Annotated in this window: 88 protein-coding genes and 1 pseudogene (2 of these 89 running past the window's edge); 79 read left to right on the forward strand and 10 right to left on the reverse strand. The window is 53.4% G+C overall.

The features are described from left to right. The 6 genes from NST26_RS15505 to NST26_RS15530 all read left to right on the forward strand — a co-directional run. Positions 1-1847: the 3' portion of a beta-galactosidase gene (locus NST26_RS15505; RefSeq protein WP_340979371.1), read on the forward strand. Its footprint begins 328 nt before the window's first position; the window shows 1847 of its 2175 coding nt (coding positions 329-2175); the start codon falls outside the window, past its left edge; it ends in the stop codon at positions 1845-1847. A gap of 67 nt (positions 1848-1914) precedes the next feature. Continuing rightward, on the forward strand, positions 1915-4080 hold the full coding sequence (locus tag NST26_RS15510; RefSeq protein ID WP_340979372.1) for a GH92 family glycosyl hydrolase: 2166 nt from the start codon (positions 1915-1917) through the stop codon (positions 4078-4080). Positions 4081-4291: 211 nt separating this feature from the next. Beyond that, positions 4292-5398 (forward strand): peptidylprolyl isomerase, encoded by a 1107-nt coding sequence (locus tag NST26_RS15515; RefSeq protein WP_340979373.1) that lies wholly within the window; start codon positions 4292-4294, stop codon positions 5396-5398. Positions 5399-5423: 25 nt separating this feature from the next. Beyond that, the gene (locus NST26_RS15520) at positions 5424-10370 is read left to right on the forward strand and encodes an S-layer homology domain-containing protein (RefSeq protein ID WP_340979374.1); all 4947 of its coding nucleotides are present in this window, start codon (positions 5424-5426) and stop codon (positions 10368-10370) included. Positions 10371-10557: 187 nt separating this feature from the next. Next, the gene (locus tag NST26_RS15525; RefSeq protein ID WP_036726122.1) at positions 10558-10932 is read left to right on the forward strand and encodes a BlaI/MecI/CopY family transcriptional regulator; all 375 of its coding nucleotides are present in this window, start codon (positions 10558-10560) and stop codon (positions 10930-10932) included. Between the two features lie 9 nt (positions 10933-10941). After that, complete coding sequence (locus tag NST26_RS15530) at positions 10942-12372, forward strand: M56 family metallopeptidase (RefSeq protein WP_340979376.1); 1431 nt, start codon at positions 10942-10944, stop codon at positions 12370-12372. 90 nt (positions 12373-12462) lie between these two features. Here the strand turns inward: NST26_RS15530 and NST26_RS15535 are convergent, their stop codons facing one another. Continuing rightward, complete coding sequence (locus NST26_RS15535) at positions 12463-13611, reverse strand: epoxide hydrolase family protein (protein ID WP_340979377.1); 1149 nt, start codon at positions 13609-13611, stop codon at positions 12463-12465. Positions 13612-13813: 202 nt separating this feature from the next. Here NST26_RS15535 and NST26_RS15540 point away from each other — a divergent pair, with 202 nt between their 5' ends. The 13 genes and pseudogenes from NST26_RS15540 (at position 13814) to NST26_RS15600 (ending at position 26839) form a co-directional block, all read left to right on the forward strand. Then, complete coding sequence (locus NST26_RS15540) at positions 13814-14518, forward strand: class I SAM-dependent methyltransferase (RefSeq protein ID WP_340952975.1); 705 nt, start codon at positions 13814-13816, stop codon at positions 14516-14518. A 431-nt stretch (positions 14519-14949) separates the two neighbouring features. Beyond that, on the forward strand, positions 14950-16188 hold the full coding sequence (locus NST26_RS15545) for an FprA family A-type flavoprotein (protein WP_340979378.1): 1239 nt from the start codon (positions 14950-14952) through the stop codon (positions 16186-16188). A 16-nt stretch (positions 16189-16204) separates the two neighbouring features. Further along, a complete protein-coding gene (locus NST26_RS15550; RefSeq protein WP_340979379.1) occupies positions 16205-17416 on the forward strand; it encodes an NAD(P)/FAD-dependent oxidoreductase in 1212 nt (403 codons plus the stop codon). A 31-nt stretch (positions 17417-17447) separates the two neighbouring features. Next, positions 17448-17630, forward strand: coding sequence for a rubredoxin (gene rd / locus NST26_RS15555; protein ID WP_076075525.1), 183 nt, complete (start codon positions 17448-17450; stop codon positions 17628-17630). Between the two features lie 46 nt (positions 17631-17676). Then, positions 17677-18387: a Crp/Fnr family transcriptional regulator gene (locus tag NST26_RS15560; RefSeq protein WP_340979381.1), complete on the forward strand. Its 711-nt coding sequence runs from the start codon at positions 17677-17679 to the stop codon at positions 18385-18387. A 177-nt stretch (positions 18388-18564) separates the two neighbouring features. Continuing rightward, positions 18565-19254 carry a response regulator transcription factor gene (locus NST26_RS15565; RefSeq protein WP_327196455.1) on the forward strand — a complete coding sequence of 230 codons (690 nt, stop codon included), beginning with the start codon at positions 18565-18567 and terminating at the stop codon, positions 19252-19254. Then, on the forward strand, positions 19251-20369 hold the full coding sequence (locus tag NST26_RS15570) for a sensor histidine kinase (protein ID WP_340979383.1): 1119 nt from the start codon (positions 19251-19253) through the stop codon (positions 20367-20369). The genes NST26_RS15565 and NST26_RS15570 overlap by 4 nt, the downstream gene beginning before the upstream one ends. A 33-nt stretch (positions 20370-20402) precedes the next feature. Continuing rightward, positions 20403-22103 (forward strand): ABC transporter permease, encoded by a 1701-nt coding sequence (locus NST26_RS15575; RefSeq protein WP_340979385.1) that lies wholly within the window; start codon positions 20403-20405, stop codon positions 22101-22103. Between the two features lie 62 nt (positions 22104-22165). After that, positions 22166-22735, forward strand: a complete 570-nt coding sequence (locus NST26_RS15580) for an ABC transporter permease (protein WP_340979387.1) — start codon at positions 22166-22168, stop codon at positions 22733-22735. A 3-nt stretch (positions 22736-22738) separates the two neighbouring features. Beyond that, positions 22739-23497 (forward strand): ABC transporter ATP-binding protein, encoded by a 759-nt coding sequence (locus NST26_RS15585; protein WP_340979388.1) that lies wholly within the window; start codon positions 22739-22741, stop codon positions 23495-23497. A 119-nt stretch (positions 23498-23616) separates the two neighbouring features. Next, the gene (locus tag NST26_RS15590) at positions 23617-24708 is read left to right on the forward strand and encodes a PRK06851 family protein (protein ID WP_340979389.1); all 1092 of its coding nucleotides are present in this window, start codon (positions 23617-23619) and stop codon (positions 24706-24708) included. Between the two features lie 216 nt (positions 24709-24924). Next, a pseudogene (locus tag NST26_RS15595) lies at positions 24925-25680 on the forward strand (endonuclease/exonuclease/phosphatase family protein). Between the two features lie 247 nt (positions 25681-25927). Further along, positions 25928-26839: a glycerophosphodiester phosphodiesterase gene (locus NST26_RS15600; RefSeq protein WP_340979391.1), complete on the forward strand. Its 912-nt coding sequence runs from the start codon at positions 25928-25930 to the stop codon at positions 26837-26839. A gap of 169 nt (positions 26840-27008) precedes the next feature. On the opposite strand, the gene NST26_RS15605 is transcribed toward NST26_RS15600, so the two are convergent. Further along, positions 27009-28187, reverse strand: a complete 1179-nt coding sequence (locus NST26_RS15605) for a serine hydrolase domain-containing protein (RefSeq protein WP_340979393.1) — start codon at positions 28185-28187, stop codon at positions 27009-27011. A gap of 209 nt (positions 28188-28396) precedes the next feature. Between NST26_RS15605 and NST26_RS15610 the strand changes: the two genes are divergently transcribed. Then, a complete protein-coding gene (locus NST26_RS15610) occupies positions 28397-31927 on the forward strand; it encodes a glycosyl hydrolase 53 family protein (protein WP_340979394.1) in 3531 nt (1176 codons plus the stop codon). Between the two features lie 478 nt (positions 31928-32405). Here the strand turns inward: NST26_RS15610 and NST26_RS15615 are convergent, their stop codons facing one another. Continuing rightward, positions 32406-33368, reverse strand: coding sequence for a helix-turn-helix transcriptional regulator (locus NST26_RS15615; RefSeq protein ID WP_340979396.1), 963 nt, complete (start codon positions 33366-33368; stop codon positions 32406-32408). 97 nt (positions 33369-33465) lie between these two features. Here NST26_RS15615 and NST26_RS15620 point away from each other — a divergent pair, with 97 nt between their 5' ends. Together NST26_RS15620 and NST26_RS15625 are read left to right on the forward strand one after the other, a co-directional pair. After that, positions 33466-33951, forward strand: a complete 486-nt coding sequence (locus tag NST26_RS15620) for a GyrI-like domain-containing protein (protein ID WP_340979397.1) — start codon at positions 33466-33468, stop codon at positions 33949-33951. Positions 33952-33976: 25 nt separating this feature from the next. After that, the gene (locus NST26_RS15625) at positions 33977-34441 is read left to right on the forward strand and encodes a phage tail protein (protein ID WP_340979399.1); all 465 of its coding nucleotides are present in this window, start codon (positions 33977-33979) and stop codon (positions 34439-34441) included. 124 nt (positions 34442-34565) lie between these two features. On the opposite strand, the gene NST26_RS15630 is transcribed toward NST26_RS15625, so the two are convergent. Beyond that, complete coding sequence (locus NST26_RS15630; RefSeq protein WP_143803563.1) at positions 34566-35816, reverse strand: MFS transporter; 1251 nt, start codon at positions 35814-35816, stop codon at positions 34566-34568. Then, a complete protein-coding gene (locus NST26_RS15635) occupies positions 35813-36649 on the reverse strand; it encodes a TrmB family transcriptional regulator (protein ID WP_340979400.1) in 837 nt (278 codons plus the stop codon). The genes NST26_RS15630 and NST26_RS15635 overlap by 4 nt, the downstream gene beginning before the upstream one ends. A 234-nt stretch (positions 36650-36883) precedes the next feature. On the opposite strand from NST26_RS15635, the gene NST26_RS15640 reads away from it, so the two are divergent. Beyond that, a complete protein-coding gene (locus NST26_RS15640; RefSeq protein WP_340979401.1) occupies positions 36884-37507 on the forward strand; it encodes a lysozyme inhibitor LprI family protein in 624 nt (207 codons plus the stop codon). A 432-nt stretch (positions 37508-37939) separates the two neighbouring features. Here NST26_RS15640 and NST26_RS15645 read toward each other — a convergent pair whose 3' ends face one another. Continuing rightward, complete coding sequence (locus NST26_RS15645) at positions 37940-38839, reverse strand: DUF1835 domain-containing protein (RefSeq protein WP_340979403.1); 900 nt, start codon at positions 38837-38839, stop codon at positions 37940-37942. Positions 38840-39099: 260 nt separating this feature from the next. On the opposite strand from NST26_RS15645, the gene NST26_RS15650 reads away from it, so the two are divergent. The 4 genes from NST26_RS15650 to NST26_RS15665 all read left to right on the forward strand — a co-directional run bounded on the left by NST26_RS15650 (position 39100) and on the right by NST26_RS15665 (position 49738). After that, a complete protein-coding gene (locus NST26_RS15650) occupies positions 39100-45495 on the forward strand; it encodes a rhamnogalacturonan lyase family protein (RefSeq protein ID WP_340979404.1) in 6396 nt (2131 codons plus the stop codon). Positions 45496-46107: 612 nt separating this feature from the next. Then, positions 46108-47379, forward strand: a complete 1272-nt coding sequence (locus tag NST26_RS15655; RefSeq protein ID WP_340979405.1) for a BNR-4 repeat-containing protein — start codon at positions 46108-46110, stop codon at positions 47377-47379. 206 nt (positions 47380-47585) lie between these two features. Then, entirely contained in the window at positions 47586-48359 is a 774-nt protein-coding gene (locus tag NST26_RS15660; RefSeq protein WP_340979407.1) for an ABC transporter ATP-binding protein, read from the forward strand. Between the two features lie 122 nt (positions 48360-48481). Continuing rightward, positions 48482-49738: a peptidase G2 autoproteolytic cleavage domain-containing protein gene (locus NST26_RS15665; RefSeq protein ID WP_340979408.1), complete on the forward strand. Its 1257-nt coding sequence runs from the start codon at positions 48482-48484 to the stop codon at positions 49736-49738. 85 nt (positions 49739-49823) lie between these two features. Here the strand turns inward: NST26_RS15665 and NST26_RS15670 are convergent, their stop codons facing one another. After that, the gene (locus NST26_RS15670; protein ID WP_339256780.1) at positions 49824-51122 is read right to left on the reverse strand and encodes an alpha-glucosidase/alpha-galactosidase; all 1299 of its coding nucleotides are present in this window, start codon (positions 51120-51122) and stop codon (positions 49824-49826) included. 181 nt (positions 51123-51303) lie between these two features. Here NST26_RS15670 and NST26_RS15675 point away from each other — a divergent pair, with 181 nt between their 5' ends. The 14 genes from NST26_RS15675 (at position 51304) to NST26_RS15740 (ending at position 71028) form a co-directional block, all read left to right on the forward strand. Further along, positions 51304-52194 (forward strand): AraC family transcriptional regulator, encoded by an 891-nt coding sequence (locus NST26_RS15675; RefSeq protein ID WP_340979409.1) that lies wholly within the window; start codon positions 51304-51306, stop codon positions 52192-52194. Next, complete coding sequence (locus NST26_RS15680) at positions 52191-52940, forward strand: AIR synthase related protein (protein WP_340979410.1); 750 nt, start codon at positions 52191-52193, stop codon at positions 52938-52940. The genes NST26_RS15675 and NST26_RS15680 overlap by 4 nt, the downstream gene beginning before the upstream one ends. Positions 52941-53707: 767 nt before the next feature. Beyond that, the gene (locus tag NST26_RS15685) at positions 53708-54697 is read left to right on the forward strand and encodes an NAD(P)/FAD-dependent oxidoreductase (protein WP_340979411.1); all 990 of its coding nucleotides are present in this window, start codon (positions 53708-53710) and stop codon (positions 54695-54697) included. A 74-nt stretch (positions 54698-54771) separates the two neighbouring features. Continuing rightward, positions 54772-56196 (forward strand): spore germination protein, encoded by a 1425-nt coding sequence (locus NST26_RS15690; RefSeq protein ID WP_340979412.1) that lies wholly within the window; start codon positions 54772-54774, stop codon positions 56194-56196. Positions 56197-56230: 34 nt separating this feature from the next. Then, a complete protein-coding gene (locus NST26_RS15695) occupies positions 56231-57334 on the forward strand; it encodes a GerAB/ArcD/ProY family transporter (protein WP_340979414.1) in 1104 nt (367 codons plus the stop codon). Between the two features lie 18 nt (positions 57335-57352). Further along, entirely contained in the window at positions 57353-58531 is a 1179-nt protein-coding gene (locus NST26_RS15700) for a Ger(x)C family spore germination protein (protein ID WP_340979415.1), read from the forward strand. A gap of 47 nt (positions 58532-58578) precedes the next feature. After that, complete coding sequence (locus NST26_RS15705; RefSeq protein ID WP_340979417.1) at positions 58579-58797, forward strand: hypothetical protein; 219 nt, start codon at positions 58579-58581, stop codon at positions 58795-58797. A 137-nt stretch (positions 58798-58934) separates the two neighbouring features. Further along, on the forward strand, positions 58935-59885 hold the full coding sequence (locus NST26_RS15710) for an ABC transporter permease (protein WP_081751225.1): 951 nt from the start codon (positions 58935-58937) through the stop codon (positions 59883-59885). Then, on the forward strand, positions 59879-60784 hold the full coding sequence (locus NST26_RS15715; protein WP_051478146.1) for a carbohydrate ABC transporter permease: 906 nt from the start codon (positions 59879-59881) through the stop codon (positions 60782-60784). Before NST26_RS15710 ends, NST26_RS15715 begins: the two co-directional genes overlap by 7 nt. Positions 60785-60899: 115 nt before the next feature. Next, positions 60900-62504, forward strand: coding sequence for an extracellular solute-binding protein (locus NST26_RS15720; protein ID WP_340979418.1), 1605 nt, complete (start codon positions 60900-60902; stop codon positions 62502-62504). A 103-nt stretch (positions 62505-62607) separates the two neighbouring features. Beyond that, positions 62608-64077, forward strand: coding sequence for a response regulator (locus NST26_RS15725; protein ID WP_340979419.1), 1470 nt, complete (start codon positions 62608-62610; stop codon positions 64075-64077). Continuing rightward, positions 64074-65897, forward strand: a complete 1824-nt coding sequence (locus tag NST26_RS15730) for a sensor histidine kinase (protein ID WP_340979420.1) — start codon at positions 64074-64076, stop codon at positions 65895-65897. Before NST26_RS15725 ends, NST26_RS15730 begins: the two co-directional genes overlap by 4 nt. A gap of 275 nt (positions 65898-66172) precedes the next feature. Beyond that, positions 66173-69295: a family 43 glycosylhydrolase gene (locus tag NST26_RS15735; RefSeq protein ID WP_340979422.1), complete on the forward strand. Its 3123-nt coding sequence runs from the start codon at positions 66173-66175 to the stop codon at positions 69293-69295. 20 nt (positions 69296-69315) lie between these two features. Next, positions 69316-71028, forward strand: coding sequence for a hypothetical protein (locus NST26_RS15740; RefSeq protein WP_340979423.1), 1713 nt, complete (start codon positions 69316-69318; stop codon positions 71026-71028). 183 nt (positions 71029-71211) lie between these two features. Here NST26_RS15740 and NST26_RS15745 read toward each other — a convergent pair whose 3' ends face one another. The 3 genes from NST26_RS15745 to NST26_RS15755 form a co-directional block, all read right to left on the reverse strand. Continuing rightward, positions 71212-72354 carry an alpha/beta hydrolase gene (locus tag NST26_RS15745; RefSeq protein WP_340980849.1) on the reverse strand — a complete coding sequence of 381 codons (1143 nt, stop codon included), beginning with the start codon at positions 72352-72354 and terminating at the stop codon, positions 71212-71214. Positions 72355-72372: 18 nt separating this feature from the next. Beyond that, complete coding sequence (locus NST26_RS15750) at positions 72373-73032, reverse strand: TetR/AcrR family transcriptional regulator (RefSeq protein WP_036727030.1); 660 nt, start codon at positions 73030-73032, stop codon at positions 72373-72375. A 140-nt stretch (positions 73033-73172) separates the two neighbouring features. Beyond that, positions 73173-74150, reverse strand: coding sequence for a biotin--[acetyl-CoA-carboxylase] ligase (locus tag NST26_RS15755; RefSeq protein WP_340979425.1), 978 nt, complete (start codon positions 74148-74150; stop codon positions 73173-73175). A gap of 226 nt (positions 74151-74376) precedes the next feature. Between NST26_RS15755 and NST26_RS15760 the strand changes: the two genes are divergently transcribed. The 38 genes from NST26_RS15760 to NST26_RS15945 all read left to right on the forward strand — a co-directional run. Continuing rightward, positions 74377-74928: a biotin transporter BioY gene (locus tag NST26_RS15760; RefSeq protein WP_340979427.1), complete on the forward strand. Its 552-nt coding sequence runs from the start codon at positions 74377-74379 to the stop codon at positions 74926-74928. A 7-nt stretch (positions 74929-74935) separates the two neighbouring features. Continuing rightward, positions 74936-76426: a class I adenylate-forming enzyme family protein gene (locus tag NST26_RS15765; RefSeq protein WP_340979428.1), complete on the forward strand. Its 1491-nt coding sequence runs from the start codon at positions 74936-74938 to the stop codon at positions 76424-76426. Further along, positions 76423-77265 (forward strand): energy-coupling factor transporter ATPase, encoded by an 843-nt coding sequence (locus NST26_RS15770; protein WP_340979429.1) that lies wholly within the window; start codon positions 76423-76425, stop codon positions 77263-77265. The genes NST26_RS15765 and NST26_RS15770 overlap by 4 nt, the downstream gene beginning before the upstream one ends. Beyond that, positions 77241-78089 (forward strand): ATP-binding cassette domain-containing protein, encoded by an 849-nt coding sequence (locus NST26_RS15775; protein ID WP_340979430.1) that lies wholly within the window; start codon positions 77241-77243, stop codon positions 78087-78089. Before NST26_RS15770 ends, NST26_RS15775 begins: the two co-directional genes overlap by 25 nt. 3 nt (positions 78090-78092) lie before the next feature. Further along, positions 78093-78845, forward strand: a complete 753-nt coding sequence (locus NST26_RS15780) for an energy-coupling factor transporter transmembrane component T family protein (protein WP_340979431.1) — start codon at positions 78093-78095, stop codon at positions 78843-78845. An 11-nt stretch (positions 78846-78856) separates the two neighbouring features. Continuing rightward, the gene (locus tag NST26_RS15785; RefSeq protein ID WP_340979432.1) at positions 78857-80056 is read left to right on the forward strand and encodes a phosphoenolpyruvate hydrolase family protein; all 1200 of its coding nucleotides are present in this window, start codon (positions 78857-78859) and stop codon (positions 80054-80056) included. A gap of 74 nt (positions 80057-80130) precedes the next feature. After that, positions 80131-81348, forward strand: coding sequence for a Tm-1-like ATP-binding domain-containing protein (locus NST26_RS15790; protein WP_340979433.1), 1218 nt, complete (start codon positions 80131-80133; stop codon positions 81346-81348). 25 nt (positions 81349-81373) lie between these two features. Then, the gene (locus tag NST26_RS15795; RefSeq protein ID WP_340979434.1) at positions 81374-82204 is read left to right on the forward strand and encodes a phosphoenolpyruvate hydrolase family protein; all 831 of its coding nucleotides are present in this window, start codon (positions 81374-81376) and stop codon (positions 82202-82204) included. Between the two features lie 187 nt (positions 82205-82391). After that, the gene (locus NST26_RS15800; protein ID WP_340952889.1) at positions 82392-83783 is read left to right on the forward strand and encodes an erythromycin esterase family protein; all 1392 of its coding nucleotides are present in this window, start codon (positions 82392-82394) and stop codon (positions 83781-83783) included. A 224-nt stretch (positions 83784-84007) separates the two neighbouring features. Further along, positions 84008-85366, forward strand: a complete 1359-nt coding sequence (locus NST26_RS15805) for a right-handed parallel beta-helix repeat-containing protein (protein WP_340952887.1) — start codon at positions 84008-84010, stop codon at positions 85364-85366. Continuing rightward, positions 85363-85911: a nitrous oxide reductase accessory protein NosL gene (locus NST26_RS15810; RefSeq protein ID WP_340952885.1), complete on the forward strand. Its 549-nt coding sequence runs from the start codon at positions 85363-85365 to the stop codon at positions 85909-85911. The genes NST26_RS15805 and NST26_RS15810 overlap by 4 nt, the downstream gene beginning before the upstream one ends. Positions 85912-85913: 2 nt before the next feature. Then, positions 85914-86735: an ABC transporter permease gene (locus tag NST26_RS15815; protein ID WP_340958060.1), complete on the forward strand. Its 822-nt coding sequence runs from the start codon at positions 85914-85916 to the stop codon at positions 86733-86735. Continuing rightward, complete coding sequence (locus tag NST26_RS15820; protein WP_340952883.1) at positions 86728-87447, forward strand: ABC transporter ATP-binding protein; 720 nt, start codon at positions 86728-86730, stop codon at positions 87445-87447. Before NST26_RS15815 ends, NST26_RS15820 begins: the two co-directional genes overlap by 8 nt. Then, on the forward strand, positions 87444-87968 hold the full coding sequence (locus NST26_RS15825) for a TlpA family protein disulfide reductase (protein ID WP_340952881.1): 525 nt from the start codon (positions 87444-87446) through the stop codon (positions 87966-87968). The genes NST26_RS15820 and NST26_RS15825 overlap by 4 nt, the downstream gene beginning before the upstream one ends. 239 nt (positions 87969-88207) lie before the next feature. Further along, positions 88208-89530, forward strand: a complete 1323-nt coding sequence (locus tag NST26_RS15830; protein WP_036727004.1) for an ABC transporter substrate-binding protein — start codon at positions 88208-88210, stop codon at positions 89528-89530. An 85-nt stretch (positions 89531-89615) separates the two neighbouring features. Then, complete coding sequence (locus NST26_RS15835) at positions 89616-90497, forward strand: carbohydrate ABC transporter permease (RefSeq protein ID WP_036727002.1); 882 nt, start codon at positions 89616-89618, stop codon at positions 90495-90497. After that, positions 90497-91315, forward strand: coding sequence for a carbohydrate ABC transporter permease (locus NST26_RS15840; protein WP_081751222.1), 819 nt, complete (start codon positions 90497-90499; stop codon positions 91313-91315). Before NST26_RS15835 ends, NST26_RS15840 begins: the two co-directional genes overlap by 1 nt. Positions 91316-91333: 18 nt before the next feature. Continuing rightward, positions 91334-93046, forward strand: a complete 1713-nt coding sequence (locus NST26_RS15845) for a beta-N-acetylhexosaminidase family protein (protein WP_340952878.1) — start codon at positions 91334-91336, stop codon at positions 93044-93046. After that, entirely contained in the window at positions 93039-94568 is a 1530-nt protein-coding gene (locus NST26_RS15850; protein WP_340952876.1) for a DUF4127 family protein, read from the forward strand. Before NST26_RS15845 ends, NST26_RS15850 begins: the two co-directional genes overlap by 8 nt. A gap of 127 nt (positions 94569-94695) precedes the next feature. Then, positions 94696-95403: an N-acetylmannosamine-6-phosphate 2-epimerase gene (locus NST26_RS15855; protein ID WP_340958058.1), complete on the forward strand. Its 708-nt coding sequence runs from the start codon at positions 94696-94698 to the stop codon at positions 95401-95403. Beyond that, complete coding sequence (locus tag NST26_RS15860; protein WP_340952873.1) at positions 95390-96223, forward strand: MurR/RpiR family transcriptional regulator; 834 nt, start codon at positions 95390-95392, stop codon at positions 96221-96223. Before NST26_RS15855 ends, NST26_RS15860 begins: the two co-directional genes overlap by 14 nt. Positions 96224-96762: 539 nt before the next feature. Continuing rightward, on the forward strand, positions 96763-97680 hold the full coding sequence (locus tag NST26_RS15865; protein WP_340952871.1) for an ROK family protein: 918 nt from the start codon (positions 96763-96765) through the stop codon (positions 97678-97680). A 27-nt stretch (positions 97681-97707) separates the two neighbouring features. Then, positions 97708-99294, forward strand: coding sequence for an FAD-dependent oxidoreductase (locus NST26_RS15870; RefSeq protein ID WP_340952870.1), 1587 nt, complete (start codon positions 97708-97710; stop codon positions 99292-99294). Positions 99295-99694: 400 nt separating this feature from the next. Beyond that, complete coding sequence (locus NST26_RS15875; protein WP_155991517.1) at positions 99695-100009, forward strand: hypothetical protein; 315 nt, start codon at positions 99695-99697, stop codon at positions 100007-100009. A 155-nt stretch (positions 100010-100164) separates the two neighbouring features. Beyond that, positions 100165-101697 carry a methyl-accepting chemotaxis protein gene (locus NST26_RS15880; protein WP_340979435.1) on the forward strand — a complete coding sequence of 511 codons (1533 nt, stop codon included), beginning with the start codon at positions 100165-100167 and terminating at the stop codon, positions 101695-101697. Between the two features lie 177 nt (positions 101698-101874). Next, positions 101875-102372 carry a DinB family protein gene (locus tag NST26_RS15885; RefSeq protein WP_340979436.1) on the forward strand — a complete coding sequence of 166 codons (498 nt, stop codon included), beginning with the start codon at positions 101875-101877 and terminating at the stop codon, positions 102370-102372. 160 nt (positions 102373-102532) lie between these two features. Beyond that, the gene (locus NST26_RS15890; RefSeq protein WP_036726939.1) at positions 102533-103210 is read left to right on the forward strand and encodes an MBL fold metallo-hydrolase; all 678 of its coding nucleotides are present in this window, start codon (positions 102533-102535) and stop codon (positions 103208-103210) included. A gap of 27 nt (positions 103211-103237) precedes the next feature. Next, positions 103238-104203 carry an acyltransferase domain-containing protein gene (locus NST26_RS15895; protein WP_340979437.1) on the forward strand — a complete coding sequence of 322 codons (966 nt, stop codon included), beginning with the start codon at positions 103238-103240 and terminating at the stop codon, positions 104201-104203. 165 nt (positions 104204-104368) lie between these two features. Further along, positions 104369-106168, forward strand: a complete 1800-nt coding sequence (locus tag NST26_RS15900; protein WP_340979438.1) for a cache domain-containing sensor histidine kinase — start codon at positions 104369-104371, stop codon at positions 106166-106168. Further along, the gene (locus NST26_RS15905; protein WP_340979439.1) at positions 106165-107010 is read left to right on the forward strand and encodes a response regulator transcription factor; all 846 of its coding nucleotides are present in this window, start codon (positions 106165-106167) and stop codon (positions 107008-107010) included. The genes NST26_RS15900 and NST26_RS15905 overlap by 4 nt, the downstream gene beginning before the upstream one ends. Positions 107011-107265: 255 nt before the next feature. Beyond that, on the forward strand, positions 107266-108561 hold the full coding sequence (locus NST26_RS15910; RefSeq protein ID WP_339256862.1) for an ABC transporter substrate-binding protein: 1296 nt from the start codon (positions 107266-107268) through the stop codon (positions 108559-108561). A gap of 85 nt (positions 108562-108646) precedes the next feature. Continuing rightward, a complete protein-coding gene (locus tag NST26_RS15915) occupies positions 108647-109531 on the forward strand; it encodes a carbohydrate ABC transporter permease (RefSeq protein ID WP_036690801.1) in 885 nt (294 codons plus the stop codon). A gap of 12 nt (positions 109532-109543) precedes the next feature. Next, positions 109544-110371 carry a carbohydrate ABC transporter permease gene (locus NST26_RS15920; protein ID WP_036726921.1) on the forward strand — a complete coding sequence of 276 codons (828 nt, stop codon included), beginning with the start codon at positions 109544-109546 and terminating at the stop codon, positions 110369-110371. Between the two features lie 23 nt (positions 110372-110394). Next, on the forward strand, positions 110395-112002 hold the full coding sequence (locus NST26_RS15925) for a bifunctional metallophosphatase/5'-nucleotidase (RefSeq protein ID WP_340979440.1): 1608 nt from the start codon (positions 110395-110397) through the stop codon (positions 112000-112002). A gap of 574 nt (positions 112003-112576) precedes the next feature. After that, positions 112577-113032 carry a GntR family transcriptional regulator gene (locus tag NST26_RS15930; protein ID WP_339314306.1) on the forward strand — a complete coding sequence of 152 codons (456 nt, stop codon included), beginning with the start codon at positions 112577-112579 and terminating at the stop codon, positions 113030-113032. Further along, positions 113025-113714, forward strand: coding sequence for an ABC transporter ATP-binding protein (locus NST26_RS15935; RefSeq protein WP_339314308.1), 690 nt, complete (start codon positions 113025-113027; stop codon positions 113712-113714). Before NST26_RS15930 ends, NST26_RS15935 begins: the two co-directional genes overlap by 8 nt. After that, a complete protein-coding gene (locus tag NST26_RS15940; protein ID WP_340979441.1) occupies positions 113711-114520 on the forward strand; it encodes a hypothetical protein in 810 nt (269 codons plus the stop codon). The genes NST26_RS15935 and NST26_RS15940 overlap by 4 nt, the downstream gene beginning before the upstream one ends. A gap of 14 nt (positions 114521-114534) precedes the next feature. Further along, positions 114535-115343 carry the 5' portion of a hypothetical protein gene (locus NST26_RS15945; protein ID WP_339314312.1) on the forward strand. It continues 454 nt past the right edge of the window, so only the first 809 of its 1263 coding nucleotides appear in the window; its start codon is at positions 114535-114537; its stop codon lies off the right edge, out of view.

The raw sequence follows: 115343 nt of genomic DNA on the forward strand, positions 1-115343 counted from the left end.
GCCGCCAGATTGGCGGAGCGCCTGGACCTTGCTATCATCATGCGCCAGCCGCTGCGGAGAAGGCACGCTTTCTGGAGGAGACCGTCAAGGCCTTCAAAGATCATCCGGCGCTTTGGGTATGGGATTTGTGGAATGAGCCGGAGCTGACCACGGGGATTAAGCGTGAGCTGTCTTTTGACAACCAGGTCTGTTATTGCAAGCATTCAATTCCGGCATTTCACGACTGGCTGATCCATAAATATGGTTCTCTGGAAGCGCTCAACGAATCGTGGCAGCGGACTTACGGGGACTGGGAGGAAGTGGAGGCACCGCGGGGCCAAGGCGTCTTCAACGATCTGATAGATTGGCGGCTGTTCATGTCGGACACGCTGACGGAGGAGCTGCGGAGCCGGGTACAAGTGGTGAAGTCGCTGGATGTGCAGCATCCGGTTATGGCTCATACGGTACCGGCCCCAATCTTCAATATGATTACGGCCGGTTCGGATGACTTCAAGCTGGCAGAGCCCTGTGATCTGACAGGCAACAGCCTGGGGTCTTCGGCGTGGTCGGCTGATCTGCTGATCTCGGCTGCCAAGGGCAAACCGATTATTAACTCGGAAATTCACGCGCTGCCGGGCAATACAGCGATGAAGCCGCGCCAGCCGGATCTTCTGGAGATGAAACGGCATATTCTGACCCCGCTTGCCCGCGGCATCACCGGATATCTGTTCTGGCAATACAGGCCAGAGATATTGGGTCAGGAAGCTCCGGCCTGGGGCAGTGTCTATCTGGACGGCAGCGCTACGCCCTGGTACAAGGACATGGCACAGCTTAACAAGGTGGTACAGAGCAACAAGCGGGAGCTGATGCTGGCCAAACGCCGCGGGGACGGGATTGCCATTCTGTTCAGCCCGGAGAATCAGATTGCCAACTTCGCAGCGCATGATCATCTGGATACCTACAACGACTCTATACAAGGCGCCCATAAGCTGCTGCATGAGCTTAATTATAAAGTAGAGTTCCTGCATGAGTCTGATGTTATTGAGGAGTCACTGAAGCCATACCGCTGCCTGTGGATGCCTTATCCGCTCTACCTGAGCCGCAACTTGTGCGCCATCCTGCGTGTGTGGGTGGAGAACGGCGGAATTCTGATCTCGGAATGCTCCTTCGGTGCTCTTCAGGCGGAGAATGGCTGTCACAGCTATAACGTTCCGGGATATGGATTCGATCAAGTGTTCGGCGTCCGCGAGACCTGGATTCACTCTGCCGAGAATCTGGATCACAGCTATCATCAGGTTGCCTTCGAATCCCGGACGGCGATTCCGCTGCGGAATGTGATGGGGCAAAGCGGGGAAGAAGAGCCTGCCGCTAGCGATCTGGCTCATGGCTCCTATTACAAATCGGATATCGGGCTGGAAGAACATGTGAAGGTGCTGGCCCAATTTACCGAAGACCTCATGCCTGCCTTAACCTGCGCTGATTACGGCACAGGACGCGCTGTATGGTTAGGCACCTTGCTTGCGGCTGCCTATTGGAAGGATGAGCATCCCGGTACGCTTCAACTGGTACGGGATCTGCTGCAGCAGGAGCTGAAGCTGGAGACTTATGTGCAGGCAAGCGGTAAAGTCCGTGCGGATCTGTCCGAATGGGGCGAAGGAACGGACCGGGGCGCATTTCTATATGTGCACAATGAAGGGCAAGAAGAGACCACGACTGAAATTAAGCTGCGTGCTGTGTATACCTCAGCCGAACCCTGGTTCACCGGCGGCCACGCGGAAATTCGGCCGACGGACAGGAAGGAGCCTGCAACAACCCGCCTGACTGTACAGATGCAAGCCGGGGATATTCAGGTATTCCGCTTAACTTAGGGCGGCAGAGGTACTGCCAGATATTATAGAGCCGGCCGGTGCGATCCGGCTTAAGGAGTGTATTGGTATGAAGTTATTAGATTATGTGAATGTCCTCCAGGGAACAGAATCGGATTTCCGGTATTCCAACGGAAACACGCTGCCGCTTACAGCGATGCCGTTCGGTATGGCAGCCTGGTGCCCGCAAACCTATGAAGCGGGCGGCACCTGGTTCTTCCATCCCCGTCACCGCCACCTGGAGGGCATCCGCCTGACCCATCAGCCCAGTCCCTGGATTGGGGACTATGGACATCTGACGCTGTTGCCGCAGAGCGGGCCGTTGCTGCTCAGCCCTGGCGCACGCTCCTCCTCCTTCAAACCGGGGGAGATGCAGGTCTCCCCCCACTATTTCAGTGTACACTTACAGCGTTACCGGACCCGGCTGGAGCTGACGCCCACCGAACGCTGTGCAGCGCTGAGAATAACTTATGATGAGCCGCACAAGAACAGGCTGATTATAGCGCCGCTGAAGGGGGAGTCACATTTTGTCTTTCAGCCGGAGATGCGCAGAATTACCGGCTATACCAGAGGCCATACCGCCGGGGTTCCCGATAACTTCGCCATGTATTTCGTCTTCCAGTTCGATACAGACCTGATCATGGAGGAGTCGGGCATCTTCAATGGAGATTATAAGCCGTTAGGGACGTATGAGGGAACCGGAGAACGGCTCGGTGCCTATGCAGGATTAGCCCTGCCGGAATCCGGCGTTGCAGGGGTCAAGTGCGGCACCTCCTTCATCAGCGGGGAGCAGGCTCTGCTGAATCTGGAACGGGAGATTGGTGAACGCAGCTTCGGGGAGACCTTAAGCACAGCAGAGGCAAGCTGGGAAGAACGGCTCAGCCGGATTACGGCAGAAAGCGCAGATGAAGAGAATCTCCGCACCTTTTACAGCTGCATGTACAGGGTCTGCCTGTTCCCCAGAACATGGCATGAATATAACGAGCATAGCGAACAGATTCATTACAGTCCATTTAACGGCAGCATTTGCCAAGGTCCAATGTATTCAGATATCGGTCTGTGGGATGTATACCGTACGAGCCTCCCGCTGTACAGCGTTCTGTTCCCAGCTTTGCTGGGAGAGATTATGCAGGCGTGGACGCTGGCTTATGAAGAGAACGGCTGGCTGCCGAAGTGGCTGTCTCCGGGTGAACGCAGTGCGATGCCCGGGACGCTGATTGATGCGGCGGCTGCGGATGCCATTGTCAAGGGAATCGGGGGCTTCGATGCGGAGCTGCTGTATGAAGGCCTGCTGAAGCACGCGGACTATCCGGCTGCGGATGAGAGACTGGGCAGACGCGGGCTTGAATTATATTTACAGTATGGCTATCTGCCGCATGACCGGTTCCATGAAAGTGTAAGTAATACACTCGATTATGTATACGGGGATTTCTGTATTGCCCAGATTGCCAGAACACTTGGCAAGATGGATGACTATGAGCGCTTCATGAGCCGTGCGCAGAATTACAAGCGCTTATTTGATCCGGAAGTCGGATTCATGAGAGGCCGTAACGAGGACGGCACCTGGCAAGAAGCCTTTGATCCTCTGCAATGGGGCGATCCCTTCTGTGAGGGTGGTGCCTGGCAGGGGAGCTGGGCGGTCCCCCATGACTTCACGGGGCTGGCCGGACTGATGGGCGGAGAGCAGGCATTCGTCCGCAAGCTGGACCAGCTAATGGCTGAAGAACCGGTATTCAAAGTAGGCTCCTATGGACAGGAAATTCATGAAATGTCGGAGATGGCTTCGGCCGGACTCGGGCAATTTGCCATCAGCAATCAGCCCAGCTTTCACATTCCTTATCTATTCTCCAGACTCGGGGCGTTGCCCACAACACAGTACTGGGTCCGCAAAACCATGTCCGGACAGTTCAACAGCAGGATGGACGGGTTGCCCGGCGATGAGGATAACGGCAGCATGGGGGCCTGGTATATTTGGAGTGCCCTCGGCCTGTATCCGTTAAGTCCCGGAATTCCTGAGTACGTACTCGGCAGCCCCCTGTTTGACAAGGTTACTATCCAGCTTGACAACGGGCGGCAATGGGTCATTGAAGCGGAGAATAATAGTCTCGCCAATGTATATAGTGCATCGGTTCACTGGAACGGTAAGCCATGGGAGCATCACTCCTTGCCGCATGACGAGATTATGAGAGGCGGAGTCTTAAGCTTCAATATGGTTCCGGGGCCTGCCCCGCTATAAGAACCAGTCAAGGCAGTCCGGATATTCCAGGCTGCCTTTGTTCTACCTTATAGACCCTTCCAGCTAAGGAAGGAAGAACCAGACACTGCTGTCAAATCGTGAAATGGCAAACCATTTCGCAGGTTTCACACCTGTCTTTTCATGAGCAATCTGTCTAATATCGAAGGTGTTGAAAGCGCTTAACAGAAAAGCGGGGAGGAGAGATCAACCCATGGCTCAAAGGTTTCATTCCAAAAGGAAAGTGCTCGCCACTGTTCTGGCTGCATTGATCGCCGGAAGCCTGATAATGATTGGAGCAATGAGCACGGCAACGCCCGATGAAGCAGCTCCGCTTCTGATCGTCAATGATCAGGAGGCCACCACCGCTGAGTTCAACTGGCATCTTCAGCTGAACCGGGCGCTTACTGCCGATTATTTCATGAAGACTTATAATGCCGGTTATTCGGAGGACTTCTGGTTGACCGATTATTCCGGCGAGATTCCGCTGCAACGATGGATCAGGGACGCACAGACTCAGCTATTGACCAAGCAAGCAGAGCTGCAGCTTGCAGAGGAAGCTGGAGTGATATCAGACATCAGCTTTGAGGCATTCCTGATTGGAATGGAGCGCGAGAATATACGGCGGAGTCAGGCGGAAGTGAACAAGGAGGTGGTGTATGGTCCTAAGCATCTGGATGGACAGGCTTACTACAGCTATTACATGAGCAATCTTGAGGATGCAACGATTGATGCGATGCGCCGTAATGGTTCCATCGTCATCACTGCTGAACAGGAGAGGCTGGAATACGAAGCCAATCTGGCTGCGAAATATTCCAGGCAGGGAACTATCCGTCTGGAATGGGTGACGCTGCCCTACGGACCGGAATCAGAGTACAAAGATCAGAGCGGGGCCATGGACAGAATGCAAGACCTCCAGGCAACAGTACTGGCCGGAACCGAATCGAACGGAACCGAACTTACCGGAACAACTCTCCGTGAACAGGCGGACAAGCTTGGGGTCTATGCCCGCGAGCTAACCGTTACCAGCACCTCACGGCGGACAGCAGCGCTGGAGAATCCAATGGTGTTACTTGCTGCGGAGCAGCTTGCACAGGGACAGATGAGTAGCTTGATTGTAGAGAACGGGGCTGTCCACCTCCTGTACTGCCTGTCCGAAGCTGAGCCGGAAGCTCTGCCGTTCGATCAGGTAAAGGATAAGATTGCACAGGATCTGGCACAGCAGAAGTTCAGAGCTCTTGTGGATCACAAGCGGTCCGAAGCCGTCGTGGAGTGGAATAAGCAAATGGCTGAGGATCTGGCACAGCAGGCGATTCAATAACAATCTAAGGAGGAATTACGCAATAATGTTGAAAAAACTGACAATAACCATACTTGCGCTGGTGATGATCTGCACGGCGATGCTCCCCGCAATGGGTGTTTCTGCCCATACAGAAGAGACTGTGACCAATGAGTTCTCGGCCCTTCCGGCAGCGGAGTTACGCTCGGAGAATTGGGTTATTGACAGCAGCAACCCTCAGTTCTTCAGCGGAGATGCTGACAGAATGGTCAGGACCTCAATGGATGCCGGATATGCAGTCTATCCAATGACAGGCATCCAGTCGTTCTCGCTTCAAACGTATTATTTCTCCGGCTCAACCGCCGTAGTCAAGTTCTACGGATCAGCGGATGCCGCAGACTGGACGGAGCTTCCGGCCGTCAATGACAGCCCGGCGGCGACCGGTTCGGGCTGGTACGGAACCCTGTATACACCGTCAGGAGCACTGCCGGATGGTGTTAATTACCTCAAAATTGAAGTCAGCGGCGATCTCGATACCTGGATGACGCAGCTCGGCAGCCTTAATCTCTCCAATGTATCCTTAGCTCCGCTAACGTTGAACGATGAGCTGGACGATGTCTCACAGCTCTCCGCATACAGCGATAACTGGACCATGGATACGAGCAATCCCGATTATTTTGGCGGAGATGCTTCCCGGGCGGTAAGAACGGCAGAATCTGCTGAATTTATCGTATACCATCTGCATAACCTGCAGTCCTTCAAAGCCCGCCTGCATTCCTTTGCCGGCTCCAGCGGGAGCATCAAGTTCTACGGTTCGGCGGATGCCTCAGCCTGGGCGGAGCTGCCCGCTGTTCAAGATGCTCCCCAGTCCACGGGTGACGGAGCTTGGACAGGGAGCAATTATACGCCTGCAGCGGTTATTCCACCCGGTATTCATTATCTGAAAATCGAAATAACAGGCGATTCCGCTCCCTGGCAGATGCAGCTAGGCTCTGTCTCCTTATCCAATAGAGTGCAGGGAGGCGGCGGAAGCAGTGGCGGAGACGGAGATTATTATGTCGATGCACTGACTGGCAGCGACAGAAATGACGGGCGAACACCGGAGACGGCGTGGAAGACCTTTACTGTAGTCAATCAGACTACCTTTGAGGCCGGGGACCGGATTTTGCTGAAGAAGGGCGGCATCTGGAATGAACAATTATATCCCAAAGGCAGTGGAACGGACGAGAAACTGATCACTATCGGTGCATACGGCACCGGAAGCAAGCCGGTTATTAATGGCGGTGGTATGGCCGGCGGGGCCGTATATTTACGCAATGCCTCGAATTGGATGATCCAGGATCTGGAGGTTACCAACTATGCCTCCGAGAGGGGAACGGTCTACCGCGAAGGGATTATGGTAGAGAACGCCAATGGAGGAATCTTAAGAAATATACACATTAAGGATAACTATGTGCATGATGTATCCAGCAGCTTCCGCTATCCTACCGTATCCGGGGCCGAAGGAGGTCCGCATGCGTTCGGCGGCATCTCTGTCTATGTCGGAGGAACAACGGGTACTGACAAGTTCGACGGGGTATGGATCGAAGGCAACACGGTGGAACGGATCGGGCGTACCGGGATTGTGGTATGGGATCAGCGGTTCAACGGAACGGATTATGCTAGTGTCAATGTCACCATCCGCGGGAACTATGTTAAGCAGGCGGACAGTGACGGGATTCTCACCTTTGGTGTGAATGGGGGATTGATTGAACATAACATTGCAGAGGAAGGAGGGAACTATTCCGAGGAAGGTGAATTTAACGGCTCCGCCGCGATCTGGCCGACCCGGGGCCGGAATAACGTTGTACAGTTCAATGAGTCCTTCAACACGAACAAGCCGGAAGGCGACGGCCAGGGCTTCAATCTGGATATTGATACCATAGACAGTGTGGTTCAATATAATTACAGCCATGGCAACAAAGGCGGATTCATGCTTTTCGTCGATGCGCGTTTGACTCCGGGGGTGCTGACAGGCTCCTCTAACAATGTGGTGCGCTACAATATCAGCCAAAATGATCTGACGCACACCTTCAACTTCGCGGGCGGGGTTACGCCGGATACACAAATCTATAATAATACAATCTATATCGGAGCAGGGCAGAACACCAGAATTATCGACCATGAATGGGATGACGGCGGCAATATCAACGCTCCCTATTCCTTCAAGAATAATCTGGTCTACAACCTTGGACAGGGAGGATATAATCTGCCGGGGGTGAACGGCACCTTCGATCATAATCTGCTGTATGGCAACCATCCTGCAAGTGAGCCGGAGAATGCTAATTCCATCACAGCGAATCCGCTGCTTGTCGCCCAAGGCAGCGGCGGTACCGGCTGGAATACAGTGGACGGCTACAAGCTGAGAGACAACTCGCCTGCACTCGGGGCCGGAGCTGTTATTGCCGACAATGGCGGACTGGATTACTGGGGCAATGCCGTGTCAGCGGATGCTCCGCCGAATATCGGAGCGTATAACGGTCCCGGACTTGATCCGGCAACGCTGCCTGAAGCACCCATAGATGATCTGAGGCTGTATTATGAAGGCCTGAAGATTGTCCCGCATATTAAGGACGGAAGCGGCGGCGGGATATCGCTTCAGCTTCAATTCACGAACAGTTCGGCCGCAGACCCTCTGGTCATTAAGAAGATTACCTGGTCTATCGGTGAAGGCAAAGAGCAGATTACCGGCAGCGAATCGAAGTTGCCTGAGATCGCACCGGGCAGCCAATTCCCTTATTCCATTCCACTGCCGGGATTCTCTGAAGGCGTGAAGTATCCTCTGGAGCTGACCGTTGATCTGGAGGGTTACGAGGATGTCCACGTGAAGCGGAATATAGATATTAACCGGATGCCGAACCAGTCGGACACAAGCACTCCGGCGCTGATTGATCTTGCGGACGGAACGCCCCTACTGACGGATTACACTGGTGTTGATGATCTCAGTGGAACCGCGCAGCTGCGCTGGGATAAAGATCAATTGTATTTGACAGCCGATATCCGTGATGATGTCTTCACTCATAAGGCTTCCGGGATTAATATCTGGCAGAATGACAGCATCCAGTTCAGCCTTGCTCCCGGTGTACCGGGAGACAGCCAGTCCTGGTATGAATACGGGATCTCTCAGACACCGGAGGGTCCGCAGATTTACCGCTGGCTGTCCATGAAGGGGGCTGCCACTGGAGTATTGACCACAGGAACGCTCAAGGTGACCAGAGATGAGCAGAATAAGGTAACCTCCTATGCCCTGGCACTGCCCTGGAGCGAATTCAGCCCGGTCCGGCCAGCGGCGGGTGAAGTCTTAAGCTTCTCGATGCTGGTCAATGATAATGACGGAGCAGGCCGCAAGGGTTATATCGAATGGGGCTCAGGCATTGGCGGTGTGAAGGACCCGACTCTATTCCGCACCTTTCAGCTGATGAATACCAGCGGGGAAGAAGAGCCGGAGCTGAGCAGCAATGCCGATTTGAGCCGGTTGAGTATTGACGGTACAGATATCTCAGGGTTCGGGCAGGATAAGCTGAATTACACCATCAGCCTCCCTTTTTCCAAGACTGAGGTGAATGTAACGGGGACGCCTGCTCATGCCGGGGCCACCGTGACAGTAACAGGCGGGAGCGGGCTTCAGGTAGGAGACAACAGGATTGATGTCAAAGTGACTGCTGCCGACGGAACTACTTCCAAGACTTACACCGTAAATGCGGTTCGGAGGGGGGACAACGCGGGGACGGATACGCCTGAACCTACGCCCGGCAACAATAACGGCAACAATAATAATAACAGCGGCGGAAGCAGTGAAGGTACTCCCGGCACAGTAGGTGGTGAGATCATTACTCATTCACCGGGACTCCTTCAGGTACAAGCTGAACCGGGAGCCGATGGAATCATTCACGCGCAGCTTCGGGACGGAGAGATCCGGCAAGCCATGGATGGTGTGCAGAGCGGAGCACTGGTGCTTAAGCTGGCAGCAGAGAATGCTAAGACCAAAGGAAGTGCTTTTCAACTACCGGTTAAAGAGCTGAAGGATCATGTAACCTCGCTGACCATACAAGCTGGCGGAGTGACCTTAACGATTCCCGTGGCTTCTCTGGTAGATAGTATTCCTGAGGGTTCCCAAAAGCTGGAGCTTTCCGTTCATGTTGCAGATGCTTCACAGCAGCCCGCGGACATGAATAAGCAATGGGCAACGTATTCCTTACACCGGGTCTCTCTGACCGTGGACGGACAGCAAATAGAAAGACTACGCGGGTCTGCATCCATGAAGGTATCCGTTGCACACAACTTGAAGCCGGGAGAAGCGTCGCATCAAGCTATCGCCTATTCCGTCACTGGTGGAGGGCAAACCGAAGTGATTAAGAACTCTAAATATGTAGCAGGAGCAGGCGGCATTACATTTACAACACCAAATTTCGGCCTCTATGTCACTGCCAATGCAGGGGTTCACTTCTCCGATACGGACTCTAGTAACTCCATCATCCTGGAGGCATTGGCTGCTCGTGGCCTGGTTCGCGGTACAGGGGAGGGCAAATATGAACCTGACCGGCAGATCACAAGGGCAGAATTCATTCAACTGCTGGTATCCGCACTGGAACTTCAAGGAGGGAATAACCAAGGGGAGTTCAAGGATGTCACTCCAGGTGCCTGGTACTACCAAGCCGTTACTACGGCTCAGGCTTTAGGTGTTGTTAACGGGCGGAGCGAGGACTTCTTCGGTGCAATGGAGCCGGTTACCCGCCAGGAGATCGCTGTTATGTTGTTCCGCGCTATGCGTCTGAACGGACCGCAGCCGGAGGCTTCCAGCCCTGCCGCGTCCTTTACGGATCACAAGCAAATCGGAGCGTACGCTCTGGAAGCAGTTAACTATCTGCGGCAGACAGGTATCATCAAGGGCTATGGTGACGGTACTTACAAACCGCAGGGTTTGACCACGCGTGAAGAGGCTGCAGCGGTAATATACAGAATCATGGGATTGTGATTTCATTCTAGTGGAGGCTGCCGGGATTTCCCGGCGGTCTTTTACTGCTTCAGTTCAATTTGATAATCTCTAGACGGATTGCAGCTATACATTTGACTAACCACTACATTGTGTAGTAGATTATAACTACTACGTAGTGTAGTAATCGAACGTTATGGACGCATAACGAAATGAAGAGGTGTTCACGGTGAACAAGATTCAGAAGCTATCGGATACAGAATTAGAGTTAATGGAAGCCATTTGGGCGAGTACGCCGCCAGTTACTTCAACGGAGCTGCTGAACCTGTTCGCGCCTAAGGGAAGGGACTGGAAGGCGCAGACGATATCTACCTTTTTGTCACGGTTAGTGGATAAGGGGTTTCTGACGGCTACCCGGCATGGGCGGCTGAACAAATATGTGCCCGGCATTTCGCCTGAGGACTATAAGCTGGTGGAGACTCAGCATGTCTTGGACGGGCTGTATCAGGGTTCGGTCAAGAATCTGATCTCTGCCATGTATGACGGCGACAAGCTGTCGGACCAAGATATTGACGAGCTAAAGCAATGGTTCTCGGAAAAGTAGGTGATGACGATGAAGATCTTACTCGATATTCTAATCCCGCTAACCGTTGCCGGAAGCGTAGTTACACTCAGCATTCAGGCACTGGGGAGGTTCTCCACCGGACATTTCCCGGCCCGATGGCGTTACGGACTCATTAAGCTGTCCTTAGTCTTTTATTTGATCCCTATAGCTCTGATCCTGCCGTGGTTATCCCAACACCTAAGCGCGCCGCGCGTAGCCACAAGTGTACAGAATCCCCAGAGTGGGAGGCTAACCGGGTATGTAGCGGAATCTCTACAGCCTGCTCTAGCCCTTACCGCAAGTAGCGCATATATCCTGTTAGGGATCTGGGCAGCGGGAGCCATCATTTTTGCCGCCTGGCAAGGGTATGCGTACCGCAGGTTTACTAGAGTACTTAAGCGTAACCGTACCATGGTACCGGAGAATAGTGAGCCAGCTATGATGCTGAGGAGCATCAAGGAGGAGCTTGGCCTCACATGTAAAGTGAAGCTCGCGTACAGTTCTGTCGCACGCAGTCCTTTTCTGGCCGGTCTATGGAGACCGTCGATCTATTTGCCTATACAGAGTCATGCCAATCTGGATATGGAGATGGTCCTGCGCCATGAATTGGTTCATCTGAAGCGGAAGGATCTGTGGATCAAGGCTGCACTGCTTGTAGTCCGTACATTACATTGGTACAACCCGCTAGTTCACAGTGTTCGTCATGAGCTTCATACCTGGAGCGAGCTGACCTGTGACCAGGAAGTGGTGCAAGAGATGTCTCATGCCGACCGCAAACGTTACGGCGGGACGATTCTGAATGTCATGGCAGGGCCCACCAGTCAACCCGGAGCTTTCTACGCCTTATTATCCGGTGACGGTAAACAATTACAAAGGAGATTAACCCATATGCTTAACGTCAAAAAACTAAACAGACAGACCCTCTTCCTATCGGTTACCGCAGCCCTGTTAATTGCAGGGATCGGCACCTCTACGGCGGCATTGGCCTCCAAGATGACACCGCAAGTAGTCGCCGACTCGGAGTATACTTCTTCTGATAATGCCGCTTCCGAGATTGCGGCTTCTACAGTGCCCGAAGGTAAAATAACCGAGCCAGCCAAAGTATCTGGAACCCAGCCTGCCGAGAGCAGCACCATCCCCGCCCAAGAATATAAAGCAGGACAACTTGTTGCCGGGCCAGCTGAATCTGCTGATTCTGCAACGGTTCCCGCTGAGCAGTCTCCAGGATCTGCTCAAGCAGAGATAATTGCCCAGCCACTGCCTGAGCTTGTACCAGCCCCTGCTGAAGGTGCTCCCGTAACGATGCCGAAAGCAAGCGCTGTCCAATCTGATTCCGGGCTTGCCCCGGCACCAGTCCCTGACCAGAAAGAGGCCATTGTAGAGGCACTTCCCGAGCTGGTGCCGGCTCCTGCTGAGATCGTTCCAGCACCGGCAAAGTAAACATCCTGCATTCAACCTGCCGGTATATAATCACAGCCAGGGGCAGCTTCCCAAGCGGAGGCTGCCCCTGTTTTTTTTCACAAGCACGTTCTAATCCCTGAAAGGTCTGAAGAATTCACGGATGTCATCCGCCAGCGGTCCCGGATCTTCCATAGCTGTGAAATGTCCGCCGCGGGGCATCGTGGTCCAGCGTGTAATATTCAGATTGCGTTCAGCCCATGCTCTGGGCGGCAGGCAGACATCTCCAGGGTAGAGAGCTACCGCAGTAGGCACCTCAATAGGTCCTAAGGGCGGCAAAGTATGAGTATTCTCATAATACAAATTCGCGGACGAGCCTGCCGTATTTGTAATCCAATAAATCATAATATTCGTAAGTAACTCATCCTCGCTGAAGCTTTGCCGCAGATCGCCCTTACAATCACTCCATGCCCGGAATTTCTCAATGATCCAAGCCGCCAGACCCACAGGGGAGTCGGTAAGCCCGTAAGCAATCGTCTGCGGCTTCGTCGACTGAATCTGCATATATCCGCCTTCCTCGGCGATCCATTGTGAGGTGTTTTGGATATACAATTGCTCCTCTTCCGTCAGCCCCGACTTATCCTGCACCGCCAGCAGATTCTTGATCAGGCCGATGTCAGTTAGGTGAATTCCGCTTAGAAGCTCAGGATGGTTGAAGGCCAGATACCGGGTCACACCGGAGCCGATATCTCCGCCTGCCGCAGCGAATTTGCGGTACCCGAGATGCTCGGTCATTAATATGGCCCATAGCCCGGCTATGTTGGAATTGTTAATTCCTTTACGCTGCAGTCCATTTGAGAAGCCGAACCCGGGGACAGAAGGGATAATGACATCGAAGGAATCTTCGGGATTCCCGCCGTAGCTCGCCGGATCTGTAAGCATGGGAATAATCTTCTCGTAACGCAAGAAGCTGTCCGGCCAGCCATGGGTGAGGATCAGCGGGTGGGGATTAGGACCTTTGCCGCGTTCATGCACAAAATGAATATCTAGCCCTTCCACCTTGCAGCGGTAATGCGCCAGCTTGTTCAGCTCCGCTTCCCGGGCCCGCCAATCGAACTGATCCCGCCAATAGGCAATAAGAGACTTCAAATATGTCTGATCTGTACCCCGGTCCCATTCAGATTCCTCGAACAAGCCGGTCCAGCGGACATGCCCAAGTCTGTATTTCAGATCCTCCAGGACTTCATCGGCAACATGAATTTGATAACGTTCAACTGTCATTACAATCGCTCCTTAAGTGGAATAACTTCAGTACCAATGGGATAACTATATCACCTTGAGTAATGTTAGACATAGCAAGCTAACCAGGAATATATCTCATCAAAAGTGTGAAGCTGAATGCTTGAGAAGAAGCTGTTAGAGGAAAATACTCTTCACTGGAGAATTACTTTGTGGACGGAATCAAAGATTACGAGGTGAGGGAATGGATAGAATAACCAATATAAGAGTGGAAGAGAAGAAATATCATGATCAATGTTACGAGAGCAGCAAGCTATTCGAGCCAGGCTCCTGGCTGCACAAACCCGTTACTACAGTTATTAATCTTATTAATCAGTATAAGGATCAAGAATACATAAGCATACTGGATCTGGGAGCTGGGGTTGGCCGGAACAGCATTCCGATTGCTGAATCGATTAAGCCTAGGAATGGAAAAGTGGTATGTGTAGACCTGCTGGAATCAGCCACAGCGAAGCTGATGAGTTACAGTCAGCAGTTCGGTGTCGAGTCTTACATTGTACCCATTCTATCTGATATTGAACACTTTTCTATTGAGCCAGATGAGTATGATATTATCGTAGCAGTATCTTCATTAGAACATGTGAGCTCGGCACAGGTACTGGAGCAGAAACTGAGTGAAATGAATGCCGGGACAAGAGCGGGCGGGGCGAATTGCATTATTATCGCGTCCAATATTCGGGAAATGCTTCTAGAGAATAAGCAAGAGCTGGACCCCATGTTTGAAGTAAATCTGTCTACTGAAAGAATGATTGACCTTTTGAAACAGCAGTTTGCCGGATGGAAGATAGAGCAGCTGATCGTAAAACCCTTAGCATTTGAGATTAACAGAGACGGGCAGCCCGTCAAGCTGACCTCTGATTGCATAACCTTTGTTGCCAAGAAAAGCTGATCTTATAGAGATCGGCTTTTTTTGATAAGTTATGATAGCAAAAAGCAAAAAGAAGCGGAGGGGAAATTTGGAACTGGAGGAGCGGTAGCGTCCGCCTTTGTATTTGGATTTCTACCGCGAGGAGCGGTTTCAATCAGGAAATCCTAATACAACAGCGGCCGGAGGGCCAAATGTTCACCGCAGCGACGACCAAGCTTTGAGTTTTAATTTGAAGCAAGCAGTTGCTCAAATCCACTTAAATTAGATTTTTCCTCCCCGCCTGTGACCACACGCACCCCTTCTTCTGTGGAATCGGCTACATTTAGAGTAGGCCAAACGAAAGCTTTCACAAACTTCCGAAATTTGATTTGAATCCTCCTTTTTAAGCAGCTGGCGTAATAGAATGAGGTTGCTGATAAGGATTATCAATCAAATATTGGAGGCTAATACAAATGAGTACACAAACCAGACAAATCGCCGAAGGCATCCACTGGGTAGGCAAAATAGACAACCGTGAAGTCCCGTTCCACCGCCTGATTCTCGCCAAAGGCACCACCTATAATTCTTATCTCCTCAAAACCGGCAAGCCGACCGTAATCGATACGGTGGATATGGAATTCGGCCGCGAATATGCCGAGTGTCTCGCCGGAATGATTGATCTTATGGATATTCACTACATCGTCATTAACCATACCGAGCCTGACCACTCCGGCGGACTGGCGGCACTGGCCGCACAGGCACTGAATGCTACGATTGTCTGCACCGAGATCGCTGTACCGGAGCTGCAGGAGATGTATAAGCTGCACAGCCGCAACTTCCTGGTGGTGAAGGACGGAGACACCCTGGATATCGGCGGCAAAACCCTGCTGTTCAAAGAAACGCCGTACCTCCACACCGCAGAGACGATGATTACGTACTGTGTGGAAGATAAGATCCTGTTCCCTTGCGATATTTTCAGCACACATGTGGCTGCTGAGCATCTGTTCAGCGATGAAGCAGGCTTCGATATCACTGAAGATTACAAAGGCTATTATGCAGCCATTATCCATCCGCACAGAAGATATGTAAGAACACTGCTGGAAGCGGTGAAGGATCTGAAGATCCGCATGATTGCGCCATCCCACGGGTTCCTGATCCGCGAGGACATTCCTAAGTTCATCGGGCTGTACGCCACAATGAGCCGGGAGACCACCCAGGGCAAGAAGGCTGTTATTGTCTATACCACCATCAAGAACAGCACGAAGAAGATGGCCGCGATCATTGAGAATTGCCTGAAGGAGAACAATATTGAGACTGAAGTCTGGAACGCAGATAAAAGCAGCACCGCAGACATCCTGCACAGCATCGAATCGGCAGACGCCGTCTTCATCGGCAGCTCCACGAAGTATGCGGATATGATCGGGAACCTGGAGGAGGTGCTGAAGGGCATGCTGGAGATGAACCTGGAAGGTAAGCTTGCTACGGCGTTTGGCTCCTACGGCTGGAGCGGAGAAGCGATCGAGGTCATTCAGGATTATCTGAACGGAACGAACATGACTGTACAGAGCACCTCTGAGGTTATCAAAACCACGGGCATGACCCATGTGGAATTCCCCGTCCGGGTGAGATTCTCCCCAAGAGAGCCTGAGAAGGTCCAGAAGATTAAGCATGCAACCGAATTTGTCTCGGATCTGCTGCTCAGTTCAATCTAGGGAGGAGAAAGCGAACATGACGAAGCATTACGTAATCGTTGGGGGCGGTGTAACCGCCGTCCATGCCGCCAAAGCGATCCGCGATCAGGACGCGGACTCGGAAATCTCAATCATTGGAGAAGAGAGCGGCCTGCCGTATAACCGGATCAAGCTGACCAAGGGCCTGTTCACCGACCTGCACAGCGAGAAGGTTCTGATCAAGAAGGAGAAATGGTACCGCGATAATCGCATCACCGTACAGTCGTCCACCCGCATCGTGTCTATCCACCCGGAGCGCCAGACGATAGAGACAGAGAGCGGCCAGTGTGTGGAATACCATAAGCTGCTGCTCTGTATGGGGGCGAAGAACCGCGCATTAACCATCCAGGGAGCCGGACTTTCCAATGTACACAGCATCCGGGATCTGGCTGACGCAGACCGGCTGAAGAACAGCCTTAAGGAAGGCAGCCGCGTAACCATCATTGGCGGAGGGGTGCAGGGAATTGAGACGGCCTGGGCGCTTCACGAAGCAGGGTATAAGGTAACTGTGGTTGAATACGCACCTGCCCTGATGGGCAGACAGCTGGATAGCTACTCATCCAAGCGCCTGCAAGAAACCCTTGAACAATCCGGGGTGAAGGTGATTCTTCAAGCGGGTGTGACTTCCATAGAGGGGACAGAGGTTGTCACCGGGGTTACGCTGAATGACGGCACGAGCTTCCCGTGTGACCATGTGGTCTACTCCATTGGGATTGTTCCGAATACTGCTCTGGTTGACGGCTCGGAGATTGAGGTCCGCAGCGGCATTATTGTGGATGAACATCTGCAGACGAGTGCTCCGAATATCTATGCAGCGGGTGACGTTGCAGAGTTCGGCGGGCTGGTGGAAGGCCTGTGGGGCGGAGCGATGGAACAAGGCAAGATCGCAGGGAGCAATATGGCTGAAGCCCGGAGTGTATACCGCAGAGCGGTTCCGGTGACCTTGTTCAATGCGTTCGGGGTGTCCTTGTTCTCCATCGGCAACACCGATGAGCGGAATTGCGATGAGTCGGTATGCGGTGAAGAGAATGGGGCGTATACACGAATTTTTGTGAAGGATCATGTCATGGTCGGGGCGTTGTCCTGGCAGGGCGCTGCGGCTTCGCTGACTTACAAGGCGGCTGTTGAGCAAGGCGTCCAGCTGAGCGGAAGTGCTGACGGCAAGAGCATCGAAGACATTATAGCGGAAGCGCAGTCTGTTCTGAACTGATTAACTACTAAGGATATAGGAGCTGATTACGATGAAAAAATATATCTGTACCCCTTGCGGCTACATCTACAACCCGGCGGTAGGCGATCCCGATGAGGATGTAGCTGCCGGCACAGCGTTCGAGGATCTGCCGGAGGATTGGGTCTGCCCGGTCTGCGGAGAGGACACCAGCCATTTCGTGCCTGTAGAAGAGAAGAACACAATTGCCCATTAGAGGATGGAGACTTAGGCTTCACATTTCACATTACAGGGGGAACGGTATGAAAGAGCATTCCTGCCAGCACGCCGCAGAACCTTGTACACGCAAGGTACCGATTTTTGCCGCGCTGACCGATGAGGATCTTACCCGGATCAGCGCCATGATTAAGCACCGCAAATTCACCAAGGGCCAGCCACTAATTCTCGAAGGCGCGCCGTCCGATACGCTATACATTATTCAGCAGGGACATGTGAAATTATCCAAGATCACGCCCGAAGGGAAGGAACAGATTTTACATATCCTGACGAACGGGGATTTCTTCGGGGAACTTAGTATCTTTAACAGCGACGAGCTTAGCAACTTCAGTGCCTATGCGCTGAAAGACACCAATATCTGCCTGCTGACCCGCAGCGATATGGAGCAGTTAATGATCGAGAACCCCGACATCTCCCTGCGCCTGCTCTCAAGCGTAACCAAACGCCTTGCCCACACCGAGAATCTGGCACAGAGTCTGGCGACCAAGGACCCGGAAATCCGGATCGCGTATATGATCATGGAGCTGAGTGAGAAATACGGCAAGCCGCGCGGCGGACGCGTACATATCGACCTGCCGCTGTCCCGCGAAGAGCTGGCCAGTTATGTCGGAGTGACCCGGGAGACGATCAGCAGGAAGTTCTCCCGATTCGAGGACTCCGGCCTGATCAAGCTGATCGGCAACAAGCAGATGGTCGTCATGGACCCGGCTGGTGTGGAGCGGTTCATGGGAATATAAGGGGAGTTGAATATAGGCTAAGCGGCATTTCTACCGTCCGGTGATGGGGAATGCCGCTTTTTAGCATGGATAGCCGCTTCCTATGATAAATCTTAAGGCAATGTTAAGGTTACCCGTGTTTAACTGAAAGGTAGGGCCGCCATAATGGGCTTACAGCCCTGCAGGAGGAGAGGTGAAATGATGAACCAAACGATTCTGATTGTGGATGATGAGAAGGAGATCCGGGAGCTTTTGCGCCTGTATGTTGAAAAGGATGGATATACCGTGATCCAGGCCGGGAACGGAAGGGAAGCATTGAAGCAGGCTGCAGCTGCACGGGTTGATCTGGCGGTCATTGACATCATGATGCCAGAGCTTGATGGCTATCAGCTGATTAAGGGCTTGAGAGAGCACAGCAATCTGCCCATTATCGTTGTCAGTGCCAAGACAGAGAATCACGAGAAAATTCTGGGGCTTGACCTTGGTGCGGATGATTATGTGACTAAGCCATTTGACCCGCTTGAGGTGCTTGCCCGAATCAAAGCCCAATTACGCCGCTATAGCGGTGGTGCAGCGGATTCCGCAGCGGCGGTGCTGACGGCTGGGGAACTGTGTATGGATATTTCTGTTTGCAGTCTCCGCTTGGGCAGCGCCGCAATCCATCTTACCGCTACAGAATACAACATGATGAAGCTGTTCATGCAAAGTCCAGGACGCGTCTACACCAAACAGCAGCTGTATGAGGCGGCATGGCAGGAGACGGCTATCGTGGATGATAATACGGTGATGGTGGCCATCAGTAAGCTGCGCGCCAAGCTTCCCGGCGGCAGCGGGGTGTCCATTGGAACTGTGCGGGGATTAGGGTATCGGCTGGAGGTGCATCCATGAAAAACAAGCGCAGCTTCAGAAGAGTCATCATGCGCAGATTCATAGGCTACACCTTCGGCATTGCGCTGACGCTCCTGGTTCTGGAGCTATTGTACGGTCTGTTGACATGGAAGAACGGGATGAACTTCGCGGAGCTGGCCTCTTCCCCGCTGGCCAAGGGAACGGAATCGCTTCAGATCACGCTGTCCGTGATCTGGATTCTTATTACAGCCGCCGTGTATTTTATCGGGATTGTCCTGTTCGGGCACGGGATCAACAGGAAGCTTATGGAGCCTGTAAGGAAGATGGAAGAAGGGTTCAAGGCGGTGACCTCAGGCCATTTGAATACCAGGCTGGATTTTGAGACGGAAACGGAATTTGGAGAAATGCGGGATGCGTTCAACTATATGGCCCAAAGGCTGAAGAATGCCGAAGAACAGCGGATGAGCATGGAGAATGAGCAGATGCAGCTGTTCTCGCATATTGCCCATGATCTGAGAACTCCCATGACTACGATTTCCGGCTATGCAGGGGCCTTGGCATGCGGGTTGGTTGAGGAACCGGACAAACAACGGGAATACCATCTGGCGATCCAAGCGAAGTCGGGACAGATGAACCAATTGATTGACCAGTTGCTGGCCTACTCCAAGCTGGGTGCGCCTGAATACAAGTTGAAGCTGGCGAAGGTTGATCTAGTGGAACTGCTTCGCGTATCTTGCGCTGCTTTGTTTGGTGAAATCGAAAGCAAACAGATGAGCTTAGAACTGCAATTACCGGACCAGCCCGTATTTTATATAGCAGACCCGCTGGAAATTAGCCGGGCTATCGGCAATCTGCTGACTAATGCAATCCGCCATAACCCGTCAGGCAGCCTGTTATTCGTAGGACTCACGGATGAGCCCAGCCGGATTACAATCCATATTGCCGATAATGGAGCAGCGATCCCGGAGGCCATCACCGGAAATCTCTTCGATCCGTTTGTCTCCGGCGACACTTCAAGAACCACCAGCAGTGGAACTGGGCTAGGACTGGCTATTGTGCACAAGGTGATGGAACAGCATTCCGGGGGAGTTAGCGTAATAGACGCAGTCTCACCCTATACCAAGGAGTTCGTCCTCATTTTCCCCAAAGGTTAAACCTGTAAGGTCACAAATAGACGGAGGAGTGACATGTATCTAAAATTAATTAAAAATGATCTGCGCAAAAGCAAGCTGATTACCGGCACGATTATGGCGTTCATCCTCGTTGCCGCCATGCTAACCTCGCTCGCCGCATCGCTTACAATGAATCTGTCCGGCGCGATCGATAACATGCTTCTATCGGCGAAGGCGCTCCATTTCATGCAGATGCATACAGGCAACGTTGATATGGACCAGCTGCGGCGCTTCGCAGACACGAATGGAAGTGTTGAGGAATATCAGGTGCAGGAGTTCCTAAATATTGAGGGTGCAGAGATAGTGATCGGGAACGATTCGCTTGCAGGAAGCATTCAGGACAATGGTCTTTCCGTACAGGGCAAGAAATTCGACTATCTGCTGGACTTAAACGGCGGGGTGATTCATCCGGCAGACGGTGAAATCTATGTCCCTGTCTATTACAGGCAGGAAGGGAACGCAGCACTAGGAGATACACTGACGATCCACGGTATTTCCTTCCACGTTGCGGGGTTTTTGCGGGATTCGACTATGAATGCGGCACTGGTAAGCTCCAAAAGGTTCCTGGTCAGCCAGACGGATTTCGAGAGGGTCCGTGAGTTCGGACAATTGGAGCACCTGATTGAATTCCGGCTGTCTGAGGGGGTTAACTATCCCGCTTTTGAGACAGCGTATTTGGATGCGGGTCTCCCGGCCAACGGTCCGCCTGCGATCACGTACAATCAGGTGAAGATGATTAACGGCATTACGGACGGCATTATGATTGCTGTGCTGGTGTTAATCGGCATGCTGGTCATTCTCGTGGCGTTCTTATGTATCCGCTTCACGCTATTGGCAACGGTCGAAGAGGATTACAAGGAAATAGGCGTACTGAAGGCCATCGGGATGCGGGTAACACAGATCAAGAAGCTGTACCTTGCGAAATACGGCGTAATCGCAGGTGTAGCTTGTATGCTGGGCTTTCTGGCTTCTCTCCCGCTCCAGATCCCTTTTATGCACAATATTCGTCTGTATATGGGTGATAGCGGGAGCCGGTTTCCCGGCTTGCTCAGCGGACTTGCGGGGGCGGTGCTCATCTTCGCGGTGGTCATGCTATATGTGAATGGTGTGCTGCGGCGCTTCCGTAACATCTCCCCTGCGCAGGCGGTGAGGTTCGGCGCATCGCAGGAATCCTCGAAACCGGGCAGAAGCTTCCGGCTGAGTCACAACAGGCTGTTCACCCGGAATATCTTTCTAGGCATCAAGGATGTGCTGTCCCGTAAGAAGCTGTATGTCACCATGACGCTGGTGCTGGTCACCTCTTCATTCATTATGATTGTGCCTTACAATATCAGCAATACTATCTCTGCACCCGGGTTCATCACCAATATGGGTATGGGCATCAGCGATGTTAATATCGGAGTGCTGCGGACGCAGGTGGAGGATGTTCAGGGGAAGGCGGAGGTGGTTGCAGCTCGGCTGGATGAAGATAAGAACGTTGAGAAATATGCTATGTTCACCAGCCGGATGCTAGAGAGGAGAACGGATGACGGAACGCCAGAGAAGCTGCGGGTGACCTTCGGGGACTATTCCGCTTTTCCGGTTACGTACTCCAAAGGCCGTGCACCGCAAGCGGAAGCGGAGATCGCCGTCTCGGTACTGAATGCGGAAGACCTTGAAATGAATGTTGGGGGGATGAAATCGTTGTTATCGCTGACGGTACGGAAAAGCACCTGAAGGTGTGCGGAATTTACTCCGATGTCACGAATGGCGGGCGAACAGCTCAGGCTAATTTCAAGATGAATCACGGGGAAATTCTAAGCGCCTCAATTGCGGTTACGTTCCGTGACCGTCAGAGTGTTCAGGCGGCCATATCACAGTACCGGGAACAATTCCCCTTTGCCAAAATTACCGGGATCGACGAGACCATCGGGCAGATGCTTGGTCCTATGCGCAAGGCTATACTAAAGGCATCCATCGTCGCAACTCTGGCAACCGTCCTGCTCACACTGCTGGTAACAACGCTATTCATGAAGTTACTGGTGGCGAAGGACCGTTATTCCATTGCCATCTTGAAATCCATAGGCTTCACTAGCAGGGATATTCGGAGGCAATATCTTACACGCTCCGTTACCGTGCTGGGGATGGGTGTCATCACCGGTACGCTATTGGCAAATACGCTCGGAGAGCTTGCCGGTGTGGCGATCGTGTCGTCCTTCGGCGCGTCAGCCTTCCATTTCGAAGTAAATCCGTGGTTTGTCTATCTTTTTTCGCCCCTGCTGATTGCAGGCTGTGTCGTTGCAGCTACCAGGTTAGGCAGTTCCGGCATCCAGGCTTTGCAAATTTCCGGGCATATCAAGGAGGATTAGCAGATGAACAGCATCATTACAGGTACCCATATTGTGAAAACTTACGGTAAGGGTGCAGAGCAAGCCATGGCATTGAATGGAGTAGACGTCGATATAACAGAAGGTGAATTTGTTGCCGTAATGGGGCCCTCTGGCTCAGGCAAAACCACACTGCTGTTCGCACTCAGCGGCATGGATGAGATTACTGAGGGAACCGTGAAATTTGGTGATACTGAACTAGCCGGGCTCCGGGAAAATGCGCTTGCCGATCTTCGCCGGACCCGCATGGGCTTTATTTTTCAACAGCCCACGATGCTGAGGAACCTGAATCTGCTGGATAATATCATGCTTCCCGCCGTGCAGGACGGCAAGAGGAATACAGTGGAACTCGTGCAAAAAGCGAGAGACCTAATGATCCAGACAGGCATTGCCGGGCTGGAAAACAGGGATACTACTGAGGTATCTGGCGGGCAGCTCCAGCGGGCCGGGATCTGCCGCGCACTAATCAATACGCCGGAGATTCTGTTTGCCGATGAGCCAACCGGTGCGCTGAACTCGAAGACCGCAGAGGAAATCATGGAGCTGCTGGCAGGCATCAACCAAGGGGGCACAGCCATCATGCTTGTGACCCATGATGCGAAAGTCGCCGCCAGGGCGGACAGGGTTCTTTTTACGAGGGACGGGAATATCGTTTCCGAACTGATACTGCCAAAGTTCAGCGGCGGGGAGCTGGAAGCGAGAGGGGAGAAGGTGCTTGCCCGGATGGCGGCTGCGGGCATTTAGTTTCAGCATCTTCACGTGGAATGGATGGAATTTCCGCCGCTGCTGGAACCTTACAAATACCTGACGCATATTGTATGGTTATAAGCCTATCAGGCTGCAACGGGAAAGGAAGTGGGTGTATGGCTGCGGGGATATTAAGATATTTTGCAGACGGCAATACGGCTCTTGGCTTCTACAGTTTGTTCGAATCGAATCTTCAAGGGCTCCGGCGAATATTCATCTTGAAAGGCGGTCCCGGTACCGGCAAATCCTCGCTGATGAAAGCAATCGGCGCGGAATGGGCGGAGCGGGGATATCCTATTGAGCTGATTCATTGTTCATCCGATAAGGATTCCATTGACGGGGTCATTATTCCGGCGCTTGGAGTGGGCATTGTTGACGGGACGGCGCCCCATTTGATCGAGCCCAAGGCTCCCGGAGCAGCCCGGGAATACGTGAACCTGGGGGAAGCATGGAACTCGGCAGCGCTTATCGGCCAAAGGGAGATCATTGAGGAGCTTAACCGGAAGGCTGCGGATGCCTATGCGGCAGCGTACAGCAGATTTGCGGAGGCCCTGAGCATTCATGACGAATGGGAAAAGATTTACTTCGAGCATATGGACTTCGGCCAGGCGGATCAATTAACGGCCCGGATGCTGGAACAGTTGTTTGGCGAAGCGCAGCTTCAGAGGCATGCTGATGTGAAGCACCGGTTTTTGGGCGCAGCAACGCCGGCAGGATCGGTTGACTTTGTACCTAATTTGACCGAAGGGCTATCCAGACGCTTCTTCCTCAAAGGCCGGGCCGGAACAGGCAAATCAACCATACTCCGCAAAATCGCCGCCGAGGCGGAGAAGAGGGGCTTTGATACGGAAATCTATCATTGCGGATTCGATCCCCACAGTCTGGATATGGTTATTGTGCGTGAGCTTGATTTTGCGGTCTTTGACAGCACCAGCCCGCATGAATATTATCCGGAGCGGGAAGGAGACGTAATCATCGATACGTATGAAGCTGTTATTACACCGGGAACGGATGAGCGCCTCGCCGGACCGCTAGAGGAAATAAGCGCACAATATAAGGCCACAATGAAAACGGCAATAGCCGCTCTGGCAGAGGCCAAGGTGCACCGGGATGAATTAAAGGAAATTTATATCGCCACAATGGATTTTGGCATGGTGGATGCGGCCAGGAACCGGATTTCCGCTGAACTGGCAAGTATGCTGGCTTAGCACTTACAATGATCCGAACCAGCTTTGGGGCTTACTCGGCGGAGGTACTTGCCATCCGTAGAGTAAGCCCCAAGGCTTATTAAGGGTGCGGTGCCTTTTGCCCGGAATACGCGGTTGCGCAGCGTCCAGAAGAATTATAGACTTCAATATGTAACAGTGTGAGAAATTATAACGACTACAATTATGGAGGAGAGAACAGCGATGAGTACTTACGAAATGGCTTCCTTTAATATCCGTCTGGATATTCCGTCAGACGAAGAGAACGGCTGGGCGTACCGCAAGGAGCATATGCTGCGCCTAATTAGGCATTACCGCTGGGACGTGTTCGGTCTGCAGGAGGCGCGGGGCAATCAGCTGAGGGATCTGGCGGCACTTGAGGATTATTAGGTGGAAGGCATCAGCCGTGATCATGATCCTGAGAGTGAACACTGTCCGGTCTTTTATAACAAGTCGGTATTCACCAAGGAAGCCGGAGGCACCTTCTGGCTGTCGGAGACGCCGGAGGTTCCGTCCAAGTCCTGGGGCTCTGATTACAACCGGATCTGCACCTGGGTGAGGCTGCAGGACACAAGAAACGGGAATAGGATTCACTTTGTGAATACCCATCTGGACCATATCAGTGAGGAGGCCAGATACCGCGGTGCGCTGAAGATTCTGGACTGGATTCGTAATCAGGGCGGGAATCTGCCGGTTGTACTGACAGGGGATTTCAATGCTATACCGGACGAACGATGCTACCGGGAGATTACAGCGCAGCTGACCGATACCCGCAGAGCGGTTGATGCCCATTATGGCCCCTGGGGGACATTCACCGGTTTCCGCTACGATATTCCGTGGGATGAGCTTGAGGAGATCGATTATATTTTTACGGACAAGCAGGTGAAGGTACTGAAGACCCGGACGGTAACCGACAGCTTCGACCGGAAATACCCTTCGGACCATTATCCAGTTACCGCAACTCTGGAAATCTAACGGGGCGAAACTTAGCGCAGTGAATCGGGAGCTTGCAGAGTCTGTCCCCGTAACACAAAGAAACCGGACCTCAAGGAGGCTGGTTTCTTTGCGTTACATGGAGATATGGGGGCAGTGGATTGTTTAGGCGATAAATGTCTGATACGATAGATAAGCTTCATGATGGAAGCCCAAACACTCTGAGGAGTCACGGCTAGCCCATTCTGAATAGAGTATCTTATTATCACACACAAATGGGGACAACAGCATGATGAGGATGTTCAGACATAAGGGTTATTTTATCGGAGTGCACATTGTATTGTGTATTTCCTTGTTCTCCACACTGTACGCGTATTCTCCGGTCATCCGGGTGAAGGTGAAGGAGATGATCGAGCCGGCGGACAAAGTCTATACGATTGCCCATCGCGGCGCATCCGGTTATGCTCCCGAGAACACGATACCGGCCTTTGAGCTGGCACGTGAGATGGGTGCCGACTCGATTGAGCTCGATATTCATTTGACCAAGGACCTGATTCCTGTTGTGATTCATGACGAGACGGTTAACCGTACCACGAGCGGCAAAGGTTTTGTGAAAAATATGACCCTGGAGCAGATCAGGCAGCTCGATGCAGGCTCATGGTTCAATCAGGACTACCCGATGTTCGCCAGAGATCTATACACAGGGCTTACCGTCCCAACGCTTGAAGAAGTATTCGAGACATTCGGCAAGGACATCAACTATATGATCGAAATCAAGGAGCCTGCATCGAAGTTCGGGATTGAAGCGATCCTGAATGATACGATATTGAAATATGATCTCGCCAAAAGGGTGTCCGTTCACTCCTTCAGCGCAGCCAGTCTGCGGCAGCTTCATGCGATTAACCCGGATATTCCGCTATACCAGCTGGTATGGAATGATTATGCGGCTACGAGGGTGACTCAGTCCTATCTCGATACCGTGAAGACCTATGCCGTAGGCATCAGCCCGAATTTCCAGGGAATCAGCGGGGCTTATGTGGCTCAAGTGAAGCGGGCGGGGCTCAAGATCATCCCGTATACGGTGAACTACCAGCTCAATATGGATAAAGCTTACTCCTGGGGAGTAGACGGAGTGCACACGAATTATCCCGACCGCTTCCTTGAAGTAATTGCCGCCAACAGGGCAAATGCCAAATGGTAGGAGTGGATCTCTCACATTTAGGTGGAAAAACAGTATATTAAGTGCCCTTTTTCCAACTGTTCCCTGGAGAGGGCTGTTCTGTTCAGGAGCAAGTGGAGAAAATCCACCTGTTTCTGGAAGCACCTAATTCCAGCTTCTCAAATTTAGTGAATCCATACAGCTTCGTCGCTTAAAATGCGCTCAACACGATATTCCGCAGCTTGCGTGTAATGGGCAGGGTACCGGAGTCCTTTCTCTGGATCATGAACAGGATGGTCAGGCGTTCCAGCGGACAATTGGCAAAATAAGCTCCCAGCCAGCCGTCCCAGCCGTATTCTCCCAGGCTGCCGAGCCCTCCGGCTTGACCAGGATCAGTCAGGATGCGCATCTGATTGCCGTAGCTGTAGCCTTGCAGCGAATGCCAGGGATTGAAGCCTTGCTGCTGCGGGCTGGTTAAGCTGGCCAAGGTCATAAACTGAACGGTGCGGGGCTTCAGCAGCTGCACCCCGTTCAAGCTGCCCTGATTCATCAGCATGGTGGTGAATTTGGCAGCATCCTCAATCGTCGAGACCAGCCCGGCTCCGCCTGCTTCATAAGCCGCTTCCCGGTCCATATGATGATTAACGCCCAGAGGACTCTCCGAAAAGGGTATCAATCCGCCTTCACCATCATCCTGGTAGACAGAGGCCAGCCGCTCTCTCTTGTCTTCGGGCAGCCAAAAGCCGGTATCGTTCATTTGCAGCGGACCGAAGATCTCCTGCTGCAGGAATTCGCCGTACCGCATGCCGCTGACGACTTCAACTAATGCACCTAGAACATCCGCAGAGGTTCCATACTGCCAGGAGGTTCCCGGCTCGAAGGCCAGCGGGCCTTCTCCCAATCTGTTGGCGAATTCCAGTGTGCTCATCGGGTTGGTGCCAAGCAAGCGGCTGTTCAGTTCCTGGTACAGCGCCTCCGTATACTGACCCGCCAGGTCGTCGGCTCCGCCGTAGACCAGACCGGAGGTCATGTTCAGCAGGTCGTTAATATCAACCTCACGAGTTACGGGCACAAGCTCGCCGTTCTTTCCCACCTTCTGATTTTTAAATCCAGGTATGTACTGGCTGACCGGATCGAACAGGTCGATCTCCCCGCGCTCCAGGAGCAGCATAACGGCTGCGGCAGTAACCGGCTTCGTCATCGAGTAGAGGCGGAAGATCGAATCTCTGGACATTTTGCGTCCAGCTTCAATATCGGCATAGCCGTCTTCGTGATACCAGCTTTCTTGTCCGTCCTGAATCACCATGAAGTTCGCACCGGCGATTTCCTTATTGGCAATGCTTGCGCTCAGCGCTTTGGTGATTAGACGGGTAGTGTTTGAATCCAGCATCTCTAGGTCTCCTTTGGTATGATCCGTTATCTATATTCCAGGGTGAATAGCATTTCACATAGAGAATATTATACGTCTTTCAGAGTGAAATGTAAGCGCATTTCAGTGAAAAAATTGAATAAGTATAGTTTTTCGTTGCTTCGCTTAATTTAATGTTACCTTCCTGGTCATCTATACTAACGGAGAGACTAATACAGGGAGGGAATATTTTGAAAAAGAGAACAAGATGGCTTGCGGCGGTTCTTACTTTTACAATGTTAATCATGTCGCTGACTGCACTTGGATTACCGGCAAAAGCTGGAGCGGTTCCGATTCCGCAATCCTTCGCTAAGGGCGCAGATGTCAGCTGGCTGCCGCAAATGGAAGCTGAGGGCTACAAATTCTATAACGATCAGGGAGACGAAGAGGACCTGCTCCAGATTCTAAAAGATCACGGAATCGATTCGATACGCCTCCGGGCTTTTGTCAATCCATCCGATGATCCGATCAACGGCCATAACAGCACCGAAGAGATGGTTACGCTGGCCTCCCGTGTAAGCGCTCTCGGCTTCAGGGTGATGGTCGATCTGCACTACAGTGATTCCTGGGCCGATCCCGGGAAGCAGGTTACTCCGGCCGCCTGGGCCAGTGATAATCTGGAGCAGCTCAAAGCACATGTCTCAGAGTACACCACAGAGGTGATGCAAGCGCTGAAGACTGCGGGGGTAACCCCCGAGTGGGTGCAGATTGGCAATGAGATTAATAACGGGATGATGCATCCGCTGGGCAGCTATAGCAATACTGCGAATCTGGTGGAATTGATCCAGGCGGGATCACATGCGGCCAAGGCTGTTTTTCCTGAGACCAAAATCATTATTCATAGAGCCAACGGGGCAGACACCGGTGTAGATCCGTTCTATGCAGGTCTGGTTGAGGCGGGTCTTAAAGACAGTGATTATGACATTATCGGGTTATCTTATTACCCGGATTCTATCTACACTTCTTCTATTAATGAACTATCCTCCAACATGAATCTTCTGGCTGCAAAATATGGCAAGGAGGTCATGGTCGTCGAGGTTGGCGGCGATGTGAGCAAGAATGTGGATAATGTATACAACATGCTAGTTGCTGTGCAGGATGGCGTGAAGGCTGTACCTGGAGGCCAGGGAACAGGTGTGTTCTATTGGGCACCCGAGGGCGTCTACTTCGGCTATGGGCTGTCTGCCTGGAACCCGGACGGGAAGCCTTCCTTCGCGATGGATGCTTTTATCGACGGTGCTTCGGCTATCAACCGGGTACCCGTTCAGTCGGTAAAAGTAGAGAAGCAGACCGCTGTCCTAGAAGTAGGCGGAACCGGCAGCGTTAAGGCAACGATCAGCCCGGCGAATGCAACCTATAAGGGGTTAACCTTCACCAGCTCGGATGAAGCCATCGTCAAGGTAGACAAGTATAAAGGAACCATCTCCGGACTTGCTGCCGGGACCTCTACAGTAACAGCGGTTACGTATGACGGCGGATTTACAGATTCAACGGAGATCACAGTCTCGCCAAGCACAAGCTTCATTCAGAATCCAGGCTTCGAGGACGGGCTGAATGGTTGGACCGTAAGCGGCGATAGCGCGGCGGTCAATGTGGAGTCGGATGCCCATTCCGGTTCGGCTGCACTGCACTACTGGAGCTCAGGGGCTGCGGAATTCCAAATCTCCCAGACGGTCACCGGCCTTGAAAATGGTACCTATCAGTTATCCGCTTGGGTCTCGGGCGGGGGAGGGGAAGAAACGGCAGAGATTTTTGCGGGTAATCAGAAGCTGCCGTTCGTCAACACAGGCTGGCAGCAATGGAGTAATCCAACCATCGATACCGTTGAAGTTACAGATGGAACGCTGACACTAGGCGCTAATCTGAAATACGCTGGAGACAAGTGGGGGAATATTGATGATTTCAAGCTGGTCAAAAAAGCCGGATCTGTCAGCACCAATAATCTCACGGTGAACGGCTCTAAGTCCGACTGGTATCTGAGCGGCACTAAGCCCGCTACCTTCGGAGACAGCAATGCTTCAGGCGGCTTCGATTACGGGGATGACAAGCCGATTAACTTCAGCCTTACTCATGAAATGACCGGACTGGAGCCCGGAACCTATACCCTCCAGGCCAAAATCTTTGGGGACAAGGGTGAACCTTCTCCCGGTTCGGTAATGTATGTGATCTCCGAGGGGCAGACGTATTCGGTGCCGGTTACCTATTCAGGCAGCGCCTGGCTGAAGCCCCGGACTCTGACGCTAAAGCATGTGCACATTGGGGAAGACGGCAGCGCATCGCTGGGCTTCAAAGTCCTCACAGACTCGGATAATCATTACGGCTATCTGCAAGAGGTGACCTTCGTGCGCAATAGCACAACTACACCTGAGGTTCCTAGCGAACCAAGTGAACCGAGTGAACCGGTAACACCTCCAGTAACGGAGCCTGTAACACCCCCGGTCACAGAGCCGGTGACGCCTCCGGTAACAGAGCCAGTAACGCCTCCGGCAACGGAGCCGGTGACAAGTCCGGAAGCCAGCCCGGTACCCAGCCCGACTACGGCACCAGGAACGGGCTCCGGTTCAGGCTGGACAGCTCCGCTGGCAACAGCACAAGCTTCAGTTGCACCGCAAGCCACGCCGCAGCCGGAGATTCTGACTGTAACTGAGCCGAAGGTAAATGCCCAGAACCAGATTGTGATTCCAATGGCTGAAGGGCAGAGCGAAGTAAGAATTCCCGCTGACGCTGCGGCTCTTAAGGGAATAGCCGCTCTGAAGGTGGAAGGCAAGACAGTGGCTGTAGAGATTCCAGGCAAGGTTGCTCAGCAGCTTCAAGCGTTGGCAGAACAGCAGCAGAAGGGCTCGATGATGTCTATCCTGCTTGAGCCAAGGTCCCCAGAGCAGAAGGCAGCCTGGATACTTCAGGCTAATAAGAAGAGTGAAGCTGAACTGAGAACAGCCGGAGAAATGTTCAATCTCAGGCTGTCTGTGCTGAATAAGCAGGGAGTTAAGACTCCGCTGGTCTCGTTCGCGGAACCTGTTACACTTCGCTTGAAGGTTCAGGAGAACGGGAACCCGATGCTTGCAGGTGTGTATGCCACGGCAGATGATGGAACGCTTGAATATGCAGGCGGAACCACAGAACAGTCCGTATTGACTTCACAGGTACGGCAATCCGGCAATTATGCTGTACTGGAGTATGACAAGAGCTTTGCAGATGTGAGTCCGGCGGATTGGGCCTACTCAGTGATTAAAGAGATGGCTGCCAAGCATATTATCGAGGGCGACCGGGAAGGACGCTTCGCACCGAAGAGAGAAGTGACCCGGGCCGAATTCGTTACGATGCTTGTCCGTGCCCTTGGGCTGAAGACGGAAGGCCTGAGTTCGTTCGCTGACGTAGACAGCAGCAAGTGGTATTCGGGCGATGTGGCCGCCGCTTTTGCAGCCGGAATCGTCAAAGGGGACTCTACCGGCAAGTTCGCCCCCGAGTCGCGTATTTCGCGGCAAGAGATGGCAACGCTGCTTGTGAGAGCCTACGAGTTACATTCGGGAAGTCCGGCTCCGGCAGGTTCCTTGCCTGCTTTTGCCGATACCGCCAAGATTGACAGCTGGGCTAAGGACGCCGTGAGTGCCGCCGGTTCACTGGGTTTCATCACGGGGACTCCGGACGGATTCTTCAAGCCCCAGGCCAATGCGACGCGCGCAGAGTGTGCGAAGGTATTGAGTTTGCTGCTTAATCTGTAAGCAAGAGAATAAGAGTGTAAGTATAGTAGAGTAGCGATTATCCTGTTAATGGGGGCGCTGCTCTTTTTACTGGTATGGGAAAGTTCGATTACGAAGGAGCCGGGCCGCATGTAGTCGGAAAACCGATCACATTCGGCAGCAGGAAGACGAACGGGCGAAATATAGTCGAAAAACCGATCACATTGGACGGCAGGAAGGCGAAGGGGCGAAATGTAGTCGGAAAACCGATCACATTGGACGGCAGGAAGGCGAAGGGGCGAAATGTAGTCGAAAAACCGATCACATTGGGACGCGGGAAGGCGAACGGACGAAATGTGAGCGAAAAACCGAACACAATAGAGCGCGGTTAGGTGAACGAGCCAAATGTGGGCGGAAAACCGATCACAATGAGCAGCAGGAAGACGAACGGGCGAAATGTAGTCGAAAAACCGATTACAGTGGGTCGCGGCGAACGCAACAGTAGGGGGCCGTGCGCTTCCTAAGTACAAAAAAGATCTACTCTAGCCTGCAGCTCCGCTCTTACTTCATCCGGCATTTCCTTCACCTTAAGGTCATCGCCCAGAAATAACAGCCAATTCTTGACTTCCTTCAGCTCCTCCATGCGGTTCACCTCGACTTCCATTTTCAGGATAGCGGTAGTTTGGTAGGGGTCAGTATAGGACAGCGTCACCCTGAACGGGTGATATTTCCGGTATTGGGCAATGGCCCGGGGACCGAGCTCCAGGACAAGGTTGTTCTTCACTTGCTGCTTGCTCAGCTTCTCCTGAATTTTTTTCGCGCTTGGCCTGTTGGAGCCCGGGTAGGGGATGACATCCGTTAGCTGATCAACCGGGATGATCCGTTTCCTGGAGGCGTCCAGGTCGAAGCCCTCGATGAGCCACAGGCTTTTCTGCTGATAGAGACGTAAAAGATAAACAGCATAAGAGATATCCTTCTGGTCTTCCCGGCAGGTGATGAACAGATAACGGTCCGCCAACAGGAGCCGGATCAGCTTGTCCAGCATAGGGTGGGGGAGATCGGACAGGTCCAGCAGATCAGGATTGCCCGGGTGGGTGCCCTCGAACAGCAGGATCTGATTGAGAAGAACAAGCTCCTCCTGCTGATTCTCCGAAATGAGCCCCAGTAATTTCTCCGTCAGCGACTGGCGGCTCTTGAGATAAGGAAGTTGGCCGTTTCTGGTCGCCATGAAGGCAATGAACAGCGCTTTGACCTCATTATCCGTGAACCGGACCACCGGAAGAAGAGAGTTACGCATAACGGAATACCCGCCATCCCGGCCCACCTCTGCAACCAGCGGCATCCCGAGCGCCTCGATCTCCCGGATATCCCGCTGGGCGGTCGAACGCGAAATATTGAATTCCCGCATGATTTCCGTCAGGGTAAAATGGGCACGATTGTTAATGTACCGCATGATGATGTTGATCCGTTCTACTTTTTTCATCGCGGCTCCTAAACAGGTTCATTTTTTGACATGGTTCAAGGTTATCATATACATAGCAGGTGAGGAACACAAATATGAATAAAGGCGGGATATAACAATGGCAGGGTATACTATTGAAGAGAAAGACAGCTTTACGGTGATTGGTCTGGGCGTTGATCTTAAGAGTGATTACACGGACTATGCCGGGATTTATAAGGAGAAGATGGATTTTTGGCAGGCGGTCAGTGAAGATGGCAGGCTCGACTTGTTAAAAGGGATTGCGGAGAATGACTATGTGTTTGTGGTGAACGAAGCGGTGAACGGCAAGATGATGCATTATGCCGGGGTAATGGCAGGTGCAGCCGCACAGATTCCGCAGGAAGCCCGGGTGATTCAATTCCCGAAGGGGGAATACCTCGTAGTGGCAGGCGAAGGAGCGACAACGGAGGAATTAAGCAATACTTTGACGGGCTTGGCCTTCGGACAAGCTTTGCCGCAAGCAGAAGGATACGCCTACGTGGGCGGGCCGAATACCGCTGTGGAGATGGGCAGCCGGGACGGCTCGCTGTATGGCGAAATGTGGATTCCTGTCATAAGAAATTAAGTAACGTAATGGAGGATAACTAACGATGGCATACACAGTTGATTTCAAAGAGGTGTCTTTGCAAGGCCTGGAGTCGTCTCCGGTTGCTGAGGCGCTGGCGGGATTACGTGCGAATGAGGCACGTTATTTCATGAACAAGTATAAGCATGAATTCACAGTCGTTCCGGCCAGTGAAAGCCAGGAGACGTTGGATTACGTGAACGGGATTCTGAGCAAGGAGAGGGGTCTTGAGTTTGCTGCCAAGCCACTCCAAACCTCGCAATTTCAGGTTGAGAACATTCGGTTCGCCTACGTTTTCTATGAGGATGGCCTTGCGCTTAACGTAATGTACACGGTGGATGATCCCAAGAAGCGGGCGGTTGGGTTCAAACTCTCAGAGGGGATGGAGATTCCGAAGGAGCTGGCGGACAAGTTCAAGTTCGCGCGGCAGAAGTCGAAGCTGGCCGGAACAATACGGGGATCGTTTTTTGTGATTAAGGGAGAGTATTAATAAAAATCCCCACAAAGTGAAGTTAAGCTTCGGAGTCTATTCAGAACCTTTGCGGGGGCCCCAAAACCATATACATTCTTGAACGGCCATAAGGGGCTGCCAATCTGGCAGCCCCTTGTATCGTTCAAATCTCCTCCGCTGTATACGTCTTCTGGGTGCGGAGGACCGGGAAGAACCGGTACATCCAGAGCACGGTAATAATCAGGGTGCCAACTCCGCCGATCACGGTTGCAGGCACGGCCCCGACTAGCCCGGCCATCGTGCCGGACTCGAATTCGCCAAGCTGGTTCGAGGTGCCGATGAATAACGAATTCACTGCGTTCACCCGGCCCTGCATCTCCTGCGGCGTGTTGACCTGTACCAGTGTCGAGCGGATAACGACACTCACGACATCCGAGCCGCCGATCAGAACGAGCGCGAACAAGGACAGCCAGAAGCTGTGGGAGATGCCGAACAGCATCGTGGCCAGGGCGAAAACGACCAGCGAGGCGAATAGCATCCGGCCGATGGCCCGTTCCACCGAATAGCGGGTCAGGATGAGTGAGACGATGATCGCACCTACCGCCGGGGCAGAGCGTAGCAAGCCAAGACCGAGCGAGCCGGTCTTCAGAATATCCTCGGCGAAGATCGGCAGCAGTGCCGTGGCCCCGCCAAGCAATACAGCGAACAAGTCCAGCGAGATTGTACCCAGGATAATCTTGCGGGCGAAGACAAACCGTAGGCCGCTGAGGAAGGTGTCCATGCTGACTGCGTCCAGCTTCTTGACGAAATGGACGGTCTTGACGAAGAAGATCAGCACCGTAGATACCAGCAGCGCGGCAAGCGAGGCGATATAGGCGGCAGCCGTACCCCAGACCACGAGGACACCTCCGAGGGACGGGCCGACGATCATTGCCGTCTGCATAGCAGACGCAGACCAGGCCGCTGCCTTAGGTAACTGCTCCCGATCCACAATGTCCGGCACCAGCGCAGCCGAGGCCGGACTCTCGAAGGTACGGCACGCACCAAGCACTGCTGCGGCTGCCAGCAGGTGGACCGCGCTGAGCCAGCCTTCGATGCTGCCGAGGACAAGCAGCAGCACGATGAGGCACTCTGTAAGCTGGCACAGGAACACTATGGTTCGGCGGTCATAGCGGTCTGCCGTCTGTCCGGCAGGCAATGTCAGCAGCAGCATGGGCAGGAATTGGGCCAGCCCGACCAGTCCAAGCTGGTAGGCGCTGCCGGTCAGCGCATACATCTGCCAGCCAATCGCCACCGACAGCATCTGGAAGGCACTGGTGGAGAAGATCCGCGCGATCCATAGGCGCAGGAATGAGCGGTTATGCAGTACAGACGAGCGTGGAGTATTCGCATTCGATGTATTCAGTGTATTCAATGGGTGTCATCCTCCAAGCGATTAGAATCGGGTTCAGATTCGGGGGCCGGCTTCCGCCCGCGCATCTCAGGGTGTTCCTGGAATATTAAGTCGTAATTCTTGCCGTAACGCGCCTCCAGCTCCGCGGCGAAATCCTGCTCTATGCGCATCATCACGACATCGTGATAATAAGACGTCTGAAGCACATCCAGCACAGCCGGATGGTTGCTCTCCAGCGCCGAAGCCTGCGAATGGCGGGTGAAGCTGCCCAGAAGCGAGGTCTCCTTATCCAGCAGGAGCGAAAAGTTCCGGGCGGCCTTCGGCCCGCCTGCCGGTACGCTATGCACAATGACACGCGACAGCGCTGTAGGTATGTCACCTATCACCATCAGGTGGACGGCAATGCCCCGTTCTTCGGCGGCAAGCAGTGTGTCTTCTATCCAGTGCAGATCCTCCGCCCAGATATCTGCCAGAATCTCTGCGCTGGCATTGGCAGCAAGCCGCTTTACCGCCAGATCCACCTGAGCATCTCCCTTCCAGTTGCTGAAGAAGGGCGGTACAGCAGGCAGGTGGCCCAATTCGTTCTCCAGTAGGTGGGCGGTGCGCTCAAATTCCGCCTGAAGCAGCTTAACGACCTGCCGGACCGGAATGGCAGCGAAGGTCACCGGCTCGCCTTCGACTGTCCGGCAGACTCCTTTATCGACCAGACTGCGCAGCGCGGCGTATACATTGGACCGGGACACGGACACCTGCTTGGCGACCTCATAGCCCGAGGAGGGCGGCTGGCCGTGCAGCGCCAGGTAGCAGCGGGCTTCCAGATCGGATAAGCCGAGCTTGCGTAATGCTTCAATCATGGGTGAACCGCCTTTCTGTGAAAGTAAGTATTGCTTCGTTGTATGTAGAAGTATTTCAAAATACTACTCCGATCTCAAAGTGCTGTCAAGCAGCAATTCGCGTCCGTCCGCAGCACCGAGCGTCTCACAAAAATGATTACAGTCGGGTGAAATCAGGTAATAACTATCAAGACAGCTTTAAAAGCCGATATGCAAGAGAGTCTCGACTATAAACCAATGACAGGATGAGGACTTATGCGAAAAGCAATTCTGACTACCATGCTCATCTCCAGTCTGTTAATGGCTGGCTGCGGCAATAACGGGGCGGCAAATGGCGGTATAGCGGCTACTCCAGAGACAGGACAGGCAGCGACGGCAAGCCCGGAGGTTACACCCGAGGTCACGCCGGAGCCGGCAGCTGAGGCTACCGCAGAGCCTGCACCGGAAGCTACGGCACAGGCACCAGCGCAGACAACCGCACCGGAAGCCACGCCGAAGGCCAGTGCGGCGGCGGGGGATTCGCAGCGGCAGACTTATTTTGACAAGCTGGATAAGATTGAAGAGGGCCTTAGCGATCTGAAGGCAATGTCAGACAGCGGGGTCATGACTGATATGAAGGAAGCCGCTTCCAAGGAGCATGAGCGCTGGGACAAGGCGTTGAATGAAATCTACCAGGCGCTAAAAGTGCAGCTTCCCGAAGCCGATATGGCGAAACTGAAAGAGGAACAACTAAACTGGATCAAGGAACGCGATAAGGCCGCAGAGGAAGCGGCTGCCAAATATAAAGGCGGAACGATGGAGGGGCTGGAGTACGCGGCGACCTTGGCATCCGAGACGAAGGAACGTTGTTATAAGCTGGTGGAGTTGTATATGAAGTAATCAAAGAGCGCAGCGATTCTCTCGTAAGGAGGGCCGCTGCGCTGTTTTTTGACCATTTTCGTGACTGTACAGAACCTGTGAATTAGGTAATCATACTACAAGAGCATCCGCACAAAAGGAGTTAGTAGATAGTTAGGAGCAGAAATTGGGTGATAAGTGTATTCGGTGCAATTAAAAACAGTAAAAAGGAAGGAGTTTCTCTTCTAACTGTAGTCTATACAACTAAAACTGCCCGAAAGGGTGAGAACCGAGTTTTAGAGGTGTTTTAGATGTACGGAATACAGCTAAATGGATTTTCGGCGGTACATCAGGCGATATAGTTGTACGTAATGCAGTTAAGCCTAGTACTTCCGCATACACCTTAATCAGGGCACGATAAACCTTACGCAAGTGACTGGGTACATCTGTTTTCACTAGCTTAAATCCATTAACTTAATCAACCTGTGCCCGCCTAAGCAAGAATTGATTCAAATCCCCTGAATATCCTCTGGACACCAAAACACCCTGGTTAACCAATGCCCGCATTCTACTGAGTATAAATGAAGTGCCCAAGAGCTGCTGCGAGACTTCGAACACGCGGATAAAGACACTCCCTGCATTAACGTATCCCTTCCTGACCTGATTGCGCTCTTGCTCCACTTCCAGTTCAGTAACGGACCTCAGAATTACCTCATCCAACGCGCTTTCATCACAGCTAATAATGGCGGTATCTTTCCACAGACGCAGCATTTGATTTTCCTCCGCCAGCCTCAGCCAATCCAATTCGTATCTCCTTCTCTGATCAGATGCAAGCGGGACGCCTTGACTATATTTTTTCACGATAAGCAAGTAACTCTCACGATCGATTGCGCCACTATAAAAGGGTACGAAACCATCTGAGCCATGAATCCCGGCCGATTGATATAGCTCTGACACATTAACCATATGCACCGGTTGTATACGATCCCGCAATACATGCAATACGAAACGCAGCCCGGTCTGGTCATGCGCATTATCCGCCACCCAAATGACGATGATGGCTTGGTGAGGAATGCTCTTCAAGGTCCGGACCATGCGGACAAGCTGATTCTCTTGATTGTGATGCTGACTAAGGCTGTAATTCTCATCACGTTCCATCATCCATAGATGCCTGTTCTGCATTCCGGTTATGGTGTCCAAGCCTGATAAGGGCCCAATTGAGAATGATTCATTAAAAGCCAGGACTTGGTTTGTCTCACGTATGCCGAGGGCACTGAGCGTTACTTTTAAGGAACCTGCATCCGACATGCCGAAAAGAATATGTACATATTCTTGATTCATTCGTTCATTTGAAACTCCGTGTGCCTTTGCCATAAACACCCTCCTAACCAAACATATTCACCATGATACCACATATTGGAATCTTGCTTGCCCCTCATAAAAGTCGATTCTAGGCTGAAAGTGCTTTTTTTTGAGCAGAACGGATCCCTGTTATTTGTTACGCTCCATATGAATGTTACCAGGAAAGGAGGCGGGAGCGCTCAAGCTCAAGCTGGAAGACAACTAGGAGAGCATCTGCACAAGTTTCCCCTGATTTCTAAATTGATTTTAGAATAATAGGAGGAGTTAAGCCCATGGGTAGAAAAAAGAGGTCTGTTCAGAATTCATTGCTCACATTCTTATTATCCTGTCTGCTGGTCTTACCGCTTGCTCTCCCGCCCGCACCGGCACACGCAGCTTCTACCGGAAATCTTCCTGCCAGGCAGGCAGAATATCTGGACCGTGGCTTGGTGGCGGTTCTGACCGATGGCGGCGTCTTTGTGAGCTGGAGGTACTTGAATACGGATTCGGATGAAATCGCTTACAACGTCTATAAGAACGGGATGAAGGTGAACCCGGCACCGATCGTAGACTCTACCAACTATGTGGATACGACGGGTGCAGACAGCTCGCAATATCAGATTTCTACGATTGTTGCCGGGAAGGAGGAAATGCAGCCGGAGCGGGCGGCAGTGTGGCATAACTCTTATCTGCCGATTCCGCTGGATAAGCCTGCTGATGGCCGGACCAAAGACGGGGAGACGTATTCCTATTATGCCGGAGATGCCTCTGTTGGGGATCTGGACGGGGACGGGGAATATGAGATCGTTTTCTTGTGGAGTCCCAGCAATTCTAAGGATAATTCACAAGCCGGCTATACCGGGAACGTCTACATCGATGCGGTCAAAATGGACGGCACCAAGCTCTGGCGCATTGATCTTGGCGTGAACATCCGGGCCGGGGCGCACTATACGCAGCTGATGGTGTATGACCTGGACGGCAACGGCAAAGCCGAGGTGGTGGTCAAAACGGCAGACGGCACCAAAGACGGGCAAGGTACGGTCATCGGTGACGGCACCAAGGATTACCGCAATGACGGCGGATATATCCTGGATGGGCCGGAATATCTAACACTGTTCGACGGCCAGACCGGCGCTGCGGTGTCCACCGTTGACTATGACCCGCCAAGGGGCAATGTCAGCTCTTGGGGAGACGGATACGGCAACCGTGTCGACCGGTTCCTGGCCGGGATTGCATACCTGGACGGCGTGAAGCCAAGCGTTGTGATGGCCCGTGGCTATTATACAAGAACAACGCTTACCGCCTACGACTACACGAATGGCGCATTGGTGAAGCGCTGGAATTTCGACACGAACGAAGCTGGCGCGCAATATGAAGCACAGGGCAATCACAACCTCAGTGTGCTGGATGCAGACGGTGACGGCCGGGATGAGATCATGTACGGTGCGCTGGCGATTGACGATGACGGCACGCTGCTCTACAGCACCGGACTTGGACATGGAGATGCGATGCACGCCGGGAAGCTTGATCCGAACCGGGAAGGGTATCAGATTGTCAGTGTGCATGAGCATAAGGATGCTGCTTACGGACTGGAGATGCGCGATGCCGCTACAGGAGAGATCCTCTGGGGACAATTCACCGGCAAAGATACCGGGCGGGGAATGTCAGCAGATATCGATCCGGAGCATCCCGGTTATGAGTCTTGGGCATCCACGATTGTGAATGGTCAGATGGACCCGTTATCCCGCGGCTATGCGGCTGACGGTGAGGTGATTTATGAACAGAATGAAGTGCCGCGAAGTGCGAATTTTGCGATCTGGTGGGACGGGGATCTTCAGCGGGAGCTGTTCGACCACGACTGGAACAACACTACTGCGCAAGGCATTCCGCTGATTTATAAGTGGGATTACCGCAATAAGCAGCTGAAGGAGATTCTCCGGGCAGCCGGTTCATTGACCAATAATCATACCAAAGGCAACCCGGCCCTTCAGGCGGATCTCCTGGGCGATTGGCGCGAGGAGCTGCTGCTGCGCAGCGAAGACAGCGCGGAGTATAGACTCTATACCACTACGATTCCTACAACCTACAGAATTCCGACGCTTATGCAAGATCCGGTATACCGGCTGGGGATTGCCTGGCAGAACGTGGCGTACAACCAGCCGCCGCACACAGGCTTCTATCTCGGGACGGAGGCCACTGCATTCCCCAAAGCGAATCTGGCACTGACCGGTGCGCCGCAACCGCTGGAGCAGCTCTACCACTTCGGGTTCGGTACGGAGCCGCCAGCAGGAACAACTTCTGTGCAGGCTAACCCTTACACGGAGGGAACGGGGTATGGTTTCGAGAGCATAAGCGGAATCACCTTGGGGACGAACCACGCTTCCCTGCCGGAGAATACCAAGTTTGCGGTAGACCTGCCAAATGCCAATTACAAAGTGACGCTCAAGCTGGGCAGCGGAGACAGAGACTCAAGTGTAGGTGTCAAATCTGAATTTGTGCAAAAGCTGGCGCTCACTCAAATCCGTGCCGGCACACCACTGCTCTACTCCTATGACATTGCAGTGATGGACGGCCAGTTAGAGTTTATTTTCTCCGGCACGGCTGCCGATGTGCAGGAGATCAAGATTGAGAAGTACCCGCAGAAGACGCCGGGAACCGGAACAACCATCTATATGGCTGGTGACTCGACGATGCAATCCTACAGCGGAATGCAGGCTCCGCAGGAAGGCTGGGGCCAGCAATTCAGTAAATACTTCAGCAGCGGAGTAACGGTCCAGAATGATGCCATCGGCGGCAGAAGCAGCAAGTCGTTCATGGTGGACGGCCGTCTGGATAGTATTCTGCAGCGGATCAGACCGGGCGATTATTTCTTCATCTCCTTCGGCCACAACGATGCCAGCGCGGGTATTCCTGACCGTTATGCCTCTCCGGCAGATTATGCAGCGTACTTGACCCGCTACGTGAACGGAGCGAAGCAGCGCGGGGCCACTCCGGTTCTGTTAACGCCGGTAGGACGCAGGGACTTCAATACGATCACTCAAGAATTCAACGTAAGCTTTCCTGAATATGTGAAGGCGGCAAAAGAAACAGCGGCTGCGCTGAACGTGCCGCTGATCGATCTGAGCCAGCTCAGCATTGCGGAGTATAACCGTGTCGGCCTGGCCGCTACGGAGAAGCTTTTCCTGTATGCCAATCCTGGGGAGTATCCGAAGTACCCGAACGGAGTGAGCGATAATACCCATTTCAGCACGTATGGCGCACAGGTCATTGCCGGTCTGGTGGCGGGCGCAGTGAAGGAGATGAACCTCAGCATATCCCCGTTCGTGATTGATCCCGGTATTACCGAGCCGGAGCCAGAGCCGGAGGTTCAGCAGTATGCGGAGGACTTCGAGGGTGACCCGGCCGCAGCACAATACTCGATGGTGAATGCTACGGGCACTGCCGGAACTATGGCGGGGACAGTTACAGAAGAGAACGGGAATAAGGTATTGTCTGTGACGGGCTCCGGCTCCGGCAACCGCGCCAAGGTATTCCGCCTGTTCGATGCGGTGAACGGCGACATTGTGAATGTCGATTTCAATTGGCATTCTGGCAATGTGGGCGCTGTCCCATCGGAGGGGCATTTAAGTCTGCAGGATGCCAGTGAGAATATTATTTTCACCCTGTTCACCAAGACTGGAGCGGCAAGCCCGAATACGAACATTCATTATTTCACCGGCCCGTACACACCAGACTATGGTACCGGCACCACTGCCATTCCAGGGGGCGGAACCGCTACGAATATTCCCAAGAATCAGTGGGTGAATGTCAAGCTGAAGATTGATTTTGCTGAGAAAAGTCTGGATCTCACCTTGACCAGTCTCGCTAACCCAAGTGTCACCCAGACGATCCGCGATATTCCGCTGAGTCCGGGAGTCTATGACAATAACGTCAGGGGCTTGCGGTTCCTGGGTACGCGAAAAGGAGGAGGAGGCACGCTGAATTGGACCACCCAGATTGACAACGTGAAGAATGAGGGTACGAAGCTTCCGGTGGCGGCAGGCGATATGACGGCATTGATTGCGCTGCATCAGGAAGTGAAGGCTATCGATCTCACATCCTACACGGAAGCTTCTGTAGCTGTGGTGCATAGAGCCTTGAACGCTGCCGAGGCGCTAATCGGGACAACAGCCTCGCAGGCGCAAATCGATCATGCTGTGAATATGCTTAAGGTTGCACGCGACTCACTGACCCGTGAGCCTGCGGGTGATGTAAGCACGTACTCATTTGATTTTGGCTCCGGCAGCGCAGCAGATGGCTATACGAAGGTGGATGCCAAACGGGCCTACGTGGAAGGGAACGCATACGGGTTCGCCGACACCGCGCTGGTCCAAGACGAGAACCGGGGAACCGGCAACCCGCTGACAGAGGACTTCACCCGTGTAAACGGGACCTCTTTCGTAGTGGAGATGAAGCCGGCGAATTACCGTGTAACGATGACCATCGGGGATGCGCAAGAAGTGACCCAGACCGGTGTTACAGTGGAGCAAATGAACAAACTGCCGGCTGCCACCATCCCCTCAGGCCAATTCAAGGAAGTGACATATGATATCGCCCTGATCGATGGCGTATTTAATTTCAGCTTCTCCGGCATTACGCCAAAGATCAACGCGCTGAAGATTGAGCGGCTGCCGGAGCAGGGAGTGGCCGATAAGCCAACGCTCTATCTGGCGAGCGATTCCACAGTGGCCAATTATGCGGAGAGCTACCGTCCGCAGGCGGGGTGGGGAGAGACGCTGGGCCGTTATTTTGACACAGAGAAAATCAGCATTGATAACAGGGCAGTCGGCGGACTAAGCAGCAAAACCTTCCTGAACGGCGGATATCTAAACGATATTCTGCTAGGCATTCATGAAGGGGATTATCTGTTCATGCAGTGGTCGCATAATGATTCCACACCTTCCCGCCCGGAACGTTATCTTACTCCGGAGCAGTTCAAGGTGTATCTGAAGGATTACATTAACGGCGCTGTGCAGAGAGATGCGGTACCCGTGCTGGTTACACCTGTCAACCGGAGGGATTTCAGTGGTGAAGTTCTGAACAAAAGCTTCCCGGCATACGTACAGGCGATGAAGGAAACGGCGCAGGAGACGGGCACGCTGCTGATTGATTTGAATCAAGCGAGCTGGGAATATTTTCAGGAGCTGGGCACAGAGGGCACCAAGTCCATCTTCATGTGGACGGGAACCACGGAGGACAACACCCATCTGCAGATGAACGGTGCGATTAAGGTATCGGAGCTGGTAGCGGGGCTGGTGAAGGAGCTGAATATTCCGTTGTCCGCCTTAGTTACTCTGGGAGGAGAGCAAGCGGATCAGACCCCGCCGCATACGTCTGCGGCAGTGAAGGGGGCTGAGCAGAACGGCTGGTACACATCGGCGGCGGAAGTGACATTCACCGCGAGCGATGAGCAGTCCGGGGTTGACCAGACGTATTTCAAGGTGAACGGCGGGGAGCTTCAGACCGGCAGCAAGCTGACGATAAGTGAGGAGGGCAAGCATACTCTGACCTATTGGAGCGTGGATAAAGCGGGTAATAAGGAGACCGAGCAGACACTGGCAGTAGCGGTTGACCTCTCGCCTCCGGCGGTAATTATTCAGGGAGAGGCACAGTATACGATTGACCAGCAGGTCGAGATTAGCTATACGGCTTCCGATTCGGTGTCCGGTGTTGCAGAACCAAGCGGCGAGTTGCTGAATACACCTGCATATATACTTGAACCCGGTCTGCATAAAATAACGGCCACCGTCAGCGACCTTGCTGGCCGTGAGACAAGTGTGGATTTCAGCTATAGTATTTACGCTACGTTTGCGAGTCTGGCTGAATTGACCCGTGCCTTCGCGGGTGAATCGGCAGACCCGGGTGCAGCGGCGCTTGCAGAACAGCTCGCCAGTAAGTTAATGCTGGCGGAGCAAGCGGCGGGGGCGCGTGAAGGGGCGAAGGCCAGAACGTTGCTTGCAGCATACAGCCAGAAGGTCAGCTCTGGGGCCGCTGCGGCTTTTACGATGGAACAAGGGAATGTGCTGACGAGATGGGCCGCATGGATCAGTCAGGGCATACCGCTAGCAGAAAGTGCTCCAGGTATGCCTGTATTGTCGGATAATAACGGGCATGATACGGGGCTGCGGGACGGCGATTATGCGATTACGATGAATCTCTGGTGGGGCAATAATGGCACCGGCTTCAAGCTCTATGAGAATGGCGAAAAGATTGAAGAAGGCGCTCTGACAGACCAGTCACCGTCCGCCCAGTCCGTGCAGATCAAAATTGCCGGCAGACCGAACGGGACATACGTCTATACGCTGGAGCTCAGCAATCTGCATGGATCGGTGACGAGCGCACCCTTGACGGTGACGGTCACCAATGCCTCTCCTGGGCAAGCGGTATTATCCAACGATAACTGGGACGGGGACGGCAGCTATGCGGTGATGATGAATCTGTGGTGGGGGACGAATGCAACGGAATACCGGCTGTACGAGAATGGAGTATTGGTTGATACACAGACTCTACAGGTGCATACCCCGGATGCCCAATCCGCAGTCACTGCAATCTCCGGCAAAACCCCCGGAACCTATGAATACGAAGCCGTCTTGCGCAACGCAGCAGGCGAGACCAGATCTGCGAAGATGACAGTGACTGTAGGGAAGTGAGCAACTGGCTGAAGATTGGATGATGCGCTTGATCGTGTGAAATTTAGTGGGAAAGCCCGGGGAACCGGGCTTTTTTGTGCTTCGAGAGATACATCTCAAGGCTTGGTCTGAATGGGGATGGAGGAGAGGCAGGAGGAGCATTAGTGCCCCTGAGTTAAGCGAAGGTAGGCGGCAATCGTAAATGAAGAGCAAAAGTGCACCTGAATCCAGCGAATGCGGGCCGGACGGGGCAAATATAGTGCACTAGTGCCCCCGAATGTACCGGATACGAGCAAAACGAGCAAATAAGGAGCACTAGTGCACCTCCCTACACTGGATGCCGCTAAAAGTAGGCGAAGAGTAAAAGAGAGTGGGCATTCATGCAATTTGGTGGAGCTATTACAATAAAAACCGCCAGTTACAGCAATCTTGCAATAGTACAGTAACAATCCTTTCAGCAGCATGCTATTCTTGGGCCAGCAACAGTATCAGTAACACTAGCAACTTGCCATGTCACACACTAGGACCAGGCATACGAACACCAGGATAGTTGCTGGAACGGGTAATGCGTTCACATGGCTACCCGGTATCTATTTATGTATGTAAGACCAAGAATTAAGGGAGGCGTAATCGTTGAAGCAGATCAAACAATGGATGCTTACTCTTGTGATGACGTTGCTGCTGACTGTAGTGCCAGCGGGGGCGGGGAGCGCGGCGGCTGTGCTGGAGGAGGTGCCTTTTCCGATGGATTCCAGCAATCAGGCGGGATGGTGGTCTCCTCTTGCCACTTACGGGCTTGGTTATGAGTATGCTTATATGGCTTATAACGCCCCGGGATCGATCCCCGGCAAGCATACGGTAGCTATTGCAAGAAGAGACAACGACGGGATATGGAGCAAGCTTCCGCTCATGGATGGGACAACCCCGGCGGAATATCTGGATGATCTCGGGCACAACCAGCCTTCTATGGCGAGAGACGGAAGCGGACGGTTCCACGTTTTTGCTTCCATGCACAGCAATCCCTGGCACTACTACCGCTCAGATACCGTGGGCGGGATTCCGCAGAATCACTCGGACGAGCTGCCCGCAGGCATGACGGTAACCTATCCCGTAGTCACGACCGCTCCAAATGGAGATCTGTATTTGCTGGTACGTGTCGACAAAGACCCGGCTGGCAAAAGAGAGGCTGTTCTGTTCCGATGGAACAATGCCGACTCCGTATGGACTCAGGTCAAGACCATTGCAGCGCATCTGAATCGGTCGGTCTATCCGGATGATCTGGTCTTCGACGCAAATGGCGATCTGCATATCTTGTTCGAATGGGCGTACTTCGCCGCTAGTCCGCTGCGCCATCAGCTGTCCTATCTGAAGTACAGCCCGTCCACGGGTGTATTCAGCAAAGCGGATGGAGCTCCGGTTACAGCGCCAGTCTCCCTGACTACGGCGGATATTGTGCAGCCTATGGCTCCAAGTGAAGCCTATGTGCAGAGCGGCAGCGACCCCGGCGGTCCGGGTGTCCAGAGCGCCAAGATGACGCTTGATTCAGCGGGACGTCCGGTGATCGCTTACCGCTACCGTGAGGAGGGCAGCACTAGCTTTGCTGTGAAGCAGGCCACTTACGGTGCAGGGGGCTGGAACTTACAGACCGTCTATAACGCTGCCCCCACCAACGCGGCCATTGATGTGACCTGGACGGGTACAACATCCAGAATCTATTATGTCAAAAGCAGTGGTACTGACCGTGCGTTCATGGCAGTGAATACCGGTGGAGGCTGGACAGAGAGTTCGCTTGCACCGGGTATCCCTGTGGAAAGGCTGGCGGTAGACCGCAGCCCGAAGGGCATTGACATCTTGTACCTGGTAGATGTAACGAACCTGAAGCTTTACTATGGGCGAAATAACTAGGCAGTGCAGGTGATTCTCCTTAAATATGCGATCTACCCAAAAGAAAGAACCCGGACATTCGCCCGGGTTCTTTCTTTTGCAGTTTGCCCGGAATGGGCATCATTTCCAGGATGTAAGTCTGGGCAGGTCTAACAAGCGCAGAATACATTGAGCTGCTATAATGTTTCATTAGAAGATTATTACGAAGCAAGGGGGAGCACCGGAACATGATTATATCGCTTGAACAGGTATCCTGGCGGCGTGAGCAGACGATGATTCTGCACGAGATGAATTGGCAGGTGGAGAAGGGACAGCACTGGTGCATTGTTGGTCTGAACGGATCAGGCAAGACGACTATGCTGAATGTCGTGAATGGCTATATATGGCCAACCCAAGGTCAAGTGGAGGTGCTGGGCCACCGCTTCGGCGATGTTGACCTGAGAGAGCTGCGCAAGCGGATCGGCTGGGTCAGCACCTCCCTGCAGCAGAAGCTGTACGGTCATCAGACGGCGCTGAACATCGTTCTAAGCGGCAAATTCGCCACAATCGGACTGTACGACAAGACGGAAGAAGAGGACCTGAAGCAGGCAGAAGAGCTGCTGGAATTCCTGGATTGCTCGGCCCTGGCCACACGCACTTATGATACCTTATCACAGGGACAGCGCCAGAAGATTCTCATTGCACGCGCTCTGATTGCAAATCCCGAGCTGCTTATTCTGGACGAGCCGTGTACAGGACTGGATATTTTTGCGCGGGAGCAGTTACTGCAAATGATCGAGAAAATCACGAAGCAGGAAGCCAGTCCAACCATTCTCTATGTGACCCATCATATCGAAGAGATTACACCCTGCTTCACGCATACCCTGCTGGTGAAGAAAGGGGAAATCTACAAAGCCGACGAGACCGCAGAATGCCTGAAGTCCGAGGTGCTCAGCGATTTCTTCGATACCCCGGTTGAAGTGCAGGAGCATCATAACCGCAAATGGCTCACTTTGGGCTAAAACCGGGGAAGCTATGACAAATAATATTTTGTACCCGGGAGACATGCCGTGTCCATTCCATCAAGTCCGCAATATTGTGTAGGGCAGGACCATAAAAACCACAATATTAGGAGGAATGGCTTATGGCAGATGAAGGATGCAATCAAACCGCTTCCGGATCTTGCTCACATGCAGAGGGGAACTCCACGACCGCAAGCGGGTTTGCTTCTCACGCTGAGGGGTACCAGACCACAGCCAACGCTTCTGCGGCTCATGCTGAAGGGTACCAGACCCTTGCAGTTTTGGACACGGCCCATGCCGAAGGGAATGGTTCGCTTGCATCAGGACCGGCCTCACATGCGGAAGGCTACAGGACCTTTGCAATCAATGACGCTGCCCACGCTGAGGGAGGTTTAACTACTGCTTCCGGAACTCAATCTCACGCTGAGGGTGCTCAAACGACTGCTTCGGGTGTAGCTTCACATGCGGAAGGCAATCAGAGCACTGCAAGTGGAGAATATTCCCACTCAGAAGGCTACCTGACTGTAGCTGCTGGTTCTGCTGCTCATGCAGAAGGCTTCTCAACACTGGCAAATGGGTTTATTTCTCATGCTGAAGGTTCCTTCACTGAGGCCAATGGAAACTTTTCTCATGCTGAAGGTTCAGGTACAATTGCAGGTGCTCAGAACTCTCATGCTGAAGGGAACAGTACGGTTGTTCTTCCAGAACACACTGATGCTCATATTATGGGTACTTATGGTGAAACACTGTTTCCTTCTTCTTGGCATTTAGCCAATGGTACTCCAGCCGCCTCTAGCCTGGCTGCTGCACTTGAGGCGGCTTCCGGAGATTTATACCTTCTAGGCACGGTAAAGAATTTTGGGGCGGATTATGCTGAAATGTTTGAGACAGTGGATGGAATGCCGATAGAGCCGGGTTATTTTGTGACCACGGATGGGGAGCGGGTCAGAAGAGCAACCCCGGCAGATCTTTACATCCTAGGCGTGGTCAGTGCTACACCCTCTGTCCTTGGAGACGCAAGTCCTTTGCATTGGAAAGACAAATACGAAAAGGATGAATGGGGCAGGGTCAAATATGAAGACCGGGAAGTGGAAGCCGTGACAGACAGCGAGGGCAATGTTCTGGCGCCTGCGTATACTGTGAAAGCTGCTGTGATCAATCCCCAATTCGACCCTTCCCAAACCTATGTGTCACGGATGGATCGTCCAGAGTGGGTGGCTGTAGGAACCATGGGTAAGCTGCTGGTCCGTGATGATGGCACCTGTCAGGTGAATGAATATTGTATGCCTGGTGAGAATGGAGTAGCAACCGCTTCTGCGGAAGGGTACCGCGTTCTTGCCAGAACAGCACCTGATCAAATCCGAATTTATGTGAAATAAAGATGATTCAGCAAGAAGGTGCAGCTAAAAAATATAGAGCAGCGATCCCCTGTTAACGGAGATCGCTGCTTTTGTGATGGAGAAATTATTGATACTTCGGCAGCCAGTCACCATGAGCCGCGATCAGGTCGTCGCACATGCTGACAATGTCGTCCATCGACAGTTCGGCGGCGGTATGCGGGTCCAGCATGGCGGCGTGATAGATATGCTCCTTTTTGCGAGTCATAGCGGCTTCTATGGTCAGGAGCTGGGTGTTGATGTTGGTCCGGTTCAGCGCTGCGCACTGCGGAGGCAGATCACCCACGAAGGTTGGCGTTACGCCGCTTCTGTCCACCAGACAAGGCACCTCGACACAAGCTTCACGCGGCAGATTGGTGATCAGCCCCGTGTTCATCACATTGCCGCCGATCTTGAACGGTACATCCGTCTCCATGGCTTCCAGGATGTAAGAGGCATACTCATGGGAACGCTCATGCGTCAGATCCTGGTTGTTCACCAGATCTCCGCGCATCTGCTCCCACCCCTTAATCTGTTCCACGCAGCGGCGCGGATATTCGTCCAGCGGAATCTGGAAGCGTTCGATCAGCTCCGGGTAGTTCCGCTTGATGAAGTACGGATGATACTCGGCGTTATGTTCAGAAGATTCCGTAATATAGTAGCCGAATTTCAGCATCATCTCATAGCGGACCATATCATAATGCGGCTCAAGCTGCTTCTCGGCCGCGCGCCGTTTGATCTCCGGGTACAGATCCTCGCCGTCTTTGGTGACTTCAAGCAGCCAGGCCATGTGGTTGATGCCGGCGATTTTGGCTTGTACCCCTGTCTTGTCGATGCCGAGGTGGTCGAACAATCCGGGAATACATTGCTGTACGCTGTGACACAGGCCGATTGTATTCACGCCGCCGTAGGTATTCATGACATTCGTCAGAACGGCCATCGGGTTCGTATAATTCAGGAACAGCGCATCCGGGCACACCTCGCGGATATCCGCTGCAAAATCCAGCATCACCGGTATGGTGCGCAGGTTGCGGAAGATACCGCCGATGCCTACCGTGTCAGCAATCGTCTGGCGCAGGCCATATTTCTTCGGAATCTCAAAATCCGTAATCGTACAAGGATCGTACCCGCCGACCTGAATGGCGTTCACCACATATTTGGCACCGCGCAGCGCTTCCTTACGGTCGGTATATGTGGTCACAGTGCATGTGCTGCCGCTGCTTTTCTTCAGATTCTGGAGCATACTCGCTGAGTCATTCAAGCGCTGAAGATCGATATCGAATAATGCAAGCTCGAAGCCCTGAAGGGCAGGTGTAGCCATGATATCGCCGAGGACATTCTTCGCGAAGACGGTACTTCCGGCACCGATAAATGTAACTTTTGACATAAGTGTTAAGCCTCCTGTAAGATGCGTGAAAAGCCTTCTGTCATACAGCCGCTTGCGGACGAAACTGACATAAATGTGCTGAAACAGAAGCTTTTTTCGCTGATTTCTACTATAATCACTATAGAATAGAACCGCTGCGCAGGCTATGGAGAAAGACAAGATACATATGGAGGAATGTTGCATGGACCCGGAGCATTATGAATTCACCCTGGGCATCAACCTGACCCCGGAGGAGCAGGAGCTGTCCGTGCTGTTCAGCGGGGAAGGGAGGCCGCATCCCGGCCACACCGTCGGACCGTCTGTACATGATTTCTACCTGATCCATACCGTTCTTGCGGGCAGCGGCCGGTTCGAGAGCGATACATTCTCGGCGGAGTGCAAGGCAGGAGATACCTTTGTGATTATCCCGGGGATGTTATTCAGTTATAAGGCGGACGAGGACCACCCGTGGCATTATGCGTGGGTCGCCTTGCAGGGCATTGGCGTGCTGGATCAGCTTCGGGCGGTCGGGATCACCAGGGAGCGGCCCTTCGCCCATTCGGATTCGGTCCCGGAGCTGCATAACCTGTATAAGGGCATCCGGCAATCCTTCAAGCAATCCGCATATCCACGGCTGGAGAGCCTGGAGGCTTCGGGCTGGGTGCGGCTGCTGCTTCACCGCTTCGGGCGGCACAATCTGGATCAATTGCCGCCGCATCCAAGCGAAATGCCGGAGATGATCGACCGGCAGATCGACCAGGCGATCCGCTGGATTACGCTGCAGTTCCACCAGCAGCTCAGCATTGATCACATCGCGTCTTCGCTCGGCTATCACCGGGTCCATCTATCCAAGGCCTTCAAGCAGCGGACCGGAATGTCACCGAAGCAGTATTTGCTCAAAGTGAGGATGGACAAGGCCAAAGAGCTGCTCGCAAGCCCGCTGACCATCGAACAGGTAGCCTCATCGGTCGGCTTCAATGACGCCCTGTATTTCTCTAAGCAATTCCGCAAAGCTACGGGCATGCCGCCGAGTGAATACCGGGCCGCGCTTAGGAACGGGAACGAAAAAGATACAGGAGGATCAAACATATGAAACCGCAAGTTCAGCGAATCCGTGATCTGACCATAGTACGAAGAGGGGGAGGCCGGGTGCTGGTCATCGGCTGCGATTCCAGCGCCAGCATCGGGAATAAGCCGATGGATGCGGTGCAGACACCCCCGGCTGTCGCAGGCTATTATGCTGCCAGAGTTGCAGTAATGGAGGTGCTGTCTGTGGGGGCGGAGATCTTAACGGTCATCGATACCTTAGCGGTAGAGAAGGAGCCTACAGGGAATGAAATTATCCGGGGCATCCACAGGCTGCTTCAGGAAGCCGGACTGACTGCCGCCCACGTGAACGGCAGTACCGAGGATAATTTCGTGACCTGCCAGACCGGTATCGGTATTACCGTGATAGGGGAGGCGGATGAGACGCAGCTGAAGCTGGGATGTTCAAGTACAGGAGACTGCATCGTGATGCTGGGCGAACCGCTGGTCGGAAGCGCTGTTCTGGAGCAGGAAGCAAGCCAGTGTACCCTCCGGCAGCTTCAGCTTCTGGCAGGCGCGCCGGAGGTCCATGACATTCATCCGGTCGGCTCGAAGGGAGCCGGGTATGAAGCAGGACTGCTGGCGGAGCTAAGCGGCTGCAGCTTCCAGCCGGTGCCTGGAATAGAGGATAAGCTACAGGCATCCGGGGGGCCGGCGACAGCGGTGATTTTTGCGGCAGAGGAACGCAGAATTAGAGACCTTCAGTCCAGAGTAGGAGGTAAAATGGAGATTATCGGTTATTTGCAGCCTTGAACGGCTTGCGTAAGATCCATACAAGTGCGAATCAAGGCGGCTTTGATTAAGGCAAATCTGCCTTGCCAGCAAACAAATGGATAAATGCATCTTAATTTCCCTCTTTCTGCGAAATGTCCTGAAACAAGTGGAAAAATAGCAACTGCTGCTTACGGATTGGGCCGTTTCAGGAAAACAGTGATTATTTAAGTGCCATTTTTCCAATTGTTTCCCCAGCATGGCCCATACGTTCCTCAGGAAGTGGAGAAAATCCAACTAAATGCGCTCCCGCAAACGTACACATCCCAGTCTCATCCGCTATCCTACCGCAATGGGCACTGCCAGCCCCTTGCAGACAGGGAGTGGTATGAGCTGGAGAATGTGCAATCCTTCTAACAATTGTTCAATCAGCATAAGCGGTTGTTTGAATGCAGCTGACTAAGCGCCAAGAATCGCTGCAATTGACATCATCCAAATTCAAAGTTATTATAGACACACATAGTCCTTAATAAGGGCGATACTGATGTACATTGCAGATAGGCGATGTAGATTGGACGATGCAGGTTGGTCGACGCAGATGTTCATTACAGATTGACATTACAGATTGGCAGCACAGATTGGTCGATGCAGTTGTGCAATACAGATTCGCGACGCAGGTGAGCGAAGGAGATGCGTTGTCTATTTTTTTGCGATATTCACGGACTACAGAAGTCTCTAATATCCGCAAACTGCTCCGCCATCAACCACCCATCCACCCAACACCCACTACACACAAGGAGGATTTACAAATGAAGAACCCGGAAAGTACTGCCGCAAATGAAGTTAATACAAAAGAAGTTAATACAAAAGAAGTTAATACAGATGCAGCAAATGCAGACGCAGTAATTATCGGCGGTGGCCCAGCCGGGCTTAATGCTGCGCTGATGCTGGGCCGTGCACGCAAACGGACGATTGTGATTGATGCGGGGCAGCCGCGTAATGCGGTCACCCGGGAAGCGCACGGCTTTCTGACCCGGGACGGGATCGCTCCGTTCGAACTCCGGCGGATTGCCATAGAACAGCTAGGCGCTTATCCATCCGTTTCACACATTGAAGATACAGTAGTGTCCATTACCGGGGAGGATGGGGCCTTCCTGCTGGAGACCGCTTCAGGGCTTAAGCTGACCAGCAAGAAGCTGCTGTTCGCCGCAGGCATGAAGGACCGCAGGCTGGACATTCCGGGGCTGGCCAAGGTCTACGGGAAGAGCGCCTTTGTCTGTCCGTACTGCGATGGCTGGGAATTAAGAGATCAGCCGCTGGTAATCATCAGCAGAGGAGCAGCACTCATGCATCTGGCTCCGTTGTTATATGGGTGGACTAAGCAATTTGCGGTCTGCACAAATGGACCCGATGAGCTGACAGAAGCAGAACGCGAAGAATTGCGTGCCCACGCTATTCCGTTATTCGATACTCCTATTCGCGAGATTGCATCAGAGGAAGGCATGGTTAAGCATGTGAAGCTTATGGATGGAACAGAAATTCCGTGTACCGGAATATTCTTCCGGCCCGAGCTGGCTCCGGGAACGGATCTGCCGCATTCCCTGGGCTGCCGGATATCTGAGCAGGGTATCCTTGAAGTCGGCGAGTCCGGCCAGACCAGCATGCCCGGGATCTACGCCGCCGGGGATGCCGCCACCATGATGCATCAATCCATCGCTGCGGCCGCATCGGGCGCGCTGGCTGCTGCTGCGGTGAATGGCGAATTGAACCGGGAAGCCTGGAAGGCCGGGCTTGTATAATTTTTCCCCCAATAGCACAGGATAACATCACTATGAATATGAAATTCAAAGGATAGCGCAGGGAGGGAGTACGGATGAATACTGCATCGGAAGCAGAACAGGAGACCCAGCTGACCCGGCGGCTGGCAGAGAATGAACAAGTGCTGCGCGGAGTATTTGCGGGCTGTGAGGATGTGGTGTTCCATTCGTTCCAGACGATTCACCGTACTTCCGCGCTCTGTGTGTACTGTACAGGATTATGTGATACGGAGCGGCTGGAGCAGCAATTGCTGGCACCTCTGGAGCAGACCGGCCTTGCAGTTGAACCGGCTGTGGAAGGGTCTGCTGAGGTTCCGCTCGCCTCGATTCACCGAATTGGGACCGTAGAACTAGCCGTAACAGCGATCCTGGACGGTGAAGCTGTGCTTTTGCTGGACGGCCAGGCTTCGGGTAAGGGCTATCCTCTATACAAGGTGCCCACCCGGACTCCCGAAGAGCCGGCGGCTGAATCCACTGTGCGCGGTGCCCGTGACGGGTTCACGGAAGCTCTGGCTATGAATCAGTCATTATTGCGTATGCGGCTTAAGACACCAGCGTTGAAGCTGCACTCTAACACTATTGGAGAGTACAGCCATACGAAAATCACCCTCGCTTATGTGGAAGGAATCATTCAGCCGGGACTGGTCACTGAAGTCAAAAAACGGCTAAGCCGCCTGAATATCAAGGATGTGCTGGAGAGCCAGTATATTGAGCAGGGCATCATTGACCAGCCCTTTTCGCCGTTTCCGCAGATGATTGCCACGGAGCGCCCGGATGTGGTGGTCTCCAATCTGCTGGAGGGCCGGTTTGCGCTCTTGATTGACGGGACTCCCTTCAGTCTGATTGCCCCGGTCAATATGTTCTCCATGCTGCAATCCCCGGAGGATTACTACGAGAACATTTACATGAGTATTTTTGTCCGCTGGCTCAGATACATCTTCTATGCTCTGTCGCTCCTGCTCCCTTCGGCTTACGTCGCCATCACCACCTTCCATCAGGAGATGATACCTACCGTACTGCTGCTGAGTATCGCGCGGGCGAGAGAGGAGATCCCTTTTCCGGCCCTGGTGGAAGCGCTCATTATGGAGATAGCCTTCGAGGCGCTGCGGGAGGCCGGCGTCCGGCTGCCGAAGCAGATAGGTTCCGCTGTCAGTATCGTGGGCGCACTAATCATAGGCCAGGCTGCCACCACTGCGGGAATTGTCTCTGCACCGATGATCATTATCGTGGCTATCACGGGCATTGCTTCCTTCATGGTTCCGCGTTATTCCGCCAGTATCGCAACCCGTCTGCTGCGGTTCCCCATGATGATTCTGGCAGGCACGATGGGGCTGATCGGCGTCATGCTCGGCATCATCCTGGTGGTCATTCATCTTAGCAGTCTGCGTTCGTTCGGCAGGCCCTATCTGTCACCGGCAGCTCCGACATTCAGCAAGGGCTTGAAGGATGTATTGTGGATCTCGCAGCCACGGAGCAAATGATGGCAGCGGGACTTCACCAGAGAAGGGGATTCTTATGTTGACTGACAAAGGGAAAATATCTGTTACCCAGCTGGCCTTCCTTGTTTTCCCCTCGATTCTTGCCACCGCTATCCTGTCAGTCCCAGGGATCACCATGCATTATGCAGGACATGATATGTGGTTATCGCCCATCCTGGGCTCGCTGATTGGAGTAACGGTTATAGGGATCTCGCTTGGACTGAACCGGCTTTATCCCGGCAAGACCATTATGCAGTCCAGTCTGCTGATCGCCGGGTGGCTGCCGGGCAAGGTGATCGGGCTGGGTTTTCTGCTCTTTCTGCCCCATTTGAACGGCCTGATTATTCTGGAATACGGCGAGTTCATTGTGAATAATGCACTTCCCAAGACGCCGCTGCTTGTCATTATGGGGACGATGGTTGCGGTCTGCGCGATTAATGTAAGGCAGGGCATAGAGGTGGTCAGCCGGACCGCCCAGGTGTTCGTTACGCTCCTGGTGGTGATGCTCTGCCTGATCTTTGTGCTCCTGACCGGAGAACTCCGGCCTGCCGAGCTGCTTCCGTTCATGGAGAACGGATTCGTTCCTATCGTAAAAGGTGCGGTGGCTCCGGCGGCATGGTTCAGTGAATATACTGTGCTGGCCTTTCTGCTGCCCTACATCAACAGCAAGAAACATCTGGGCCGGACGATGCTCGTTTCGCTTGTCGTAACGACACTGGCGATGACGGTGACCAATCTGTTCTGCCTGCTGCTGATGGGTGATTTGACGGACAGCTTTGCTTTTCCGGTGATGATTGCTGCACGTTACATTACGATTGCCGATTTCTTGCAGCATATTGAGGCGCTCATTATTGCGATCTGGATCTTCGGGATCTTTGTCAAAATCTCTGTCTTTCTCTACATCTTCGCCACCTCAGCCGCTGAATGGTTCGGGCTGGACGATTATAAACCGCTGGTGATTCCGCTCGCCTTCGTAAGCATGTTGTTCTCTTACTGGGTAGTGACGGGCGCTGCGGGCGCGGCTGCGCTTATCAGTGCTTCGGCTAACATATATACAATGATGTTCCTGGTGGGGCTTCCCGCCGCAATCTATGGACTGGCTCTGCTGAAGAAGGGGCTGAAGCTCATGAGCAAGGGATGATGATAAGGAGGGAGGGCAATGCGGGGCTGCAGAGTCATGATTATGCTGCTGCTGAGCAGTATACTGCTCAGCGGATGCTGGGACCGGACGGAGATCAATGACCTGGCCATCGTGCTCGCCACCGGCGTGGATTATAAAGACGGCCAGGCACAATTGACGGCCCAGATCTTCATTCCGCGTAAAGGAAGCGGCGGCTCGGAGAGCGGCGGGGCAGGCGAAAGCGCAAGCGGAGTCACCATGACCCGCACTGCTGAAGGAGTGAACATTGCGGAAGCTTTGAACAGGCTGCAGCGGAAGGTCGCCCGCCATATGTTCTGGGGCCAATGTGAGGTGATTGTGATCAGTGAAGAGGCAGGGAAGCAGGGGCTGCGCGAATTTGTTGATTTCTTCCTCCGTTATCCGCAGTTCCGCGAACACGCATATATCTTCTCCAGTAAGGATTCCGCCAAGGATATTCTTGCCCTGCTGGACCCGCTGGAACGCAGCTCCTCCGAATCCCTCCGGGAAATGGCAAATATGAACCTCGGCACGCGTGTGACCCTGCTGGATTTGTCCCAATCCATTCAGGGAGCCAGCGGTTCGGCCATCCTAACCCGTATCCTGATTGCTCCCCCGGAACCGAACGATGGACCGAATGCGACGACCCCCTCACTCAAGGGGTTAAGCCTGTATAAGCACGGCCGTTATTCCCTCACTGTAAAAGAACCGGTAAGCCTCGGAGTACTGCTCATGATTAATGAGCTTAATAATATTATCATGCCGGTTACTCTGGAAGGGGAGAAGGGGGCCTTCTCGATCCTGTCCAAACAAATCACCACCATGCTGAAGCCAAGCATCGTCAACGGGGAATGGATGATGAAGGTTCGGATTGTGGCGAATGGAGAGGTCGTTCTGAATACAACCGATGCCAATCTAACTGATCCGTCGAAGGTGATGGCGCTGAAGAAGGCTTGGGAGAAGCGGCTTAAGGAGGCTGCCGATCAGGCAATCCATATGTCCCAAAAGGAGCAGAAGACCGACTTTTACAGATTCGCCGATTCCTTCCGCAAACATTACCCGCAAGAGTGGAAGGCAAAGAAGGAACAGTGGGAGACTATGTACCCCGAGCTGCAGGTGGAGGTCTCCGTCAAGACGAGCATTACTGGTAACGGAAGATCAACCGGGCCCCAAGGCATACCAGAGCAATCGGCCAACTGACGGAGGGGACGCCTGAATTCCAGCAACCATACAAGGATGTGGGAAGCATGAAAATAGCAATGATCCTAAGTATTCTGCTGCTGTCCTGCGGGATTATTATTTTTGAATTCCGGGGCAGTAAGGACAAGAAAGCCAGAAAGGTGATTGCAGGCATTACGTTTACTGCGGCGGGGCTTACCATTCTTCTGTTATTTCAACCAGGCCTGCCGGGTCCCACCGAGCTGGTGAAGCTGTTGTTCGGCAGAATCGATCTGATTATGAAATGAAGCTTAAGGCAGTCCCTCCGGGGGCTGTCTTTTAAGTTATTACCAAATTCATTTAAGCGATTACATTTTCTTATCTCCCGGGGTAGCTATAATGAAGAACAAGAGAGCTCCTTAATACAGCCGGAGGGATGGGAGAAATGAAAGCGGTTTTAAACAATCAGCAAGATCAAATCGGACTCACGCGAAGACACACCTTTTGGCTCAGGATCAGGAGAGATGCCCTACTCTACATCCTTTTGCTGCTGCCACTCCTGTACATTGCCATTTTTAAATATGCACCGATTTACGGCTTGATTATGGCCTTTCAGGACTACAATATTTTTCAGGGGACGAGTGGAAGCGAATGGGTGGGACTGGATGTGTTCCGGTTTATTTTTCAGCAGGACAGCTTCTACCGTGCCCTCAAAAATACGCTGGTCCTGAATGTGCTGGATCTGGTGGCGGGCTTCCCGGCCCCGATTATCCTGGCGATTCTGCTTAACGAGGTCCGCATGGCAAGATTCAAGAAATTAACGCAGACGATTCTCTATCTGCCTCACTTCATGTCCTGGGTAATTATCGGCGGGATTGTCTATCTGATGTTCTCCAACAGCGGGATGGTGAATCTATTCCTGGATAGCCTGGGACTGTCGAAAATTGAATTTCTGTCGCAGAAGACGCCATGGCTGGTCACTTATATTACTGTGGGGGTATGGCAGAACATCGGATGGGGGACGATTATTTATCTCGCGGCGATTACCGGTATCAACAAGGAGCTGTATGAAGCGTCCGATATGGACGGCTGCAGCAGACTCCGCAAAATGTGGCATATTACACTGCCGGGCATTAAATCTACGATTAACATTCTGCTGATTCTTCAGATTGGCCGAATGGTATCGATCGGGTTCGACCGCCCGTTTGTAATGGGGAATTCACTGGTCAGCGAATATTCCGATGTCATCAGCACCTTCGTCTACAGAGTGGGTATCAGCTCGGGAGACTTCTCCCAGGCAACGGCCGTCGGGCTATTCCAGTCTGTGGTAGGTCTGACCCTGCTGATCGGTGCCAACTATATTGCGAAGAAATTGGGTGAGGATGGGATATGGTGAGAGCGGCAAGTACGATACGAACAGGGCGGATTGGCCGGAAAACAAGTGTGGCAGATATTGCGATTATAGTCTTTATAGTGGCTTTGTCGTTCACCTGCATTGTCCCGTTTTTATATATGATAGCGCTATCATTCAGCTCCAACGAAGCGATTATCTCGCAAAAGGTTAGCTTATGGCCAGTAGACTTCACTGTAGAGACGTATAAGACGATTCTGAGCGATGCCGATATGCTGTATACGCTGGGCTATAGTATTGTCCTGACCATTTTTTACACGGTGGTGTGTATGTTCCTGACGATCTGTGCGGCGTACCCGTTAACGAAAAAGCGGCTGTGGGGGAGAAACTTCCTGTTGTCCGCTCTGGTCTTCACGATGTATTTCAGCGGCGGTCTGATTCCTTCCTATATCCTGATCAAGAACCTGGGGATGATGGATACGATATGGAGTCTGGTGCTGCCGGGCGCGATGAGTGTATTTAATCTGATTATCCTGAAAACCTTCTTCAGCTCCCTTCCGGAGAGTCTGGAGGAATCGGCGTCCATCGACGGGTGCTCGGATCTGGGAATTCTTCTCCGGATTGTCCTGCCCCTCTCGCTGCCTTCGATTGCTACCTTAAGCCTCTTCTATGCCGTAGACCGGTGGAACGGTTTCCAGGATGCGTTATTTTATATTACCAAAAAAGAGCTCTATCCCATGCAGCTCAAGCTGTACCAGATCATCTCAGCCAACCAGCAGCTGGACAGTCAGCAAGGCGGCGAGGGCAGTGTCGGCTCGTTCATCGTGCCAGAGTCACTGAAGGCCGCAAGCGTCATGTTCACCACGATTCCGATTCTGCTGATCTACCCCAAGCTGCAGAAGTATTTCGTAGACGGTGTAATGACGGGCGCGATAAAGGGCTAAGGCGGGTATACTCTGCGGAAGGGGGGAGGCCAGACTGGGGGAAGTTGAAGCTGCCTGGGCAAGAAAGCTATAATCTGGATTACTATCATGATAAGAGATGAAAGGGTGGTATACCGTGAAGACAGGCATCAAGAAAATATCGGCCGTTCTGTGCAGCACCGTGCTGCTGGCCGGCGTTGCAGCGGGCTGCGGCGGCAATGATAAAGAGAGCAAAGAGACAGCCGCGCCGGAGTCGTCTAATGCAGCAAAGTCTCCTTCTGATCCTCCTGCCAAGCTGACGGTGGAGGTGTTCGACAGAGGGGTTCAGGGGCAGCCGGATCTGAATAATAATTTCTGGACGAAATATGTGAATGAGCATTTCGGCAAGGAGAATAACGCCATTGTTGAATATGTACCGGTTCCCCGGTCCCAGGAAGTTGATAAGCTGAACGTATTAATGGCTGCGGGCCAGGCTCCGGACATCTCGTTCACCTATGACGGGACGCTGGTGACCCGCTTTGCCAAAAGTGACGGCCTCTACACGCTCGACGAGCTGCTGGAGAGCCACGGCCAGCAATTAAAGGCTTATCTCGGGGAGAACGTTCTCGCTTACGGCAAATATAACGACAAGCAGGTATCCATCCCGGGCAAGCGCACCCTGCTGGCCTGGAACGGGATGTTCATCCGTAAGGATTGGCTCGACAAGCTCGGGATGCCGCTTCCGACCAATAGAGATGAGTTATACAATACGCTGGTGGCCTTCCGCGACAAGAACCCGGGCAATGTGAACGGCGTCATTCCCTGGGCAACGGCGGCAGCCGGCATGAACTACACCTTCGGCAACCTCGTTCAATCCTTCTGGGGCCAGATGTCAGAGGAGGAATTCGTCACCACGCCGAACTGGCTGAAGCCGGGCAACAAAGATGCCTACAAATGGCTGAATAAGCTGTATAATGAGAAGCTGATCAGCCCCGATTTTGCCCTGGACAAAACCACCAAGCAAGCGGATGCCGATGTCACCAACGGCAAGGTCGGCTTCTATGCCGCCAACTGGGATTATCCGATGACCCAGAAAATCCGTGAACCACTGAAGCAAAACTCGCCGGATGCCCACTATGTTCCGGTGGATACCTTCAAAAATGCCGAAGGCAAATACCTCAAAGAGGTATATAATGAGAACGGAATCTTCTCCTTCATTCCCAAAAGCAGCAAAAACGCGGAGCTGGCGGTCAAATATCTGAACTGGATGGCGGACCCGGAGGTGATGTTCTTCCTGCAGTTCGGTGAAGAAGGCGTTCACCATACCCTGAAAGACGGCATTCCGCAAGGGATATCACAGACCGGCGAGAAAATGCAGATGAGTAATTTGAACATGGATTATACGATGATTGTTAACGGCGCTGAGCTGGGTGACACCGAAAAGAACGTCAAAACCTATGCCGCAGCCCTGGCCTCCGGGGATAAGCAATATGAGGAACTCGCTATGGAATCGTACAAAATTAACACAACAGACGGCTATTCATCCTTCTATTACGGGGTACCGAACGAATCCAACATCAAATACGGCAAGACGCTGGGCGATATGAACAAGCAGATGATTGACCGGTTGATCGTGGCCAAGGAGTCCGAATTCGACGCCTTGTACGATAAGCTGGTCAAAGAATACATGGATGCCGGCGGTAAAGCGGTTCAGGAAGAGAATGTGAAGAACTACAGGGAAGTCACAGCGAATAAGAAGTAACACCTGAAATACGGATAAACCACTGGCTGTTCATTGGCCTGGTTTATCCGCATTTCCTTTGTGTAACCACATCAGAAGAATCCACAGTCTCAGGAGGATATCCATGTACAAGGTCATTATTGTAGATGATGAGTCGTGGGCGATTAGAGGGATCAGCAATGCCTTTGACTGGGAGCAGTATGGCTTTGAAATCTCGGGACAGTTCACAAGTGCATATCAGGCGTGGGAAGCCATCGCCTTGCAGGAGCCGGATCTGGTGGTCACAGATATCCGGATGCCGGAGATTTCCGGGCTCGATCTGATGAAGCGGGCCAAAGCGCAGGGCATAGACTCGGAATTCGTCATTATAAGCGGGTACGCGGAATTTGAATACGCCCAGGAAGCGCTGCGCTACGGGGCCTTGGATTACTTCCTGAAGCCGCTGGATGTGGATATGACCGATACGTTCCTGGCGAAGCTCGCCCTGCACTTCTCCCGGCGAAGTGCGGCGCGCAATCATCTTCTATTGGATGCGCTTACCTCGGCAGATGAAGATGAGATCAGACGCTGCCTTCCTGCCGGCATGAGTGCAGGCTGCTGCCAGGTGCTTGCTGTCCATTATGAGGCAGACCGGCCGAAGCTCAGCGAATTGCTGAAGCTGGACGGGCAGCCGGTTCATGTGCTGGAGGTAGAGAACGGAGCAAGCGCCCTGCTGGCGGTTCTGATCACAGAGCAGGAGAGTGAGCTGGAAGGAATCACGGATGAATGGCCTGCGGCCGCAGGCAGTCCAGGGCTTCCTGTGGTGGGGATCAGCAGCATCGGCAGCGGGCTTAAGCAGATCAGCAAGCTGATCAAGGAAGCCGAACTGGCGGCCTCCCGGGTATTCGTGGATGATGCTTCCGGCGCATTTCACTATTATAATCCCAAGCTGCCTCTGGTGAAGCCCTGTATAGATGAGCTGCACTCTATAGTTCATGGTAATCAATACGACAGCATCGAGACATACATCCTGGGCTTGCAGGAATACTTCAGGCTTCATGAGCTGGGAATGATTGAGGTGGTCTACTTATGGAATCAGGCCGTCGGACTTCTGACGAGCGCGTATTCGGAAGAACTCAGAGACATGGAGCTGGAATTCCTGAATTATGCCGAACTGAAGGAGCGGTTCGAGAATCTGGAGTCGCTGTGCAGCTTCCTGCATGACGTTCTTACCGTGCTCCGGCAAGGGAATAGCCGTGCTTTGCAGGAAGGGGATATTCTCTCCTGCTTCAACCGGATGGTCGCCTATATCGACCGGAATTATGAGCAGAAGCTGTATCTGAAGGAGCTGTCGGTCCAATTTTTCATCAATCAGGTGTATTGCTGTCAATTGTTCAAGAAGAATCTGGGCAAAACCTTCTCTGAATACGTAGCTGAGCTGAGGATCAGGAAAGCCCGCGGGCTTTTGCAGCAGACAGACCTGTCTATTGAGAGCATTGCCATCCAGTCCGGGTATGTAGATTACTATTATTTCAATAAGGTGTTCAAGAAGCACTGCGGGATGACGCCCGCCAAATTCAGAAAAAGGGAAGCCGAACGGAGCCGCAGGCCATGAAGACCGGCAAGGTGAAATTGAAGCATCAGCTATGGCTGTTCATCGTGTGCTCCATCCTGATCTTCATGGTCATGGAGTTCTACTTCTTCTACAGCTTCTCGAATCTGACACAGAAGCGGGCGGTCACCTACAGCAACAAGATGATTGAGCAGACCCGCCGCAAGATTGATTCGGTGTTCAATGATATCCGGATCAGCACCGGCTTTGCGGTCAACAGCAAGCTGATTCAGGAATTCACCATCGCCGATGATGATTACAAAAGGGCGTTCGACAGCGCTCCCTATGCCCTGGATCTGATGGAATATATGCGGTCCTTCAATTCGTATGTGAACGGCATCATGATCAATGACCTCCAGGGAAGACGCCTCTCCAGCGAGGATTCTGCAAGCGGTGATATTTTTTATATTAACCTGTATGAGACCTTTATCCGCCCGTACAAGAACGATCCTGCGCTTCGGCAGAAGGGGAAGTTCACCGCCATTCTGAAGGATGACCGGACAGGGACAGATCAGTTCTTCTATATTGCTCCCATTGTGGAGTCGATCGGGGGCGTCCATTTCTCACAGATTACGGGTTACTGCATGGTGATGGTCAATATGGACAAAATGCAGGGACTGGTCGCGAATACGGAATTAACGCAGAACTCCACCTTGTATATTCTGAATAACCGGGACGAGGTGGTTGCCTCCACCAATTCCTATGCGCGGGGCAATGTGATCAAAGATGTGCTGTCTATGGACAAGAACCAATTACTTAACGGGGTAAAAGCAACGATCGGCGGCAAGGAGGTTCTCGTTCAGGTTAAGGGGCTGGAGCAGGCTGACGGGTGGCGTGTGGTCAGTATGATCCCGGTGCAGGAACTGACGGCCGACATGATTCCCATGCGGAAGGTTAGCATTATGGTCGGCCTTGGTATTATTGTGAGTATGATTATTACAGGCAGCTTCTTCTTGCACAATCTGATGCGTCCCCTGATGGGATTGGTCATGGATATGAAGAAGGTGGCAGGGCGGGACAGAGGCTTCCGGATCAAAGTCCGGTTCACCAACGAGGTGGGCCTGCTGGCCCAGGATATTAACCGGATGATGGACGAGATGGACGAAATGACGCGGGAGATGTTCAATACCCAGGCCAGACTATACGAATCCGAGCTGAGCCAGAAGCAGGCGGAGTTCTCTGCCCTGCAGAGCCAGATTAATCCCCACTTCCTGTATAATACGCTGAATTGTATCAGCAGCATCGGACTGGAGTATGGAAGCCGGGAGATTGCGCAAATTACGTACTGCATGTCCAAGATCTTCCGCTATAGCATCAAGAAGGATGATCTTGTGCAGATCCGTGAAGAGGTAGACTGCATACAAGCTTACATGAAGATCATCCTGATCCGCTACGAGAATAAATTCTCCTTGTCGCTCGATGTGAAGGAGAGCTTGCTGGAGCTGCAGACCCCTAAGATGATCCTCCAGCCCATCGTGGAGAATTCGGTCTATCACGGGCTGGAACGGATGGATCAGGGTGGAAGCCTTCAGATTACCGGGAGCCTGGATGCGCGCGGAGATGTGTGCTTCTGTATTACGGATACCGGCAGGGGAATGGAGCCGGAGGAACTGGCCGCCCTTCAGGCCAAGCTTGGCCTGGAGCATAAGGAGCTGGCTCTGACCGGGCAATCGGCACAGGGCATCGGGCTGCTGAATATTCATAACCGGCTCCGCCATCTGTTCGGAGAAGGCTACGGACTTACCGTTGACAGCCGATTGGGCTATGGGACAACCGTGAACGTGAAAATTCCGAAGCTGCCGGGAGGAGTTAATAGTATATGAGTTTGGACAGGGCACCTCCGTTTAGCGGGAGGTGCCCTGTTTGGCTGCATGGGGGGGGGGGGCAGGCTTCAGGATGAGCTACGTTTATCCAATTATTTGTTAGCCAAGTATCCAATTGTTTGTTTACTGAGCCTGACTCGTTGTCGCACTGTAATTATTTACTACTAAAACGGTTACAAAAACAATTTAAGATAGTCCATTTTTTTAAGCGGTCCTGGAGGGTATTATGAGTACGCTAGCCGGAGTCATCATTCGAACGAGAAGGAGATGAAAAAATGAAAGCGGTTAATTCAGCCCGGAAAGAACAGAAGTGGTCCAGAACAAGCGTCAAAGCTCTGCTGCTCAGCCTAGCGGTCCTGCTCATGCTGCCTCAGTGGGGAGGGAGAGCTGCGGCGGAAGAGTCGGGGACGTCACTACCAGAGCCGGTAGTGGCTGCACAAGGAGGAACGAATGTGACGGATTTCTACAATGTCATCATGCAGACCGGGGCCGATCCCTGGGTATACAAGCACACGGACGGCTATTATTACAACACCTTTGTTAATGCCAGTGGAGTGATGGTCCGCAGGTCGAAGACGATTACCGGTATTGAAGCAGGCGAGCGGAGTCTGGCTTGGTCGCCAGTTAAGGGAACCATGTACAGCTCCAACGTGTGGGCGCCGGAGATGCATTATCTCAAAGATACAGACGGCCAGTACAAATGGTATATCTACGTTGCAGCCGATAACGGAACCAACGCTAACCACCGTATGTATGTGATGGAGAATGCCAGTGCCGATCCGATGACCGGAAGCTGGACCTTCAAAGGCAAGCTTACCGATGCCACGGACCGCTGGGCGATTGACGGCACTGTGCTGACGATCGGTGACCAGCACTACTTCATCTGGTCCGGCTGGGAGGACACCGATGGCAGCTTTCAGAACCTGTACATCGCCAGAATGAGCAATCCGTGGACGATCAGCTCGCAGCGCGTGCTCCTGTCCACACCGGAGTATGACTGGGAGACCTCACCCGGCCGGATCAATGAAGGCCCGCAGATTACGATCAAGGGGAACAAGATCAATCTGGTCTACTCCGCCAATGGGAGCTGGACAGACAGCTATAGTCTCGGCTTGATCACCGCCAGCACCAGCGCTGATCTGATGAATCCCGCTTCCTGGACCAAGCGTAATCAGCCGATCTTCTCCAGCGCGAACGGTGTCTATGGCCCGGGCCATCACAGTATCGTGACCTCACCGGACGGGACCGAGGACTGGATCATCTACCACTCCGCCCGCTGGCCGGGCTCAGGCTGGACCCGCAATGTCCGCGCGCAGAAGTTCTCCTGGAACGCAGATAACACGCCGAACCTGGGAGAACCCGTTAATCCGAACAGTCCGATAGCAATCCCATCAGGCGAGCCAGCCCGGATTCGTTATCAAGCTGAAGAAGCTCTGCTTGTAAAAGATCCGGCTGGCACTTCATCCCCGGCAGTCCGGCGCGAAAGCTCCGCCTCCGGCGGGATGAAGATCACCAATCTGGCTAACGCTTACGACTACGCCCAGTTCAACGTCAACGTGCCGGAAGCGGGCTTCTATGTGATGTCCGTGCGCAACAGCAACGGCTCGGCGAATGCGGGGGATGCCTCCCATATCCTGTCGGTCAACGGCGGGCCCGGAGCGTCGATGAATATTGTCTATTCCGGCGCGAACCGCTGGGGAGCCTCCACGGCGAAAATCTATTTTCAGCAGGGAGACAACGTTCTCCGCTTCACCAAGGGGAATAATCTGGCCGACATCGACAGCCTGGATCTATCCCGGCTGAATACATCGGAGCTGCTGTTCGGGACTCCCGGATATACGCTTGGTCTTAACGAGACCCGCAGTCTGCCCCTTTATACAGTAACAGGCACTACTTATTCTGCTGTCACGGCAGGTGTGGTCCTGACCTCGTCCGATACGAACGTAGCCGTGATTCAAGCAGGGAATCAGGTGAAGGCCGCCGGGGCAGGAAGTGCAACGATTACCGCCACCTATAACGGCAAAACTGCTGCCGTTGCAGTTAACGTCAAGGCTGAACCGAAAACAGTACAGTCCTTGGCGCTCACTGGGCCGGAGCCTGTGCTGATCAGCGGCCAGATCAGCTCACCGTTGCGGGCAACAACATATTACAACAATTATGAAGTTCAGGATGTAACCGGGAGCGCGCAATATACCAGCAGCAATCCAGGCGTGGCAGTCATCGACCCGGCCACCCATACGGTAAATGCCGTTCAACCGGGCACGGCGCTAATTATTGCCTCATACGGGGGCAAGCAAACCACTCACCGTATAACAGTCATCGCCGCTTCCGATGCCGTTCAGGTCACTTCAACAGTGAAGACACCTTCAGGCGTGGTTCCCGTGCTTCCGGGCGTTGTAAATGCCGTCTACCACAACCAGACGGTTCAGGCCCAGGTGACCGGCAGCGAGACGGCAGGACTGGACTTCAGCACCATTGGCACGGTTCAGATTCCTGTGACGCTCAAGATCAGCGGCCAGGAGTTCTCCTCCACTATCTCTGTAGAGGTTGTACCTGGTTATGGTCTGGATGAGATCGTAAGTCAGCTGCGCAGCAAGCTGGCAAATAACTCTTATCCGCTTGGAAACGGGGCAGGCAATTATAGCGCTGCCAAGTATGCTGACTTCGTTGCCGCTGTGGATCAAGCGGAGACGCTGGCGGGCAATGCGGAATTGACGCTGGCGCAGTTCAATGCAGAACTGAATGCGCTGGCTAGTGCGGAAGCCGCCCTGCTGAATTCACTGAATACCACGCAGAACGGTATAACTTATAAGGCGTACCGGGATTTCTCCGGCGATACGGCAGGCAAATATCCTTACGGCATTACTGCGCAGGATCTGACGAATGGCGCTGCCGCCGTGGTCCGGGAGGAAGCCGGCAACAAATTCCTGCGGCTGACCACAACCGCAGTCTCGGGCAAAGCTAATCTGTTCCTGCCTTATGTAGGGGAAGTGAACGCTGAAGGGAATCAGCGCATTGTTATCGAGTACCGCGTCCGCTTAAACAGCAACTTCCAGTATGCCAACGGCGCCATGGTAAGAAATGATAGCGGTACAAGCAACTATTCGATGGTTACAGCGTTCGATTCCGGTAAAATCCTGGTGCAAAATGGCGGTTCCAACAAGGTCAAGGTGAGAGACTTCTCGCTGGGTACATGGTACACCATCAAAATGGTTGCGAACTGGGATGCCAAAACGTACAGCGTATATATCAATAATGAATCTGTTCCGGCTGCTACGGATTTCGCCTTCCGCCACACTGGCGGCAGCACTCTGACCGGACAACTGTTCGGTGTTGACGGCTACGCGAATGCGTCCATCGACTTCGACGATTTCAAGGTTAGGGTTACCGGAGATTAACCAGCGGAGGGATAGTCAACATGTCAAGTCAGATCTACGAAAAGTTCACGCCGTTACACAACGCCAAGCTCGTTCTGGGGTATCTGACCTCTATGGTGGATGAGCAGGAAGACAATCTGCCCTACTGGCTGATACTGCCGCATAAGAAGCCTGCCGAGGCTGCCCATTGCCGGGTGGACGATGCGGAGCTGGTCGGCTCCTGGTATGAGGCCATCGATGCGGTGCGCAAAATGCTGAAGACGGAGGAAGGCGCTGCGGTGCAGCAATCCTTTTACCGTCATCTCATGAAGTCCTGGGGAGAGCACGGCCTCCGCTTTCATGAGCCTTATCCGTGGACGCATACGAATCATAGCTCTTTTCACGAAATGGGCTATATTCTTCCCGCGCTGAACCGGATGCTGGAGAATGATCCCGGGGATCAGGAGGCGGAGAGCAGAGCGGCCGGGCTGGTGAGGGGAATGCGTTCCCTGGTGATTGAGCGCAAGGTCAGAACGTTCTGGTCGGGGGATTATGAGGAGCAAGAGCCGCTGTACGAATTCCCCAATGATGTGTATCTGAAGGACGGCGGCTTCGAGCTGTCCAGGCATACCGGGCGGGGGGAGCAGGCGATCCGCAATGCCATTGTCCTACATTCTCTGGTGCGCAGATATGAAATTGCCGGAGATGAGGCCGCGCTTGATCTGGCAACGGGCATTGCCAACCATCTGCTCGGACCTTCGCGCTATTTCAATTACAGGATGGAATTCTTCGGCCATGTTCATTCCGCAGGCTGGGTAGCTTCCGGGCTGGTACGTCTGGGCCGCGTTACCGGGAAAGAGCGCTATATCAAGGCCGGCAAAGGAATCTATGATTATATCCGCAGCCTGTCCTCCTCCTTCGGCTGGGTGCCGGAATATGCCCAGTGGCACCCGCCGCATGAGGAGCATTGCGAGACCTGCTGCATCAAGGATATGATCGAATGTGCGAATGAGCTGATTCTGGCCGGGTATGAGGAATATTGGGAGGATATGACCTTGTTTGCGCGGAACCAGCTGGTGGAGAATCAGCTTAAGGTATCTTCCTACGTAGTCGCAGACAACACCCGGCCTGACGAAGCAGGCATAACCTACAGGGAGATTGATAAAAGAATGATCGGGGGCTTCACCGGAGGCTCGCTCGTCAATTCCATGTCATTATCCAAGTTCCGCTCGATTGCGGGCTGTTGTGTCGGCATGGCTCCGGTAGCCCTGGAAATTGTATGGAACCGGGCGGTGGAATTCCAGAATGGAACGGTATTCGTCAACATGCCGGTGGATAAAGAGACGGACGAGGCTGCCGTCACCATGAGCTATCCCGACTGGGGCTATATTTCCATTACAGCCAAGCAGCCATGCGATGTTGCGGTAAGGGTCTATGACTGGATGGGTCAGAACCCCAGCATGAAGATTAACGGAGCCTTTTGCACACCTGAGAGGGAAGGGATTCTGCTTGTTATTCGCAATGTTGGAGCAGGCGACACTCTGGAACTGGAGCATCCAATGGAAACGCTGACTGTGAAGGAGATCGTGCGCGGTGAGGAATACAAGGTATCCTGGAGAGGCTGTGATGTCGTGGATATCTCTCCCCGGGGAGAGCATTTGAGACTATATCAGCGGGATCTGCGCATCCCGAAAGTGTATCCCACCCCGGAAGATGTTCACTTCACCGGAGCGGCGAATTACGGGCCTACCCAGCAGGCGCAGGGGAGTAAGTGATTTTAGCACTGGAGCATTCATAAGCCCTAATTAAAGCATAAGCCATAGCTAAGCCGCAATTGAAAAACCGCACCGCGCAGACATTGCTTGCGGGGTGCGGTTTTTTAGCGTTTTAGACAGAATATGGACTTCAGCGCCGGGTAGATATTTCTCTGTTGCCGGTGAAAATTGAGACTGTACGGCTCACTTATTATTGGTCTTCCTGACCAAATCCACGCCATCGTAAGCCAGACTTTCCACACTTGCCGCCTTCTGCCGGAGGTAATGATCCAAAAAGGTCTTCGTATAGTCTGTAACCAGATTTCGCATCTCCATCGCATCCCGTTTGCCTCTGAGTTCCTCACTAACACCGGTAAACACGATGTCACAGTAATCTAAATGCGCAACCCGGTCAACAGAGAAATAATAGGTTTCTCTGCTATTGTTAGCGCCAATGACCGCATTCATGTTGTAGTTGGGTTCACGATACAGCAGCAGGAAGGGCGTATTAAGATCGCTATCGAGGAGACCGAATGCACCGCTATCCAAGCCAATCCCGCAGGTAAACCGGTCGTCGTCCCGGCAGACCATCGCCGTCGTAAGCCCACCATACGAATGTCCGACGATGCCCATGCCGGTGTCAACAAGCAGTCTGCCTTTAAAGATAGAATCCAGCTCTCCAGTGTCCAGCTTGTGCAGAACATCGGCTACAAAACGCACATCTTCTGCCTGTAACTCACTAAACTCTGTTAACTTGGCAAGTACCGGGAGTGCAAGCACGTTACGGCACATCTGAACGGCAGCTTCATCGTCCGGCCGCATCTCCATCTTACCAGCCAGCGCCAGCATCTCCGGATCTTCAGACAACGCTATGATAGCATCGGAGAAGTCCTTGGATACATTAAACAGACGTCCGCCTTTGCGCTTATACATCGTGCTATTCGGATGGCCGATGCTTACCACAACATATCCCATACTGGCCAAATCTGTACAGAGCACTGTGCCCCATTCCGGAGAGCCGCCCCCGCCGCAGACATAGAATAACACCGGATAGCGCTGCTCCTTCGCGGAGAGAGCAAGGTCGTCGTAACACCGGGTCTTGAACTCTATGGAGAAAAAATCGCTTGTAACATACCCGGTGACGAGCGGCTGATCCTTTAACAACCCGTAGACTTCAGGAAACATGTATGCTGATGTAGCTTTACCTTCGCTGCTGTCAGACGGATAGAATACGAACGCCGTCAGTTCTCTTGTGGAATGGTTCGAAGCCGTGTACTCCAGATCCATCTGAGTCCGGCCAACCGTATAGCTGCCAACAGGTGCTGGAAAAACCTCGTAAGTTCTCATATGCTTGTTCATACACTTCTACTCCTTTGCTTTTTTAATATCGCTAACCAGCTCGGAATATTTATGATCTTCAAGCAGACCATGACCCATAAAGTCAGCAAAGTATTTGCTAAGCTTATGCTGCATCTGAGAATCCTTAATCCCGAATTCCCTATAGAACATGACTAAATTAAACTGCATAGATTCAAACATAAATGAAATCAGGTCATCGTCAATATCAGGCCGGAGATATCCGTCCACCCTCAGCCGCCGTATAATGTCCTTAATCAAGGGGAAGGACTCGCCCTTTAGCACGTTCAGATATACTTTCAGCAGTATGTCCTCGGGAATGTGTAAAAAAGTCTCAGTAAGCTTGATCTCCAGCTCATTCAGCGGCTCGGCCACCGTACCATTCACGTTACCAAATAAGCCGGTAAGGAAAGACCGGAACAGGGAATCTTCAGTACTGTTATTAAAATACGCAGCTCTTTTCCGGGTCACATTACGGATTAAGTGACAATACAGGTCATCCTTGTCTTCAAAATAACGGTAGAAGGTTCCGGGGTGCATGGACAAGCTATCCAGCACCATCTTCATCGATATATCCTCGTAAAGATGATCCACAAAAAGCTGCATAGCCCTGTTCGATATTTCCTCGCGCCTGGCTTCATCCAATCGAAAGAACGTATTTTTTGGCATCGCTTCCTCCTTTAATATGTGGTGTGAATCCATTCACACTATATCGATAATCAATTCACATGTCAAATATCCGAGCCGGAATAACGGCACAAAAAAACCACCCCCCGCAAGCATCTCTTGCGAATTGTGGTTTCTAAGTGTTAGAGCAGAATACGAACTTCGCCGCTGGACAGATATTCCTCGTCGCCATTCGGATACCGGACCTTCAGGCGGCAGTCGTTGTCGATATCAACGGCGGTTGCCGCTTGCTCTTGATGCTCCTTAACAACCATGACCGTCTCACCCAGCGACATCATGCGCTGCCGGTATTCGGGCAGAAACAGCCGTTCCTTAAGCTGCTCATAATAGCCCATGAAGCGGTTCAGCACTTCGGCTGTAAGCCGGTTCCGCAAATCCCCTTCGGGATTGCCGGCCTGATAGATAGAGGTTGCAATCTCAGACAGTCCGGCGGGGAAGCCTGCTGCGGGCAGTGCCACGTTGATCCCGATCCCGAGTACGGCATAATCCAGCCACTCATTCTCCAGGGACAGGGAAGCCTCGGTGAGGATTCCGCATACCTTTTTACCGTTCATGAATACATCATTCACCCATTTGATCTGCGTGCTGAGGCCGGACACACTCTCGATCGCCAGAGCCACCGCAACGGCAGCAGAGGTAGTCAGAAGCGTAGCATCTGCCGCCGACAGCCGGGGTCGCAGCAGAATGCTCATATAGATGCCCGTCCCCGCAGGGGAAAAGAAAGGCCGGCCTTTCCGGCCCCGCCCGGCAGTCTGCTCCTCCGAGAGGATGACTTTGCCTTCCGCTTCACCGCCGGAAGCCAGCGCCTTCATCAGCTCGTTCGTGGAAGCCACGCTCTTGAAAACTTCAAGCCGCAGCGTTTGCCCCCTGGCATCCAGGTATTTGGCGACCGCTGCGGCGGACAGAATGTCCGTCTGCGGGGACAGGGAGTATCCCTTATTGGTGACGGCCTGAATGGAATAGCCGTCACTCTGCAGCGCTTTGATGGCCTTCCACACTGCGCTGCGCGTCACGGATAACCGCCCGGCGATGTCCTCGCCGGAGAAGTATTCACCCTTATTGCTATCCAGTAAGGCCAGGATATGTTCTTTAACTGTCATGCCTATAACCCTCCACAAGTATAACGTTCCGATCTCATCTCTTTAAATATATTAACATGCTTAGGATCATTAGAAAAATCAGGTATACTCACATCATAATTGTGAACCTAATAATAATTTATGGTTTACAATGAAGGCGTCCTCCACTATAATTCAGCTTGTTGGCTGGACTCCCTGACCGGAAGGCCGCCCAATTCCTGTATCTTATCTTGTGGAGGTTATTGAATTGAGAATCAAAGAGTTGGTCTATGCGGCCTTATTCGCCGCGCTTATCGCGGTGCTGGGCTTGATTCCGCCCGTATCCTTAGGCATTATTCCTGTACCTGTCACTGCCCAGACGCTTGGCGTCATGCTGGCCGGCTGTTTTCTGGGCTGGCGGACAGGCGCACTCAGCCTGATCATTTTTCTTATCCTTATCGCTTTAGGCTTGCCGGTATTACCAGGCGGACGCGGCGGGCTGGCCATACTCGTTGGACCGACAGCAGGCTATCTGTTCAGCTGGCCGCTGGCCGCCGGGCTGATTGGCTGGTTCGCTGAAGCGGTCTGGCCGAAGCTCCGGGCCTGGAAGCTGTTCGCCGTTAATCTGATCTTTGGCGTTCTGCTTGTTAATCTAATCGGCGCTTCGACCATGGCCTGGATTACGAATACTCCGCTCTGGACCGGACTTGCCGGGTCTGCGGCTTTTCTGCCCGGAGATCTGATCAAGGCTCTGCTGGCCGCTGTCATCACCATGCAGCTCCGGGCGTTCAGTCCGGTTGAGGAGAAGAGGGGGGCGTGAGATTCCGGTGAATCTGGCAGAACACATTCTGGACCGTGCCGCACTCGTCCCTAACAGTATTGCAATTTCAGATGGACACGAAGACTGTACCTATGAGCAGCTCACGAAGCGGGTTCAGCAGGTTGCCAGCGGTCTGCAGCAGGGCGGACACACGAATCAGACCGTTGCGCTTCTATCCGGTAACCGCATGGAATTCGCCGAATTTGTCCTGGGTGCTATCTATGCAGGCTGCACTCCCGTACTGCTGGACCCGAAATGGTCTCCAGCAGAGCTGGAACAGGTCATCCGGCAATGCGCTCCAGGGCTAATTGTAAGTGAAGTATGCTTCGCAGCTGATCTGATTGGTCGTTACAGTGGAATTCCCCAGCTATATTTCGGCAGGGGACAGGTCTCCGGCAGCTATGAGGCTTGGGTAGCAGGCTTCGGGCCGGAGGCTGAAGCCGCAGATAGCCCTGAACTGCTGTTCATCGGGTATACCTCTGGCACCACAGGTATCCCGAAGGGGTATATGCGGACCCATCAGTCGTGGTTCAGCAGCTTGGAGGCTACAGAGAAGGCGTTCAGCCTGAACCGGATGCAGCATGTGCTTGCGCCCGGGCCGTTCGTGCATTCGCTGTCGCTGTTCGCCCTGCTGCAATCCCTGTACAGCAGAGCCACGTTCCATCTCCTTCCGGAATTCGATGCAGAGCGTGTGCTCACCCTGTGCTCCCGTGTACCGGATATGATTCTGTTCGTTGTGCCCGCTATGACCGAGGCGTTATTGCGCCAAGCGGAGTACAGCAACGCCGAGGTGTCCATTCAGGCCTTGATTAGCTCCGGCGGCAAATGGCCTGTGTCTTCAATACCTAAGTGCCGCGAGAGGTTCAACGGGGTTAGGCTCTATGAGTATTACGGCTCCTCTGAAGCCAGCTACATCAGCTATCTGGAGCTTACCGGAGCGGAGCCGCAGGACTCTCTGGGCCAGCCGTTCAGCAGTGTAGAGCTGTTGATCTGCGATGAACAGTTCCGCGCGGTTCCTCAAGGCACAGTGGGGGAGCTATACATCCGCAGCGATATGATCTTCTCCGGATATCATCTCCTGCCGGAAGAGACGGCGCGGGTATTCCGGGACGGCTGGCTGCGCACAGGAGATTACGTATATCAGGACCGGCAGATGCATCTGCGCCTGGCAGGACGCGCGGGCAGTATGATCAAGAGCGGGGGGCTCAAGGTGTTCCCGGAAGAAGTGGAAGCGGTGCTGCTTCGCCATCCGGATATCCGGGAGGCGATGGTGTTCGGCATACCGGATGAACGCTGGGGGGAGCAGGTAACGTTACTGATACAGTGGCAGGGTCAGGAACGGCTTACGCTCGATGAGATCAGGAAGTATTGCCGCCCCTATCTGGCCAGCTATAAGCTGCCTAAGCAGCTGATTAACGTAGAGGGATTCAGCTACACCGGTTCCGGCAAAATCGCCCGCCAGCTCATGAAGAGCCGCGCGGTAGAGGGGTTGACATGAAGAAGGCCGTGCAGGAAGAAGTTTCGCCCATGCTCGTTTTTGACCAGGTCGATTTTGCTTACCGGAGAGGGCAGCCGGTTCTCCGTCAGCTCAGCTTTGACATACGCCAAGGCGAATTCGTTGCCATCATCGGCGCGAATGGCAGCGGTAAATCCACCATCGCCAAGCTGATGAACGGATTGCTGCTGCCAAGAGCCGGAGAGGTGAGACTGGGAGCGCTGAGTACCTCGGAGCGCCAGAATCTCGTAAGCATCCGCGAGCAGACCGGACTGGTCTTCCAGAATCCTGACGATCAGTTCATTACGGCTTCCGTGCTGGATGAGGTGGTCTTCGGGCTGGAGAATCTGCGTGTCCCGGGAACCGCAATGCTCAACCGGGCAACCCGTGCACTGCAAGCCGTTCATATGGAAGACTATATGGACGCCGCTCCGCATCAGCTGTCGGGCGGGCAGAAGCAGCGGGTTGCCGTGGCAGCTGTTCTGGCAATGGAGCCCTCCATCCTCATCCTGGATGAAGCCACCTCGATGCTTGATCCACAGGGCAGGCAGGACCTTCTTCAGGTGATGCACACGCTTCACCAGCAAGGGCAGACGATCATCCACATTACCCATCATATGGATGAGATACTGCCTTCTGACCGTGTGCTGCTGCTTAGCCGGGGAGAGCTGGCTTTTGACGGGACGCCCTCCGGCTTGTTCAGCAGTGTAAGCATGAAGGAGCATCAGCTTGCGCCTCCTTTTGCCGTAAGATTATTTCAGGCACTCGGGCTGGACGTTCCGCTGCAAGCAGAATGGAAGGAGACGATCAGAACCTTATGGTCTACGCATTGCAGGATGTAAGTGTGAAGATGAACGGGCGGGACATTCTTGAGTCGGTAAGCTGCACGCTTCAGGAGGGCAAATGGATTTCGGTTATCGGTAAGTCAGGGGCCGGCAAATCCACCCTCGCCAAAGTATTCAAGGGTCTGCTGCCAATCTCAAAAGGCGAATATACGTATCGTCAGCAGCCATTGCCAAGCGATCCGCAAGGCAGGCTGAAGGCTGTTCCGCACATCGGCTATGTCTTTCAGTATCCTGAGCAGCAGCTATTTGCGGCAACGGTCAATCAGGAGCTGGCGTTTGCGCTTACCATGAAGGGCGAATCCCGGGCGAACGTGGAGCAAGCGATCCGGCAGGTTATGGAGCAGTTGGGCTTACCCGCAGCGCTGCTCCAGCAGCATCCCTTACAGCTAAGTGGAGGACTTAAGCGGCTGGTGGCTATCGCTTCTGTGCTGATTGCCGGGCCGGAGCTGCTTATTCTGGATGAACCTGCCGCAGGGCTTGATCCCGGGAACAAGAACGACTTGCTCAGAAGGCTAAAAAGATGGCAGGAGGAGAACAGGCGGACCGTGCTGTTCCTGTCCCATCAGCTGGAGGATGTTGCCGAATACTCGGATGAGGTGATAATTATGGGGCAGGGCCGCTTGTTAGGACATTGGGAGGCAAACGAACTGTTCCTGAAGCAGGCAGATTGCATGGAGCAAGCGGGTCTGCCTGCACCGGAACCGATTCAGCTCTTGAGAATCATTGAGGAAGTATCTGGAGCGAAGCCACGGCCTGCAAGCTGCAAGGAAGCAGAGATTTTTCGGACGGTGAGTGCTATGTGGCAGGCAAAGGATCTCTGAGCGATGACGGATAAAATCATACTCGGGCAGTATGTCCCCTCAGACTCTGTCATCCACCGGCTTGATCCGCGAACCAAGCTGCTCATCCTTGTAGCCTTCACAATTGGCAGTATGCATCTCCAGGCGATTACAGGATACATTGCAGCGACAGTTCTCGCGGGAGGACAGCTCCTCTTGTCCAGAGTTTCATTTCGAATGCTCTTACGGGCATTGCGGCCGCTTCTGTTCATCCTGCTGCTGCCAATGCTCTATCATCTCCTGTTCAACCAGGAAGGACTCAGGAATGAGCTCTTCGCACTCTGGCGGATTCTGCTCCTGGTCTCGCTTGCTCTCATCCTGACATTAACGACGAAACCGCTCGATCTGGCCAAAGGTCTGGAACAGCTGTGCAAGCCGTTATCCCGTCTGGGCGTTCCGGTAGAAGCGCTGGCCTTGACGGTCATGCTGGCTATTCGTTTTATCCCCACCATTACCCAGGAGCTGGACCGCATTCTTGTGGCGCAACAGGCCAGAGGGTATGATATCAAGGATACCAAAGGCCTTAACCGGATACAGGCTTACATCCAATTAGTGATTCCGCTGCTCGTCACCACCCTTGCGCGGGCGGAGCAGCTGGCGATGACGATTGAGGCAAGGGCTTACGGGAACGGGAAGGGACGGACTTCCTATCGGGTGCTAAAATATGCACGGATGGATTATGCAGCTGGCGGGATCATGCTTGCGTATGTTCTGCTGGGAATTCTGCTGGAGAGATGAGGAGATAGAGCTTGAACAGAACAGCCATACTGGTACGGCTTCAGTCAGAGCTGCGCGAAGGCAACCATATTATTGGTGTCTCGACAGGTACGGGAATTACAGCCAAGGTTGCCGCTGACAGCGGAGCAGACTTCATTCTAATGCTGAACTCCGGCAAGTTCCGGCAGATGGGGAGAAGCTCGCTGGCGGGGTTCCTGCCCTTCTGCAACAGCAATGAGATGGTAATGGATTTTGCCTCGAAGGAGATTGTGCCGCTGGTGAGAGACACTCCAGTGCTGTTCGGGCTGAATGCGAATGATCCAACGAGAGAAATGTCCCTGTATATAGAAGAGATTAAGGCCAGAGGCTTCGCGGGAGTGAATAATTATCCGACGGTCGGCCTGATCGACGGGGTATTCAGAGAGGCATTGGAGGAAGACGGCATCAGCTATGACAGGGAGGTGGAGGCTATACGTCTGGCTCATCAGCAGGAGCTGTTCACGGTGGCCTTCGTCTTCGACGAAGCCCAGGCGGTCCAGATGGCAGAGGCGGGAGCGGATGTGATCTGTGTACATCTCGGCCTGACCGTAGGCGGATTGCTGGGGGCACGGAAGGTGGTCTCTCTGGAAGCTGCCAAGGCGAAGGCGCTGCGTATTCTCACTGCCTGCGGAGAGGTTAAGCCTGAAGTCATTAAGATGATCTACGGCGGTCCGGTCAAGACTCCGGTTGACGTCCAGTATATGTACAGCAGCAACACGCAGATTATGGGCTACATTGGCGGCTCTGCCTTTGAACGGATTCCCTCCGAGCAGTCGATTACAGCCATAACCCGCGATTTCAAGCGCCTGGGCAAGCTGGATGAGGATGATCTCATGGTCAAAATGCTCAGCGGCATCACCCGGCATTACGATTACGTAGAATTCGTCAAAGAGTATGTCGCCCAGAACTACAGCGAGGAAGTAGTGTTCGCGGATCTGGCCAAGGTGGCACATGTGTCACGCAGTTATCTGAGCAGCTTGTTTAAAAAGGAGGTAGGGTGCAGCTTCCAGAACTATCTGGTCGGCTTCCGTATACAAAAGGCTGCCATCCTGCTCCACGCCCCGCATCTGCAATTATCCGAGGTGTCCGCAATGGTCGGCTACCCCGACTATGCCCAGTTCAGCAGAATGTTCAAAAAGCTGATGGGCAGCTCGCCCAAGCAGTACAAATCTAACCTAAACACAAAAACATAGAACATAAAAGCGTTTTCATCCATAAAAATGCCCGGTATGATGAATCTATGATTCGTATACGAGGAGGCCACAGAATGAAGACGATCGCCATAGCTGGAACGTTTGATACGAAGGGTGAGGAGTATCTGTACATCAAGCAGCTTGCAGAGGAGCTGGGCCTCAGAGCCCTGATGATCCATACCGGTGTATTCGAGCCAGCCTTTCAACCCGATGTGTCTAACCGGGAGGTCGCATCCGCCGCAGGTGTGGAGCTGGACGAGCTTGCCGCGAAGAAGGACCGGGCGTTAGCTACAGAGGTCTTGTCCAAGGGGCTGGAGAAGCTTGTTCCCCGGTTATACCAGGAGGGGAAATTTGACGGCATCATATCCTTCGGGGGCACCGGCGGAACTTCACTGGTTGCCCCAGCCATGAGAGCCTTGCCGATCGGCGTACCGAAGGTGCTGGTATCCACGGTTGCCTCCGGAAATACCGCCCCCTATGTCGGGACCAGCGATATTATGATGATTCCGTCTGTCGTGGATGTCTCAGGCCTCAATTCGATCTCGACGAGAATATTCAGCAATGCGATGTTTGCCATCGCGGGCATGCTCATGTTCGAAGCAGACTATGAACCGGAGAAAAAGCCGCTGGTCGCAGCCACCATGTTCGGAGTGACCACACCGTGTGTGACCGAAGCGCGCAAATACCTGGAGGAGCGCGGCTACGAGGTGCTGGTATTCCATGCAACCGGAATCGGCGGACAATCGATGGAGGCGCTGATCGAAGCGGGCTTCATTGAAGGGGTGCTGGATTTAACCACCACCGAATGGGCGGATGAGCTGATCGGCGGCGTCTTAAATGCAGGACCGCACCGCCTGGAGGCCGCAGGCCGCAACCGTATTCCGCAGGTCGTCTCGGTGGGCGCCCTGGATATGTGCAACTTCGGACCGGCGGATACCGCACCGGAGAAGTTCAAGGATCGCAAATTCTATCATCATAATCCTACAGTCACCCTGATGCGGACGACCGTGGAAGAGAATGAACAGCTCGGCAGGAAGCTCGCCGAGAAGCTCAATATGGCAACGGAGAGTACGGTGCTTATGCTGCCGCTTGGCGGTATTTCGGCGATTGATGTGGAGGGTCAGCCCTTCTACGGCCCTGAAGAGGACCGGATGCTGTTCGATACCCTGCGCCGGCAGGTGGACCGCTCAAGGGTTGAACTGATCGAAATGGACGAGGCGATCAACGATCCGGCCTTTGCCGGGGCAGCAGCCCAGAAGCTGATTGATCTCATGCAGGCCGCGAAGGCCTGAACCACACATTAAGGAGGAGCTACTAATGAATAAGCAGACCAGAGCTGAGATTATGGACAGATTCAAGCAAGAGGTGAAGGCGGGTAAGATTCTTCTTGGTGTCGGGGCAGGCACGGGGATTACCGCCAAGAGTAGTGAGGCAGGCGGAGCGGATATGCTGATTGTGTACAATTCCGGGCGTTACAGAATGGCAGGACGCGGTTCACTGGCAGGCTTGCTGTCGTATGGCGACGCCAATCAGATTGTAGTGGAGATGGGCTCGGAGGTGCTGCCTGTCGTCAAGGATACGCCCGTTCTGGCAGGGGTATGCGGCACCGACCCGTTCCGGGTGATGGAGGTATTCCTGAAGCAGCTGAAGGAGCAGGGCTTCAGCGGTGTGCAGAATTTCCCGACCGTTGGTCTGATCGATGGCGTCTTCCGCCAGAATCTGGAGGAGACCGGTATGGGCTACGGCCTGGAGGTTGAAATGATCCGCATCGCCCATGAGCTGGATATGCTGACGACCCCGTATGTGTTCGACCCTGAACAGGCACGGGCCATGGCAGAGGCGGGTGCAGATATTCTGGTCGCCCACATGGGCCTCACCACCAAGGGCACGATTGGTGCTGTAACCGCATTGACCCTGGACGATTGTGTAGAGCGTATCGAGGCGATTATCGAAGCCGGACGGGCGGTCAACCCGGAGATTATGATTATCTGCCACGGCGGCCCGATTGCCGAGCCGGAGGATGCGGCTTATGTCATTCAGCGGACGAAGGGCATCCATGGATTCTTCGGCGCATCCAGCATTGAGCGCTTCGCCGCAGAGCAGGGAATTACCCGCCAGACCGAGTCGTTCAAAGCAATTCAGCATTAAGCGCAGGCGTACGGCATTACAGCCCTTGATACTTTCAAGGGCTTTTTTTGGGGTTCAACCGTATGCGAAAACTGAATACATTGGGCCACAGCTGTCCGGCTTTAAACTAATTTTAAACAGGGCAGTACGCTCGATTTAACCTTCACCTGATAAGCTGAAGTACATATACAAAGGGAGGGTTAACATCATGAATCCATTGCTTCGCAAAGCAATATTGTCAGCAGTCTTGTGCAGTTTCACTCTAATTACCGTTAGGGGAGCTGTACATGCGGAAGGGGCGCCTGCAGCTGACGTTAAGAGTACGATGTCCGCCGAGGCCGGCTGGAAGGAGAACGTCCGGGCTACTGCGAACATCATCACAACTGTTAAGGCTGAGAAGGGCGACACTTATTCCGATCTGGCGTTTCTTCAGCCGATTCTGGCGGATAAACGGATTGTGAGCTTGGGCGAGGCCTCGCATGGGGCGACCGAATATAATTCGGTGAAGGTCCGGCTAATTAAGTATCTGCATGAAAAGCTGGGCTATAACGTCATCGCCTTCGAGTCCAACCTGGCGGATGCTGCCGCAGCGTATACACAGGTTCAGGAGCTGAAGCCGCAACAGATGATGGAGAACTCCATCTACGGCGTATGGCAGGTGGAAGAGAATCTGCCGCTGTTCGAGTACATAGTGGAGCAGAGCCGTACAGATCATCCGCTGATGCTGACCGGGTTTGACTCCCAGGCCGCCACAGACTCTTTTATTACATTTGTTGAACAATGGTTTGCCGGGGTGGACTCTTCTAAAGCCAAAGCGTTTACCCGGACGGAAGAATGGTATTTGAAGCTTAATATGATTGATGATATCGGAGAGTTTACAGCCCAGAAGGATGCAATCAAGAGCAAATATATGATTTTCCAGGCATTCGTGAAAGAACATAAGGCTTCATTGAGCAAAGTCTATCCCAAACAGCCCAAGCTGGTGCCAACTCTTGAGCGTGTCCTCCAGAACAGGATCGATATGCTGGATTATTACCATCCTCATATTGTACAGCTGCTGGCCGGGGTAGACCCGGAGAAGAACGTTAAGCAGGGGAGCTATGAGAGAGATCGCGTGATGGCAGGGAATGTGGCTTGGCTCGCAAACACAGCCTATCCGGGGGAAAAGATTATTCTGTGGGGACACAACTACCATATCCGCAAACACAATTCTACGATGATTACCGAGCATAATGGATTCGGTTATGATCAGACACCCTATCCTACGATGGGGGAGCTGCTGCCTTGGTCCCTGAAGCAAGATAACTATGTGATCGGATTATATGCTTATGAAGGAAGTGCGCATAAGAACAACGGTAAGGTGGAGCAGATTATGCCGCATGACAAGGGAAGTCTTGAAGAGATTATGGGTGAAGAAACAGGCGCTGCACAGTTTATCAACTTAAGAGACACCACGTTAAGCGCAACCACAGAATGGATGTACACCCCGCGTACCGCCAAGGCATGGGGAGTCCTCAATGAGACAATGATCCCGCGCGAACAGTATGACGGGATACTGCTCATTCAACAGCTTCATCCTTCCACCCCGGTAAAAGATTAGTCCCGCAGCATGTAACGGCTTCTATATTAGCTGGAAATGGGCACTCTTTAATTAAAGAGTGTCTTTTTCGAATATTAAGAGAGGATATGATATAAATCACAGAATGGTCACAGACTCTAGCCGCTATAGCCAGTTTGGGCTATAGGCACTTCAATTCCTTTTATTTACACTTAATTCGGGTTTGCACAAGAAACCATCCTACAGTGGGGGTGAACAATGTTGTAGTGAAAAGGTATGAATGCTCCATCAGCATCAGGGTTCTCGTCTTCATGATTCTAGGCATGTTAATCTGCTCCTTCAATCATGGCAGCATTGTAAGCGCAGACACCAGCACCGGAGTCCTTCCGCTCCAGCCCATCATCGACTCAGCCCGTGAGGGAGATCTAATCACCCTGGCTCCGGGAGCCTATTCCGGTCCGGTCCGGCTGGATAAGCGAGTGATGATTAATGGTAACGGCGAGGCGATTCTGCTGCATACGGTAAAGGACGAGCAGGCGGCGGTGCTGATCACGGCAGACGGTGTAAGGCTTGAGAACCTGAAGATTCAGCAGAATAATGACGGGGAAGCGGCGGCTGTACGCGTTGAAGCGGACAAGGTCACCCTGAAGGGGCTGGTCATTCATTCGGCAGGGTACGGCATACTGCTTCGTGAAGCCGATGGCGGGGTGATCTCGGATAATTCAATAAGCTGGTTCATCCCCACAGGAGAAGCACCGGGAACGAGAGGCAACGGGATCGATCTCTATAACTCTCACGGCGCTGTGATCCGGGGCAACGACATCGCTTATCTGCGGGATGGCATCTATCTGGAGAACAGCCGCAATACGGTGGTGGACCAGAACAAGCTTACTTATCTGCGGTACGGGGTCCACTGCATGTATATCAATGGCTCGAAGGTCACTAACAACACCGGTGAATACAACATTACCGGCGCGATGGTGATGGGTGTTACGGGTGTGGTGGTGTCCGGGAACTCCTTCCGCAAGCAGAGCCGGAATGTGCATTCACAGGGAATTCTGCTCTACGATGTGCGGAATTCCGCGATTATGAACAACCAGGTCGAAGGCAACCGGGTGGGGATTTACATGCAGCAGTCCTCGGATAACAAGCTGCAGCAGAACCTGGTGCTCCGTAACTATATCGGCGTGCAGTTCGAGAATGCAGAGGGCAACCGCTTTGAGCGTAACGGGTTTGTTGCGAACGTCATTGAGGCCCAGGCCACAGGCAGCAGGGACAATGAGATGAACGGGAATTACTGGGATGCCTTTGGCGGACTGGATCTCACGGGGGATGGGGTCAGCGACCTGAAATATGCGATCAACCCCTTCTATCAGGAATTGGTTGCGGGGAATGCAGCGTATCAGCTGTTTTTCCAGTCACCGGGGATGACCTTCCTGAGCGATATGTACACCGGCGGTTCGGCAGGGTGGTCCACCGATTCAGCGCCGCTCATGCAGCTTGAGGCAGGTACGGTTAGCCCGGATCAGGCGGCAGGCGGACAGGGCACGGTCATGGTAGCGGGCTGGCTGCTGCTGTTCCTATCCGTAATTACAATCATATACTTGGGGGTACTGCGATTATGAAACGATGGAGTCTGGTCTTGATGGTAGCAATGAGTCTGGTGATCCTCGCGGCCTGCGGACAGAAGAAATACGAGCCGGTAGCGATTAATGAAGACGTCGATATCTGTGTGGTCTGCAATATGCAGGTGAAGGATGATGCTTTCGCCACTCAGCTAACGACCAAGGACGGCAAGAATTACAAGTTCGACGATATCGGCTGTATGAATGAGTGGAAGAAGAGCAACGGCACGGAGCAGATCGGCATGGATTATGTCCGCGACTATAACGACAAGAGCTGGGTTGAATTCAGCAAGGCGAGCTATGTGTATGACGCTTCTCTGCGTACGCCGATGGCTTATGGAGTGATCAGCTTCAAGGACAAGGCGGCAGCAGAAGCATTCGTGAAGGAGCAGGCGCTAGGCACTGTGCTGACTGCCGGAGAGCTGGCCTCCCATGAATGGAAGCAGAACAAGGATATGATGAACATGGACATGCAGAGCGGGGAAGGTCATATGGAGGAGCATAGCTCAGACGAAGGTACGCATTCCGAAGAGACGGATATGTGAGTATGGCTGACATCCTGCATATTGCCCGCAGAGAGCTTAAGATCGGCTTCCGCAACCCGTGGGCCTATTCCTTCCTGGCCTTGTTCTGTACCTTCAGTCTCGGGCTGCTGCTGATCCATGTGAATAACGCGGTCGAAGGCTATACTGCGGTTACGGGCTCCATGCTGAGCCTGATTCTGTATCTTTTGCCGCTGATGACGTTATTTCTGGGCTCCTTCTCACTGACCTCGGAACGGGAAGACGGAAGCTGGCAGCTGTTATCTACCTATCCCATTGGAACCTTATCATTTGTCCTGGGAAAATATACCGGGCTAGCCGCTGTCCTGCTGACGATTGTAGCGTTTGGTTACGGGCTGATGGGACTGCTCAGCGGCCTGCTCGGGATGGCTTTTGCGGCGGATACTTACTTCCTGTTCCTGGCCTTCTCGGCAGGTCTGGTCTTGCTGTTCCTGACCCTTGCCCTCATCATCGGCTCGTTATCCCGCAACCGCTGGCAGGCCTTGACGATCTCTGTAGCGGTCTGGTTCTTCGCGGTGATCGGCTGGCCGACATTCCTGATCGCAGGCCTAGGGCTGCTCCCGTATCTCTGGATCAAGCCAGTGCTGATTGTGCTGACGATGCTTAATCCGGCTGAGCTGGTGCGCCTGTTCGTGGTGGTGAAGCTGGGCGGAGGGTCGGTTCTGGGACCGGAATATTATCAGTGGGTGGAATGGATTAGCCGCCCGGGCGGCAGCCTGCTGTTCCTCGGGGTCTGCGCTGCCTGGGTGCTGCTGTCCATCTTAGCGGTATATTGGATCTGGGAGAGGGGGCGTTCCCGTGGATAATCCGCTAATTCAGGTGAAAGAGATTACCAAGGTCATCGGGCGGCAAACACTGGTCGAAGAAATCAGCTTCCAGGTTCCAGGCGGCAGCATACTTGCCCTGTGCGGCGGGAATGGAGCTGGCAAAAGCACGGTGCTGCGGATGGTAGCTGGCATTCTACAGCCGACTTCAGGCGAAATTACGGTAAACGGGCTGAAGTGGAAGCAATCCCGCAAGCGCTTTTCCATGCAGATCGGCTATATGCCGGATGATTATCAGTTCAGCCACGGGCTGTCTGCGGAAGAGCTGCTGAATTTCTGGGCGGCGCTGCGCCGGATTCCCAGACGCAAACAGCGGGTAGAGGAGGTGCTGGCTCTAGTCGGACTTGCGGATAAGCGCAACAGCCTGGTGACCACGTTCTCCAAGGGGATGCGCCAGCGTGTGCTGTTCGCGCAAGCGCTGCTGGCGAAGCCGCCGCTCCTGATTATGGATGAGCCGACTAACGGGCTGGACCCGTTCTGGATGAATGAATTCGTGAAGCTGCTGCAGGACATCCGGGAAGAGGGGCATACGGTTCTCTTTTCCACCCACCAGCTGGAGATTGCGGATCAGGTGGCCGATCAGATTGTCTTCTTGAATCAGGGCAAGCATGTGGGGTCAGGCACTACGGCAGAGATCCGTACAGAGTTCGGTTCGCTGTACGCCGCCTTTCACCATAGTCTGGGGCTGGGATGAAGCTGCGCCGGATCGTTACTCTGCTGATTATTGCCGCAGCCTGTGCTGCCGGAATCGGGGTATATCTTCAGCAGTCCAGCCAACCTCCGGCCGGGAGAATGACCGCAGGTGCTTTGGCTCCGGCGTTCGAAGCGGTAACCTTACAGGGGGAGAAGGTGCGCCTCAGCGAATACAAGGGCCGGGTCGTGCTGCTTAACTTCTGGGCGACCTGGTGCAAGCCTTGTATGCGGGAAATGCCGCTGTTAAATGAACTAAGCCAATCCGCAGAGCTTTCAGTCGAGACCTTGTTCGTGAACGCAGGAGAATCCAAGGGGACGGTATCGGAGTATATGGCGGAGCAACAATTCTCTTTTCCCGTCATTATCGATGTTACCGGAAGGATATCTGCCTCGTATAGCGTCAATGCACTGCCGTCAACTTATATCATCAATAAGGCGGGCGAGATAAGCAAAATCGTAGTCGGAGAGATCGGGGATCTCGATACGCTCAAGCAATGGCTGGCTCAGGCCGGAGCTGAATAATGAAGGGATATTCTATTCTAACTACAGCCTCCGCCTGCCGGGAAGATGCTTCCGGTGCAGGCGGAGGCTGTTTTGCGGGCATAAAAAGAAAAATTATTTCTTTTTTAAATTTATTTTAGGAAAAATACTTCATTTAATTAAAATTTCTGCTATACTCATTGCAAAGAGGGAGCAATAAGTCAGGAAGCCTGACGCGGGAAGGGCGCTCACCTTACACTTAATCTGAGGGGGAATGTGGTGTGGGAACTAACAGAAAGGGCTTCACAGTATCGCTGCTGCTGACCATGTCTATGCTGCTTGCGGCTTGCGGAGGAAATGGCAATACGAAGGGGACACCGGCTGCCGGAAGCACCGGAGAACCCGGCACGGGCGCTGAAGCTACGGCTGCGGCGGAGCCGGTGAAGCTTGAATTCTGGACGATTGCACTTCAGCCAACGTTCAATGATTACTTCAATAATCTGATCACCCAGTATGAGGACAGCCACCCCGGAGTAACGGTGGAGTGGAAGGACTATCCCTATGATGCCATCTCACAGCGGCTGTTGACCAGCACGGCCAGCGGCAAGAGCCCGGATGTCGTGAATCTGAACACCGAGTTCGCCAGCCAGCTAGGCAGCAAGGGAGCACTGCTGAATCTGAGCGAGTATCTGACGGATGAGCAGGCGAAGAGTTATTTCGAGGGGATTTATAATTCCACTGTATTCGATGGCAAGGCGTATGCACTTCCCTGGTACACTGGCACAGAAGTGCTGTTCATGAACAAGAAGCTGGTGGAGAAGGCGGGCCTCGACCCTGCGAACCCGCCGCAGACCCGCGAGGAGCTGGTGGAGTGGGCGCGACAGGTTCATGAGAAGACCGGAGCAGCCGGGTATGCCCAGCAGCTGGTCTCCAAGCTGTTCCCCATCGACGGCATCTCAATCCTGAATGAGGACAAGACAGCCGCCGCCTTCAATACGCCGGAAGCAGAGGCGATGATTACCCAGATGCGCGACCTGATGAAGGAAGGGGTAGTGCTCAAGGAGGACGCGGATTTCAGCAAGCAGATTCAGTATTTCTCCGGTGAGCAGGTAGCCTTCCAGTTGTCCGGCCCAACATTCATTAACTTCATCAAGACCTCTGCGCCGGATGTCTACAAGAATACCATTGCTGTCCCGCTGCCGACAGGCAAGGCGAACCTGCGTCTCTCCAATTCGATGAATCTGGTCGTGCCGCAGAAGTCGAAGAACCCGCAGCAGGCGGTGGAATTCGCTGCCTTCCTTACGAATGCCGAGAATCAGACAGCCTTCTCCAAGGCCGCCAACACGCTGCCATCGAGCAAGGCGTCCATTCAGGATCCGTTCTTCACCGAGTCTGACGGCTCTCTGGAAGCTGAAGCGAAGGTGGCTTCTTCGCAGAGTCTGGATAAGGCTACCGATTACATGGTCGGCGTTCCAAGCGCCGCAGATATCAACTCTGCGCTGGCGCGGGGATTGCAGGAGATTCTGATGAACGGCGCGGATATCAAGGAGACGCTGAACAAGGTGGAGAAGGAAGTCAATACTATTATCAGTCAGGGTTCCTAAGCTGCTGAAGCATAGCTGATACGGGGGAGCTTCTCCCCCGATGGATATATTTTGAGGGTATTTGAAGGAGTGGGGGGTGTAGAGGGTGTACAAGGGGTTTCGGTCTGAATCTTTTACCGCATGGGCGTTTATGGCGCCGGGGCTGCTGTTTCTGGCGGTGTTTACCTTTTGGCCAATTATTTACGGTATACCGCTCTCGTTGACAGATTATTCTGTCATTACAGAGACGAATTATGTAGGTCTGGAGAACTTCACCCGGGCCTTCCAGGATCATAATTTCCTGATTTCACTGTGGAATTCACTGGTATATGTGCTGATTGTGCCGGTGATCCAGATCATTTCGATCTTAATGGCGATTCTGGTCAACAGCCGGATTCCTGGAGTCAAAATGTTCCGGGCCGCCTACTATATACCGGTCGTCACTTCGATGGTTGCGGTGGCGCTGATCTGGAGCTGGCTGCTCGGCAATAACGGAGTTGTCAATTACCTGCTGCTGAAGGCAGGGATTATCAGTGAGCAGGTCTCCTGGCTATCGACGAGCAGCACGGCGCTGTATGTTCTAATGTTCATTACGATGTGGAAGGGCCTCGGCTATTACATGATGCTCTATCTGGCCGGGCTTCAAGGCATTCCTGCAGATCTGTATGAGGCCGCAAGAGTGGACGGGGCAGGCCCGCTGCGGCTGATTGTACATGTGACGCTGCCGCTGCTGCGCCCGCATATTCTGTTCTGCACGCTGATCTCGGTGATGGGCGCGATCCGGGTGTTCGATGAGGTCTACATTCTGACCAAGGGCGGACCGGGGACGTCCACACTGACCTCAAGCGTCTATATTTTTCAAAAAGGGCTGGAGCAGTTCAACTTCGGCTATGCCTCGGCGCTCGGGCTGATCGTCAGTGTGATGGTGGGAGCGCTTAGTGTACTCGTATTCAGACTGAACCGGAAAGGCGGGGTGAATTCCTATTGATGCCGCGTAGCTTGCGTGTTCTAATCACTTATCTACTGCTGATCCTGCTCGCCCTGTTCATGATGGGGCCGTTCCTGTGGCTGCTCAGTGTCTCGCTGATGCCAGGGCGCAACGTGTTTGCGAACCCGCCGGCCATTCTGCCCACCTTCATTGCGTTCGATAACTATGTGCAGGTGTGGAACTTCATGAATTTTCCGCGATACATTCTGAATACGGTCATCATCACGCTGCTGGGAGTCGTGTTCAACATTATTCTATCCTGTCTGACGGCTTATCCGCTGGCGGCCTTCCGGTTCAAGGGCCGGAACCTGGTCTTCACGCTGCTGATCTCGACCATGATTATTCCGTCGGCAACCGCTATGATTGTGCATTATCTGACGATTCAGGCTTTTCAGCTGGGCAATACGTTCTTCGGCGTTGTTCTTCCGGCAGCGGTGTCCGTGTTCAATATCTTCCTGATGCGGCAGACGTTCCTGGGTATTCCGGCAGACATCCGGGATTCAGGTAAAATGGACGGAGCCTCAGAGCTGCGCATCTTCATTCAACTGGTCATGCCGCTCGTCAAGCCGGGGATTGCGGTGATTGGATTACTGGAGGTCATGGCGTTCTGGAACAACTTCCTGTGGCCGATTGTCGTCCTGGAGGACCCGGAGAAGTATCCGCTCGCTGCGGCGCTTACGTATCTGAACGGGCAATTCTCCTATAACTTCGGCTGGATTGCCGCCGGAACCATGATCTCGGTGCTTCCGATCATCCTCGTGTTCCTGTTCACGCAGAAGTATTATATGGAAGGGATTGCCGGCGCGATAAAAGGCTAACTAAGGAGGCATAACTCAATGGGAATTTCGTTACGGGACTGCCAATATCTGTTCCGCGACTATTATACGCAAGGGAAAGAGCTGGTGGTAGAGGGCCCGCAGCTGCGCTGTGAGCTGGCCTCGCGGTATGCGATGAATCAGGATGTAAACGGGCTACTTGCTGAAGGCGGAGACATCGTAATTCTGGAACCGGCCGGGCCGGGCGTAGCCACCGCTGATAAAGGCAATGCGCAGCTGATGCTGGAGTATGACGGCGGGCTTGTTGCGGATGGATACCGGCTGGTGATTGGAGAGGATGCGAAGCTTGTTGTCGCTGCGTCTAACCGTCGGGGACTGAAGTACGGGCTGGATGCGCTGAAAATGCTCCTGACCGTGGAGGAGGATTGCTGCCGCCTGCCGGTGGTTACGGTGGAGGATGAGCCTTCTTTTCCGGTGCGGGGCATTATTGAAGGCTTCTATGGCGTGCCATGGAGCTTCGCGGACCGGATGGATTCGGTCAGTTATATGAGCGGGCACCGGATGAACGCCTTCATGTACGCGCCGAAGGATGATCTCTATCACCGGAAGCTATGGCGTGAGCCGTACCCGGACGATGTGTTCACCAGAATTCATGACCTTAAGCAGGAATGCGACAAGCATCTGGTGGATTTCTACTATTGTATTAGCCCGGGCAATGATCTGGAATTCCGCAGCCAAGGCGACTTCGCGAAGCTTGCGGAGAAGCTTGGGGCCATGATCGCGATTGGAGTGCGGCATTTCGCACTGCTGATGGATGACATCGATTATGTGCTCCAAGACGACAACAAGCAGTTCCTGGAGCGCTCCGGGACCGCCCATGCCTATGTGACGAACCGGGTCTATGATTACTTAGCCGGATGTCTGCCGCACTTCACCCTGGCGATGTGTCCGTCGGAATACTGGTCGTATTGGAATACGGAGTACAAAAAGGATATCCGGGAGCAGCTTCATCCTGCTGTCAAAGTGTTCTGGACCGGCTATTTCGTCTTCGCTCCGGAGATTGGCCGGGGGCATGCGGAGGATAATTACAGTTTTTACGGGCATGAGCTGTGGCTGTGGGACAATATTCCGGTGAATGACTGCGATAAGGACCGGCTGTTCCTCGATCCGGTGCGCGGGCGCAGCTCCCGGCTCGGCAATTACGGGCATACAGCGGTCGTTGCCAATCCGATGAATCAGTGGGAATGCTCCAAGATCACGCTTAACACGATGGCCCATTATATGTGGAACAGCGAGCGTTATATGCCGGAGCTGTCCTGGGAGCTGTCTGTGCGTGAATTCGCCGGGGAGCTGGCGGAGGACATGATGTTCTTCTGCCGCCAGAATCTGAACAGCCGCCTGTACTCCGGTGGGTACCCGGAGCTGGACGATGCGCTGGCGGAGCGCGATCTGGACCGGCTGGACGCTTATTTCAGCCGGCTGGAGCAGGCTGCCGTGCGGCTTGGCGGCTTAGAGAATGCCAAGTTCATCGAAGAGGCAGGGCCATGGCTGCGCCGGGCCATCGGGGATGCTGTACTGTGGCGGGCTGTGCGCAGACAGCTCAAGGACCCGCTGAATCCGCAGGCTCAGGCGGAGGTGCACCAGCGGCTGGAGACCTGCCGCAGCTATGGTGTGCGTCTCGGCAGTGATCCGGCTGTGCGTGCGGCTGAGGCGCTGGGGATCGAGCTGCCGGTGATGGAGAAGGAGACAAAGGAGGAGGACCAGCATGTCTAAGCACCATAAGCTGATTCTGGTTCCGCTCGATGAGCGGCCCTGCAATTATGAATTCCCTTATCTGCTGGCACAGGGAACAGATTATAGAGTAGAGCGTCCGCCCGCCGGGATTATGGGGCTGAAGAAACGTCCGGGTGATGTTGAGCGGCTGTGGTCCTGGTTCGAGACTGCCTGTGAAGGTGCTGACGGTGCGGTGGTCGCGCTGGATACGCTGCTCTACGGCGGCATTATTCCCTCGCGGCTGCACCAGCTGGAGCTTGAAGTGCTGGCTGCGCGCCTGGAGCGGCTGCGGGAGATCCGGCGGCGTTATCCGCAGCTTAAGCTGTATGCGTTCCAGCTGATTATGCGCTGTCCGCAGTATTCTCTATCAGACGAGGAACCGGATTATTATGCCGACTGGGGCCGGGAGATTTTCCGCAAGGGCTTCATCGGCCACCGGCTGGAGCTGGGCATTGCCACGGATGAGGAGATCCGTGAGCTAGCCGATATTGATCTCCGGCTCCCGGCAGAGGTGCTTCAGGATTATCTTAGCCGCAGAGCAATTAATATCGAAGCGAACAAGCAGGCGCTGGAGCTGGTCCGGGACGGGCTGATTGACTTCATGATTGTTCCGCAGGATGATTCGGCGCCGTATGGGCATACCGCCAAGGACCAGGAGAAGGTGCGGGCACGGATCACGGCGCTTGATCTGGAGCTTAAGGTTTATATGTATCCGGGAGCAGATGAGGTAGGCTGCACGCTGCTCGCCCGGATGCTGAACAAATCCGAAGGGCGGAGGCCGATGATCTACCCGCGTTTGTCCGCTGTGCAGGGGGCATTCGTGACGCCGCTGTTCGAGGACCGCTTTTTCTATGAGACGCTGAAGTATCAGATCCTGGCCGCCGGGGGGCTGATCGCATCCAGTGCTGCCGAGGCAGACCTGGTTCTTCTGGTCAGCACGCCGGGTGAGACGATGGAGGAGGCGGTGTCGCAGAAGCATGCTTTTCATAGTTATGACGTATACCGGAACCTGATGGAACTTGTAGAGTACGGGGACTACCTTCTGCAGAGCAAGGAGATGCCGGTGTCTGTTGCGGACGTAGGCTATGCCAATGGCGGTGATCAGAAGCTGGTTAAGATGCTGCGGCAGAAGAACCTCCTGTTCGATCTGGCCGGATATGCCGCCTGGAATACCAGCTCCAATTCGCTTGGGACCGTAATCTCGCAGGCGATGATCTATCTGATCTACGGACGTACACAAGGGCATCTCGATTTCCTGGCGCTCCGCTATGCCGAGGATGTATGCTATTGTTCAGTAGTGCGCGGAGAGCTTAGTGAGGGCCCGGTGCAGGAGATGGGCTATGGTAAATACGAACTGGACGGACCGCGCGGCCGCGTAGCTGCGCGTGTACAGGAACGGCTGAGTGAGGAGCTGGCTGTACGGATCGACAGTCCAGCGGGAAGGGTTAAGATTACCGATTGCTATATGCCATGGAACCGGATGTTCGAGGTGGGCTTAACTGTGCAGTATGAGCCATCGTGAGGGCAGGGCTGATGATAAAATTAATTTGAAACAATACAGATAGGGAAGAGTGACGGGGGAATTTGGGAGCTGTAGGAGCGGTAGCAAGTTCAATTTATATATAATATAAGGAGAGAGGGTGGGGACCCTGAGCAAAAATATACTGGAAAGCCTGCATCTGGGGCTGATTGTATCCTGCCAGGCGCTGCCTGACGAGCCGCTGCACGGGCCGGAGATTATGGCCCGGATGGCGGTGGCGGCAGCGGAAGGCGGGGCCATCGCCATCCGGGCGAACGGGGCGGCAGATGTGCGGGCGATCAAGCAGGCAGTTGCGCTGCCGGTGATCGGCATCGTGAAGCGCAATTACCCGAATTCGGACGTCTATATTACCCCTACGCTTAGAGAGACTGAGGAGTTGCTGGAAGCGGGGGCGGATATTATAGCTTTTGACGGGACCCGGCAGACCCGGCCGGGGAATTGTACGCTGGAGCAGATCATAGACCTGCTCACGGCAAGCCCGGCGGCTTCCATGGCGGATATCTCCACTCTGGAGGAAGCGCTATACGCTGAGTCGCTTGGAGTCAGCTGCGTCTCGACCACCTTGTCGGGATATACACCGTATTCCCGTCAGCAGGAAGGGCCGAATCTGGAGTTGCTGGAGCAGGCTGCACAGCGGCTGAATATTCCGGTCATTGCCGAAGGCCGGATCAGCCAGCCCGCCCAAGTGGAGGCAGCGCTGGACCTGGGGGCCTATGCGGTGGTGGTAGGCTCCGCAATTACCCGGCCGCAGCTGATCACCCGGCCGTTCGCAGCAGCGGCGAGAAAAGTGAGGATGAACCGTAATGGAAATGAATGACCGAATCAACACGTATTACCCGTCCATGACTAAGTCAGAGCAGAAGGTAGCCCGGTGTGTGCTTGAGCATCCGGATAATCTGATCTATCTGTCTGTGACTGAGCTGGCGGATTTCGCCGGAACGGGCGAGACCACGGTGATGCGCTTCTGCCGCAAAATCGGCTTCAAGGGCTATCAGGATTTCAAGCTGATGCTGGCCCAGGGCCTACCGAAGCGGCAGACTCTGCCGGACGGCGAGCAGGGGGCAGGCGGAGGGGATTACGCCGACCACCTGTATGCCTTAATGGTTGGCGTATTGCAATCCAGCCTGGGCATGCTGGACCGGGAGCAGCTGCAGCAGGCGGTAGACGCTCTGGATCAGGCCCGGTATGTCCAGTTCTTCGGCGTAGGCTCATCCGGCATCACAGCACTGGACGCCAAGAACCGCTTCCTGCGGATCGGGCGGCGTGTCGAAGCCAATTCCGACAGCCATATTCAGTCGATGATGGCAGTGACGATGGGGGCGGGCGATGTGGCATTTGGCATCAGTGTATCAGGCAGCACACTGGATACGAATGACATGCTGATGAAGGCCAAGCAGAACGGGGCCAAGGTGATTGCTATGACTAACTACGCCAAGTCCCCGATTGCTTCCATTGCCGACATTGTGCTGCTGACAGCCGGGAAGGAATCGCCGCTGGAAGGCGGCTCCGTAGGGGCTAAGGTCTCCCAGTTGTTCATTATCGACCTGCTCTGCCAAGGGCTGGAGCAGCTCCATGCCGAAGAGACCAAGCGGATGAAGGAGCTCACCGCGCGGGCGGTCATTGACCGGATTTATTAGGATTCGGGGGAATGAAGCGATGGTACGTGATGTACCGTGTAACGGTAAGGGATTGGCGGGGGCTGATGTGCTGGTGCGAGGGCAAATGGGCAGAATGTATGCGGAAAACCGAACACAATTGGACCGGGTGCGCCGTGTAGGCCGAATGTAATCGAAAAACCGAACACAATTGGACCGGGTGCGCTGCGTAGGCCAAAAGTAATCGAAAAACCGAATAGAATTGGACCAGGTGCGCCGCGTAGGCCGAATGTAATCGAAAAACCGAACACAATTGGACCGGGTGCGCCATGTAGGCCGAATGTAATCGAAAAACCGAACACAATTGGACCGGTGGCGCCGCGTAGGCCGAATGTAATCGAAAAACCGAACACAATTGGACTGGTGGCGCCGCGTAGGCCGAATGTAATCGAAAAACCGAACACAATTGGACCGGGTGCGCCGTGTAGCCCGTACGTTTATCGCAGTGTCAGACGTATTTTCACAGAAAAACCGAGTACAAATCGAATGAAGAGACAGATGCAATAGTGGAGGTGGCGCGAATGCGGCAAGTCATAGGCGTGGATATCGGAGGGACAGGCATCAAAGGGCTTGTAACCGATGAAGCGGGGACGATTCTCGCGGAAGCCGGACGCGACACGGAGGCCCGGCTGGGCCGGGAGGTTATTCTCGGCCAGCTCCACAGCCTGGTGGAGGAACTGCTGGCTGGCCATCCTGCGGTGGAAGCGCTGGGGATTGGCTCGGCGGGCAGGGTGAATGCGGATTCGGGCGAGGTGGTCTACGCCACCGATAATCTGCCCGGCTGGCAGGGGATGCAGCTGACGCAGTGGGCAACGGCTGCGTTCGGACGGCCTGCGGTGGCCGATAACGATGCCAACGCGGCGCTGCTGGGCGAGGCCTGGCTGGGCGCGGGACGCGGCAGGGCGAGCCTGGTCATGCTGACCCTGGGCACCGGGGTCGGCGGGGCTAATCTGGCGGAAGGCCGGCTGCTGCGCGGAGCCGCCTGGAGCGGTGGCGACTGGGGGCACAGCGTGCTGGTGCCGGGAGGTCGCCCCTGTAATTGCGGCAAGCGCGGCTGCGCGGAGCAATATGTGTCCGGCCAGGCGCTGCTGCGGCTGGCACTGGAGGAGACCGGCCGGGCGTATGCGCACGGGCGGGAGATTATGGCGGCGGCGGAGCGGGGCGACGCGTCAGCACTGGCGGTGCTGGAGCGCTTCACAGCGGATCTTGCGCTGGTGACAGCTAACATCGGGGCGGCGGTAGACCCCGAGCTGATTATTATCGGCGGCGGGGTCATTCAGAGCCGCGCGGTCTGGTGGCCGCTGCTGGCCGGGCAAGCGGGCGGTAGTTTGGCCGCCCGAATCGTGCCGGCGGAGCTGGGCAACCGGGCAGGCTGCTTCGGCGCAGCCCGGCTGGCTCTGGAACGGCTGCGCCGGGACGAAGGCGAAAGGCAGATCTAACTGCTGCGGCAGGGAGGAGACAGAGAGATGGCTGGTGAACAGGAGAAGCATTCGGATGTAGTAATTATCGGCGGCGGACTTGGAGGAACGGCGGCGGCACTGGCCGCAGCCAAAGCCGGGCTGCGCGTGCTTATGACCGAGGAGACGGACTGGCTGGGCGGGCAATTGACCTCCCAGGCCGTGCCGCCGGATGAGCACCGCTGGATTGAGGAATCGGGCAGTACCGCGTCTTACCGGGAGTTCCGCAGCAGAGTCAGGGAGTATTACAGGCGGAATTATCCGCTTACGGAAGCTGCCAGGAGTAACCCTATACTGAATCCCGGCAACGGTTGGGTCAGCCGGCTGGCACATGAGCCGAAGGTAGCACTGGCTGTTCTGCAGGAGATGCTGGCCCCATATGTGAACACCGGGCAGATCGAGGTGCTCTATCATACGGTGCCGGTCGCTGCCGATACTGAAGGAGATTACGTTACTGGAGTGACCGTCCGGCAGGGAACGGGCGGTAAGCTTTTCAGGCTGCGCGGCGACTATTATCTGGACGCCACGGAGTGCGGCGATCTGCTGCCGCTGGCCGGAGTGGAGCATGTCAGCGGCGCTGAAGCCCGCAGCGAGACAGGGGAGCCGCATGCTCTGGAGGCACAGGACCCGCTCGACATGCAGTCGATTACCCACGTGGCGGCGGTGGACTATGTGCCGGGTGGAAACTATACGATTCCGCGTCCAATAGATTATGATTACTGGCGCGAATATGTCCCATCGTTCTCGCAGTATCCGATCTTAAGCTGGTTCGCTTCAGATGCAGACGATACTAGCAAGCTGAAGCAGTTCACGATGTTCCCGAATGAGCAGGGGATTGTCTCCCTGTGGGATTACCGGCGGATCGTAGACCCGGCCATCTGGACGGAGCCGCTGAATGACGGCGAAGTCACTCTGCTGAACTGGGCACTGAACGATTACTATGCGGGGTCAATTATCGGCGTATCGCCGGAGGAACGGGAGCGGCACCTGGAGGGGGCGAGACAGCTTACCCTCTCACTCGTGTATTGGCTCCAGACCGAAGCGCCCCGCATGGACGGCGGGCAGGGCTACCCGGGCGTGCGCCTGCGCGGAGATGTGCTCGGCACAGAAGACGGGCTGGCCAAGGCCCCTTATATCCGGGAATCCCGGCGCATCCGCGGATTGTATACGATAGCAGAGCAGGATGTGAGCAAGGAGCTGCGCGGCCCGGCCGGGCCTAAGCGTTATGAGGATAGCGTAGGGGTAGGCAGCTATCATCTGGATCTTCATCCCACGACAGTGAGCCAGCGTACCTTTTATATCCCGAACCATCCTTATGAGATTCCTCTCGGATCATTGATCCCGGTGCGGGTCAAGAACCTGCTCCCGGCTTGCAAGAACATATCCATGACCCAGATTGCGAACGGCTGCTACCGCCTGCATCCCACAGAATGGAATATCGGCGAAGCGGCGGGCACCCTCGCGGCCTATGCCATCAGGCAACAGGTCGAACCATCGGCAGTCAGAGAATCAGCGGAACATCTAAGGGCCTATCAGCAGCAACTGATCGAGCTCGGCGTTCAGCTGCACTGGACCCCGGAGGAGCTGGAGACTTAAGCGCACCTTCTCCGGCCATCCAGTATAGCTCAAACGTCTATAATTATATATCCAAGGTAAGGTGCCTCGTCAGCGGGGTGCCTTTTTGGTATGGGCTACCTAGTTGTCGATGTTACCTGGCAGCAAGTAGGTGGATAAACGTATCTTGTTCAGTTGGTTTTGGCAGAAACGGAGGAAGCAAGTGGAAATTGTACAACTAAATTGCTTCAGTCTCGCTCCTTAGTAGAAAATGCGAAAAATTAAGTGCCTTTTCTCCAACTGCTATCCTACTATGGCCTAATCGTCCATCAGCAAGTGTAGAAAATCCAACTGTTTCCCTGATCCATAGAAAACAAGTTCTAATCTATAAAATAAAGTATTAGACTGACATTGTATATTTGAGCTAAGGGGAAGGGATAACATGCAATTACTTGATTGGTTAAACCGCAATCGAATATGTAAATGTGAAACCTGTATAACTGAGCTTAATGTTTATGCATATGGCTCTGGTGAATCGCTGATTTTGTACTGTGTTGCATGTAATGAGTATTTTTTCAGAGCAGATCCTAGCTCACCTGTAAATAAGCATGATGTTCCTGAAGGACTTTTAAAACTATGGGGAATGGATCCTTATAATATTTATTATAAAGGGATTCCAATTAGCCAAGCATACGAGCCCAAGTGGATTAGATTGCTTCGAAAATTTTTGAGAAAATGCAAAACGTTAGTCAAATAACAGCGGCAGTCTGAGACTTTTGTCAAGTCTTATTCCGCCGCTGTTTTATCTCGAATTTTAACTATAAATTTATATATAAAAGTTCAGGCCTGTTATATACTCAATCTAGCTTTCCCAAGCAGCGCACACCATGAGATGAGGAGAACTGAGAGAACATGCCAATTCTGAACAGATTCAAAGGAAACACACACGCAGATGCGCCGCCCCAAACAGACCATCAGCTGATCGACCTATTACGAAATTATGTGGAGCGGGCTGAGCGCAAGGAAGAAGAGCAAGCCGATACATATTCTGCCGCAGTTCCTGATGAACTGCAAGCATTGTTAACGCGACTAACGTCCGTGATACATAAGCGTGAGGACTATTACAAGGTTCGGTTGGAGATGATCACTGAAGCGATTGAGATCTCCCTGTGGGAGATGGATGTATATGAGGGTGATCCGGTGAATCCGAATAATGAGTTCAGGTGGACGGATGAGCTGCGCCGGATGATCGGCTATACGGATGAGCATGATTTTCCCAATGTGCTGGAGAGCTGGTCCAATTGCCTTCATCCCGAGGATAAAGAGGGGGTACTGCAGCTGTTCGCAGATCATATGCTGGACCGGACGGGCACGATCAAATACGACATTGAATACCGGCTCAAGACGAAAGCAGGCGAGTACAAATGGTTCCAGGCGACGGGCACAACCGTACGTGCCGCTGACGGATCACCTATTATGGTAGCCGGAGCTTTGCTGGATATTCATGATAAAAAAATCAAACAGGACGAGCTGGGCGCACTGGTGGTCCGCTATGATCTGGTGAACCGCGCCCTGGTGGAAGCACCTTGGGATATGGTGGTTATCGCAGGAGATCCGGTCAACCCGGATAATGAGTTCTGGTGGTCGGAGCAATTCCGCCGAACGATTGGTTTTGAAGGCGAACATGATTTCCCGAACCTGTTAAGCAGCTGGAGCAACCAGCTACACCCGGAGGATCTGCAGCCCACGCTGGATGCCTTCGCCAATCATCTTAATGACTACACCGGGCAGACGGACTATACAGTGAACTACAGATTGCGCTCCAAAAATGGCGAGTATCGCTGGTATCACGCAGGCGGTGAAACGATCCGGGACGAGCAGGGTATCCCTCTGCGGGTAGCAGGAACGATTCGTGATATTACGCAGGAAATCAATAAAGAGGATACAATCAGACGGGTAAACCTGCAGATGGAAGGCTTGCTGACTGCGATTAACGAGATTGTTCACGGGATTGTATCGGTAACAGAGCAAGCTCAGGATATCGCCGAAGTCCAGGAGCAATCCTACAAGGCTGCAGTTGATGTGAAAGAAAAAACGAATGAAACCAAAGAAATCACCAAATTCATCAGTGAGGTCTCGAATCAGACCAGTCTGCTCGGGCTGAATGCTTCCATTGAAGCTGCTCATGCGGGGGAGTATGGTCGGGGCTTCTCTATTGTGGCAAGTGAGGTGCGCAAGCTCGCAGACCACAGCAAGATGGCTTCGAACAATATTGAGAAAACCACGCAGGAGATGAATGACCGCATCGATCATATTATCAGCACCATTAACGGCATGTCTAGTTTGACCGAAGCACAGGCTGCACTGACGCAAGAGGTTAATGCTTCTGTCGAGGAAGTAAGCAGGATGTCGGAGGAGCTGTTAGGTATTCTGCGTACTTTATAAGCGTTAACTGGAATAGAACACCATAGCCTGAGATCAAAAAGCGAAATGGAGCTTTAAGCATTTCGCTTTTTTGTGTTGCAAATTAGATTCGATATCAGAATTGACAAATCATCAGAATCCAGCTATATTGAATTTTGGTAAATTATATTTCGCACAATCAATAGGAGGATCATACTGATGTCCGAATCCAACCAAGCTTTTGGTCAAGCGCTGGTGAAATCTTTGGTAGGGGAGCGCGGTCATATTCCGATCGCCCGGGCCTTGCCGGATCTGACACTGGAGCTTGCAGGTTATACAATAGAAGGAATTCCTTACTCCATCTATCAGCTGGTGAAGCACATGGGCTTCTGGCAGGATTTCATGCTGACCCACCTGGAGGGCGGCCAGCCTCAGCGGCCTACAAGCGTACAGGAGAGCTGGCCTGCGGAGAAGGCCCCGGCAGAGGAAGCCCAGCTTCAGGAGGCCATCGCACATCTGCTGCAAGGTGTCGATAAGGCGGTTGCTATCGCTCAGAGCGCACAGCTTGACGAGCCATTAGCCCATTTTCCAGGGGAGACCAAGGGCGGGCTGCTGCGCAATATCGCCTCCCATAACTCCTATCACCTGGGGGAGATTGTTCTGCTCCGCCGTCTGCAGGGTGCGTGGCCACCGCCAGGGGGCGGTTATCCTGCTTAAAGAGAATAATCCTGGAAAAGTCTGCAATGCTAGGTTGCAGGCTTTTTGCTATGGAAGCAATAACATTCATTGACAGTTCGTGAAAAAGTAGATGATAATTTAGTAGATTCATCCTATAAATAATGGAAATCAGATCTATCAAATCTTCAAGGAGGCGGGCATGGAAGCAACCTATGATCTGTTTACGATTAAAACGCATTGCATGAATTTCCTGAACTACGCTTATCTCGGTATTGACAAGACTTCCCGCAAAGCTTTTGTAGTTGATCCATCCTGGGATGTATCGCAGATGATCCGTATTCTGGATTCGCATGAGGCCACAGTCACGGCTGTTCTGCTGACCCACTCTCATTTTGATCATACCAATATGGTGAAGAAGCTTGAGCTGCTCTACCGTCCTACGGTCTACATCTCCAAAACCGAGGCAGATTACTATAAATACCGCTGCAACCGGCTCCGAACCGTCGAGGACATGGACCTCATTCGTATCGGTGATTCACGGATTACCTGTCTTGTGACGCCCGGCCACACGCAGGGAAGTGTCTGTTACTGGGGGCAGGACCATCTGTTCTCCGGGGATACGGTATTTATTGAAGGCTGCGGCTTATGCGACAGTAGCGGAGGCTCGGCTGAGGATATGTTTAATAGCATCCACCGGCTCATCCGGCTGATTCCTCCCAGCACCCGGGTATACCCGGGACATTCCTTCGGCGATCCGCCAGGCAAAGAGATGAGCTATCTCTACAAAAATAATCTGTATTTCCAGATTGATGATATCAATCATTTTGTGAAATTCAGGAACCGTAAGAATAATGCCAGACTGCTTGATTTCAAATAAGCCGCTCTACAATCAGGGGGGACGGAAATGCACAGCGAAATCGTATTTATGTTCTCCGGGCAAGGCTCGCAATATAATAAAATGGGGCTTGAATTGTTCGGGAAGCAGCCGGTATTCCGGCAATCGATGGAACGCCTGGACCGGATTGTTCATCAGCTGACCGGCAAGAGCGTGATTGAAGAGCTGTATCAGAACTCACGAGGTAAGGGTGCCAGCTTCGAAAATATTATCTTTTCCCATCCTGCAATCTTCATGGTGCAATACGCGCTGGCGGAGACTCTGGAAGCTGAGGGAATCACCCCACGCTACACGCTGGGAGTCAGTCTCGGGGAGTATGTGGCGCTGGCGGTGGCTAAAGTACTGACGCCTGAACAGGTGCTGGAGCTGATTGTGACGCAAGTACGGCTGCTAGAGGATACCTGCGACAACGGCGCGATGATTGCTGTTCTGGATCATGTGCAGCTCTATCACCGGAACGCCGAGCTGAACACCCGCTCCGAACTGATCGCTGTGAATTTCGACAAGCACTTCACCATCGCCTGCAGAAGCGGGCATACCGGCGAAATCCAGCAGTTCCTAAGAGCACAGGGTGTGGCCAGTCTGAAGCTGCCTGTGAACTACGCCTTCCATTCCTCGTTCATCGATGAACTGGAGAAGCCTTATCGTACATATATGAAGAAGATCGATTACAAGACGCCTGCTCCGGGAGTGACACTGGTATCGGCCATGACCGGGGGGAAGGTGCAGACGGTGGATGAATCCTTCCTGTGGGATGTGGTGAGGAAGCCGATGAATTTCCGCACAGCCCTGGAGGGTCTGACTGCACGCGGGCCGCGGCTGCTGCTCGATCTGAGCCCGTCGGGTACACTGGAGAACTTCGGCAAGTATATTCTCGGCAAGCCGCTGGCCCATAAGGTCCGGTCAGTGATTACACCGATGGGCAGCGAGCTGAAGAAGCTGAATGAGATTGTGAACGATACCTTAGAAGTCTGATTAAGCCCAATCCCTTCAAGCAGCGTTTTCTCTAAGTTATGGAGAGCCGCTGCTTTTCTGTTGTTGTAATTTGTGTATAATACATGTACAACCATACATGTAACGGAGGGAACGATGAAGCGGTTCATGCCATATCCATCCCTCTCGAAGAGGTTAAGGGCGTATATGCCCTTTCTATTCAGCGGAAGTATGCCGCTGCGGCGAAAGATTCTGCTAAGCAACCTCCTGATTGTCCTGCTGGCACTGGTGATTTTCATGGTCAGCATTCAGCGGATTGTCTTCAATCAGACCCTGGAGAGAACCACGGCAAGCTCACAGCAGGAAGTGAGGCTGGTCAAGCAGTCGATGGAGACGGTGTTCCAGTCGGTCCAGAATTTCACCAAGTTCGTGCTGATCAATCAGGACACCCAGAAGCTGCTCAGCAGCGATACCGGTGCCGGCAATGATGTTGCTGCACTGAAGTCGATCTACAATACACTTGCAGCGATGCTAGTAACCGAGCCGAATATTGATTCCGTAATTATAGAATCCTTGAGCGGCAATCTCTATTACACCTCCAATCTGACCGGCGTGACCCGGGAGAGTCTGGGAATCTATCCCAAAGCGGAGATCGATGCAGCCAGAGGTGGGGCGGTCTGGGCGGATTCGCTGACGCCTGCTTTTCTGTCCGGGATGAAGCATAAGAATATGATCAGTGTGGGCAGGGTCATTAAGAGCATGGAGAAGGGGACCCCGCTTGGCTATATCTATGTCAACATTGACGAGCGGACGCTTGCCCGCCTCTATCATAATGAACAGAACCCGGAGAGCGCTACGCTGGTCATTAACCGGTATGGAAGAATCATCTCTGCGAATGAAGCCACAAGGGTGAACCAGCCGGTCTCGGAGGCATCCCTCGCAGGCTGGGTCCAATCAGTCCCGCAAGGGACGCGAACCCAGGAGGTTGCCGAAGACCGCTATTTAGTATCCATGCAGAGTCTCGCTTCCTATGACTGGAAGGTAGTCCAACTGGTGCCAATATCGGAGCTAACCTACGGGTACTGGAAAATCGCCCTGCTGCTGGCCGCGTTCGGCCTGATCAGCATCGTGTCGGCCGTGCTTCTGTCTGTCTTTTTCGCCCGCCGGCTGACCCGGCCGCTGAGCCAGCTTAGCGAGGTGATTGTCGAGGTGGGCAGCGGGAATCTGGAGCAGCGCGCCGCCGCCGACACTGAGGATGAAGTCGGCCGGTTAGGAGCTACCTTCAATGACATGGTGGAGCGCATCCAGCGCCTGATGGTTCAGGTGGAGACGGAAGAGAAGACCAAACGGATGCTGGAGCTGCGGCTGCTCTATTCGCAGATCAAGCCGCATTTCCTGTACAATACACTGGACACGATCCGGGCGATGGCTGTGATGTCGGGGGCGAAGGACATCAGCAAGATGCTGAAGGCGCTGGGAGAGTTCTACCGGATATCGCTTAGCAACGGACAGGAGCTGATTACGGTGGCCCAGGAGCAGAAGCATCTGGAGAGCTACCTGTATATTCAACAGATCCGTTTCCCTAAGCTGAACTACCGGATATGGATCGAGCCGGGGCTGGAGTCCTGCCTGGTGCCGACCATGCTGCTTCAGCCGCTGGTCGAGAATGCGATCCACCATGGCATTAGAGGGATGGCGGACGGAGGCTGGTGTGAAATTACCTGCGAAGCGGAGACCACGAATGGACAGAGCCGGCTCTGCTTCACCGTCCGCGACAACGGCAAAGGCATGAGCGAAGAGCAGCAGCGGCTGATCTGGTCCGGGCATGACAGTGCGGAGAAGTACAGCTTCGGACTCCGAAACATTCAGGACCGCATCCGCCTGCGTTTCGGCGGGGTCTATGGAATCTCTCTGACCTCTGAGCCAGGCCAGGGTGTAGAAGTGAAGCTGCGCTTGCCGCTGCTTATGCAGACGAACGAACAGGAAGAGGGGACAGTCAGACTATGAGTATAGCACCGGTAGCCCGCGTCCTGATTGTGGATGACGAATATTATTTCAGGCAGCTCCTGATCCGTCTGGTGGACTGGGAGGCAGCCGGGTTCGAGGTGGCCGCAGAAGCGGATGACGGCACGGCCGCATTGCAGATCATCGGGGAGCAGCCAATTGATCTCATCATTACGGATATTGAGATGCCGAATATGAACGGGCTTGAATTCATTGGGGAGGTCCGTAAGCTGAATTCGGCGGCCAAGCTGATTTTCATCACCAGCTACGATAATTTCTCTTATGCCCAGCAGGCCATTTCGCTTGGAGCGGACCATTATCTGCTGAAGCCCGTCGATGAGGATGCTGTCGAACAGGCCCTCCGCACGATCCGGACGCAGCTGACGGAGAAGTGGGAGGCAGAGCGCTATATCAACCGGCTCAGAATCAAAGCCGGGGATGTGCAGGAGCCGCAGGCAGGCGATGCCCGTGCGCAGAAGCGGCAGAGCAGCGGCACGGCCTTAATCAGCAAGACCATCGCCTATGTGACGGCACATTACGCTGAGGATACATTGTCACTCCAGAGTACGGCCAGCGCCCTGTTTGTGAACCCGAGCTATTTAAGCCATGCGTTCAAGAAGGAGACCGGCGAGTCTTTTGTGGAATATGTAACGAACGTCCGTCTTGGGGAGGCTATGAAGCTGCTCAGCCAGGGGGCCACCGGGGAGGAAGCCCCGGCACCCAAGATTGCGACGATTGCCCGGCAGGTGGGCTATAAAGACCCGTTCTATTTCAGCAAATGCTTCAAGAAACGTTACGGAATGACCCCGAATACCGTATACAGCGGTTCCTATTCGGATACATAAAGAGCAGCTATACTCAGAGTCCGGTGTTTTGCAGCCGGGCTTTTTCATTTGATTACATTTTCGCTGATTAAAGTTAACCCTGTGTAAAGCTGCCGTAAAGATGGGAACGCCCCGTAAATTAAGTGTAAAGTAATCTGACATACCTAAAAATTTTACTGTTAGAACCAATATATCTCCATTCGTGCACGGCGGTTCACTTGTTAAGATGATACCTGTAAGTCAAAACCCGAAATATTGAAAGGTGGTCCAACACAAATGTTCGGAAAAAAGCTTGGGGTAGTTGCAGCATCCATCGCGCTCAGCAGTGTAGTGCTTAGTGCTTGCGGAGGAGCCAATGGTAACGAAGGGGCAACTCAGAATCAGGATGCGAAACCGGCGGAAGGCAAGGAATCTGTCTCCTTATGGATGTTCGATGCAGATCCGATGTATCAGGCTGCTGCCGAGGCTACCGCAGCGGAAGTCGGCGTGGATTTGAACTATGAGTACATACAGGACGAGACCTACAAGACTAAAATCAGTGTTGCACTGGCTGCCAATGAGCTGCCGGATGTCTTCCAGCAGCATGCCGGGAAGTCCTACCGGACACCTGTACTGCAATCAAAAACGGTAGCCCCGCTGAACGATACCCTGGATTCCACGGGACTTGGTGCGAAATTTCTGGACAACCAGCTGGTGAAGGAGGAGGACGGCAATATCTATTCCGTTCCTTCCAACATCAGTACAACCCTGGTCTTCTACTATAACAAAAAGCTGATGAGCGATCTGGGCGCTACGCCTCCGGCAACCTGGGACGATCTTCAGGCGCTTGTAACCAAGGCCGAAGCTAAAGGGATCATCCCTATCGCCCTCGGCGGCAAGGAAAGATGGCAGGGCGATCTGCTGTACAACATGCTCGTAGCACGTCAGGACGTTAACGCCTTCGACAATGCGATTAAGGGCGATGCGAAGTTTACAGATGCTCCATTTGTAGATGCAGCGAAGCAAGTAGCCACCCTGGTAAGCAGCAATGCCTTCCAGAAGGGCTTCCTCGGCTCGGCTTACCTGGATGCCCAGGAGCTGTTCAAGAACGATAAGGCTCTGATCTGGATTGACGGCAGCTTCAACTTCGGCGCGCTGTCGAAGGCCATGGGCGATAATCTCGGATATATCGCATTCCCTAAGACTGGTGCAGAGGATGTCTACAGTGCGACGATCGGCTTCCAGAACTCGGCGGCACCTTACTCCTTGTTCGTAAACAACAGCTCTAAGCACGTGGGCAAAGCCAAGGAATTCGCTATTAAGCTGTCCCTCAAGCTCAATGATGAATTCGTACGCAAAGGCCTGCCGGGCTATGCCGCCAGCGAAGTGAAGTCGGAGTCGCAGAATGAGCAGCTCTCCGCTTATGCTACGGATATCAGCAAAACAGCCAAAACCCAGGCGATGTGGTTCGGCCTGCTGTCGGCAGATACTGGTCAGGAATACCGCGATATGACGCAGCAACTCTATGGCGGCAATCTGACGCCTGAGGAATACACAGCACAGCTGGAAACATTGCTCCGTTCGGCAGAGTAAGACAGGTTTTACAAATATAATAGGGGAAAGGCGATGCAGTCTCTTGGACCGCATCGCTTTTCTGCACTCTGATAGGTGGATAGTGATGGAAAGAGCGCTCTCGGATAAGAAATTAATCGCTTTGTTTCTAGTGCCCGGTTTAACCGTATTTCTGGTCTTCTATTTCGTGCCGATCCTCATGACGGCGTATTACAGCTTCCAGGAGTGGGACGGGATTAACCCTATGGCCTTCGTGGGGCTGGACAATTACACCAAGATGTTCACCGCAGATAAAAGCTTCTGGAAGGCGGTATGGAACAGTGTGGCCTTCCTGCTGACAGGCGTGTTCGTCCAGCTTCCGCTCTCATTCGGCCTGGCGCTGCTGGTCTCCCGAAAGATGAAGGGACGCAAATGGTTCCGCAATATTTACTTTTTCCCGGTGGTCATGTCAACGACGATGGTCAGTCTGCTGTGGGTCAAAATCTACGATCCGAACATCGGGATGCTGAACACGCTGCTGGAAGCCGCTCACCTCGGCAGTTGGGCACAGGCCTGGCTTGGAGATACCAAGACGGCACTCTTGTCTGTCCTGATCGTAACGACCTGGCATTATGTAGGCTATAACATGCTGATCCTGTTTGCCGGTATCCAAGGTATCTCAGAGCAGTACTATGAGGCCGCGAAGCTGGACGGAGCTGTCGGCTGGAAGGCCGTCCGTTATATCACGCTTCCGTTATTGTCTGATGTGCTGCGGATCTGTGTCGTGCTGAACGTGATTTATGCGCTTAAGACTTTTGAAAGTGTGTATGTTATGACGAATGGCGGACCGCTGCATTCCACAACCATGATTGCTCTGAAAATGTTCCAGGAAGCGTTCCTAAAGCAGAACTTCGGTTACGGCAGCGCACTTGCTGTGTTCATGGTGCTGGAGTGTCTGATCATCGCCTGGGTGCTCAATAAAGTGCTTACCCGTGAAAAAATTGAATATTAAGGAGGACCGGACATGCTGAAGAGTACTAAAAACACAGGCCTCTATCTACTGATGGGCCTCATTGCCGTCCTCCAGTTGTTCCCGCTCTACTGGCTTGTGGTCAGTGCATTTAAGGATAATTCGGAGATTATCGGTGGAGTAGTCTGGGCGCTCCCTACAGAATGGCGGTTCAGCAATTTCTCAGAAGCCTGGGTAAGCGCCAAGGTCAATCAATACTTTTTCAATAGTGTGTCAGTTACGCTGATTACCCTCTTGTGCGTGCTGCTGTTCGCTTCGATGATGGCTTACGCGCTGACACGGATGAGATTCAAATATAACGGATTGATTCTGTTCATTCTGCTCATGGGGGTCATGGTGCCGATTCATGCTACGCTGATCCCGCTGTTCATGATCCTGAAGAATCTCGGCCTTCTCAGCTCACGGCTGTCGATTATCCTGCCGTACATCGCTGTGAATCTGCCGATTGGCGTCTATATGCTGTCGGCGTTCCTGCGGAGCATGCCGAAGGAGCTGGAGGAGGCTGCGTTCATCGACGGCTGCGGGGTGGTGAAGTCCTTCTTCAAGGTCGTGCTGCCGCTGCTGAAGCCGCCGCTGGCCTCAGTAGCGATCTTCGTGTTCCTCGCCGTGTGGAATGAGCTGCTGATGGCGGCAACCTTCATACAAAAGGAATCGCTGCGGACACTGCCGCTCGGGTTGATGAACTTCAGCGGCCAGTATAGTATTAGCTGGGGACCGCTGGCCGCAGCGATGGTGATCTCTACGCTGCCGATTCTGCTCGCCTATGTGCTGTTCAGCGATCAGATGGAGAAGAGCTTCACCGCAGGTGCAATTCTGAAATAGAGAAAAGAGAAGGGTGAAAAGAGATGATGGAACCGGCAGCAAGCCGTAACCTGCGCAAGATCGTGATTATCGCTACCTCGGATGTTCATGGCAATCTGTGGGGCTACCGTTATGAAGACGGACTCGATACCGTAAATGACGGGCTCGCCAGAGTAGCCGCTTACGTCCGTGAACTTAGAGAGAGCGGGACGGAGATTCTGCTGATCGATAACGGTGACATCTTCCAGGGGAATATGCTGACTGACGATGTCTACAATAAGCGGCCGGATGAGATGCATCCGGTTGCGGCGGCACTTAATGCCATGGGCTATGCCGCGCTGACCCTGGGCAATCATGAGTTTAACTTCGGCCTTAGCCTGATCGAGCGAATCAAGCAGGAGCTGAGCTTCCCGGTGCTCGCGGCGAATGTCTGGGATTCAGCAGGCAGACCGTTTGCAGAGCCGTATGTGATCCTTGAGCAGCAAGGCATCCGGATTGCGGTCATCGGACTGACGAACCCCAACGTTCCGCGCTGGGATGGAAGCAAGGTGGAGGGCCTAAGGTTCGGACATATGGCCGAGACCGCGCAGGCAATTGCCGCCTCCCTTCGCGCGGAAGGGAAGGCGGACCTGATTGTGATCAGTGCCCATGCGGGCATGGTCGCAGAGTTCGATGAAGAGGGCGGCTCAGATGCCGCCGGACGGATTGCGGAGCTTGTCCCTGAAGCAGATGTGCTGCTGGTCGGCCATATGCATATTACCGTGAACCAGCGTATAGGGAATACCGTTATTGGCGGACCGCGGGACCGGGGGCGGGAAGTTGTACGCTTCGACCTGACACTGGAGCTGGACGGCGGCCCACCTAAGGTTGTGAGCCGCGAGGTCACGGTGGTAGATATGAGCGGCTGGGAGCCGGACCCGGAATTGCACAATCTGGTTGCCGAGGCGCATGAAGAGACCCTCCGGTTCATCGCCGGAGGCGGCGGAGGCTCTTCGATAGAGGGGGAGGGCGGCATTTTGGGCTATGCGGCCGCCGATTTCCAGCCTGAAGAGACTGCCGGCCTGCCGGCGGGACGAGTGCAGGATACGGCGGTCATTACCTTGATCCAGCGTGCCATGCTGGAGGCCAGCGGAGCAGATGTTGCCGCTACAAGCCTGTTCAACGACAAGGCGGATCTGAAGCAGGGACCGCTGACGTATGCAGACGTCTACCGCATTTATCCTTTTGACAATGTACTGTATGTCGTTAGGGTCACCGGCAAGGAGCTGAAGGCTTATATGGAAGCTTCGGCTGCCCATTTCCGGCAGTGGCAGCAGGGGGACACGGAGATTGCCGCTGATCCCGAGGTGCCGAGCTACCTCTACGATATGTTTGCCGGGATTAATTATCAGATCGATATCTCCCAGCCGGTAGGCCGGCGGATCATCCATCTGGCCTACCGGGGCAGACCGCTCGCCGATACGGACGAGCTTCAGCTTGCCGTTAACAATTACCGCTACAGCAGCCTGTTGAAAGCCTCTGGACTGGTCAGCGCCGTCAAGCACTGGGAGTCGGATTGCAGCGTCCGCGAGCTGCTGGTTCATTACATCAGGGAGCGCCAGACGATCATACCGGAGGTAGATCATAACTGGTCTATTGTGGGGATGGATTGAAAAGGAGCAGCACCTCTCATTGATGAATGGTCAATGAGGGGGCTGCTCCTTTTTTTATTGTATAGGAAACTATAGTTTCCTTCTGCTGTGGAAAAGGTGTGTGTAAATTTGTGGATACGAATTCTTTGAAAGATTCGTAGAAGGACTTTGATGCTGAATGTGACTGAAGGCTGAGGGTATGCTTACAACCGAATACAATGGGCTGTTACAGTGGAATATGGACCCAATGTATGTGAAAAACAGCATACATTGTACTCGCAAGCAGGCATATGGACCAATGTATGTGAAAAACAGCATACATTGTGCTCGCAAACAGGCGCACGGCCTGAATATATGTGAAAAACAGCATACATTATACTCGCAAGCAGGCATACGACCTGAATATATGTGAAAAACAGCATACATTGTGTTCGCGCGAAGGTAATCTTGTTCATCCTTTAGGATGATTTTTTTCTGTTCACATATTTTCAGATATTAACCAACTATTGACAATCTGATGTATTAACTGCATAATACACTGTGTAGTGTATGAACCACTTAATACACACAGTTGCAAGTATAAGGGGTGTCAATATTGAACACAGTCAACGATTGGTCCGGCATCTCCTTCAATAGCCGTGATCCTGTTTATTCTCAAGTCGTTCGCCTTTTCAAAGAGAAGATCGTAACCGGCGTTATTCAGTCCGGGCAAACCATACCGTCCAGAAGAGAGCTGGCAGCAATGTTAAAGATCAACCCGAATACGGCTCAGCGGGCCTATAAAGAAATGGAGGATCAGCGATTGATTATAACAGAGGGGAACTCCCCAAGCCGCGTCACTCTGGAACTGGATGTATTAAGGCAAATCCGTGCGGAGCTGCTCGGTACAGCCGTTGAGGCCTTCGTGGCTTCCATTCGCAACATCGATGTTCCTCTTGACGAGCTGTTGAATGTGGTTCAACAGAAATATACCGAGGCACAAACGGAAATCAGCCAGAATCCCCCGGGAGACTCCGTTGATGATGGAAGAGGAGGAAAGAATCTTGATTGAACTTATGCATGTTAGCCAACGGTACAGAATCAGGGAGGTCCTTAAGGATGTCACATTCACTGCCGAGAAGGGACAGATCACTTGTCTGATCGGAGTTAATGGAGCAGGTAAATCCACTGTACTCAAAACGGTAATGGGACTTACACCGATTCAGGGGGGAAGCATTCAGATTGATGGCAAGCCGATTAGCCCGAATACTTATGAACAGATATCCTATATCCCGGACCATTTGGCTATTCCAGCTTCCATGAAGCTCTCTGATGCACTTCGGTTCATGGAAGACTTCTATAACAGCTGGAACAGGGAGAGGGCAGACGAACTTATGCGTTTCTTCGATCTTGATGGCAAGGAACGGGCGGGGCGCTTGTCGAAGGGGAATGCCGCGAAGTTCAATCTGGTGCTCGGCTTGGCTCAGAATTCCGATTATGTGATTATGGACGAGCCCTTTGCCGGGATTGACTTGTTCATTCGGGAGAGGATCGCAGAGGTGTTCTCCAGTGAACTGGTCGGCAACCGCGGTGTACTCCTGACGACACACGAAGTGAGAGAGATCGAGCATCTGATCGACAAAGCCGTATTGCTGCGTGATGGAACTGTAGCCCGTAGTTTTGAATGCGAACAAGTCCGAATGGAGGAGAACAAATCTGTCGTTGATATCATGAAGGAGGTGCTTCTCCCTTGAATCGATATCTTAAGCTTGTCCATCTGGAAGTTCACCGCTTCAGGTATGCTATCCTCAGCCTGATGTTCCTGACGGCTACTATTCAAATGATCGGACTGGTGCACACTACCCGGCTAAGAATTGCGGGGCGGAGAGAGGCAGCCCTCCTGGGAGATCATCCGCGTAACTTTTCATTTGCCGATATCATCGGAGATTCGCAGTTCTTGTTCACGATACCTATTTTGATCAGCATTATCGTATTGAGGTTGTATATCTTTGGGATTTGGTACCGTGACTGGACTGGCAGAGATAAGTTTGCCTACCGGTTATTCACCCTTCCGGCGGCAAGGCGCCACGTATACATGGCCAAAGCCACTGCAATCTTCATATTCGTCTTTGCTATGGTTTCATTCCAATTGTTGCTGCTGCTGCTCGAACGCCAGTTATTCGACTGGATGGTTCCCTCCGAATATCGGATGCCCTCACTTCTGGCCGAAGCGGTCGCTTCTAACCTGGTGTTTGTGCAATACTTGCTGCCGCCAGATGGATTAATGTTTGCCGTCTATTACGGAACCGGGATTCTGGCTGTCTTTGTGATCTTTACGGCAATATTGCTTGAGCGAAGCTACCATCTGGCCGGTATGATCTATGCAATCTTGTATGTTGCTTCATGCGCGGCGGTAATCGGATTCGCATTCTCCCTACATCCGTATGTGTATTTCTATCCCCGGGAGATAACAGTCATCCGTTTGTGCCTTTATATTGTTGTCATGAGCCTTACACTCACACTTGGCTTCAGGCTCGTCTCGAAGAAGATCACCGTTTAGGGAGTGAATGACTAGTGAAACGTTACACGATTACGGGCGCGCTTATTCTGTTAATAGTGGCTTCGCTTGGAACTTATTATGCTTATGGGGCAGAGTTGCGCCTGCCGGAATATCAGTTGCAGACACTGGAGGGGGATTCGGCCGAAGCGGCCCCTGTGAATCTGCTTGGGAGCTATGTGGGCGGGAAAGGCTCTTATGCTATTGAAGTGTCCGCATCGGGCAGCAAGAGAATTGAGCAAACATTTAAGGATCAATGGATGACAAACAAAGGACCTTCAGATGCGCAGGCTTATTCCGAGTTCAATGCGCTGTATGAGGAGTATTCAGAATTTATGAGGGGGAAGAAGGGGACGAGCGGCTATTACCGGGATCAAGACGCACTCATTTTTGCCAAGTCGGCTTCTATCGGTTCAACTAACTTGAAGCAAGAGGGCAAGATTCGCTGGAGCATCGATGTGCTGGATCTGACCACGCGAAAGCAAGTCCATTATACGGATGAGCAGCCCTATTCCGCACAATACGCCAACGTGGAAGACGTACAGAAGGCTGGGTCAGAAATTCATGTACTTACTAACGTTAACAAGGTGAACCAAGATCAGGAGATAATCGACAACGTGTATAATGCTCAGACGGGTTCACCGATCCGCAGTGTCAAACTGCCCTTAGGCAAATCTTCCGAAAAGGATCGTGAGCTGCGAATACAGATCATCACCGAAGAAAAGCCGATAGTTGCCAACAGCAGGGTGCTGTTTCTGGTGAAAGAGCGCAGCAAGATCTGGACTGATGGTACACCAGCGGCAACAGACAACACTTCTGTTGTGTT

Source organism: Paenibacillus sp. FSL R7-0128 (assembly GCF_038002245.1).
Classification (GTDB): domain Bacteria; phylum Bacillota; class Bacilli; order Paenibacillales; family Paenibacillaceae; genus Paenibacillus_AQ; species Paenibacillus_AQ silagei.

Excerpts from the sequence above, each read along its gene's own strand:
- NST26_RS15510 (WP_340979372.1), top strand. The coding sequence starts at position 1,915 with ATGAAGTTATTAGATTATGTGAATGTCCTCCAGGGAACAGAATCGGAT.
- NST26_RS15515 (WP_340979373.1), top strand. The coding sequence starts at position 4,292 with ATGGCTCAAAGGTTTCATTCCAAAAGGAAAGTGCTCGCCACTGTTCTG.
- NST26_RS15520 (WP_340979374.1), top strand. The coding sequence starts at position 5,424 with ATGTTGAAAAAACTGACAATAACCATACTTGCGCTGGTGATGATCTGC.
- NST26_RS15530 (WP_340979376.1), top strand. The coding sequence starts at position 10,942 with ATGAAGATCTTACTCGATATTCTAATCCCGCTAACCGTTGCCGGAAGC.
- NST26_RS15535 (WP_340979377.1), bottom strand. The coding sequence starts at position 13,611 with ATGACAGTTGAACGTTATCAAATTCATGTTGCCGATGAAGTCCTGGAG.
- NST26_RS15540 (WP_340952975.1), top strand. The coding sequence starts at position 13,814 with ATGGATAGAATAACCAATATAAGAGTGGAAGAGAAGAAATATCATGAT.
- NST26_RS15545 (WP_340979378.1), top strand. The coding sequence starts at position 14,950 with ATGAGTACACAAACCAGACAAATCGCCGAAGGCATCCACTGGGTAGGC.
- NST26_RS15550 (WP_340979379.1), top strand. The coding sequence starts at position 16,205 with ATGACGAAGCATTACGTAATCGTTGGGGGCGGTGTAACCGCCGTCCAT.
- rd (WP_076075525.1), top strand. The coding sequence starts at position 17,448 with ATGAAAAAATATATCTGTACCCCTTGCGGCTACATCTACAACCCGGCG.
- NST26_RS15560 (WP_340979381.1), top strand. The coding sequence starts at position 17,677 with ATGAAAGAGCATTCCTGCCAGCACGCCGCAGAACCTTGTACACGCAAG.
- NST26_RS15565 (WP_327196455.1), top strand. The coding sequence starts at position 18,565 with ATGATGAACCAAACGATTCTGATTGTGGATGATGAGAAGGAGATCCGG.
- NST26_RS15570 (WP_340979383.1), top strand. The coding sequence starts at position 19,251 with ATGAAAAACAAGCGCAGCTTCAGAAGAGTCATCATGCGCAGATTCATA.
- NST26_RS15575 (WP_340979385.1), top strand. The coding sequence starts at position 20,403 with ATGTATCTAAAATTAATTAAAAATGATCTGCGCAAAAGCAAGCTGATT.
- NST26_RS15580 (WP_340979387.1), top strand. The coding sequence starts at position 22,166 with ATGAATCACGGGGAAATTCTAAGCGCCTCAATTGCGGTTACGTTCCGT.
- NST26_RS15585 (WP_340979388.1), top strand. The coding sequence starts at position 22,739 with ATGAACAGCATCATTACAGGTACCCATATTGTGAAAACTTACGGTAAG.
- NST26_RS15590 (WP_340979389.1), top strand. The coding sequence starts at position 23,617 with ATGGCTGCGGGGATATTAAGATATTTTGCAGACGGCAATACGGCTCTT.
- NST26_RS15600 (WP_340979391.1), top strand. The coding sequence starts at position 25,928 with ATGATGAGGATGTTCAGACATAAGGGTTATTTTATCGGAGTGCACATT.
- NST26_RS15605 (WP_340979393.1), bottom strand. The coding sequence starts at position 28,187 with ATGCTGGATTCAAACACTACCCGTCTAATCACCAAAGCGCTGAGCGCA.
- NST26_RS15615 (WP_340979396.1), bottom strand. The coding sequence starts at position 33,368 with ATGAAAAAAGTAGAACGGATCAACATCATCATGCGGTACATTAACAAT.
- NST26_RS15620 (WP_340979397.1), top strand. The coding sequence starts at position 33,466 with ATGGCAGGGTATACTATTGAAGAGAAAGACAGCTTTACGGTGATTGGT.
- NST26_RS15625 (WP_340979399.1), top strand. The coding sequence starts at position 33,977 with ATGGCATACACAGTTGATTTCAAAGAGGTGTCTTTGCAAGGCCTGGAG.
- NST26_RS15635 (WP_340979400.1), bottom strand. The coding sequence starts at position 36,649 with ATGATTGAAGCATTACGCAAGCTCGGCTTATCCGATCTGGAAGCCCGC.
- NST26_RS15640 (WP_340979401.1), top strand. The coding sequence starts at position 36,884 with ATGCGAAAAGCAATTCTGACTACCATGCTCATCTCCAGTCTGTTAATG.
- NST26_RS15645 (WP_340979403.1), bottom strand. The coding sequence starts at position 38,839 with ATGGCAAAGGCACACGGAGTTTCAAATGAACGAATGAATCAAGAATAT.
- NST26_RS15650 (WP_340979404.1), top strand. The coding sequence starts at position 39,100 with ATGGGTAGAAAAAAGAGGTCTGTTCAGAATTCATTGCTCACATTCTTA.
- NST26_RS15660 (WP_340979407.1), top strand. The coding sequence starts at position 47,586 with ATGATTATATCGCTTGAACAGGTATCCTGGCGGCGTGAGCAGACGATG.
- NST26_RS15665 (WP_340979408.1), top strand. The coding sequence starts at position 48,482 with ATGGCAGATGAAGGATGCAATCAAACCGCTTCCGGATCTTGCTCACAT.
- NST26_RS15670 (WP_339256780.1), bottom strand. The coding sequence starts at position 51,122 with ATGTCAAAAGTTACATTTATCGGTGCCGGAAGTACCGTCTTCGCGAAG.
- NST26_RS15675 (WP_340979409.1), top strand. The coding sequence starts at position 51,304 with ATGGACCCGGAGCATTATGAATTCACCCTGGGCATCAACCTGACCCCG.
- NST26_RS15680 (WP_340979410.1), top strand. The coding sequence starts at position 52,191 with ATGAAACCGCAAGTTCAGCGAATCCGTGATCTGACCATAGTACGAAGA.
- NST26_RS15685 (WP_340979411.1), top strand. The coding sequence starts at position 53,708 with ATGAAGAACCCGGAAAGTACTGCCGCAAATGAAGTTAATACAAAAGAA.
- NST26_RS15690 (WP_340979412.1), top strand. The coding sequence starts at position 54,772 with ATGAATACTGCATCGGAAGCAGAACAGGAGACCCAGCTGACCCGGCGG.
- NST26_RS15695 (WP_340979414.1), top strand. The coding sequence starts at position 56,231 with ATGTTGACTGACAAAGGGAAAATATCTGTTACCCAGCTGGCCTTCCTT.
- NST26_RS15700 (WP_340979415.1), top strand. The coding sequence starts at position 57,353 with ATGCGGGGCTGCAGAGTCATGATTATGCTGCTGCTGAGCAGTATACTG.
- NST26_RS15705 (WP_340979417.1), top strand. The coding sequence starts at position 58,579 with ATGAAAATAGCAATGATCCTAAGTATTCTGCTGCTGTCCTGCGGGATT.
- NST26_RS15710 (WP_081751225.1), top strand. The coding sequence starts at position 58,935 with ATGAAAGCGGTTTTAAACAATCAGCAAGATCAAATCGGACTCACGCGA.
- NST26_RS15715 (WP_051478146.1), top strand. The coding sequence starts at position 59,879 with ATGGTGAGAGCGGCAAGTACGATACGAACAGGGCGGATTGGCCGGAAA.
- NST26_RS15725 (WP_340979419.1), top strand. The coding sequence starts at position 62,608 with ATGTACAAGGTCATTATTGTAGATGATGAGTCGTGGGCGATTAGAGGG.
- NST26_RS15730 (WP_340979420.1), top strand. The coding sequence starts at position 64,074 with ATGAAGACCGGCAAGGTGAAATTGAAGCATCAGCTATGGCTGTTCATC.
- NST26_RS15735 (WP_340979422.1), top strand. The coding sequence starts at position 66,173 with ATGAAAGCGGTTAATTCAGCCCGGAAAGAACAGAAGTGGTCCAGAACA.
- NST26_RS15740 (WP_340979423.1), top strand. The coding sequence starts at position 69,316 with ATGTCAAGTCAGATCTACGAAAAGTTCACGCCGTTACACAACGCCAAG.
- NST26_RS15745 (WP_340980849.1), bottom strand. The coding sequence starts at position 72,354 with ATGAGAACTTACGAGGTTTTTCCAGCACCTGTTGGCAGCTATACGGTT.
- NST26_RS15750 (WP_036727030.1), bottom strand. The coding sequence starts at position 73,032 with ATGCCAAAAAATACGTTCTTTCGATTGGATGAAGCCAGGCGCGAGGAA.
- NST26_RS15755 (WP_340979425.1), bottom strand. The coding sequence starts at position 74,150 with ATGACAGTTAAAGAACATATCCTGGCCTTACTGGATAGCAATAAGGGT.
- NST26_RS15770 (WP_340979429.1), top strand. The coding sequence starts at position 76,423 with ATGAAGAAGGCCGTGCAGGAAGAAGTTTCGCCCATGCTCGTTTTTGAC.
- NST26_RS15775 (WP_340979430.1), top strand. The coding sequence starts at position 77,241 with ATGGTCTACGCATTGCAGGATGTAAGTGTGAAGATGAACGGGCGGGAC.
- NST26_RS15780 (WP_340979431.1), top strand. The coding sequence starts at position 78,093 with ATGACGGATAAAATCATACTCGGGCAGTATGTCCCCTCAGACTCTGTC.
- NST26_RS15790 (WP_340979433.1), top strand. The coding sequence starts at position 80,131 with ATGAAGACGATCGCCATAGCTGGAACGTTTGATACGAAGGGTGAGGAG.
- NST26_RS15795 (WP_340979434.1), top strand. The coding sequence starts at position 81,374 with ATGAATAAGCAGACCAGAGCTGAGATTATGGACAGATTCAAGCAAGAG.
- NST26_RS15800 (WP_340952889.1), top strand. The coding sequence starts at position 82,392 with ATGAATCCATTGCTTCGCAAAGCAATATTGTCAGCAGTCTTGTGCAGT.
- NST26_RS15810 (WP_340952885.1), top strand. The coding sequence starts at position 85,363 with ATGAAACGATGGAGTCTGGTCTTGATGGTAGCAATGAGTCTGGTGATC.
- NST26_RS15815 (WP_340958060.1), top strand. The coding sequence starts at position 85,914 with ATGGCTGACATCCTGCATATTGCCCGCAGAGAGCTTAAGATCGGCTTC.
- NST26_RS15825 (WP_340952881.1), top strand. The coding sequence starts at position 87,444 with ATGAAGCTGCGCCGGATCGTTACTCTGCTGATTATTGCCGCAGCCTGT.
- NST26_RS15840 (WP_081751222.1), top strand. The coding sequence starts at position 90,497 with ATGCCGCGTAGCTTGCGTGTTCTAATCACTTATCTACTGCTGATCCTG.
- NST26_RS15845 (WP_340952878.1), top strand. The coding sequence starts at position 91,334 with ATGGGAATTTCGTTACGGGACTGCCAATATCTGTTCCGCGACTATTAT.
- NST26_RS15850 (WP_340952876.1), top strand. The coding sequence starts at position 93,039 with ATGTCTAAGCACCATAAGCTGATTCTGGTTCCGCTCGATGAGCGGCCC.
- NST26_RS15860 (WP_340952873.1), top strand. The coding sequence starts at position 95,390 with ATGGAAATGAATGACCGAATCAACACGTATTACCCGTCCATGACTAAG.
- NST26_RS15865 (WP_340952871.1), top strand. The coding sequence starts at position 96,763 with ATGCGGCAAGTCATAGGCGTGGATATCGGAGGGACAGGCATCAAAGGG.
- NST26_RS15870 (WP_340952870.1), top strand. The coding sequence starts at position 97,708 with ATGGCTGGTGAACAGGAGAAGCATTCGGATGTAGTAATTATCGGCGGC.
- NST26_RS15875 (WP_155991517.1), top strand. The coding sequence starts at position 99,695 with ATGCAATTACTTGATTGGTTAAACCGCAATCGAATATGTAAATGTGAA.
- NST26_RS15880 (WP_340979435.1), top strand. The coding sequence starts at position 100,165 with ATGCCAATTCTGAACAGATTCAAAGGAAACACACACGCAGATGCGCCG.
- NST26_RS15885 (WP_340979436.1), top strand. The coding sequence starts at position 101,875 with ATGTCCGAATCCAACCAAGCTTTTGGTCAAGCGCTGGTGAAATCTTTG.
- NST26_RS15890 (WP_036726939.1), top strand. The coding sequence starts at position 102,533 with ATGGAAGCAACCTATGATCTGTTTACGATTAAAACGCATTGCATGAAT.
- NST26_RS15895 (WP_340979437.1), top strand. The coding sequence starts at position 103,238 with ATGCACAGCGAAATCGTATTTATGTTCTCCGGGCAAGGCTCGCAATAT.
- NST26_RS15900 (WP_340979438.1), top strand. The coding sequence starts at position 104,369 with ATGCCCTTTCTATTCAGCGGAAGTATGCCGCTGCGGCGAAAGATTCTG.
- NST26_RS15905 (WP_340979439.1), top strand. The coding sequence starts at position 106,165 with ATGAGTATAGCACCGGTAGCCCGCGTCCTGATTGTGGATGACGAATAT.
- NST26_RS15910 (WP_339256862.1), top strand. The coding sequence starts at position 107,266 with ATGTTCGGAAAAAAGCTTGGGGTAGTTGCAGCATCCATCGCGCTCAGC.
- NST26_RS15915 (WP_036690801.1), top strand. The coding sequence starts at position 108,647 with ATGGAAAGAGCGCTCTCGGATAAGAAATTAATCGCTTTGTTTCTAGTG.
- NST26_RS15920 (WP_036726921.1), top strand. The coding sequence starts at position 109,544 with ATGCTGAAGAGTACTAAAAACACAGGCCTCTATCTACTGATGGGCCTC.
- NST26_RS15925 (WP_340979440.1), top strand. The coding sequence starts at position 110,395 with ATGATGGAACCGGCAGCAAGCCGTAACCTGCGCAAGATCGTGATTATC.